Source organism: Rhodococcus sp. F64268 (assembly GCF_023015605.1).
Lineage (GTDB): Bacteria > Actinomycetota > Actinomycetes > Mycobacteriales > Mycobacteriaceae > Rhodococcus.
Window position 1 is genome coordinate 684791 of sequence record NZ_JALKAI010000001.1, and the last position, 114373, is coordinate 799163.

The 114373-nt window shown below is 66.4% G+C and carries 115 protein-coding genes (2 of these 115 cut by a window edge); 72 read left to right on the top strand and 43 right to left on the bottom strand.

Going from position 1 to position 114373, the window contains the following annotated elements:
- Positions 1-285: the final stretch of an alpha/beta hydrolase gene (locus MWU77_RS03280; protein ID WP_247272924.1), read on the top strand. The gene continues 741 nt to the left of window position 1, outside the view; only the last 285 of its 1026 coding nucleotides appear in the window; its start codon lies off the left edge, out of view; it ends in the stop codon at positions 283-285.
- Between the two features lie 3 nt (positions 286-288).
- On the opposite strand, the gene map is transcribed toward MWU77_RS03280, so the two are convergent.
- Positions 289-1059: a type I methionyl aminopeptidase gene (gene map, locus MWU77_RS03285; RefSeq protein ID WP_247272925.1), complete on the bottom strand. Its 771-nt coding sequence runs from the start codon at positions 1057-1059 to the stop codon at positions 289-291.
- Between the two features lie 71 nt (positions 1060-1130).
- Between map and MWU77_RS03290 the strand changes: the two genes are divergently transcribed.
- From MWU77_RS03290 to MWU77_RS03335, 10 genes are all read left to right on the top strand, one after another.
- Complete coding sequence (locus MWU77_RS03290; RefSeq protein ID WP_169687668.1) at positions 1131-1406, top strand: helix-turn-helix domain-containing protein; 276 nt, start codon at positions 1131-1133, stop codon at positions 1404-1406.
- Positions 1407-1496: 90 nt separating this feature from the next.
- A complete protein-coding gene (locus MWU77_RS03295; RefSeq protein ID WP_169687667.1) occupies positions 1497-1703 on the top strand; it encodes a hypothetical protein in 207 nt (68 codons plus the stop codon).
- Between the two features lie 97 nt (positions 1704-1800).
- On the top strand, positions 1801-2304 hold the full coding sequence (locus MWU77_RS03300) for a DUF2505 domain-containing protein (protein ID WP_169687666.1): 504 nt from the start codon (positions 1801-1803) through the stop codon (positions 2302-2304).
- Between the two features lie 140 nt (positions 2305-2444).
- A complete protein-coding gene (locus MWU77_RS03305) occupies positions 2445-2651 on the top strand; it encodes a hypothetical protein (protein ID WP_169687665.1) in 207 nt (68 codons plus the stop codon).
- 101 nt (positions 2652-2752) lie between these two features.
- Positions 2753-3262: an SgcJ/EcaC family oxidoreductase gene (locus tag MWU77_RS03310; RefSeq protein WP_169687664.1), complete on the top strand. Its 510-nt coding sequence runs from the start codon at positions 2753-2755 to the stop codon at positions 3260-3262.
- A 39-nt stretch (positions 3263-3301) separates the two neighbouring features.
- Positions 3302-3577: a S4 domain-containing protein gene (locus tag MWU77_RS03315; protein ID WP_247272926.1), complete on the top strand. Its 276-nt coding sequence runs from the start codon at positions 3302-3304 to the stop codon at positions 3575-3577.
- 126 nt (positions 3578-3703) lie between these two features.
- Positions 3704-6985 carry an exodeoxyribonuclease V subunit gamma gene (gene recC, locus MWU77_RS03320; protein ID WP_247272927.1) on the top strand — a complete coding sequence of 1094 codons (3282 nt, stop codon included), beginning with the start codon at positions 3704-3706 and terminating at the stop codon, positions 6983-6985.
- Positions 6985-10299: a UvrD-helicase domain-containing protein gene (locus tag MWU77_RS03325; RefSeq protein WP_374229799.1), complete on the top strand. Its 3315-nt coding sequence runs from the start codon at positions 6985-6987 to the stop codon at positions 10297-10299. Before recC ends, MWU77_RS03325 begins: the two co-directional genes overlap by 1 nt.
- Positions 10296-12176, top strand: coding sequence for an exodeoxyribonuclease V subunit alpha (gene recD / locus MWU77_RS03330; protein WP_247272929.1), 1881 nt, complete (start codon positions 10296-10298; stop codon positions 12174-12176). The genes MWU77_RS03325 and recD overlap by 4 nt, the downstream gene beginning before the upstream one ends.
- Positions 12177-12260: 84 nt before the next feature.
- Complete coding sequence (locus MWU77_RS03335; RefSeq protein ID WP_169687660.1) at positions 12261-13694, top strand: lipase maturation factor family protein; 1434 nt, start codon at positions 12261-12263, stop codon at positions 13692-13694.
- 25 nt (positions 13695-13719) lie between these two features.
- Here MWU77_RS03335 and MWU77_RS03340 read toward each other — a convergent pair whose 3' ends face one another.
- From MWU77_RS03340 to MWU77_RS03375, 8 genes are all read right to left on the bottom strand, one after another.
- Entirely contained in the window at positions 13720-14298 is a 579-nt protein-coding gene (locus tag MWU77_RS03340) for a hypothetical protein (RefSeq protein WP_169687659.1), read from the bottom strand.
- Positions 14295-15512, bottom strand: coding sequence for an NAD(P)/FAD-dependent oxidoreductase (locus MWU77_RS03345; RefSeq protein WP_169687658.1), 1218 nt, complete (start codon positions 15510-15512; stop codon positions 14295-14297). The genes MWU77_RS03340 and MWU77_RS03345 overlap by 4 nt, the downstream gene beginning before the upstream one ends.
- Before the next feature lie 95 nt (positions 15513-15607).
- The gene (locus tag MWU77_RS03350) at positions 15608-17245 is read right to left on the bottom strand and encodes a helix-turn-helix transcriptional regulator (protein ID WP_169687657.1); all 1638 of its coding nucleotides are present in this window, start codon (positions 17243-17245) and stop codon (positions 15608-15610) included.
- 55 nt (positions 17246-17300) lie between these two features.
- Positions 17301-18383: an ABC transporter ATP-binding protein gene (locus MWU77_RS03355; RefSeq protein WP_169687656.1), complete on the bottom strand. Its 1083-nt coding sequence runs from the start codon at positions 18381-18383 to the stop codon at positions 17301-17303.
- A 43-nt stretch (positions 18384-18426) separates the two neighbouring features.
- A complete protein-coding gene (locus tag MWU77_RS03360; RefSeq protein ID WP_169687655.1) occupies positions 18427-19317 on the bottom strand; it encodes a carbohydrate ABC transporter permease in 891 nt (296 codons plus the stop codon).
- Positions 19314-20279, bottom strand: a complete 966-nt coding sequence (locus tag MWU77_RS03365; protein WP_169687654.1) for a carbohydrate ABC transporter permease — start codon at positions 20277-20279, stop codon at positions 19314-19316. Before MWU77_RS03365 ends, MWU77_RS03360 begins: the two co-directional genes overlap by 4 nt.
- Positions 20276-21655: a sugar ABC transporter substrate-binding protein gene (locus tag MWU77_RS03370; protein ID WP_247272930.1), complete on the bottom strand. Its 1380-nt coding sequence runs from the start codon at positions 21653-21655 to the stop codon at positions 20276-20278. The genes MWU77_RS03365 and MWU77_RS03370 overlap by 4 nt, the downstream gene beginning before the upstream one ends.
- 5 nt (positions 21656-21660) lie before the next feature.
- Positions 21661-22716 (bottom strand): sugar-binding transcriptional regulator, encoded by a 1056-nt coding sequence (locus tag MWU77_RS03375; protein WP_247272931.1) that lies wholly within the window; start codon positions 22714-22716, stop codon positions 21661-21663.
- A gap of 127 nt (positions 22717-22843) precedes the next feature.
- Between MWU77_RS03375 and MWU77_RS03380 the strand changes: the two genes are divergently transcribed.
- The 8 genes from MWU77_RS03380 (at position 22844) to MWU77_RS03415 (ending at position 30753) form a co-directional block, all read left to right on the top strand.
- Positions 22844-23875: an NAD(P)-dependent alcohol dehydrogenase gene (locus MWU77_RS03380; protein WP_169687974.1), complete on the top strand. Its 1032-nt coding sequence runs from the start codon at positions 22844-22846 to the stop codon at positions 23873-23875.
- A complete protein-coding gene (locus tag MWU77_RS03385) occupies positions 23862-25334 on the top strand; it encodes a mannitol dehydrogenase family protein (RefSeq protein WP_374229800.1) in 1473 nt (490 codons plus the stop codon). The genes MWU77_RS03380 and MWU77_RS03385 overlap by 14 nt, the downstream gene beginning before the upstream one ends.
- Positions 25331-26257 (top strand): carbohydrate kinase, encoded by a 927-nt coding sequence (locus tag MWU77_RS03390; protein ID WP_247272932.1) that lies wholly within the window; start codon positions 25331-25333, stop codon positions 26255-26257. The genes MWU77_RS03385 and MWU77_RS03390 overlap by 4 nt, the downstream gene beginning before the upstream one ends.
- A complete protein-coding gene (locus MWU77_RS03395) occupies positions 26254-27657 on the top strand; it encodes an FGGY family carbohydrate kinase (RefSeq protein ID WP_169687650.1) in 1404 nt (467 codons plus the stop codon). The genes MWU77_RS03390 and MWU77_RS03395 overlap by 4 nt, the downstream gene beginning before the upstream one ends.
- 30 nt (positions 27658-27687) lie before the next feature.
- A complete protein-coding gene (locus tag MWU77_RS03400; RefSeq protein WP_169687649.1) occupies positions 27688-28290 on the top strand; it encodes a hypothetical protein in 603 nt (200 codons plus the stop codon).
- A gap of 69 nt (positions 28291-28359) precedes the next feature.
- Positions 28360-28833, top strand: coding sequence for a VOC family protein (locus tag MWU77_RS03405; RefSeq protein ID WP_169687648.1), 474 nt, complete (start codon positions 28360-28362; stop codon positions 28831-28833).
- Between the two features lie 36 nt (positions 28834-28869).
- Positions 28870-30186: an MFS transporter gene (locus MWU77_RS03410; protein ID WP_247272933.1), complete on the top strand. Its 1317-nt coding sequence runs from the start codon at positions 28870-28872 to the stop codon at positions 30184-30186.
- Positions 30187-30195: 9 nt separating this feature from the next.
- The gene (locus tag MWU77_RS03415; protein WP_169687646.1) at positions 30196-30753 is read left to right on the top strand and encodes a pyridoxamine 5'-phosphate oxidase family protein; all 558 of its coding nucleotides are present in this window, start codon (positions 30196-30198) and stop codon (positions 30751-30753) included.
- On the opposite strand, the gene MWU77_RS03420 is transcribed toward MWU77_RS03415, so the two are convergent.
- Positions 30735-31451: a type 1 glutamine amidotransferase domain-containing protein gene (locus MWU77_RS03420; protein WP_247272934.1), complete on the bottom strand. Its 717-nt coding sequence runs from the start codon at positions 31449-31451 to the stop codon at positions 30735-30737. The two genes, MWU77_RS03415 and MWU77_RS03420, sit on opposite strands and share 19 nt — an antisense overlap.
- Before the next feature lie 368 nt (positions 31452-31819).
- Here MWU77_RS03420 and MWU77_RS03425 point away from each other — a divergent pair, with 368 nt between their 5' ends.
- Both MWU77_RS03425 and MWU77_RS03430 read left to right on the top strand, forming a co-directional pair.
- On the top strand, positions 31820-32449 hold the full coding sequence (locus tag MWU77_RS03425; protein ID WP_169687644.1) for a ClpP family protease: 630 nt from the start codon (positions 31820-31822) through the stop codon (positions 32447-32449).
- Positions 32446-33042, top strand: coding sequence for an ATP-dependent Clp protease proteolytic subunit (locus tag MWU77_RS03430; RefSeq protein ID WP_169687643.1), 597 nt, complete (start codon positions 32446-32448; stop codon positions 33040-33042). The genes MWU77_RS03425 and MWU77_RS03430 overlap by 4 nt, the downstream gene beginning before the upstream one ends.
- An 18-nt stretch (positions 33043-33060) precedes the next feature.
- On the opposite strand, the gene MWU77_RS03435 is transcribed toward MWU77_RS03430, so the two are convergent.
- Both MWU77_RS03435 and MWU77_RS03440 read right to left on the bottom strand, forming a co-directional pair.
- Positions 33061-33555: a hypothetical protein gene (locus MWU77_RS03435; protein WP_169687642.1), complete on the bottom strand. Its 495-nt coding sequence runs from the start codon at positions 33553-33555 to the stop codon at positions 33061-33063.
- A gap of 131 nt (positions 33556-33686) precedes the next feature.
- On the bottom strand, positions 33687-34025 hold the full coding sequence (locus MWU77_RS03440; RefSeq protein ID WP_169687641.1) for a helix-turn-helix domain-containing protein: 339 nt from the start codon (positions 34023-34025) through the stop codon (positions 33687-33689).
- A 225-nt stretch (positions 34026-34250) separates the two neighbouring features.
- Between MWU77_RS03440 and MWU77_RS03445 the strand changes: the two genes are divergently transcribed.
- The gene (locus tag MWU77_RS03445) at positions 34251-34643 is read left to right on the top strand and encodes a hypothetical protein (protein ID WP_247272935.1); all 393 of its coding nucleotides are present in this window, start codon (positions 34251-34253) and stop codon (positions 34641-34643) included.
- Positions 34644-34758: 115 nt separating this feature from the next.
- Here the strand turns inward: MWU77_RS03445 and MWU77_RS03450 are convergent, their stop codons facing one another.
- Positions 34759-36456: a fumarate hydratase gene (locus tag MWU77_RS03450; protein ID WP_169687639.1), complete on the bottom strand. Its 1698-nt coding sequence runs from the start codon at positions 36454-36456 to the stop codon at positions 34759-34761.
- A gap of 219 nt (positions 36457-36675) precedes the next feature.
- Here MWU77_RS03450 and MWU77_RS03455 point away from each other — a divergent pair, with 219 nt between their 5' ends.
- Together MWU77_RS03455 and MWU77_RS03460 are read left to right on the top strand one after the other, a co-directional pair.
- Positions 36676-37425 (top strand): CPBP family intramembrane glutamic endopeptidase, encoded by a 750-nt coding sequence (locus MWU77_RS03455; protein ID WP_247272936.1) that lies wholly within the window; start codon positions 36676-36678, stop codon positions 37423-37425.
- A 33-nt stretch (positions 37426-37458) separates the two neighbouring features.
- Complete coding sequence (locus tag MWU77_RS03460) at positions 37459-37983, top strand: 2'-5' RNA ligase family protein (protein WP_169687638.1); 525 nt, start codon at positions 37459-37461, stop codon at positions 37981-37983.
- 7 nt (positions 37984-37990) lie between these two features.
- On the opposite strand, the gene MWU77_RS03465 is transcribed toward MWU77_RS03460, so the two are convergent.
- Positions 37991-38206 (bottom strand): maltose regulon activator MalT, encoded by a 216-nt coding sequence (locus MWU77_RS03465; RefSeq protein WP_169687637.1) that lies wholly within the window; start codon positions 38204-38206, stop codon positions 37991-37993.
- Between the two features lie 88 nt (positions 38207-38294).
- The gene (locus MWU77_RS03470; RefSeq protein ID WP_169687636.1) at positions 38295-39071 is read right to left on the bottom strand and encodes a helix-turn-helix domain-containing protein; all 777 of its coding nucleotides are present in this window, start codon (positions 39069-39071) and stop codon (positions 38295-38297) included.
- An 86-nt stretch (positions 39072-39157) separates the two neighbouring features.
- Here MWU77_RS03470 and MWU77_RS03475 point away from each other — a divergent pair, with 86 nt between their 5' ends.
- A complete protein-coding gene (locus MWU77_RS03475) occupies positions 39158-39496 on the top strand; it encodes a DUF1330 domain-containing protein (protein WP_169687635.1) in 339 nt (112 codons plus the stop codon).
- On the opposite strand, the gene MWU77_RS03480 is transcribed toward MWU77_RS03475, so the two are convergent.
- Together MWU77_RS03480 and MWU77_RS03485 are read right to left on the bottom strand one after the other, a co-directional pair.
- On the bottom strand, positions 39497-40066 hold the full coding sequence (locus MWU77_RS03480) for a mismatch-specific DNA-glycosylase (protein ID WP_169687634.1): 570 nt from the start codon (positions 40064-40066) through the stop codon (positions 39497-39499). It abuts the gene before it with no gap.
- 9 nt (positions 40067-40075) lie between these two features.
- Entirely contained in the window at positions 40076-41470 is a 1395-nt protein-coding gene (locus tag MWU77_RS03485; protein ID WP_247272937.1) for a carotenoid oxygenase family protein, read from the bottom strand.
- Between the two features lie 156 nt (positions 41471-41626).
- On the opposite strand from MWU77_RS03485, the gene MWU77_RS03490 reads away from it, so the two are divergent.
- Positions 41627-42571, top strand: a complete 945-nt coding sequence (locus tag MWU77_RS03490) for a winged helix-turn-helix domain-containing protein (RefSeq protein ID WP_247272938.1) — start codon at positions 41627-41629, stop codon at positions 42569-42571.
- Positions 42572-42684: 113 nt separating this feature from the next.
- Positions 42685-43407: a DUF1906 domain-containing protein gene (locus MWU77_RS03495; protein ID WP_169687631.1), complete on the top strand. Its 723-nt coding sequence runs from the start codon at positions 42685-42687 to the stop codon at positions 43405-43407.
- Positions 43408-43421: 14 nt separating this feature from the next.
- Here the strand turns inward: MWU77_RS03495 and MWU77_RS03500 are convergent, their stop codons facing one another.
- From MWU77_RS03500 to MWU77_RS03510, 3 genes are all read right to left on the bottom strand, one after another.
- Entirely contained in the window at positions 43422-44849 is a 1428-nt protein-coding gene (locus MWU77_RS03500; RefSeq protein WP_169687630.1) for an MFS transporter, read from the bottom strand.
- Between the two features lie 122 nt (positions 44850-44971).
- Positions 44972-45313, bottom strand: coding sequence for a hypothetical protein (locus tag MWU77_RS03505; RefSeq protein WP_374229801.1), 342 nt, complete (start codon positions 45311-45313; stop codon positions 44972-44974).
- 108 nt (positions 45314-45421) lie between these two features.
- Positions 45422-46258, bottom strand: coding sequence for a hypothetical protein (locus MWU77_RS03510; protein WP_169687971.1), 837 nt, complete (start codon positions 46256-46258; stop codon positions 45422-45424).
- A 352-nt stretch (positions 46259-46610) separates the two neighbouring features.
- Between MWU77_RS03510 and MWU77_RS03515 the strand changes: the two genes are divergently transcribed.
- Positions 46611-47855 carry a mannosyltransferase gene (locus tag MWU77_RS03515; protein WP_169687629.1) on the top strand — a complete coding sequence of 415 codons (1245 nt, stop codon included), beginning with the start codon at positions 46611-46613 and terminating at the stop codon, positions 47853-47855.
- On the opposite strand, the gene MWU77_RS03520 is transcribed toward MWU77_RS03515, so the two are convergent.
- Positions 47800-48087, bottom strand: coding sequence for a 4a-hydroxytetrahydrobiopterin dehydratase (locus tag MWU77_RS03520; protein WP_169687628.1), 288 nt, complete (start codon positions 48085-48087; stop codon positions 47800-47802). The two genes, MWU77_RS03515 and MWU77_RS03520, sit on opposite strands and share 56 nt — an antisense overlap.
- A 52-nt stretch (positions 48088-48139) precedes the next feature.
- Positions 48140-48322, bottom strand: coding sequence for a hypothetical protein (locus MWU77_RS03525; protein WP_169687627.1), 183 nt, complete (start codon positions 48320-48322; stop codon positions 48140-48142).
- A 356-nt stretch (positions 48323-48678) separates the two neighbouring features.
- On the opposite strand from MWU77_RS03525, the gene typA reads away from it, so the two are divergent.
- The 5 genes from typA to MWU77_RS03550 all read left to right on the top strand — a co-directional run bounded on the left by typA (position 48679) and on the right by MWU77_RS03550 (position 54223).
- Positions 48679-50565, top strand: a complete 1887-nt coding sequence (gene typA / locus MWU77_RS03530) for a translational GTPase TypA (protein ID WP_169687626.1) — start codon at positions 48679-48681, stop codon at positions 50563-50565.
- A gap of 84 nt (positions 50566-50649) precedes the next feature.
- The gene (locus MWU77_RS03535; RefSeq protein ID WP_247272939.1) at positions 50650-52659 is read left to right on the top strand and encodes an ABC transporter family substrate-binding protein; all 2010 of its coding nucleotides are present in this window, start codon (positions 50650-50652) and stop codon (positions 52657-52659) included.
- Positions 52638-53540 (top strand): N-acetyl-1-D-myo-inositol-2-amino-2-deoxy-alpha-D-glucopyranoside deacetylase, encoded by a 903-nt coding sequence (gene mshB, locus MWU77_RS03540; RefSeq protein ID WP_281499187.1) that lies wholly within the window; start codon positions 52638-52640, stop codon positions 53538-53540. Before MWU77_RS03535 ends, mshB begins: the two co-directional genes overlap by 22 nt.
- A 36-nt stretch (positions 53541-53576) precedes the next feature.
- Entirely contained in the window at positions 53577-53735 is a 159-nt protein-coding gene (locus tag MWU77_RS03545; protein ID WP_169687624.1) for a hypothetical protein, read from the top strand.
- A gap of 53 nt (positions 53736-53788) precedes the next feature.
- Positions 53789-54223 carry a hypothetical protein gene (locus tag MWU77_RS03550; RefSeq protein WP_247272941.1) on the top strand — a complete coding sequence of 145 codons (435 nt, stop codon included), beginning with the start codon at positions 53789-53791 and terminating at the stop codon, positions 54221-54223.
- Here MWU77_RS03550 and MWU77_RS03555 read toward each other — a convergent pair.
- The 3 genes from MWU77_RS03555 to MWU77_RS03565 form a co-directional block, all read right to left on the bottom strand.
- Positions 54189-54878, bottom strand: coding sequence for a uracil-DNA glycosylase (locus MWU77_RS03555; RefSeq protein ID WP_169687969.1), 690 nt, complete (start codon positions 54876-54878; stop codon positions 54189-54191). The two genes, MWU77_RS03550 and MWU77_RS03555, sit on opposite strands and share 35 nt — an antisense overlap.
- Positions 54879-54919: 41 nt before the next feature.
- On the bottom strand, positions 54920-56413 hold the full coding sequence (locus tag MWU77_RS03560; protein WP_169687968.1) for a PH domain-containing protein: 1494 nt from the start codon (positions 56411-56413) through the stop codon (positions 54920-54922).
- Positions 56414-56505: 92 nt separating this feature from the next.
- The gene (locus MWU77_RS03565; protein ID WP_169687967.1) at positions 56506-56982 is read right to left on the bottom strand and encodes a PH domain-containing protein; all 477 of its coding nucleotides are present in this window, start codon (positions 56980-56982) and stop codon (positions 56506-56508) included.
- Between the two features lie 138 nt (positions 56983-57120).
- On the opposite strand from MWU77_RS03565, the gene MWU77_RS03570 reads away from it, so the two are divergent.
- From MWU77_RS03570 to MWU77_RS03610, 9 genes are all read left to right on the top strand, one after another.
- Positions 57121-57336, top strand: a complete 216-nt coding sequence (locus MWU77_RS03570; protein ID WP_240959038.1) for a hypothetical protein — start codon at positions 57121-57123, stop codon at positions 57334-57336.
- 91 nt (positions 57337-57427) lie between these two features.
- Entirely contained in the window at positions 57428-59983 is a 2556-nt protein-coding gene (locus tag MWU77_RS03575; RefSeq protein WP_240959071.1) for a bifunctional FO biosynthesis protein CofGH, read from the top strand.
- Positions 59984-60136: 153 nt separating this feature from the next.
- The gene (fdxA, locus tag MWU77_RS03580; RefSeq protein WP_169687621.1) at positions 60137-60460 is read left to right on the top strand and encodes a ferredoxin; all 324 of its coding nucleotides are present in this window, start codon (positions 60137-60139) and stop codon (positions 60458-60460) included.
- Positions 60461-60466: 6 nt separating this feature from the next.
- Complete coding sequence (gene dapC, locus MWU77_RS03585) at positions 60467-61576, top strand: succinyldiaminopimelate transaminase (RefSeq protein ID WP_169687620.1); 1110 nt, start codon at positions 60467-60469, stop codon at positions 61574-61576.
- A gap of 59 nt (positions 61577-61635) precedes the next feature.
- Positions 61636-63291, top strand: coding sequence for an L-glutamate gamma-semialdehyde dehydrogenase (pruA, locus tag MWU77_RS03590; RefSeq protein WP_169687619.1), 1656 nt, complete (start codon positions 61636-61638; stop codon positions 63289-63291).
- Positions 63288-64271 (top strand): proline dehydrogenase family protein, encoded by a 984-nt coding sequence (locus MWU77_RS03595; RefSeq protein WP_247272943.1) that lies wholly within the window; start codon positions 63288-63290, stop codon positions 64269-64271. The genes pruA and MWU77_RS03595 overlap by 4 nt, the downstream gene beginning before the upstream one ends.
- Before the next feature lie 30 nt (positions 64272-64301).
- Positions 64302-64988 carry a rhomboid family intramembrane serine protease gene (locus MWU77_RS03600; RefSeq protein ID WP_247272944.1) on the top strand — a complete coding sequence of 229 codons (687 nt, stop codon included), beginning with the start codon at positions 64302-64304 and terminating at the stop codon, positions 64986-64988.
- A 52-nt stretch (positions 64989-65040) separates the two neighbouring features.
- Positions 65041-66483, top strand: coding sequence for an acyl-CoA synthetase (locus tag MWU77_RS03605; RefSeq protein ID WP_247272945.1), 1443 nt, complete (start codon positions 65041-65043; stop codon positions 66481-66483).
- Between the two features lie 226 nt (positions 66484-66709).
- The gene (locus tag MWU77_RS03610) at positions 66710-67930 is read left to right on the top strand and encodes a CdaR family transcriptional regulator (RefSeq protein WP_169687964.1); all 1221 of its coding nucleotides are present in this window, start codon (positions 66710-66712) and stop codon (positions 67928-67930) included.
- Between the two features lie 64 nt (positions 67931-67994).
- Here the strand turns inward: MWU77_RS03610 and MWU77_RS03615 are convergent, their stop codons facing one another.
- Entirely contained in the window at positions 67995-69320 is a 1326-nt protein-coding gene (locus tag MWU77_RS03615) for an amino acid permease (RefSeq protein ID WP_374229805.1), read from the bottom strand.
- 82 nt (positions 69321-69402) lie between these two features.
- Positions 69403-70356, bottom strand: coding sequence for a 2,3,4,5-tetrahydropyridine-2,6-dicarboxylate N-succinyltransferase (gene dapD / locus MWU77_RS03620; protein ID WP_247272946.1), 954 nt, complete (start codon positions 70354-70356; stop codon positions 69403-69405).
- A gap of 97 nt (positions 70357-70453) precedes the next feature.
- On the opposite strand from dapD, the gene dapE reads away from it, so the two are divergent.
- From dapE to MWU77_RS03670, 10 genes are all read left to right on the top strand, one after another.
- Positions 70454-71530, top strand: a complete 1077-nt coding sequence (gene dapE / locus MWU77_RS03625; protein WP_247272947.1) for a succinyl-diaminopimelate desuccinylase — start codon at positions 70454-70456, stop codon at positions 71528-71530.
- 10 nt (positions 71531-71540) lie between these two features.
- Positions 71541-72353 (top strand): TIGR00730 family Rossman fold protein, encoded by an 813-nt coding sequence (locus MWU77_RS03630; protein WP_247272948.1) that lies wholly within the window; start codon positions 71541-71543, stop codon positions 72351-72353.
- Complete coding sequence (locus MWU77_RS03635) at positions 72347-72907, top strand: TIGR00730 family Rossman fold protein (protein ID WP_169687612.1); 561 nt, start codon at positions 72347-72349, stop codon at positions 72905-72907. The genes MWU77_RS03630 and MWU77_RS03635 overlap by 7 nt, the downstream gene beginning before the upstream one ends.
- A 116-nt stretch (positions 72908-73023) precedes the next feature.
- Positions 73024-74799, top strand: a complete 1776-nt coding sequence (locus tag MWU77_RS03640; protein ID WP_308198760.1) for a long-chain-acyl-CoA synthetase — start codon at positions 73024-73026, stop codon at positions 74797-74799.
- A gap of 19 nt (positions 74800-74818) precedes the next feature.
- Positions 74819-75796, top strand: coding sequence for a dihydropteroate synthase (folP, locus tag MWU77_RS03645; protein WP_247272949.1), 978 nt, complete (start codon positions 74819-74821; stop codon positions 75794-75796).
- Positions 75793-76710 carry a glucosyl-3-phosphoglycerate synthase gene (locus MWU77_RS03650; protein ID WP_247272950.1) on the top strand — a complete coding sequence of 306 codons (918 nt, stop codon included), beginning with the start codon at positions 75793-75795 and terminating at the stop codon, positions 76708-76710. The genes folP and MWU77_RS03650 overlap by 4 nt, the downstream gene beginning before the upstream one ends.
- 34 nt (positions 76711-76744) lie before the next feature.
- Positions 76745-77188, top strand: coding sequence for a DivIVA domain-containing protein (locus MWU77_RS03655; protein ID WP_247272951.1), 444 nt, complete (start codon positions 76745-76747; stop codon positions 77186-77188).
- The gene (locus MWU77_RS03660; RefSeq protein WP_247272952.1) at positions 77185-77757 is read left to right on the top strand and encodes a DNA-3-methyladenine glycosylase I; all 573 of its coding nucleotides are present in this window, start codon (positions 77185-77187) and stop codon (positions 77755-77757) included. The genes MWU77_RS03655 and MWU77_RS03660 overlap by 4 nt, the downstream gene beginning before the upstream one ends.
- 151 nt (positions 77758-77908) lie before the next feature.
- On the top strand, positions 77909-78076 hold the full coding sequence (locus MWU77_RS03665; protein WP_011211259.1) for a DUF3117 domain-containing protein: 168 nt from the start codon (positions 77909-77911) through the stop codon (positions 78074-78076).
- 106 nt (positions 78077-78182) lie between these two features.
- On the top strand, positions 78183-79037 hold the full coding sequence (locus MWU77_RS03670; protein WP_169687609.1) for a putative RNA methyltransferase: 855 nt from the start codon (positions 78183-78185) through the stop codon (positions 79035-79037).
- Here the strand turns inward: MWU77_RS03670 and glgA are convergent.
- On the bottom strand, positions 79024-80196 hold the full coding sequence (gene glgA, locus MWU77_RS03675; RefSeq protein ID WP_169687608.1) for a glycogen synthase: 1173 nt from the start codon (positions 80194-80196) through the stop codon (positions 79024-79026). The two genes, MWU77_RS03670 and glgA, sit on opposite strands and share 14 nt — an antisense overlap.
- A 162-nt stretch (positions 80197-80358) precedes the next feature.
- Here glgA and glgC point away from each other — a divergent pair, with 162 nt between their 5' ends.
- The gene (gene glgC, locus MWU77_RS03680) at positions 80359-81573 is read left to right on the top strand and encodes a glucose-1-phosphate adenylyltransferase (protein ID WP_169687607.1); all 1215 of its coding nucleotides are present in this window, start codon (positions 80359-80361) and stop codon (positions 81571-81573) included.
- Positions 81574-81594: 21 nt separating this feature from the next.
- On the opposite strand, the gene MWU77_RS03685 is transcribed toward glgC, so the two are convergent.
- Positions 81595-82230, bottom strand: a complete 636-nt coding sequence (locus MWU77_RS03685; protein WP_169687606.1) for an O-methyltransferase — start codon at positions 82228-82230, stop codon at positions 81595-81597.
- A gap of 287 nt (positions 82231-82517) precedes the next feature.
- Here MWU77_RS03685 and sigE point away from each other — a divergent pair, with 287 nt between their 5' ends.
- From sigE to tatB, 4 genes are all read left to right on the top strand, one after another.
- Positions 82518-83144: an RNA polymerase sigma factor SigE gene (sigE, locus tag MWU77_RS03690; RefSeq protein ID WP_169687605.1), complete on the top strand. Its 627-nt coding sequence runs from the start codon at positions 82518-82520 to the stop codon at positions 83142-83144.
- A gap of 16 nt (positions 83145-83160) precedes the next feature.
- Positions 83161-83535: a zf-HC2 domain-containing protein gene (locus MWU77_RS03695; protein WP_169687604.1), complete on the top strand. Its 375-nt coding sequence runs from the start codon at positions 83161-83163 to the stop codon at positions 83533-83535.
- A 192-nt stretch (positions 83536-83727) separates the two neighbouring features.
- Positions 83728-85212, top strand: coding sequence for a S1C family serine protease (locus MWU77_RS03700; protein ID WP_169687960.1), 1485 nt, complete (start codon positions 83728-83730; stop codon positions 85210-85212).
- Positions 85213-85276: 64 nt separating this feature from the next.
- Positions 85277-85687 carry a Sec-independent protein translocase protein TatB gene (gene tatB, locus MWU77_RS03705; protein ID WP_169687603.1) on the top strand — a complete coding sequence of 137 codons (411 nt, stop codon included), beginning with the start codon at positions 85277-85279 and terminating at the stop codon, positions 85685-85687.
- A 57-nt stretch (positions 85688-85744) separates the two neighbouring features.
- Here tatB and MWU77_RS03710 read toward each other — a convergent pair whose 3' ends face one another.
- The 5 genes from MWU77_RS03710 to MWU77_RS03730 all read right to left on the bottom strand — a co-directional run bounded on the left by MWU77_RS03710 (position 85745) and on the right by MWU77_RS03730 (position 90890).
- Positions 85745-86878, bottom strand: coding sequence for an Mrp/NBP35 family ATP-binding protein (locus MWU77_RS03710; protein ID WP_169687602.1), 1134 nt, complete (start codon positions 86876-86878; stop codon positions 85745-85747).
- A gap of 25 nt (positions 86879-86903) precedes the next feature.
- A complete protein-coding gene (locus tag MWU77_RS03715; protein WP_247272953.1) occupies positions 86904-87785 on the bottom strand; it encodes a lytic murein transglycosylase in 882 nt (293 codons plus the stop codon).
- Positions 87786-88071: 286 nt separating this feature from the next.
- Positions 88072-89010: a hypothetical protein gene (locus MWU77_RS03720; RefSeq protein WP_247272954.1), complete on the bottom strand. Its 939-nt coding sequence runs from the start codon at positions 89008-89010 to the stop codon at positions 88072-88074.
- A 91-nt stretch (positions 89011-89101) separates the two neighbouring features.
- Entirely contained in the window at positions 89102-89623 is a 522-nt protein-coding gene (locus MWU77_RS03725; protein ID WP_169687600.1) for a DUF1003 domain-containing protein, read from the bottom strand.
- Positions 89616-90890 (bottom strand): magnesium transporter MgtE N-terminal domain-containing protein, encoded by a 1275-nt coding sequence (locus MWU77_RS03730; protein ID WP_169687599.1) that lies wholly within the window; start codon positions 90888-90890, stop codon positions 89616-89618. Before MWU77_RS03730 ends, MWU77_RS03725 begins: the two co-directional genes overlap by 8 nt.
- 58 nt (positions 90891-90948) lie before the next feature.
- On the opposite strand from MWU77_RS03730, the gene MWU77_RS03735 reads away from it, so the two are divergent.
- A complete protein-coding gene (locus tag MWU77_RS03735; protein WP_169687598.1) occupies positions 90949-91905 on the top strand; it encodes a CoA ester lyase in 957 nt (318 codons plus the stop codon).
- A gap of 47 nt (positions 91906-91952) precedes the next feature.
- A complete protein-coding gene (locus MWU77_RS03740) occupies positions 91953-92438 on the top strand; it encodes a general stress protein (RefSeq protein WP_169687597.1) in 486 nt (161 codons plus the stop codon).
- 9 nt (positions 92439-92447) lie between these two features.
- On the opposite strand, the gene MWU77_RS03745 is transcribed toward MWU77_RS03740, so the two are convergent.
- Positions 92448-93107 (bottom strand): response regulator transcription factor, encoded by a 660-nt coding sequence (locus MWU77_RS03745; RefSeq protein ID WP_247272955.1) that lies wholly within the window; start codon positions 93105-93107, stop codon positions 92448-92450.
- Entirely contained in the window at positions 93098-94387 is a 1290-nt protein-coding gene (locus MWU77_RS03750; protein ID WP_247272956.1) for a sensor histidine kinase, read from the bottom strand. The genes MWU77_RS03745 and MWU77_RS03750 overlap by 10 nt, the downstream gene beginning before the upstream one ends.
- 222 nt (positions 94388-94609) lie before the next feature.
- On the opposite strand from MWU77_RS03750, the gene MWU77_RS03755 reads away from it, so the two are divergent.
- From MWU77_RS03755 to MWU77_RS03770, 4 genes are read left to right on the top strand one after another with little or no spacing between them, the layout of a single operon-like run.
- Entirely contained in the window at positions 94610-94873 is a 264-nt protein-coding gene (locus MWU77_RS03755) for a hypothetical protein (RefSeq protein ID WP_169687594.1), read from the top strand.
- 8 nt (positions 94874-94881) lie between these two features.
- Positions 94882-95649 (top strand): ABC transporter ATP-binding protein, encoded by a 768-nt coding sequence (locus tag MWU77_RS03760; protein WP_169687958.1) that lies wholly within the window; start codon positions 94882-94884, stop codon positions 95647-95649.
- Entirely contained in the window at positions 95646-98135 is a 2490-nt protein-coding gene (locus MWU77_RS03765) for an FtsX-like permease family protein (RefSeq protein WP_169687593.1), read from the top strand. Before MWU77_RS03760 ends, MWU77_RS03765 begins: the two co-directional genes overlap by 4 nt.
- A gap of 20 nt (positions 98136-98155) precedes the next feature.
- On the top strand, positions 98156-98992 hold the full coding sequence (locus MWU77_RS03770; protein ID WP_169687592.1) for a hypothetical protein: 837 nt from the start codon (positions 98156-98158) through the stop codon (positions 98990-98992).
- On the opposite strand, the gene MWU77_RS03775 is transcribed toward MWU77_RS03770, so the two are convergent.
- Positions 98981-99418, bottom strand: coding sequence for a protein-tyrosine phosphatase family protein (locus MWU77_RS03775; RefSeq protein WP_247272958.1), 438 nt, complete (start codon positions 99416-99418; stop codon positions 98981-98983). The two genes, MWU77_RS03770 and MWU77_RS03775, sit on opposite strands and share 12 nt — an antisense overlap.
- Positions 99419-99498: 80 nt before the next feature.
- Here MWU77_RS03775 and MWU77_RS03780 point away from each other — a divergent pair, with 80 nt between their 5' ends.
- The 4 genes from MWU77_RS03780 (at position 99499) to MWU77_RS03795 (ending at position 102943) form a co-directional block, all read left to right on the top strand.
- A complete protein-coding gene (locus tag MWU77_RS03780) occupies positions 99499-100611 on the top strand; it encodes a winged helix DNA-binding domain-containing protein (protein ID WP_374229806.1) in 1113 nt (370 codons plus the stop codon).
- A 35-nt stretch (positions 100612-100646) separates the two neighbouring features.
- Positions 100647-101876: a GNAT family N-acetyltransferase gene (locus MWU77_RS03785; RefSeq protein WP_247272960.1), complete on the top strand. Its 1230-nt coding sequence runs from the start codon at positions 100647-100649 to the stop codon at positions 101874-101876.
- Between the two features lie 152 nt (positions 101877-102028).
- Complete coding sequence (locus MWU77_RS03790) at positions 102029-102325, top strand: hypothetical protein (RefSeq protein ID WP_247272961.1); 297 nt, start codon at positions 102029-102031, stop codon at positions 102323-102325.
- A 24-nt stretch (positions 102326-102349) separates the two neighbouring features.
- On the top strand, positions 102350-102943 hold the full coding sequence (locus tag MWU77_RS03795) for a suppressor of fused domain protein (RefSeq protein WP_247272962.1): 594 nt from the start codon (positions 102350-102352) through the stop codon (positions 102941-102943).
- A 4-nt stretch (positions 102944-102947) separates the two neighbouring features.
- Here MWU77_RS03795 and MWU77_RS03800 read toward each other — a convergent pair whose 3' ends face one another.
- Together MWU77_RS03800 and MWU77_RS03805 are read right to left on the bottom strand one after the other, a co-directional pair.
- On the bottom strand, positions 102948-104750 hold the full coding sequence (locus MWU77_RS03800) for a hypothetical protein (RefSeq protein ID WP_247272963.1): 1803 nt from the start codon (positions 104748-104750) through the stop codon (positions 102948-102950).
- A complete protein-coding gene (locus MWU77_RS03805; protein WP_169687586.1) occupies positions 104741-105775 on the bottom strand; it encodes a magnesium and cobalt transport protein CorA in 1035 nt (344 codons plus the stop codon). The genes MWU77_RS03800 and MWU77_RS03805 overlap by 10 nt, the downstream gene beginning before the upstream one ends.
- Positions 105776-105940: 165 nt before the next feature.
- On the opposite strand from MWU77_RS03805, the gene MWU77_RS03810 reads away from it, so the two are divergent.
- The 4 genes from MWU77_RS03810 (at position 105941) to MWU77_RS03825 (ending at position 109915) form a co-directional block, all read left to right on the top strand.
- Positions 105941-106795, top strand: a complete 855-nt coding sequence (locus tag MWU77_RS03810) for a PHP domain-containing protein (RefSeq protein WP_169687585.1) — start codon at positions 105941-105943, stop codon at positions 106793-106795.
- Positions 106792-107220 (top strand): hypothetical protein, encoded by a 429-nt coding sequence (locus MWU77_RS03815; RefSeq protein ID WP_247272964.1) that lies wholly within the window; start codon positions 106792-106794, stop codon positions 107218-107220. Before MWU77_RS03810 ends, MWU77_RS03815 begins: the two co-directional genes overlap by 4 nt.
- 474 nt (positions 107221-107694) lie before the next feature.
- The gene (locus MWU77_RS03820; RefSeq protein ID WP_169687584.1) at positions 107695-108888 is read left to right on the top strand and encodes an NADP-dependent malic enzyme; all 1194 of its coding nucleotides are present in this window, start codon (positions 107695-107697) and stop codon (positions 108886-108888) included.
- 82 nt (positions 108889-108970) lie between these two features.
- Positions 108971-109915, top strand: a complete 945-nt coding sequence (locus MWU77_RS03825; protein WP_247272965.1) for a glycine betaine ABC transporter substrate-binding protein — start codon at positions 108971-108973, stop codon at positions 109913-109915.
- A 21-nt stretch (positions 109916-109936) separates the two neighbouring features.
- On the opposite strand, the gene MWU77_RS03830 is transcribed toward MWU77_RS03825, so the two are convergent.
- From MWU77_RS03830 to MWU77_RS03840, 3 genes are read right to left on the bottom strand one after another with little or no spacing between them, the layout of a single operon-like run.
- Entirely contained in the window at positions 109937-110836 is a 900-nt protein-coding gene (locus tag MWU77_RS03830; RefSeq protein WP_169687583.1) for an alpha/beta hydrolase, read from the bottom strand.
- 8 nt (positions 110837-110844) lie between these two features.
- Positions 110845-111672 carry an SDR family oxidoreductase gene (locus MWU77_RS03835; RefSeq protein WP_169687582.1) on the bottom strand — a complete coding sequence of 276 codons (828 nt, stop codon included), beginning with the start codon at positions 111670-111672 and terminating at the stop codon, positions 110845-110847.
- A complete protein-coding gene (locus tag MWU77_RS03840; protein WP_247272966.1) occupies positions 111669-113237 on the bottom strand; it encodes an NAD(P)/FAD-dependent oxidoreductase in 1569 nt (522 codons plus the stop codon). The genes MWU77_RS03835 and MWU77_RS03840 overlap by 4 nt, the downstream gene beginning before the upstream one ends.
- Positions 113238-113308: 71 nt before the next feature.
- Here MWU77_RS03840 and MWU77_RS03845 point away from each other — a divergent pair, with 71 nt between their 5' ends.
- Complete coding sequence (locus MWU77_RS03845) at positions 113309-113974, top strand: TetR/AcrR family transcriptional regulator (RefSeq protein ID WP_169687580.1); 666 nt, start codon at positions 113309-113311, stop codon at positions 113972-113974.
- A 53-nt stretch (positions 113975-114027) separates the two neighbouring features.
- Here MWU77_RS03845 and MWU77_RS03850 read toward each other — a convergent pair whose 3' ends face one another.
- Positions 114028-114373, bottom strand: partial view of a multifunctional oxoglutarate decarboxylase/oxoglutarate dehydrogenase thiamine pyrophosphate-binding subunit/dihydrolipoyllysine-residue succinyltransferase subunit gene (locus MWU77_RS03850; RefSeq protein ID WP_169687579.1) — the final stretch only. Its footprint extends 3380 nt past the window's final position; only the last 346 of its 3726 coding nucleotides appear in the window; its start codon lies beyond the right edge, outside the window; the stop codon is at positions 114028-114030.

Consider the following 114373-nt stretch of genomic DNA (forward strand, 5'->3'; position numbering starts at 1 on the left):
TTCGCGGAGTCCGAAGCAGCGCGGCAGATGTCCAGTCTGTTCGTCGTCACGGAGGACTTCCCGCCGGCATTCATCAACGGCGGCAACGCCGATCCGCTCACCGACAGGCAGTCGAAACCCCTGGCCGCCAAGTTGTCCGACCTCGGCGTCACGGTCGACGAGTTGTTCTATCCCGACGACCACACCCCTGAACTGGGACACGAGTACCAATTCGACCTCTCGCTTCAGGACGCCCGCGACGCGCTCGACCGCACGATCACATTCGTCCGGAAGGTGACGGCATAACCGTCACGCGGCGGGGATCGTCAGGATCTGCGCGGCATCCTCGGTGATCGCGATGGTGTGCTCGCTGTGCGCGGTGCGTGATCCGTCCGCCGACCTGATGGTCCAGCCGTCCGCGTCGTACACGATCTTGTCGGTTCCCGCTGCGAACCACGGTTCGAGCGCGAGGGTCAGGCCCGGCCGGAGAATCAGGCCCCGTCCTGCTCTGCCCGTGTTGGATACGTGTGGATCCTCATGCATGGTGCGTCCGAGGCCGTGCCCACCGAACTCGGTGTTGACCGGATAGCCGTATTCGGCCGCGACCGCGCCGATGGCAGCGGAGATGTCGCCCAGTCTGTTGCCGGGCCGTGCGGCGGCAATGCCTGCGTCGAGCGCCTGCTGTGTTGCGTCGATCAACCGGAGGTCTTCGTCCCTCGGAGTTCCGACGACGATGCTGCGCGCCGAATCGGCGACCCAGCCGTCGATGGAGACCGCGATGTCCATGCTGAGGAGATCGCCGTCGCGCAACGTGTAGTCGTGGGGGAGTCCATGCAGCACGGCGTCGTTGACAGAGAGGCAGATGACGTTCCGGAACGGGCCTCGTCCGAACGAGGGAGAGTAGTCCCAGTAGCAGGACACCGCGCCACGCTTCGCGATGAGCTCGCGGGCTCGATCCTCGAGATCGAGGAGGTTCACACCGGGCTCGGCCCGGTTCGAGAGGTCGGTGAGCAGGTCGGCGATGAATGCGCCGGTAACGCGCATTGCGGCAACTTCTCCCGGGGTTTTGAGTTCGAGCATCCGTAGTCCTTCGTGTGGGTGACACCAAACTTTATCGGTATTTTAATACCAGGCGGTGTAGAGTCGTGCGTATGGTTCGTCTCCCGCTCACCCCGGAGCAGCTCGCCGCCGGACGACGCCTCGGTGGCCGTCTGCGCGCCGCGCGTGGCGCGCGCACCCTCGCCGAAGTCGCCGGTGAGGCGGGAATCTCGCCCGAAACTCTCCGCAAGATCGAAGCGGGCCGGATGGCGACCCCCGCTTTTGCGACCGTTGCCGCATTGGCGCAGGTCCTCGCGGTTTCCCTAGACGAACTCGCGGTACTCGCGCTCACTGTTCCGGGCGAGGAATCGGTCCGGCCGACCGGGTAGAACCCGGCCATTCGTGTTTGAACAGCGCTGCGCCGGGGTACACGTCTCCTCGAACCCTAGGTCGTATGAGTCGGAAATGGGGACGAAGCGATGGTCACGGCAACACCCGTACGGATCGATACCGCGAGTCGAGAGCAGGCTCTGACCGAGGGCAGGGCGGCGGGAGTGGTTCTCCTGGTGATCATGGTCGTGCTCGGTGGTCTTGCGGTGGCCTTCGCTGCAGATTCTCCGCTGCTCGGCGCTGCAGCGGCTGCTGCAATGGGTGTCGGTGCGCCTGTCCTCGCCGCGCTGTTGTGATCTCTTTCGAGTACGGTGAGCAGGCAGCGCGCGGGCCGGTGATCGAAGCGGTGATCCCGTAGCGGACCTGTGATGTCGGCGGGTTATTGTTCCCGCCATGTCGAAAGCATTCACCTTCACCACCGAATTCGAGCACGGCGTCGACGCGATGCACGCCGCGCTGACCAGCGAGGACTTTTGGAAGAGCCGCGGCGGAGCAGACGCCGAAGGTAGCTCGATCGCCGTGACCGCCCCGGCCGGACCCGGAACGATTCGTGTCGAGATCACCGGCCGGATGGATCCTGCAGGGCTGCCTGCAGTCGTTCGCGGGGTTCTTCGCGGCCCCCTGGAAATGACCCGGACGGACGAATGGGGTGCGCTGGACGGTGGTGGCGCGCAGGGTGCGATGGCCGGAGGGTCCTCCAGCCTTCCCGTCACCATCTCGGGGCGCTCCGAACTGCGCCCCTCGGCGTCGGGCGGATCGGTCGTCGTGGTCACCGGTGAAGTCGGAGTCAAGATTCCGGTCGTCGGCGGTCAGGTCGAAGGTCTCGTCGTCCAGATGGTCGAGAGCATCGTCAAGGGCGATGAGAAGGAGCTGAACGACTGGCTCGCCGCGCACTGACGCCGAGGGGGGTCGCTCGGGCGACCCCACCACGTCGGGTCTCGTCGCCTGCCCGGCTGCGAGACCATACGGCATTGTGATCTGCGACACGCCGTTACCGGTCGTTGCGGGTGTGGCGTAGTGCGAGCAGTATGCGGGCCATGTCGGCACCGTGGGATGACGATGGCGGCTTCGCTTGGGAGCAACGCGAAGCCGGGCACACCTGGGAGCAGATCGGCGCCGAGCTCGGATGCCCCGCTCATGTGGCGCGCGAACTCGGAGAGCGGTACCACGCGGAATTCACGGCGTCGGCACTGCGCGATCAGCTCCCGTTGTTCGACCTCTCCGGTGGAGGTGGTCCCGAATGACGTGATCCCAGGGGCGGAAATGGGTATTGTCCCGGATGTCTCCCGAGCTGTCGCCGCGCACAATCGACATCGAGAATCTCCGGCAGCCGAAGGAGCTCGCCATGTCGAAACTGCGAAATATGTTGTCTACGTGCCTTATCGGAACATCCGTGCTCCTCGTCGGTGTTGCGACCGCAGGCGCGGCGCCGCCGTCTGCGGCGCAGGAACTCGCCTCCGACCTCCAGGCGATCGAAGACCTGCGGGTGCGCCAGCACGACGCGTGGAAGAACGGTGACGGTGCCGCATACGCTGCGATCCACACACACGACGCCGACGTGGTGACCTTCAGCGGCGATCTGCTGCACGGGCACGACGAGATCGCGTCGGGTATGCAGTACTTCTTCGACACCTATGTCGGCGGCACCGAACTGAAGGAAGTCTCGGAGAACATTGCCTTCCCCCGACCGGACGTGGCGATCATCATCCGCACCGGGTGCGTTCTCTGGAACGGCGACACGGAGTGCACCGACGAGGCGTTGTCGCGTAATTCGAGCGTCGCGCTGAAGACGGATGGACAATGGCTGATCCGCTCGTTCCAGAACACCCGTCTCGATCCGCTCCTGCCCCGATGAGCCCAGTTCGTTGCGAGTTCACCTGATCATCACCGGGCGGTGACCGTGTTGATGCATTACCCGGCGACCATCGAATACATGCAGGCACTTGTGCCCGACTCGCTGTTCGGTTTCCTCCAGGAAAGTGGCTTGGCCACATCCGGAGGTGAGGCGGCGGCGCTTCTCATGGAAGGCGCCGTGTGCGTCAACCATCTTCCTGTGCGGAATCCACGGAAGCGGCTGCAGACCGGAGATGTCGTGGCGGTGTCGGGCAGCGGTGTCGTCGCGGTGTTCGGTGCGAAGCCCTTGGCCTCCAGGAATGCAAGGCAGTTCTGAAGACAACGCAGTTCTGAAGGCAACGCAGCTCTGAAGAACGTTCGGACATGCGCAGGTCGGCGATTGTCGGCTCGGTGTGGTAAGCCGTAGCCGACGGATCGAACGACCCACGAGGGGGACCCACGCGTGCTCAGACTGCATCGTGCCGAGCGCACCGACACCCTGGCCGATGCACTCGCCGAACTTCTGTCCGTCCCGCCTGCCGATCCGTTCGCCCGCGAGATCGTCGCCGTACCGGCTCGAGGTGTCGAGCGGTGGCTCACCCAGCGGTTGTCGACGGTGCTCGGGGCCGTCGCCGGCGATGGGGTCGCTGCGAACATCGACTTCCCATCTCCGTCCCGTCTCGTCGACGAGGTACTCTCCGCTGCCGCGGACACCACCGCAGACGACGACCCTTGGCATCCGTCCCGCGTGTTGTGGGCGTTGCTCGACGTCATCGACGAGAACCTCGGCCGACCGTGGTGCGCAGCGCTCACCCGACACCTCGGCCACCGCACCGACGATCACCGGGCCGGCCGTCGCTACGCCACCGCCGAACACTTCCGCGACCTGCTGCGCAGCTACGGGCAGCACCGGCCACGAATGCTCACCGATTGGGCTGCAGGACACGACACCGACGGCACCGGGGCCATGCTCGACGAACACCTGCGCTGGCAGGCCGAACTGTGGCGCCGCCTGCGCGACCGCATCGGTGTCGACAGTCCCGCGCAGCGGCTCGACGAGGTGTGCGAACGGCTGCGCGCCGAGCCCGGAATCGTCGACCTGCCGGATCGGGTGTCGCTGTTCGGGCCCACCCGTCTAGACCGGGTGCAACTCGAAGTACTGGCGGCCCTGGGTGCCCGGCGAGACGTGCACCTGTGGCTGCCGCACGCGAGTCCTCGGATGTGGGCGAACCTCTCCGGCCGCGAGCAGGTTTCGCGGCGCGCGGACGATGGCAGGGTAGACCTCGTCGGCCATCCCCTTCTGGCGGCGCTTGCCCGTGACGTCCGCGAACTTCAGTGCGGGTTGTCCGAGCTCGGTGCAGTCGAGCAACAACACGAGGTACCTGCGCCCCCCGCCACGCTGCTCGGCAGGATCCAGGCGGACATCCGGGCCGACCGCGCTCCGCAGGTGGCCTGCGCCGAGGCCGACGGCACTGTGCAGATACACGCGTGTCACGGCCCGACCCGCCAGGTCGAGGTGCTTCGCGAATGCCTCCTGCACCTGTTCGAGAACGATCCGACCCTCGAACCTCGCGAGGTCATCGTCATGTGCCCGGACGTCGAGACCTACGCTCCGCTCGTCGCTGCGTCGTTCGGTCAGGACATCGGCGGGCATCCCGGACACGATCTGAGAGTCCGGCTGGCCGACCGCGGGTTGCGTCGTACCAACCCCGTGCTGTCCGTCGTTTCGGCACTGCTCGATCTCGCAGATGCACGCGTCACCGCGGGCGATGCGCTCGACCTCGCTGCGTCGGCACCGGTGCGGCGCATGTTCTCGTTCGACGACGACGATCTGGAGCGGTTGCAGGAATGGACTGCCGAGTCGGGCGCCCGCTGGGGGCTGGGCAAGAGGCAACGCAGCGCGTTCGGACTCGCCGACTTCCCGCAGAACACCTTCGGCACGGCGCTGGACCGAGTACTTCTCGGAGTCGCCGCCGACGGATCCGACAGCGAATGGCTGGCGCTTGCAATGCCACTCGATGACGTCGAGAGCAACGACATCGATCTCGCGGGACGGTTCGCCGAATACATCGACCGGCTCGACAAAGCGTTGTGGGTTCTGCGCCGACCCCAGGACGCAGCGCGGTGGGCGGACGCGCTCACGCACGCACTCGACCTACTTGTCGATGTTCCGGTCGCCGACGCATGGCAACGCGCGCAAGCACATCGCGAAATCGGCGCCGCTGTCGAACACAGCGGGGCCGCCGAGCTGCGACTGGCCGATGTGCGCGCTATGCTCGCCGGTCGGTTGGCGGGCCGTCCCACTCGCGCGAACTTCCGCACCGGCGAGCTCACGGTGTGCACCATGGTGCCGATGCGTTCGGTGCCGCATCGGGTGGTGGTGTTGCTGGGCCTCGACGACGACGTCTTCCCCCGCACCGCCCACATCGACGGCGACAATGTGCTCACCCAGAATCCCCGCATCGGCGAACGTGATCCTCGAAGCGAGGACCGGCAGTTGTTGCTCGACGCGATCATGTCGGCGGAAGAGAAGGTGCTGCTGTTCTACACCGGCGCGGATCCGGTCACCGGTGCGGCACGGCCACCCGCGATTCCACTCACCGAGGTGCGCGATGTCGTTGCCACGATGATCGGCGACGCGACGCAGGTGGTCCGCCGTCACCCGCTGCAGCCGTTCGACGCCCGGAACTTCCTGCCCGATGCGCCGTTCAGTTTCGACGAGACGGCGCTCGCCGGTGCCCGGGCGGCACAGAGCCCGAGCACGGGGGATGCGGCCCCCGCGCTCGCGCAGGTCTTCCTCGCCCCGCCCGAACAGCGGGCCGATATCGACCTCGGCGACCTCGTCTCGTATCTCGCGCATCCTGCCCAGGGGTTCCTGCGGCAACGCCTCGGTATCCGGATCCCCGAACCGGACGAAGGCACGACCGACGCGCTCGACGTCGACCTCGATCCGCTGGCCCGCTGGAACCTCGGCGACCGGATGCTCGAATCCCGCCTCGGCGGTGTCTCTGCAGCCGACTTCCGGGCCGCGGAGTGGCGCCGAGGGACGCTCCCGCCGTACGCGCTGGGCGAGAGGGCGCTCGACGACGTCACCCATGCGGTGGAAAGCCTCGTCTCCGCGTGCGCACCGGTACACAGCGGAAGACCCACGACCATCGACGTGATGGTCGATCTCGGCAACGGCCGACGGCTCACCGGCACGATCGGCGGCGTCCATGGCAACGTGATCGGCCGCAGCATCTTCTCGAAGTTGTCTGCCAAACATCGGATCACGGCCTGGATCCAGCTCTTGGCTGTCGCTGCTTCCGGTCGTGACGAAGGGTGGCAGGCCGTGACCACCGGTCGCGGCCGCGGGCGCATGCCTGCATGGCGTTCGACGATGATCGCGCCCGGCAACGCCCACGACCTGCTCCTGCAACTCGTCGATCTCCGCGACCGCGGCCTGGGCGCGGTGCTGCCGCTGACAACGGGGGCAGCCGCCGCGTATGCGGAGCAACGCGCGCGCGGTGGCTCCATCGACATGGCACTCGAATCCGCCGGAAACGAATTCGGAGGAAAGTTCGGCGACGGGAAGGACCGGCACGTGCAGTACCTGTACGGCAGCGGTGTCGGGTTCGGTGAGCTCACCGCAGCAGAACCGCTCGCCGACGAACGCACCTGGTTCGACGACCCGACCCGGTTCGGGGTGCTGTCCCGCCGGTTGTGGGCACCGCTGCTGGCGGCGGAGAAGCAGGGACGTCCGTGATGGGAAGTGGCAGCGTGACCGAAGGCGTAGTACCCGGTACGGCAACAGGATTCGACCTTCTGGGCGAGCTCCCGACGGGGACGACGGTCCTCGAGGCGTCGGCAGGGACCGGGAAGACCTACGCGATCGTGGGTCTCGCGACCCGATACGTCGCGGAAGGCCTCGTCGACCTGTCCGAACTCCTGCTCGTCACGTTCAGCCGTGCAGCAACGCAAGAACTCCGGGAACGGACCCGCGCCCGGTTCGCCGAGGTCGTGGACGCTCTCGCCGATCCCGAGGCTGCCGCAACAGACAGCGACCAGCTCATCCGGTACCTGGCCGCTCACGACATCGCCGGTCGTCGTACCCGCCTCCGGCAGGCCCTGTCGGACTTCGACGCCGCGACCATCGCCACGACTCATGGGTTCTGTCAGCGGATGCTCGACGAACTCGGCATCGCCGGCGAGCGCGAACCCGATGTCACTGTGGTGGAGGATGTCGACGACCTCACGATCGAGGTCATCGCCGATCTCTACCTGCAACGATACGGCCGATGCGAGCCACCAGTCTCCCATGCAGAGGCCACGACCGCCGCCCGCGCGGCGATCTTCGACCAGCAGGCGACGCTCGCTCCCGGGAACGCCGAGGGAACACCGGCGGGGGAGCGCGTCGAATTCGCGCGGGAGGTGCGTGCCGAGGTCGAGCGGCGGAAGCGAATGACGGGTTTGCGTGATTTCGACGACCAGCTCGCATTGCTACACCGTGTGCTGAGCGATCCTGAGCACGGTCTTGCCGCATGCCTACGGGTCCGCGCGCGGTTCGGCGTCGTTCTCGTCGACGAATTCCAGGACACGGACCCCAAGCAGTGGGAGATCCTTCACCGGGCGTTCCACGGCCACACCACTCTGGTGCTGGTGGGCGACCCGAAACAGGCGATCTACGCCTTCCGAGGTGCCGAAGTGTTGAGCTACCTCGATGCGGTGAACACGTCCGATGCCCATCGTGAACTCACCACCAACTGGCGTAGCGACGCCGATCTGATCTCTGCGCTCGACCACGTGTACGGCGGTGCAGCACTGGGTGATCCGAGGATCACCGTGCACCGAGTCGACGCCGCACGCCCCGGGACACGCCTTGCCGGGGCGACCCCGCTGCGTCTGCGTTACCTGCCGCGCATCGGAGCCGGACCGCTGGGCAAATCGGGATACCCGACGGTCGGGCCGCTGCGGGCCAACGTCGCGCGCGACGTCGCCGCCGATGTGGTCGCGCTGCTCGACAGTGACGCCACCATCGAACGGGCCGGGCGCCCGGAGCCCGTGCAACCCGGCCACATCGCGATCCTCGTGCGGACACACGCACAGGTCTCCCTCGTATACGACGAACTGCAACGGACGGGTGTGCCGTGCGTCCTTGCCGGCGGAACGAGTGTGTTCACGACCCCCGCGGCCCAGCAGTGGCTGTGGACTCTGCAGGCGCTCGAACAGCCGCACCGCGCGGATCGGGTGCGCCTCGCAGCGTTGACACCGCTGCTCGGGTACTCCGCGGAGGACCTCGTGGCGCGTGGCGACGAACTGGTCGCACAGGTCGGGGGCGCGCTCCGCGATCTCGCGATGGTGTTCGCACGGTCCGGATTCGCGGCCCTGTTCGAACGCCTCGCCACGATCAGCGAACTCGAAGCGCGCCTGCTCCGAACGGCATCGGGCGAGCGTCACCTGACCGACCTCCGACACCTCGCGGAACTGCTCGACGATGCGGCCGCATCCGACTCGTTCGGTGTTGCGGCGCTTACGCGGTGGTTCGAAGACCGGATGAACGATCCGGGACGAGGCAGCGCCGATCGCAGTCGTCGCCTCGACAGCGACGCAGCAGCCGTGCAGATCCTCACGGTGCACGGCAGCAAAGGGCTCGAATTCCCGGTCGTATACGTGCCGTACGCATGGGATGCCGCCAAGAACCCGAATCCCGACACCCTGCTGCTGCACGAGAACGGCCGCCGCATCCTCGACGTCGGGGGTGAGGGCAGCCCGGGCTACGGCGAGCGCCGACGCACCCACGAGGCGGAGGAAGCGGGTGAGGAACTGCGACTGCTGTATGTGGCGTTGACCCGAGCCTGTTGTCAGCTCACGCTGTGGTGGGCGCCGTCCTACGGGACCGCCCGCTCACCGCTGCACCGCGTGTTGTTCGCCCGCACCCCGGGCAGCTCCGAGGTTGCGCCCGCAGCGGGCATTCCGGCCGATTCGGTGATGGCCGAACAGTTCGCGGCGTGGGCGAAGGCCTCCGGCGGTCTGATCTCCGTCGAGGCCACGGGCATCGTCGGAAAGAGGGAGATCACCTGGGCGAAGCCGCAGCAGGACGAAACGTCCCTGGTTGCTGCACGGTTCACCCGCGTGCTCGACGGCACGTGGCGGCGCACCTCGTATTCGGCGCTCACTGCCTCGGCACACGACGGTGCCGGCGTCGGCAGCGAGGTCGAAACGCCGGAGAAGGACGACGAGCCGGAAGAGCCCCCGCTGGCAACCCCCGTCTCCATGGTCGAGGGGATCCCCTCGACCATGAACGCCTTGCCCGGCGGCACGGTCTTCGGCACACTCGTGCACTCCGTGTTCGAAATCGTGGACACCTCCGCCGCCGACCTCGCCGCCGAACTGACCGCGTGTTGTCGCGACGTAGTGGCGCAGCGACTATCCGACGTCGACCCCGAAGAGCTTGCGCAGGCGCTGCTGCCCGTCTTGGACACCCGGCTCGGCCCGCTCGAACGCACGCTGGCCGACTTCTCGCCGAAGGACAGGCTCGCCGAGCTCGACTTCGAGTTGCCACTTGCGGGCGGTGACGATCCCGCTGCCGTGACCGTCACCCTGGCTCAGGTCGCCGATCTGCTGCGACGCCACCTCACACCGGATGATCCGTTGTTCGAGTACGCCGATCATGTGCGCGACCTCGAGCCGGTGCCGTTGCGCGGATACCTCACGGGCAGCATCGATGCTGTCCTACGCCTCGACGGGCCGCGGTTCGTCGTGGTCGACTACAAGACCAACCGGCTTGCGCCCGGTGAGCTGACAACGGCCCACTACACCCGCGACGCGATGGCAGCGGAGATGATCCGTGCCCACTACCCTATGCAAGCGCTGTTGTATTCGGTTGCGCTGCACCGGTACTTGCGGTGGCGCCTGCCCGGATACCATCCCGAGACACATCTCGGTGGTTCGCAATATCTGTTCGTTCGCGGCATGGCCGGACCGGACACTCCTCCCGGAAGCGGTGTGTTCGAGTGGGCACCGCCCGCATCGCTCGTCACCGACCTGTCGGATCTGCTCGCGGGAAAGGCCGTACCGTGATCGAAGCCAGAATTGCGCAGCGAGGCAAAGGCGCACTGCGCGAGTTCAACGAAGCCGGCGTGCTGGCCGCTGCCGACGTCCACGTCGCACTGAGACTCGCGAACCTCGGCGGCGAACCGAACACCGACGTGCATCTCGCCACCGCCCTCGCCGTGCGGGCCGTACGTTCCGGTTCGGTGTGCCTCGACCTGACGCGACTGCGGGACGTCACCGTCGAAGAAGACGAGGACGGCAACCCGGTGGTCGACCCGGAATCCTTGCCGTGGCCACACGACGGTGAGGTCCTCGGTGCGCTGCAGCGCAGTCCACTCGTGATCGGCGGCGGCCACGGGTCGCTGCGCCCACTGCGCCTGATCGACACCGACGAAGGGCCACTGCTCTACCTCGATCGGTACTTCCGTCAAGAACAGACGATCAGGGAGGTCCTCGCCGCCCGCAGCGACGGCTTCCCCGCGGCCGACGAAGACCGGCTTTCCGCAGCACTCGACGAACTGTTTCGCGACCAGGCCGACCGGACGAAGCCGTCTCCTGCGCCGGATCGTCAACGTGTCGCGGCTGCGCTTGCCGCCACGCACCGCACCACCGTGATCGCCGGCGGCCCGGGAACCGGAAAGACACACACCGTCGCGCGGATTCTCGCATTGCTCGAGACGATGGAAGGCCCCGGTCTACGCATCGGACTGGCGGCACCCACAGGTAAGGCCGCGGCACGTCTGCAGGAATCCGTGCGCGAGCAGGAGTCGGTGCTGCCGCTGCCTCCGGGGCTCAGCGCCATGACACTGCATCGCATGCTGGGCTGGCAACGCGGCCGCACCCGATTCCGCTACCACGCCGACAATCACCTGCCGTACGACGTCATCGTCGTCGACGAGACCTCGATGGTGTCACTGACGATGATGTGCCGGCTCCTCGAAGCGGTCCGGCCCGATACGCGCCTCGTCCTGGTCGGCGACCCCGACCAGCTCGCCTCCGTCGACGCGGGTGCCGTGCTCGCCGACCTGATCGCGCGGCCGGTTTCCGGCGACGTCAACCCGGTGTTCACCAGGGCCGCAGCCCGCGACCTCGAGGCGGCCGACGACCCGGACGAGGCTGCCTTCAGGCCTGTCGAACACGACCGGTTGCGGGGCGGGATCGTCCGGTTGAGCCGCGGTCGCCGATTCGGCGGCGAGATCGCGCGCCTGGCGGTTGCGGTGCGCGACGGCGACGGCGACAAAGCTCTGGAGATCCTGAACAGCGGAGCGCCAGAGATCGCGTTCCACCGGCCCGACGACATCGAGTTGCTGAGACGCGACGTGGTGAACTCGGCCCAGGAGGTCACCACAGCAGCGCTGACCGGCGACATCCATGCAGTTCTCGAACGATTCGAGACCCACCGGTTGCTGTGCGCGCACCGCGATGGACCGTACGGGGTGCAGCGGTGGGCGCGTCAGGCCATGGAATGGATCAGTGCGTCCACGGGCCGACGCCTCGACCCCGAGCGCTGGTATCCGGGGCAGCCGCTGCTGGTCACGGCCAACGACCACGAGGCCCGCGTGTACAACGGAGACACCGGTGTTGTCGTGCGCCGCGACGACGGCGATCTCGTTGCCGCCTTCGCGCGCGGCGAACAGCCGTTCGTGCTCCATCCGAGCCAGTTGTCGGCGGTGCAGACCGTGTACGCGATGACGATCCACCGCAGCCAGGGAAGCCAGTACGGCACCGTGTCGGTGATATTGCCCGACGAACGGTCGTCGTTGCTCACCCGCGAGCTGCTGTATACGGCGATCACGCGCGCGCGGTCCAAGGTGCGGATCGTGGGGACGGAAGCGGCGGTGCGTGCGGGAGTCGAGCGGCAGGTGCTGCGAGCCAGCGGGTTGCGGCGCGAGATTCGGATCTGACTCTCCGGTCGCCATCAGGCGTGCCATCCTGGAGGGACACTGCACTCGGTCGACGCAGCGGACCGTCGGCGGGGAGCGACGACTGTGCACTGGTTGGATGCGGACGGATACGTGATCGGGCGACTGTTGGTCACCCGAGGTCTCGCCGCGCTGTATCTGGTGGCGTTCCTGGCCGCTCTACTGCAGTTCCGGGCACTGATCGGCGAGCGAGGAATACTCCCCGTCCCGGACTTCGTGCGGGATCACCCGTTCCGTTCCGCACCGAGCCTGTTCCACGTGCGGTTCACCGACCGCACGTTCGCAACGGTGGCGACGATCGGTGCGGTCCTGGCGCTGCTGACCGTCGCGGGCGTCACCGAGCGCCTACCGTTGATCGCCTGCATGCTCGTGTGGTTCGCGCTGTGGGTGCTGTATCTGTCGATCGTCAACGTCGGTCAGGTCTGGTATTCGTTCGGTTGGGAATCGTTGCTGCTCGAAGCCGGAGTGCTCGCGGTCTTCCTGGGCAACGTGGATACTGCCCCGCAGTTCCTGGTGCTGCTCCTGATCCGCTGGCTGCTGTTCCGCGTCGAGTTCGGAGCGGGCATGATCAAATGGCGCGGCGACCGCTGTTGGCGGGACCTGACGTGCCTGTACTACCACCACGAGACGCAGCCGATGCCCGGCCCGCTCAGCCGATGGTTCCATCGCTTGCCGCGCCCGCTACATCGGCTGGAGGTGGCCGGGAACCATGTGACACAGCTCGTGGTGCCTTTCGCGTTGTTCACGCCGCAGCCCGTCGCGGGAATCGCCGCCGGGGTCATGATCGCGACGCAGCTGTGGCTGGTGGCCAGCGGCAACTTCGCATGGCTGAACTGGGTGACGATCGTGCTGGCGCTTTCGGTGTTGCCCGACCGATTCTATGCCGCCCTCGTCACTCCGAATTCCGATTTCGCGCCCACTCCCGCGCCGTTCACCGCGGCGGTGCTCGCTTTGACCGCCGTGGTGGCGGTGCTGAGCTATCGGCCGGCGCGGAACCTGATATCGAAGCGGCAGGCGATGAATGCGTCGTACAACCCGTGGCATTTCGTCAACACCTACGGTGCGTTCGGCAGCATCACCCGTAGCCGCAGGGAAGTGATCGTCGAAGGCACCACCGATGCGGTTGTCACCCCGGCTACAGAGTGGCTCGAGTACGAATTCAAAGGCAAGCCCGGCGATGTGTTTCGCCGGCCCCGCCAATGTGCGCCCTACCATCGCCGGCTCGATTGGCTGATGTGGTTCGCTGCTATCTCCCGTGACTATGCAGTCGGCTGGTTCCCTCGGTTCGTAGCGCGGCTTCTCGACAACGACCCCGCCACCCTGCGGTTACTGCGTCACAATCCGTTTCCCGATGCGCCGCCGGCTCTGGTTCGTGCGCGCGTGTTCCGCTATCGGTACACCACCTCTGACGAGCATCGCGCGACCGGAGCCTGGTGGGTGCGTTCACCGGCGGGCGATTTCATGCTGCCGGTCTCGCGAGTGGACCTCGCGGGCCTGTGAACGCAGCGTCTCACGACTCAGGGCGTCACCACAGCTCGTAGTCGTCGGCTGACACCGTGAAGCCGTGCGCGTCCGACTCGCAAGTGACACCCGTGCTTTCGTCGATCGTGCAGGTGAACACGCTGACCTTCAGCGCTTCCCCGTACGGGAGGACCTGTGCTGTCCGGTTGGGGTCCATGAAGGCGATGTCGCCGATGTTGCTGAACTGGCCCTCGCCGGACGATTCCACGATCACGACGTTCGCCGGCACCGTCACATCCGACGCTCCGCTCCCCGGCACGCGGGGCGCGCTCGACGGCATGGTGCCCTGGCAACCCGCAACAGGGTCGGTGTGAGTGAGGATCGCGCACTCGAACTTCCCGCTCTCGGAGAGGAAGTAGTATACGCCGGGCTGCGAGCCCGCGTAGTCCGCAGCGTCCGCCTGGACCGGCGCCTTCGTCGTGGTCGTCGTCGTGGTTGTCGGTGCAGACGATGTCGTCGGTGCTGCAGACGTGGTCGGGTCGGCGGCGGTGGCCTCGCCGGAAACAGTGCTGCTGCAGGCTGTGGCGGTGACGAGCGCTGCGGCGAGTGCGATGAACGATGCGGTTGTGCCCCGGCTGATCATGCCGGGAGCATAGCGACCTGTTCAGGCCGGTGTGTCACCAGATGCTGGACCACGAACTGCGCATCGGCGCCGGCCCCACCGATGAGCATGGACCGGAACGACGACTGGAATGCCAGGCCGACGAAGTACAGACCGGGTGCATCCGCGACCACCCCGCGCTGTTCGAGCGGCCAGCCGTCCTCACCGAGGACAGGGAGATCGATCCAGCTGTAGTCCTGATGGAACCCGGTGCACCAGACGATGTTCGTTGCATCGACAATCCGGTCGTCCCCGAGAAGCGCTCGGCCGCCGCGGACTCCGGTCATGCGGTCGGTGACGCGTTCGACCCCGGCGGCGGTGAGATCCGCTCGCTTGACGCGAAGCGCCGGTGCGCCATGAAGCCGTTCGTGACGCCGGAGCTTCCTCCCGATCGGTGTCCGCAGCGACATGACATGTCCCCACACGAACCAGAGGACGGGAAAGAGGGCATGCATCCGGCGGGATTCCAACGGAACCGGAATCTGCCCGGTGTCGCGCCCGCACAGGATGGTGCGGTGTGTGTCCGCGACCTCGAATGCGATGTCGCAACCCGAATGCGAGGCGCCCACCACGAGCACGGGTCCGTCCTGTAGTTGAGCAGGATTGTGGTACTCGCTCGAGTGCAGCTGGAGGATCGACGGGTCGAGTTCGTGTGCGAACTCGGGTACGGCAGGGGCCCGCCCGAAGGTGCCGGTCGCTACCACGACGTTGTGTGCGACGAACCGCACTGCCCCGCAGTCGACGAGATACTGATCGTCGGAGGGCACCGACGAGGTTGCTTTCGACAACAGCATCGACGAGGTTGCCTTCGACAACAGCATCGACGAGGTTGCCTTCGACAACAGTGTCACGCGGTGGACTCGGGTGGAGGTGTGTACCGGCAGATCGAACGTCTCCGCGTAGGTTTCCAGATAGTTCGCTACCTGATCCTTTCCGGGAAACGAATCGGGCTCTGCGGGGAACTTCATACCGGGCAGAGCGTCGCGACCGGCCGGGCTGTACAGTCGCAGCGAATCCCAATGGCAGCGCCAGTTGTCGCCGAGACTTGGGTTCGCGTCGAGGATCACGAAGCGTCGCCCCTTGCGGGCGAGGTGGTATCCGGTGGCCAGGCCGGCTTGTCCCGCTCCGATGACGACGGTGTCGAGGGAGGTGGTGGGCACGGCTGCACCGGTCGAGGGAAGCGGTGTAGTAGTCATGCTTCGACGGTATGAGTGGGGCAGGTACCCCGCATCGGGCGATATGTGCAGATACACAGGCCCTGCATCATGGGTAATTGTGTGTAGAGGACCATTCACATGAGGTTGTGTTCGTACGCATACGCGGTGGCGGCCGAACGCGACGAGACATCGAGTTTGGCGAAGATGTTGCTCAGGTGACGGGCGACCGTCTTCTCGCTGAGGACCAGGGTTTCGGCGATCTCGCGGTTGGTTTTACCGGCGGCAACCACGCGCAGCACCTCGACCTCGCGTGGCGTCAGACCCGCCGGAGTCGACGGGCGCGGAACGTAGCGACGGAGCTGCTCGAGATCGTTCGTCGCCCCGAGTTCTCGGAAGAGTGTCGCGGCCGACTCGAACTCCATCATTGCGGTGTCCTGGTCGCCGAGTGCGTCGCAGCAGCGTCCCTGCAGTACTCGGACCTGTGCGCAGGGATAGGGCGCGTCGAGGTCCTGCCACAATCGCCACGCGGTTCGGAGGCGGTCGAGGGCCTGACGGGAGTCGCCCTCGGCGAACAGCACGGCACCGAATGCCTGTGCGGCCATGGCGGTGAGCGCTGTGGACTCGGCTCGGGATGCCACGGCGTCCAGTTCCTCCGCGAAGCGACGTGCACCCACGACGTTGCCGTCGACGATCGCCACCTCGACGGCAGCTTCGAGCATTCGCGGACGGTAGAGCGACGTCGACTCGGACAGAGCGCGATCGATTCCCGCGCGAGCGCTGTCGAGGTTTCCCTGCGCAAGCCGCAGCCGGGCCAGGCCCGGATGAACCTCGTGGCCGGCGAGCGCCGCCCGACGATACGCGGCGTCGGCGGCGGAGAACTCACCGCGCACACGGTGCAGTTCGGCAAGTTCGTAGTGGGCCATACCGATCGCAGGGTTGGCGACAGGTTCGGACAACCGGCGGCACGCGAGCCTCGCCTGTTCCATCGCGTCTCGCCACGCACCGTGCAGGTGCAGCATCTCGGCTCGGTGGACAAGACATTGGCCTCGGAACGGCACGAGGTCGGGCTGTGCATCGCACCAGTCGCCCAGCGCGCGCGTCCACTCGGCGGCACGGCGGAGCTGATAGGTCTCATGGCAGGTGATGATTGCCGCGCAGTAGAGGATCCCGGTCGCGATGGGGGAGACCTCACCGGTCGTCACCGACACCATGGTCTCGTCGAGCACTGCAAGGCCGTCTCGCGTGTGACCGAGTAGGATCCGTGCCTGCCCGACGCCGATTCCACTGAGTGCCACGAGGTCGCGGTGGCCGCACTCCAGACCGATCTCGCGAGCAGCGGTGAGCGTCATCAGCGCGGCCTCGGGGTCACCGCCGAGCAGCGTCCCGATCGCGGGTGGCAGGGTGAGCAGCGCCCGGACCGCGCGCACCGCGTCGGTGGAACGTTGCGCAGAGAGGGCGCGTTCGGCACGGGCGAGCCACCCGGCGGTACGCGCGGCCTCGCCGAGGTCGGACAGGATGTACGCGAGCCAGAAAGTGCTCTGGCCTGCGCGGTCGGGCCGGCCATCGGCGAGGTGCGCGGTAATTGCGCGTTCGAGCAGCCGGATGCACTGGTCCTCACTGCCGATCAGATATGTACATTGCGCTGCGCGGTCGAGATCCGCGGCAGAGAGGGAGCGGAGCTCGTCCGCCACCCGGAACTGGTCGGCCGCGAGTATCCACGCTCGGTCGCGGAACGCGGTGTCCGCGAGAGCGAGCGCATCCGATGCGTCCATCGCGCTCCTCTCCGCCCGGAATCGAATTCTACGCGGCCGGGCGGGGCACGACGGGTCAGTCGCCCACCCGCTCCCCGGTCTCGGGATGGAACAGGTGCACGGCGCCCTCACGCTTACGCAGATGGATCGTGTCCGCGAGGCGGGCGGGGGTACGGGTCAGTGAGCGCGCGACGATCTGATCTCCGCTTCCGGGTACCCGTGTGTGGACGTACGATTCGCTGCCGAGCTCTTCCACGAGTTCGACGACTGCCTCCACACCCTCACCCTCGGTGATTTCGAACTGCTCAGGACGGATCCCCGCCGTGACGGATGTGATCCCGGCCGAGTGAAGGCTGGTGATCCGGTCACGTTCGACCGGGATCACCGTGTTGCCCAAGAGGACTCCGTCATCGGTGACGGTGGCGGGGAGCAGATTCATCGCCGGGGAACCGATGAACCCGGCGACGAAGGCGTTCGCCGGGCGGTCGTACAGTTCGGTCGGCGACGAGAACTGCTGCAGTTGCCCCCGCTTCAGCACGGCGACGCGATCGCCCATCGTCATTGCCTCGACCTGGTCATGGGTGACGTACACGGTGGTGGTGCCCAGGCGACGCTGGAGGGCAGCGATCTGTGTGCGGGTCTGCACACGCAGCTTCGCATCGAGGTTCGAGAGTGGTTCGTCCATGCAGAACACCTGCGGTTCGCGGACGATCGCACGTCCCATTGCGACACGCTGGCGCTGACCACCCGACAGCTTCGCGGGCTTGCGGTCGAGGTATTCGGTGAGGTCGAGGACCTTGGCTGCCTCCTCGACCTTCCGTCGACGTTCCTCGGCGCCGATCCCGCGCATCTTGAGGGCGAAGCCCATGTTCTCGGCGACGGTCTTGTTCGGGTACAGCGCGTAGTTCTGGAAGACCATGGCGATGTCGCGATCTTTGGACGGCACACCTGTCATGTCGACGCCGCCGATGGAAATCGAGCCCTCGTCGATGTCTTCGAGCCCTGCGAGCATGCGCAGGGCTGTACTCTTACCCGACCCTGACGGCCCGACGAGGACGACGAACTCACCGTCCTCGATATCGAGGTCGAGCGAGTCGACGGCGAGTGAATCGGAGTTCTCGTAGATGCAGGAGGCGTTCCGATAGGTGATCTCGGCCATGATGGAAACCCTTCGTTTCGGGAGGAAGTCGAGAATCGGTGGCTTACTTGATGGCGCCGAACGACAGGCCGCGTACGAGCTTGTTCTGGGCGATCCATCCGGCGAGCACGACGGGGAGGGCAGCCATCGTCGCGGCAGCGGACAGCTGCGCCCAGTACAGTCCCTCGCCGGTGATGAACCCGACCAGGAACACCGGGATCGTCTGGGCCTGAACGGCAGTGAGGTTGACGGCGAAGAAGAACTCGTTCCACGAGAAGATCACGCAGATGAGCGCGGTCGCGGCGATGCCGGGTGAGACGAGCGGGAGTATCACCTCGCGCACGGAAGTCCACAGACTCGCGCCATCCATGCTGGCGGCCTCGAGCAGTTCGCCCGGGACTTCGAGGAAGAACGACCGCATCATCCACACGGCGATGGGCAGGTTCATCGCGGTGTACAGGACGATCAGAGCCCAGATATTGTCGAGTAGACCGATATTCGCGACGATCACGTACAACGGGATGATCGCCGCGACGATCGGCAGCATCTTTGTACTGATGAAGAAGAACAGCGCGTCCTGGGTCTTGCGGACCGGCCGCAACGACAATGCGAATGCCGCGGGCACGCCGAGCAGGAGCACGAACACGGTCGAGACGATGGTCGCGAACGCCGAATTGAGCAGTGCTGTGCTCGCGCCGGTCTCGAAGACGGAACGGAACTGTTCCAAAGTGGGTGTGAAGATGAATTTCGGAGGGTCGGAGTAGGCGTCCGACTCCTGTTTGAATGCGGTGAGCACCATCCAGAACACTGGGAAGAAGAAACCGATGGCGGCGATCCAGGCGACGATGCCCCACGGGTTCATCTTGCGGTGCTTGCGTTTGCGGACCGTTCGTGTGGCCTTCCCGGTCGGCAGCGTGGTGTCCGATGTCTGCGGGCCCGCAGCTGTGGTGCTCATGCCGCTTCCTCCTTACCGGTGAACGACTTGAAGATCAGGCGCAGTGCGAAGGTCGCGATGACGATCGTGGCGATCACGACGACCACACCCATCGCCGCGGCCTGGCCGATGTCGAAGCCGAGGAACGCACGCTGGTAGATGTAGAACGGGAGATTCGCGCTCGCCGTCCCGGGCCCGCCCTGCGTCATCATGTAGATCGCGTCGAACGTGTTGATGAGATAGATGGCGCCGAGCACCGTGCCGAGTTCGATGAATCGACGCAGGTGCGGCAGTGTGAGTTCGCGGAACAGTGAGAAACCGCTCGCTCCGTCGACGCGACCTGCCTCGAGGATGTCGCGGGGCATCGACTGCAGCCCGGCGAGGATCAACAGCATCATGAACGGTGTCCACTGCCAGATCAGCGCGACCATCACCGTGGGCAGCGGGTATCGGCTGATCCAATCGACCTCGCCGACCCCGAACGGGGACAGGACCCAGTTCACGATCCCGAAGATGGGATCGAACATCGAGGTCTTCCACACCAGTGCCGCGGCGACAGGGGTGACCAGGAACGGTGTGATCAGCATGGTGCGGACGATGCCCCTGCCGAGGAACACGCGGTCGAGCAGTAGCGCGAGCAGTAGGCCGAGAACCACCGAGATCAGCACGGTACCGACGATGAGGATGACGGTGTTGAGTGCTACCTGCCAGAACTGACTGTCCTGGAACACATCGACGTAGTTCTGTAGCCCGACGAACCGTCGGGAACCGGGGCTGACGAGGTTCCAGGACTGCGTGGAGTAGAAGAGGGTGAACAGGAACGGTATCTGTGTCACCACGATCATGAAGATCAGTGCGGGCAGCAGGGGGCCACGCAGCCGCCAGCCCTCGGCACGGGAGACTTTCTCGTTCTTCGCTGCTTTGACACGGCGGATGCGTTCGGCTACATCCGGTGTCGGTTGAGGCACATCGAGGGCAGTCACTGCGATTCCTCCCGATACGTTGCGCCGACGGCTTCGGCGTACTTCTGGGCTTGATCGAGCGCTTCAGCGACAGTTTGACGGCCGGCGATGGCAGCGCTGATCTGTTGGCTCACCCGGGTGCCGAGGTCCTGGAATTCGGGTATCGCCAAGAATTGGATTCCGGTGTACGGAACTGGGTCTACTGTGGGGTTCGCTTGGTCGGCACCCTCGATGGATTCGAGAGTGATGGGCCCGTAAGCCTGCGACGCCTCCTTGTATTCGGGGATCTCGTACGTCGAGAGGCGGCTACCGGGGGGAACGCGCTCCCACCCGAGTTCTTCACCGACCAGGCGCATGTAATTCTGGTCGGTCATCCACGAGATGAACTTCCATGCGTCGTCGGCGTTCTCACTGCTCGCAGGGATTCCGAGCGACCACGTGTAGAGCCAGCCGGACGGGTCCTTCTCCATGACGGGTGCGGGGGCATAGCCGATCTTGCCGACAACATTGCTCGAGGACGGGTCTTCCAGCGTCGAGACCGCAGAGGTCGAGTCGTACCACATCGCGACACGGCCCTGCGCGAGTTGCGTGGCGCATTCGGTGAACCCGCTGGTAGCAGCGCCGGGCTGACCGTAGGTGCGGACGAGGTCGACATAGAACTCGACGGCGCGTTGCACCTCGGGAGAGTTGAGCTGGGCGTTCCAGTCCTCGTCGAACCAACGGCCGCCGAAGGTGTTGATCACGGTGTCGAGCGGTGCCAGCAGCTCACCCCAACCGGGCTTGCCTCGCAGGCAGATCCCGTTGACATCCGGTCCGTCGAGTTGTGCAGCGGCATCGGCGACCTCGTCCCAGGTCGGTGGATCGGACAGGGTGATGCCGGCTTCCTCGAACAGATCCTTCCGGTACATGAGGAACGAGGATTCGCCGTAGAACGGCACCGAATACATGTCGCCGTTGTACGAGAGCGCCTCACGCAGTGACGGAATGAAGTCGTCCTCGTCGTATCCTTCGGTGGCGTCGATGAACGGGCCCAGGTTGGTCAGCCACCCGTACTCCGCCCACTGCGGCGTCTCGTAGTTGCTGATCATCACCACGTCGAATTCGCCCCCGCCCATCGCGGTGGACGCGGTGATCTTCGCGCGCGCTTCGTTCTCCGACAGTGTGACGAAGCGGAGATCGATGTCCGGATTCTCCTCCTCGAATTGCGACGCGAGCGAGCGCGCGTCCGTCATCTGGGAGTTGGACACCATCGCGATGGTGACGGTCCGGTCGGATGCGCCGAGGGATCCGGCTCCGGCGCAGCCGGAAAGCGCCAGGCACAGCGCTCCGGCTCCGGCAATCAGCTTGCCGGTGAAACTGGGTGTGCGGGTACTGCTTCCGGGTGGTTGCAACGCCATCTACCTCATTTCGGTGGGAGCCTGCCCGAGTCGTGCGAGTGGGTGGAGGATCGATCGAGGAGCCATTCTGCGCAGGCGATGTCGCAGACGAGCATGGTCGCGTAGCCGCCGCAGAGGGCGCCGTGGGCCGCGCGGTGCTTCGATGCGCCGCCGGTGACCAGGATTGTCGACGGACATGAGGCGATGTCGGACAACGGTGTCGACATCGTGCGGGTTTCGAGTTCGACGTGGGCGGGTGTTCCGTCCTCTCGGAAGAACCGGCCACCGATTTCCCCGACCGCGCCCAGCTCGTCGAGCGTATCGAGCATCGCGGTGTCGAGGAAGCTGCCCTCGAACAGCGTTGTGGAGGAGGACACTGCACCGACGCCGAACATCATCACGTCGGCTCGGGAGCCCAATTCGAGCGTGCGGGAGATCACCGAGTCGGTGCGCATGGACGTGACGGTCGTGGCGTCGGCGTAGAGGGGAGTGGGGAGCCGAACCGGCTGCGCCTGAAGCTGTTCGGCGCATCGTCCGAGCACGTACTCGGTGCCGGTCTGGTAGGTGCTCGTGGTGACCGAGCCGTCCAGTTGCACGATTGTCTTGCATGTGGCCACGCCGGACGGAATCGCCTGGGCGACAGCGATGGTTTCGGGTCCCCAGGTGAATCCGAGGGTGTCGGCGGGTCGGAGGCGGCGGGTCAGGAGGGAGGCGGCCGCGCGGCCCAGCACGGCGAAGCTCGCCGAGTTGTCCACCGGCCCACGGTCGTCGACGCGAACGCCGACGACCACTGCTTCGGTGAGTCCGAATCGCTTCTCGAGCGCGTGCTCGATATCGGCGTGCAGGTCGTCGCGGAGGTGGGGAGGTGTGGCGACCTCGATGCGGACGAGGCCGTGAGTGCGGGCGCGCGCCACGAGGCGTCCGGCGGTCGCGCGGGAGACGCCGAGTCGGTCCGCCACCTGGGCCTGGGTGAGCCCGTCGAGGTAGTAGAGGGTTGCCGCGCGCAGGGCCAGGCGGAGGTCTTCGGGTGCGGCTGTGGTGTCGCCGTCCGGCGCCTTCGGTGCTGGACTGGGATTCGTCACGGAAGGGCTCTCCTCTGTGCCTGCAGCATTCGAATCTCATGAGCAAATGCGCAGGGGTGCGTTCATGTGCTCAGTAGGTTAGCATCGGAGTGTGATCTACACAACAGATTCGGCTCTTCCGGCGACGATGCGCGCGGCGGTCCTCGTCGAGCCGGGGCGGATCGAGATGGAGGAACGCCTCGTTCCCGAGCCCGCTCCCGGTGACGTGCTGATCCGGGTCGCGTCCGTGGGGGTCTGTGGATCCGATGCGCACTACTACCGTGAAGGCCGCATCGGCGAATTCGTGGTCGAGGCGCCGCTCATTCTCGGGCACGAGGCGTCCGGGACGATCGTCGCTGTCGGGGAGGGGGTGTCCGCCGAACGCATCGGGCAAAGGGTGTCGATCGAGCCGCAACGCCCCGACCCGGGCAGCGCCCCGACCCGGCGAGGCGACTACAACCTGTGTCCGCACATGCAGTTCTACGCGACGCCACCGGTCGACGGCGCGCTGTGCGAGTACGTGACCATCGGCGCACACTTCGCTCATCCAGTTCCGGACACGGTGTCCGACGATGCCGCGGCGCTGTGCGAACCGCTGTCGGTGGGGATCGCCGCGGTCCGGAAGGCGCAGGTGACGGCCGGGTCGAGCGTGCTGGTCAGCGGCGCGGGTCCGGTCGGCATCGTCACCGTCCAGGTCGCGCGTGCATTCGGGGCCGTCGACATCATCGTGACCGACCTGGACGAACACCGACGCGAGGTCGCGCGGAGATTCGGTGCCACCGTCACCCGCGATCCACGATCGGACGACATGTCGCATCTGCGGGTCGACGCCTACATCGATGCGTCCGGATCGCCCTCGGCGGTGAACTCGGGTATCCGCGCCGTCCGTCCCGCGGGCACCGTCGTACTCGTGGGGTCGGGTGCCGAGACGATGCCGATACCCGTGCAGGTGATCCAGAACCGGGAATTGGTGCTCACCGGCGTCTTCCGATACGCGAATACGTGGCCGACGGCGCTGCGTCTTCTCGAGTCCGGTCGGGTCGACCTCGATTCGATGGTCACCGCGCACTTCCCGCTCGAGAAATCTGTCGATGCCCTCGATTCCGATCGGGTCCCCGGCTCGATCAAGGCAGTTGTACACGTATCACCCACCGTGGAGGCGCAACGTGGAACCGAGTGAAGAGACCCTGCCGGAGCTGGGTATACCTACGCCGACCTATTCCCGGGACGACGTGACCGTCGGTATCGTGCATTTCGGTGTCGGGGGATTCCATCGTTCGCACCAGGCGATGTACGTCGACCGTCTCCTCGAGCAGGGCCTCGCGAAGGACTGGGGGATCTGCGGGGTCGGCGTCATGCCGGGCGATCGCCGGATGCAGGAGGCCCTCGCCGCCCAGGACAACCTCTACACGCTGGTGCTCACCCACCCCGATGGGACATGGGAACCCCGCGTGATCGGGTCGATCGTCGACTATCGGTATGCGCCCGACGAACCCGAGGCCGTCATCGAACTCCTCGCAGCGCCGAGCACGAAGATCGTCTCGTTCACCGTCACCGAGGGCGGATACAACATCCGCCACGACACCGGCGAATTCGACGTCGACAACCCGGCCATCAAGCAGGACCTGGCCTCCGAAGGACCACCTGTCACGGTGTTCGGCCTGGTCGTCGAAGCACTGGCGCGCAGACGGGCTCGGGGCATTCCGTCCCCGACGCTGATGTCCTGCGACAACATCGAGGGCAACGGCGTTGTCGCCCGCCTGGTGTTCACCTCCTATGCCCGCCTGGTGGACCCCGAACTCGCGGACTGGATCACCCAGAACACCCGTTTCCCGAACTCGATGGTCGATCGCATCACTCCCGTCACCACTGAGCGCGTGATCGACGAACTCTCGTCGCGTTTCGATGTTCAGGACCGCTGGCCCGTGGTGGCCGAGCCATTCACGACGTGGGTCCTCGAAGACGACTTCACCGACGGGCGGCCACCGCTCGAAAAGGCGGGTGTGCATCTCGTCGACGACGTCGCGCCGTACGAACTGATGAAGTTGCGACTGCTCAACGCGAGCCACCAGGGTCTCTGCTATTTCGGGTACCTGATGGGCTACCGCTATGTGCACGACGCAGCGCAGGATCCGTTGATCGCGCAGTTCCTTCTGAACTACATGGCCGATGATGCGATACCGACCCTGCGGCCGGTCCCGGGTATCGACCTCGACGAATACACCCGGACACTCATCGAGCGGTTCGCCAACCCCGAGATCAGAGACACGATCGCGCGCCTGTGCGCCGAATCGTCCGATCGCATCCCCAAGTGGCTACTGCCGGTCATCCGCGAGAATCTCGCGAGCGGCGGTCACATCGTCCGCTCCGCGGCGATCGTCGCATCCTGGGCTCGCTATGCCGAAGGCGTCGACGAACACGGCAATCCGATCGAGGTGGTGGACCGTCTCGCCGACGAACTGGTGCCACTCGCGCGCAAGCAGTACACCCACCCCGCGGTGTTCATCGAGAACACCTCGGTGTTCGGGGATCTCGCCCGGAGCGCGCGCTTCGTCGACGCGTACACCTGGGCCCTGAACTCCTTGCACAACGAGGGTGCGAAAGGCACCCTCGAAGCCCTACCTGTGGAGCCGGAATGAGTGGCCGGGCACTGATTGTCGGAGAAGCCCTCATAGACATCGTCCGTCGCGGCGACGAGAAGCCCGTCGAACACGTCGGTGGGAGCCCACTCAATGTCGCGGTCGGGTTGGGGCGGCTCGACCGGGAGGTCCGGCTCGCCACGAGTGTGGGGGCAGACGAGCGCGGCAGGCGTATCGTCGGATATCTCGACGCGTCCGGTGTCGCTCTGACCGACGGCAGCGTGTCGCCGACGAGCACCGCGACCGCGTCGGCGAGGATCGGCGACGACAACGCCGCCACATACGAATTCGATATCAGCTGGCAGCCCGAGCTACCCTCGCCGGACCCCGGTCCGGTGCTGGTCCACACGGGTTCGATCGCGACCGTGCTCGAGCCGGGATGCGACGCGGTCGCCGACCTCGTCGAGCAGCAGGCGCGCACATCGACGATCAGCTTCGACCCCAACATCCGGCCGGCACTGATCGGAGACGACCAGCGCGGACGGGAACGGATAGCGCGGCTGGTGGCACTGTCGGATGTCGTCAAGGTCAGTGACGAGGACCTGGCATGGGTCGCGCCGGGACACGACCTGCTCGACATCGCACGCGACTGGTTGTCGCGAGGACCGTCGATCGTCGCGGTCACGCGTGGAGCGTCCGGTGCCGTCGCGGTGTGTCGCGCCGGTGTCGTCGAGCTGCCTGCGAAGAAGGTCGACGTGGTCGACACCGTCGGTGCGGGCGACGCGTTCACAGTCGGCCTGCTCGACGCGCTGTGGGAACTCGGTCTCCTGGGAGCGAAGCAGCGCGAGACGCTGAGCGAGATCGGTGTCGCCGACCTCGAATCCGTATTACATGCGGCCTCTTCGATATCGGCGCTCACCGTCGCCCGTCCCGGCGCGGACCTTCCCACCCGTGCGCAACGCGACCGGGCGGTGACACCATGACGTTGGTAGCCGGCGTGGATTCGTCCACCCAATCCTGCAAGGTGATGGTGTGCGACGCGGACACCGGGGCCGTGGTCCGAGAAGGCCGAGCGACGCACCCGGACGGAACAGAAGTGGATCCTCAGGCATGGTCGGCGGCGCTCGACGAGGCGATCGCCGCGGCCGGGGGCCTCGAGGACGTCGCTGCGGTGTCGGTGGGTGCGCAACAGCATGGGATGGTGTGCCTCGACTCCTCCGGTCGGATCGTACGAGATGCTCTGCTGTGGAACGACAACAGATCCGCTGAGTCGGCAGCGGATCTGGTCCGCGATCTCGGTGGGGCCGAGGAATGGGCGGACGCAGTCGGAGTCGTGCCGGTCGCCGCGATCACCGTCGCCAAAGCCCGCTGGCTTGCCGACCACGAACCTGATAATGCTGCGCGCACAGCGGCTTTGTGCCTACCGCACGATTGGTTGACGTGGCGAATCGCAGGCAGCTCCGACCTCCGCGCGCTCGCCACCGATCGTAGCGATGCGAGCGGTACCGGCTACTTCGATGCCACTACCGGCGACTACCGTCGTGATCTGCTCGAACTTGCACTGCGCCGGTCGAGTCCGGCGTTGCCCTCCATTGCCGGGCCGGTCGATTCCGTCGGGGAAACACCTTGGGGTGCGTTGCTCGGCCCCGGAGCCGGCGACAATGCGGCTGCGGCATTGGCATTGGATGCGCGAGAAGGTGACGTCGTCGTATCGATCGGCACATCCGGCGTGGTGTGCGCGGTGTCGGCGACCGCCCCGCGCGACCCGGACGGATACGTCGCCGGGTTCGCCGACGCGACCGGGCGGCACCTACCGCTCGTGTGCACGCTCAACGGGGCCAGGGTGCTCGACGCGACCGCATCGATGCTCGGTGTCGAACGTGCAGAACTGACCCGGCTCGCGCTGTCTGCCCCCATGGGCAGCGACGGCCTCGTACTGGTGCCGTATCTCGAGGGCGAGCGGACTCCCAACCGCCCCGGCGCGACCGGCGCGATTCACGGTATGCGACTGACGAATTCGACACCCGCGCACCTGGCCCGCGCCGCCGTCGAGGGGTTGCTCTGTTCGCTGGCCGAGGGTATCGACCACATCATCGGTCAAGGCACACCGGTCCGGCGGGTGCTGATGGTCGGGGGAGGGGCGAGGTCCCAGGCCCTGTGTGAGCTCGCACCTGCGATCTTCGGTCTGCCGGTGGACGTGCCCGAACCGGGTGAGTACGTCGCCCGCGGTGCAGCACGGCAGGCCGCGTGGGTGCTGCGAGGTGGCCACGAACCCCCGAAGTGGGCGGAGGGCTCGATCAGACGTTACGAAGCCGACCCGGCCCCGCACGTCCGTCGGCGGTACGCCGAGGTACGGGATCTGACGGATGGTGTCGGCCCCTGAAACAGCGTGTCGGTGGCAGACTGGGCAGGCATGGGAGCACGAGGAAGACTTCGACAGGCGTGGGACGAGTTCGTGGGGCCCGAGGCGGGACCCGTGGAAAACACGGTCACCGCGGCGCTATCGGTACTCGGCGCTATCGGAGCACCGACACTCTCACGCCGATCGCGCGACCTGTCCGGCACCGAATCGTTGATTCTTCGCGCGTGTGCGGTCGATCTGTGGGGTGGGGCATGGGTGAACAACACTCGTGCGTGCGCCCGCTGGTACGAGCGTCCCGGCGCGTCCGGAACCGATCACCTGAAATTTGCTGCACTGCACGTACATCCGTTCGTCTTTGCTTGGTGGGATCGGGACGAGGCGAACCGCATATCGGTGTGGCTGTGGGCGGGCGCGCAGTACGGCTACATGATGGCCGCGACCGTCGCGATTCGTGCCACCCCACGATATCGGCGCCCGCTCGGTGTGGCGCTGACCGTGGGTGGCATCGCCTTGGACCGGGCACTCGGATCGTCTCGCACTGCGCCCTGGTTCGCGCCGGTGTACTACACCAAACTGCTGCTCGGTCATGCCGGAGCAAGCCTGTGGCCCGACCGGGTGCTCCGAGAACCACCTGTTCAGCTCGCCGTCGAGTGAACGATGAGGTTTCTCTTCGGTGGCGGTCAGTCCATATGACAGCCGCACGACCTATGAAGGAGCCTCGTGATGCCCGCCCTCACCCCGTGCCTGTGGTTCGACATGAACGCGCAGGAAGCCGCCGAGTTCTATACCTCCGTCTTCCCCAATTCGAAGATCCTGAGCACCTCCTACTACCCGGAGGACGGGCCGTTCCCGGCCGGTACCGTGTTGACCGTGGAATTCGAACTCGACGGTTCGCGCTTCACTGCGCTGAACGGTGGGCCGCAGTTCCAGTTCACCGAAGCGGTGTCGTTCCAGATCGACTGCGGCGACCAGGACGAAGTCGATCACTACTGGAATTCGCTCCTCGCCGACGGCGGCGAGGAATCGCAGTGCGGCTGGCTCAGAGATCGGTTCGGGCTGTCATGGCAGGTGGTGCCTCGACGAGTCGTGGAGTTGCTCGCCGACCCCGATAGGTCGGTCGCGCAGCGGGTCAGCGACGCGTTCATGAAGATGCAGAAAATCGACATAGCCATCCTGGAGGAAGCCGCACGCGGGTGAGCACCTTCCACGGAGGCACCGTGTAACTTCCGATCCATGACCACGCGTACCCAGCGGCTCGACGAACTGCCGTTCACCGCCAAGCACCGCCGCCTGCTGGCAGGGTCCGGTGTGGGCTGGGCACTCGACGCGATGGACGTCGGCCTGATCTCGTTCGTCATGGCGGCGCTGGCAGTGCAGTGGGATCTGTCGTCCACTCAACTGTCGTGGATCGGGTCCATCGGCTTCCTCGGCATGGCGATCGGTGCGTCGGTCGGTGGTCTGCTCGCCGACCGCATCGGCCGCAGGCAGGTATTCGCTGCGACGCTCCTGCTCTACGGACTGGCGACGGGCGCGGCCGCGTTGTCGACGTCGGTCGCGATGCTCATCGCGCTGCGTTTCGTGGTGGGACTCGGGCTCGGCGCCGAACTTCCGGTGGCGTCGACGCTGGTCAGCGAATTCGCGCCGCGCAAAATCCGTGGTCGCGTCGTGGTGGCGCTCGAAGCCTTCTGGGCTGCCGGGTGGCTTCTTGCAGCACTGATCGGGTACTTCGTCGTACCGCTGAACGACGACGGGTGGCGGTGGGCTCTCGCGATCGGTCTCGTTCCGGCCGCGTACGCACTTGTCGTGCGTCTGGGATTGCCGGAATCGGTGCGGTTTCTCGAGAGCAGAGGCCGCACCGATGAGGCCGAAGCGATCGTCCTCGACTACGAACGCTCCGCCGGTGTCGCGCCCCGGGCAGACGTGGCGGACGCGCCGTCCGAGACGGTGCAGGCCGAGGTTGCGCGGCGATCGATCTGGGACGCGGGGTTGCGCGCCCGCACGGCAGCGCTGTGGATCGTGTGGTTCGGCATCAACTTCTCGTACTACGGTGCCTTCATCTGGTTACCGAGCCTGCTCGTGGCGCAGGGCTTCGACCTGGTCACCTCATTCGGTTACACCCTGATCATCACCCTCGCGCAGCTTCCCGGTTACGCCGTCGCCGCGTGGCTGATCGAAGTGTGGGGCAGGCGCACCACACTTGCGCTGTTCCTGGCGGGGTCGGCGGTCTCGGCGGCGTTGTTCGGTCTCGCAGACACTCCCGGCACGATCATCGCCGCGGGAATGGCACTCTCCTTCTTCAACCTCGGCGCGTGGGGTGCGCTGTATGCAATCGGACCGGAGTTGTATCCGACGTCGGTGCGTGGATCGGGAACCGGTGCTGCCGCCGCGTTCGGGCGCCTCGCGTCCATCATCGCTCCGCTACTCGTCCCACTGCTTCTCGACGGTGGTGGAAACGGTCTGGTGTTCTCGATGTTCGCGGTGTCGTTCGTGATCGCTGCGGTTGCGGCGATCACCCTCCCGGAGCGGGCGCAGGTCGCCCTCGAGGACTAGGTGCCCGTCATGACAACGAGCGAAGAGGTCCTCGAGCTGATCGTCGGGTCGCTGCAGGACGCGACCGCGCGGCGCACGCCGTTCACCCTCGGGTATCTGGGAACGGTGGGCATCGATGGTGGACCGCGGGTTCGTGCGGTGATCCTTCGCCGCTTCGACCCGGTACGGAGCCGGGTCATGTTCGCGACCGACTCACGGTCGGAGAAAGTGCCCGAGATCCGGCGCAACCCACGTGTCGCGCTGACGATGGGCGACGATCAGCGCGCGGTGCAACTACGCGTCGAAGGCCACGCCGTCCTCGTCGACGACACCGACGAGCGGGAATCGGTGTGGGAGACGTTCGGGCCCCACAGTCGCGAGCTGTACAGTTCGCCGGCGGTCCCCGGCACGCCGATGCGAGAGCGACCGGAGGCGTTCGACGACGATGCGACCGCTTTCGAACGCTTTGCGTGGGTGGGTGTGGAACTCGAGCGGCTCGACTGGCTCGACCTGTCGGTACCCCGCCACGCGCGTTGGAAGTTCGTCCGCCGGGACAGTGGGTGGAGCGGTCAGCGTGTAGTTCCCTGACCGGCCACGTCGGCGACGACCCGCTCGGCCAGCGGCCGCGACGACGCGGGGTTCTGACCGGTGTACAGACCGCGATCGACCACGACGTGAGGTTGCCACGGATCTTCGGACGAGAAGACCGCGCCCGCTTCCTGGAGCCGATCCTGCAGCAACCAGGGGGCCTTGTCTGCGAGTCCTGCCTGCGCCTCCTCGAGGTTGGTGAAGGAGGTCAATCGGTAGCCCTCGAACAACCAACGCCCGCCCGACGCGAAAGCGGGAAGAAGTGCTGCGGGGGCGTGGCACACCATCGCGACGATCTTGTCCGAGTCGACGAAATGCCGCACGAGCTCACCGAACTTTTCGTCGACGGCAAGGTCTTCCATCGGCGCGTGGCCACCGGGCACGAACAGTAGATCGAAATCATCGGCGCGCTGGCGTTCGAGTGGTACAGCATGCTCGAGCACGGGATGCAAGTTGTGCAACGACGCTTCGAGAGCCGCGGCGCGGTCCTCTCCTCCGGCAGTGTCGGGTTCGAGGCTGGCAGGGTCAACGACCGGAGTGCGCCCGCCTGGAGTCGCGACGGTGATGGTGTAGCCGGCCTCGTCGAAGGCGGTGTAGGGCTCCACGAGTTCTTCCGCCCAGAAACCGGTGGGATGGTGGGTGCCGTCCTGAAGAGTCCAGTGATCGGCAGCGCTGACGACGAACAGGACTTCGGTCATGGCGTGGCTCCTTTCGAAGGTGTGCAGCTCGTATACCCGCTGGCCGCTCGGAGGACACGGAGAAGCGGCTCGGTCAGCTCCCTTGACCGCGTGCACCGCCTTGGGGACAGTGGAACTCTGCGGACTGCTGGCCCTCACCGACGAGCACTAGCGCTCCGGAAGTAAGCAGGGCAAATGTAAACCTCGCAGGGCTGGTGGTTGACCACTGGCCCTGCGAGGTTCCTGTTTCGTCTGCTTACTTCGGTGTGTGGTCAGGCCTAGGCGTTCCGATAGCATATGTTTCGGGGTTGGTTCCCGCCGCAAGGTGCACTGTCTGCCCTGGGCAGACAAACGGACCGATTCGGGCCGGAACCCGTAAAGGTGAGCGCATGGCAACGAACGGAAGCTCCACTTATCACGACACCCTTGTCGAAAGACTCTTTCGGCACCGCACCCTCCTCCTCACCGGCGAGGTGGACGACGAAATGGCCGAACGTGTCTGTTCGGAACTGGTGTTGCTCGCCAGCGAGGACGACCGACGCGACATCGTCCTCCACATCAACTCTCCGGGCGGATCGGTTCTCGCCGGGCTGGCTATCTACGACACGATGCGCCTCATCGCCAACGACGTGGTCACTGTCGCCGTCGGCTTCGCCGCGAGCATGGGGCAGGTGCTTCTCGCGTCGGGCACGAAAGGTAAACGGCTGAGCTTGCCGCACAGTCGCATCATGATGCACCAGCCGTCCGCAGGGTTCTCGGGTACTGCCGTCGACATCGCGATCGCGGCCGAGCACCTCGAGTACATGAAGCAGCAGTCGCAGCTGATTCTCGCCGAGGCCACCGGGCGTTCGGTGGAGGAGATCGCCCGCGACAGTGACCGCGACCGGTGGTTCACCGCCGACCAGGCTCGCGAGTACGGGATCGTCGACGCCGTCGTCGGGTCGCTGCAGGAGGTTGCTCCGTTTGCCGCAGCGCGTCGGCTCGGATTGTCCGCCGACCGGCAGGAGGACGTCCGATGAGCTCGTACACGATCCCCAACGTCATCGAACGAACACCGGGAGGGGAGCGGTCGTTCGATGTCTTCAGCCGGCTGCTCAACGAGCGGATCATCTTCTTGGGCACCGAGATCGACGACGGCGTCGCAAATGTCGTGATGGCCCAGATGCTGCACCTCGAAGCGGACTCGCCCGACCGGGAGATCGGGCTGTACATCAACTCGCCGGGCGGCTCGACCACGGCGATGCTCGCGATCTACGACACCATGCAATTCCTGCGTCCGGCCGTGGCCACCTACTGCATGGGTCAGGCCTCCTCCGCTGCCGCTGTTCTCCTGGCAGCCGGAGCACAGGGACGACGGCATGTGCTGGCACACTCGAAAGTTCTGCTGCACCAGCCGTCGGCGCAGGGGCAGGGCACCATCTCCGACCTCGCGTTGCAGGCGGCGGAGGTGATGCGGGTGCGGGCACAGACCGAGGAGATCCTCGCCGCGCACACCGGCCGTGACGTGGAGCAACTTCGTCGCGACACCGACCGGGACCGCATCTTCGTTCCGGAGGAGGCTGTCGCCTACGGACTCGCCGACCATATCGTCGTCGACCGCGGCGACGTCTAGGGGTGGGAACGCAGCGTGTCAGGGAACTGTGTACTCGGAGACACAATCGAGCGTCGTGACGTCCTGCCCGTTGTCTGCAGTGTTGGTGACTCGCGTTACTGCAGTGACGCGTCCGGTGCCTGTGTTCTGCACCGGCACGGTGAGGGTTGTTTCACCCGCTCCGATTCGTGCCGAGGTGTCGCCGACACCGCTGATTCCGCTGTCGAGGTTCGCCCACGTCACCGACGCGGCCTGTGTGTACGGTGCCGTGGTCTGTGACCGTGTGTGGAAGGTGAACGTTGCTTGCCCGTCCGCCGGAGAGGACACCGTCACGTCGCTGACGTCGATGCGGTCGAACTGGTTGGGGTCGGGGTATTCGATGCTGCAGAACGGTGTTTCGACGGGATCGGTAGGTGGAGTGAAGTCGATCGATCCCAGGGGGTTCGCGTGGGCCGCGCCTACGCTCAGTGACAGAGCAGCAGCGGTGGTGGCGACGAACGAGGTGACGACGAGACCGGGAACTTTCCGGTACATTCCTCTCCTTTGACGATTCGGCAGCGTGAGATACCACGTGTGGACGGTTGTTTCCCTGCCGATTGTGGCATTGTGCAACGAATCCGGAGACCGAAGATTCGAAATCTGTTGAATTGCTTTGTGGATCGGAGTCAGGCCGCACGCAGTTCCACTGTGGTCTGCTGTGTGGTTCCGATCGCGCGGTGTGCCGACATGCGGCGGATTCCCCGCTCGAGGAGTTGTTCCACCGGCATGCCCAGTGCCGTGCAGACCGACCCGAGTATCTCCGAGGACGGGTCTTTGCGTCCGCGCTCGATCTCGGACAGATATTGTTTCGACATCCCTACGGTGCGGGCGACTTCGTCGAGACTGCGGTCCTGGTCGAGCCGCTCGCTGCGGAGAACTTCGCCGTACACCTGACGAAGCAACCTCGGTTCGCGGGCGGCGCGGGCGGCTCCGAGATCGACGACGTTCCGTGGCTCCGTGTGCATGTCGTCCATTGTTCCGCCGGAATACGTGGAGCGGACTCGGTTCCGCTGTGGACGAACACGCGCGTATTCGGGCCCTCCGTCAAGACCGGCCGTCGACGTGACCCATACCTCGGGTGTGATGATTGCGAAGTGTGCCGTTTTCTGGAATAGTTCCAGTTATTGGACTGATTCCAGAAAATTCCCGGTCGGAGTACCATGGCCGGGGTAGCGCAAGGAGAGATTCGCATGTTCACCGCCGACCGTTTTCGCACTGTGACGCTTCCGCCGCTGGTGCTCGGCGGACTGCGTCCCCTTCATCGTCAAATGATCCGAAGCAACGTAGCGTCCGCGTCGTTCGAACACGACGCAGGTGGTGCTGTCTTCGGGATCTGTTTGACCGAGGGCCAACACGGCCCCGAGTTGCTGGTGCGCTCCCGCAGTCACGGAATCGCGTTCACGTTGGCGATGACCACGCACTTCCGCGTGGCACCTGTGCTGAGCGACGACACCTACCGTCGCCTGTGTGAGATCCTTGCTCCCGGTGAAGAACCCTCACCGGACGTCGTAGCGGGCTTCCTGCAGAGTGTGGTCGCGCAGTCGCCGGCGGTTCTGTCCCGTACGCATTCCTGCGCCGCCTGACCCTGGACTCAGGGAGATCCGCTCCCGCGACCGGCCCAGCTTCCCACATCGGTAATTGCCGTAGCGGGAAGCGAATTCGATCGCGGGAGCGGATTTTCCGTCGGTAGACCGAAGTCTAGAGGCCGGGTCGCTTACCGACGGTCAGCGTGACCTCGCCCGTGTGCGCGAAGAAGTCGTTGCCCTTGTCGTCGACGACGATGAAGGCGGGGAAGTCCTCGACGTCGATCTTCCAGACCGCTTCCATGCCGAGCTCTTCGTATTCGACGACCTCGACGTTCTTGATGCAGTCGAGTGCCAGTCGCGCGGCCGGGCCCCCGATCGAGCCGAGGTAGAAGCCGCCGTGGGTGTTGCACGCGTCGGTGACCTGCTTCGAACGGTTGCCCTTCGCGAGCATCACCATCGAACCACCCGCAGCCTGGAACTGCTCGACGTACGAGTCCATGCGACCGGCGGTGGTGGGGCCGAACGATCCGGATGCGAGCCCTTCCGGCGTCTTGGCCGGGCCGGCGTAGTACACCGGGTGATCCTTGAGGTATTGCGGCATCTCCTCGCCGGCGTCGAGCCGCTCCTTGATCTTGGCGTGCGCGATGTCGCGGGCCACGACGAGCGGGCCGGTCAGTGACAGGCGCGTCTTGACCGGGTGCTTGGACAGCTCGGCGAGGATCTCCGGCATCGGCTTGGTGAGATCGATCTTGACTGCCGCACCCTTGCCGGTGCCCGAGACACCGGAGGTCTCGGCGTCGAGCTGGCTGTCGGTGACCTCGGGCAGGAACTGGCCGGGGTTGAATTCGAGCTGCTCGAGGAACACGCCCTCGGGGGTGATCTTCGCCTTCGCCTGACGGTCGGCGGAGCAGGACACCGCAATGGCGACAGGCAGCGACGCACCGTGGCGGGGGAGACGGATGACGCGAACGTCGTGGCAGAAGTACTTGCCGCCGAACTGCGCGCCGATGCCGATCTTCTGGGTGAGCTCGAAGACCTTCTGTTCGAGGTCGTGGTCGCGGAAGCCGCGGCCGGTGATCGCGCCCTCGGTGGGGAGCTCGTCGAGGTAGTGCGCCGACGCGTACTTCGCCGTCTTGAGTGCGAACTCGGCAGACGTACCGCCGACGACGATCGCGAGGTGGTAGGGCGGGCACGCGGCGGTGCCGAGCGAACGAATCTTGGCCTCGAGGAACTGCATCATCGAGTCCGGATTCAGGATCGCCTTGGTCTCCTGGTACAGGTACGACTTGTTGGCCGATCCGCCACCCTTGGCCATGAACAGGAACTTGTACGAGTTCTCATGGCCCTTCGCGGTGTCGGCGTACAGCTCGATCTGCGCGGGAAGGTTGTTGCCCGTGTTCTTCTCCTCCCACATGGTGAGGGGAGCGTTCTGCGAGTAGCGCAGGTTCAGCCTGGTGTACGCGTCGTACACGCCGCGCGCGATCGACTCCTCGTCGTCGCCGGGTGTGAGTACCTGCTGACCCCGCTTGCCCATGACGATCGCGGTGCCGGTGTCCTGGCACATCGGCAGCACACCGGCCGCCGCGATGTTCGCGTTCTTCAGGAGGTCCAAGGCGACGAACTTGTCGTTGTTCGATGCCTCGGGATCGTCGAGGATGCTCGCGAGCTGCTTCAGGTGGTCGGTGCGCAGGTAATGCGAGATGTCGTGAAGCGCGGTCTCGGTGAGCAGCCGCATCGCCTCGGGTTCGACCTTCAGGAAAGTGCGTCCGTCAGGTCCTTCGACGGTGGACACCCCCTCGCTGGTCAGCAGCCGATATTCGGTGGGGTCTTCCCCGATCGGCAGCAGGTCCTCGTAGAGGAAGTCGGCCATTGTTTCTCCTGAAAAGAGGCTGAGGTTCGCCAATCAGATTAGTCGCGTCGACGCAAGGCCTTGACAACGGGGCGTGTGACGCATCCCTCGAGTGTGCGGATCGTGATGTGCGTCACGGGGATCGGTTGGTTCGGTCCGTATACTGGGGGAGATGTTCTCGAGCAACCCGCACGTAACCTCCCGTTTCCCTGTATCACACCTGGTGGAGAGGGTTCGCGCGTGACTGTCGAAGCAGAACGGATCGTCCCGATCGTCCGACGGGTTCCACAGTTCCACGCATGGGTCGACGTGTGCGTCGTCGTCGCAGTACTCGTCGCCACGAATCTTGTCGCGCACTTCACCACCGTCTGGGCATCGATTGCCACAGTCCCCATCGCTGCCGCAGTGCTCGTCGCGATCATGCGGCAGCGTGGCATGCACTGGAACGAACTCGGGCTGTCGCCGCGGCATTGGAAGCGCGGCACGCTCTACTCGGTGGGCGCGATCGGGCTGGTCCTCGCCGTGGTTGCCATCGGCATCGCGCTACCGTTCACCAGGCAGTTCTTCCTGTCCGAACGGTACGCGACCGTGTCCGGCGCACTGGTTGCGTCGATGATCATCATCCCGTTGCAGACCGTCATCCCCGAGGAACTCGCCTTCCGCGGTGTCCTGCACGGCACCCTCGAGCGTGTGTGGGGAGCCCGAGGTGTCTTCGCGGTCGGGTCATTGCTGTTCGGCCTGTGGCACATCGCATCGTCGTTCGGGCTGACCGCGGGCAACGCCGGACTGAGCGCTTTCCTCGGCGCCGGAATCTGGGCACAGCTCGCAGGGATCGCCGGCGCCGTGATCGCGACCGCAGCGGCAGGGTTCGTGTTCACCTGGCTCCGCCGGCGGAGCGGCAGCATCCTCGCGCCGATCGCGTTGCACTGGTCGCTCAACGGCGCCGGGGCGCTCGCGGCAGCGCTCGTGTGGCACGTCACCGTGGCCTGACGAAGCCATGCCGCCTCGCGAACGCTTCGGCTGATGGCACTCGCCGTCTGCTTGCTCTTCGACGCCGACACCGACCGTGCGGTACGGCGACTGTGGGAACGCCTCGAGGACGACGGCATCTCCACGCTCCTCACCCACACACATTGCAGGCACGTACCGCACCTGTCGTACGCGGTGCTGCGGACCTACGACACGGGTCGACTCCTCGCGGCGCTCGACGCGTTGCCCGCAGCCGACCCGATCCCACTGAGGTTCGATGCTGTCGGCCTGTTTCGCAGGGGCCGGGCATGCCTGATCCCGGCGCCCACCGCGGATCTTCTCGTACGGCAGGAACTCGTGGTGCGTGCGGTGGAGAGCACCGGCGCCGAACTGCACCGCCACTACAGGCCGCGGTCGTGGACACCCCACTGTTCGCTCAGTCCGAGGACCCGGCGCGACGAACTCCCACGGTTGACCGCGGTCGTCTACGACGTGCTACCCATCGAAGCCACGGTGACGCGGGCGGAGCTCATCGACACCGTGACCGGAGAGCGGTACCGGCTGCAGAATCTGCCTTGACGCGGGATCAGTCGTCGGGATTCTCGACCCAGTGCCCGTAGGGTGGCGGTCCCTCGCTCTGGATCTGGATGCCGAACACCGGCGAGTGCTTCCACACATACCCGTGAAGCACGTGTTCTTCGGACGAGGACTTGTTCGTGACCACGATGTCCCCGGTCGAACGTTCTTCGACGGCGAATCCGTCTTTCCGCCCGTCGATCACCCACCATTTCGCAGTGCTCATGATCGGTCGCCTCCGGATCAGTTCGAACAGCTTCCTCTCGAACCGTACGCCCATGACGCCCGGTGAGAACAGGGTTCGCGCTACGCCCTCAGCCGTGCAGCGCAGCGGCGGTCGCGTCGTCGGCCGGGTAGAACGCCTCGATCGCGAGTTCGGAGACGGTCACGTCGAGCGGTGTCCCGAACAAGGTGGTGGTGCTCAAGAACGACAGCTCGCCGTCGTCGGTGCGTACCCGCAGGGGCACCACGAGCGAATGCGGCTCCTCCGGCTCGTCCGGGTCGTCGCACGGATAGCGGGACAGTTCGTCGTACAAGCGCAGGAGAACGGGGTCGGCGGTCGCGCCGATCTGATAACGGAGCCGGACCAGCAGATGGGAACGCCACTGTCCCAGATTCGCGATCCGCGGGGCCAGCCCGTTCGGATGCAACGACAGGCGCAGCACATTGACCGGTGGTTCGAGCAATTCCGGTGAGCAGCCCGCAACGAGTGCTCCGATGGCTTCGTTGGCGTCGATCATCGTCCAGTGCCGATCCACGACCAGCGCGGGAAACGGCTGGTGTGATCGCAGAATTCGCGTGATGGCATCGGACACCGCGGACATCGGTACGTCGCCGAGCCGATGCTCGGGATAGGCCGGTGCCAGACCCGCGGCCATCAAGATCGAATTCTGCTCGCGCAGAGGTATTTCCAACTCCTCACAGATCTTCAACAGCATGTCGCGGGAGGCGCGCGACCGGCCGGTTTCGACGAAACTCACGTGTCGCGCAGAGACGCCCGCGCGGTTCGCGAGCGTGAGCTGGCTGAGTCCTCGACGTTCTCGCCAGTGTCGCAGCATCGCGCCCGCCGGTTCCGACTGCATCGTCGTCATGCGTCGACCCTACGGACGCGAGGGAAGTGTTGCCATTACCTGATGGGTAATCGATCTGTGGCGCCCGATATTGCAGAGTCGTCGGCATGACCGCATACGCAATCGCTCACCTCAGTTCCGTCGACTTCGGCGCGGACATCATCCGATACCTCGAGAAGATCGATGACACGTTCGCTCCGTACGGAGGACGTTTCCTTGTTCACGGGGTCGACCCGGAGGTGCTGGAAGGACCTTTCCCCGGGTTTGTGATCGTCATCGAATTCCCCGACATCGCGCGAGCCCGCGGATGGTACGACTCACCCGGGTATCAGGAGATCCTCCCGCTCCGCACGGAGAACTCCGACGGTGTCGCCGTCCTCGTCGAGGGGACGGCGGACGGCTACCGCGCGACCGACTACCTCGTGAAGGTGACCGGTCGCGCCTGATCACTGCGCGAGGATGCCTGCCGCCCGAGCGGGCGCTGCGTACGCCTCGGCCAGGGAGTCGACGGTGTCGTGGGCATTGAGACCGCTCGGATTGGGGACCACCCACAGCGGAACGCCGGCGATCGTCTCCTCCTGCACGCCGGAAACGGCTTTGCGGCGCCCGAAGGCTGCGCGGTACGCGGTGATTCCCGCAACCGCGACGACGCGAGGTTGCCATCGCGCGACCACCTCTGCCAATCGCTCAGGGCCGGCGCGTAATTCGTCGGTGGTGAGCTCATCCGCACGCGCCGTGGCGCGGGGTGCCAGATTGGTGATGCCGATGCCGCGCTCGAGAAGGTGCGCGGTATCGGCTTCGCTCAGGCCGGAGGTGGGGTCGACAGCGCGGGTGAGGATGCCGGCCCGCAGCAAGGCGGGGTAGAACCGGTTGCCCGGTCGCGCGAAATGGGCTCCGGTCGCGGCCGTCCACAATCCGGGATTGATGCCGACGAACAGCAGCCGGCAGCCGTCGCCGATCAGGTCGGGGACGACGGCATCGCGGAAGGACTCGAGCTCGGCGCGTGTGAAACCCACACGCTCACACTAGGAGATCTCGGGTAGCCATGCTCCGTGCAGCCCCGAGGGCACCCGGATCGGCAGCTGCACCTGCGCCACCGGACCGGTTGCGGGATCCTCGGCGGGGAAGATCAGGAAACTACTGGTCATGTCGGTGCGGTCGGTGGCGATCGTGCCCCAGTAACCCGGTCCTCCGGACGAACTCGACAGGTACGCGGGTTCGCCCACGGCGTAGTCGCCCGCGTCCCACGTCGTATCGGTGTTTGCGACCACGTCGAACCAGCACAGCGCGTCCGCGTCGCCCGGCGGAATCCGGCGCTCTCCGGTCTTGCCGACCGTCGCCACCGTCCGGTGCTCGCCGGTCAGGAGGCGGTCGTCGACGCGAGGGAACTCGATGGTGCGTTCGGCGAACGGTGTCCGGGTGACTCCGGATTCGGAGATCACCGCGCGTGTGAGTGAACCGGGGTTCGGCTCGTTCGACTCGATGATTCCGCCCGGATACCGCCATTCGACGTAGTCGAGTGCGACATCGCCGTTACGCATGTCGAAGGCGTTGGCCGTGTGCCAGACCCAGAACGTGTCGGTGGTGTGCCAGCGCACCACGCTGCCGTCGCGGGGGATCAGCGCGATCCGGGTGCCGAGGTCCGGCAGCCAGGTCAGGGGCGAAGCGCCGGAGAAGATCCGCTCCATCTGGAACACACATGGGGAGAGGATGAGCACGATGTAGCGCGACGTCAGTGCCATGTCGTGGATCATCAGCGGTCGGTCCGCCCCGGCAACGGGCGTCGGGGGGCGGATGACCGTGCCCGCGGCATCGATCACCGACCAGGTGAGATACGGGGCTTCGAGCATGTAGCAGAACGCCACCATCTCGCCGGTGTTCGGATCGACCTTCGGGTGGGCGGTGAGGCCGACGGGCAGGCCGCCGTCGAAGGTGTCGCGGGCGAGTGTCTCGAGCTCGGATCCGAGTGTGTACGGCGGCGCACCCTCTGCGAGAGCGAACAATTTGCCGCCGTGCCGGATCACGTTGATGTCGGGGAGTTCGCGCATGCTGTTCGCGAGATCCGGGCCCACCTCGTCTGCGGACGGGAAATACGGGTCGGTGATCCCGGCCCACAGCGCACGTCCGGCCTTCTCCTCCGCGACCACATTGGGAGTGCGGACGAACCTGTTGGTGTACCGCACTGTGCCATCGCCGATTTCGACGCGGTGCACCATCGCGTCGCCGTCCAGCGGATAGACGTAGGTGCCGATCGGATCGAACCTGGGGTTCGGCCCGTTCCGCAGATAACTACCCTGTAGATCCGGTGGCAGCTCACCGGATACCGGGAGATTCGCCACGTCCACTTCGTCGCGTTGCGGGGCGAACACCCCGCTCAGGTAGGGGTTGTGGGCCAGATCGACTGGTGCGGGGCGATTCACGGCCGGCCCGCAGATCTCGTGGGGAGCACGGACTCAATCGTAGGGCGCACGGCAGGTGACCACGCCGAAAACGGGCACCGCCGATCCGATAGGGTGTTTCCCGACCTGTAGGAGCGACGGGCGGCACTGGGCAGCGCCGCAACGATTGGGGAAGGTGTGCAGCGCCGAAACGTTGTCGGAAACCCCCTCGGGAACACCGCGAGTACTGCGAGTGCAACCGGCGACGAGTGCGCGCTCCCGCCCTATACGGAACTGTTGTGGCCGACCCTGCAGGCAGTGATCGGGCTGGGTGGATCCGGCGCGATAGACGAGATCGACGCTGCTGTCTCGGACCGCGTGGGGCTGTCCGAGGCGGCACGTGCGGTACTGCACGGCGACGGCCCTGGGACGGAGATCGAATACCGCGTGGCCTGGGCGCGCACCTACCTCAAGGGCATGGGGCTGCTCGCCAACGCACGTCGCGGCGTGTGGAGCGCCACCGATCAGGGGCGTGCGGTGCGGGAATCCGAGATCAGGCCCATGCAGATCGCCTACACCACCGAGAAGCGGCGCAAGCGGATCGGCCGGAACTCGTCGGGTGCGCAGGTCGTGCCGCTCGTCGCGGCTCCCGAAGATCCGGAATTGTGGCGTGAACCGCTGCTGGGTGCCGTCACAGACCTTTCCGATGCCGGTTTCGAACGGTTGGTCACCGCTGTGCTCCGCGCGGCCGGGTTCACGACGCTGACGACCCTCGACCCGGATGAGAGCACCGACACCGATGTCGTCGAGGGCACCGGCGTGCTGCGAGTGTCGCTGCTGAGCTTCTCGGTCTTCTTCCGCTTCGTCCGCGGCCGCGAGCGGGTGGGTGCAGATGTTGTACGAGAGTTCCGTGCGGCGATGGTCGGCCGAGGCGAGAAGGGTCTGCTGGTGTCGACCGGCGAGTTCACCGACGACGCCAGGGCGGAGGCCCATCGGCACGGAGCTCCGCCGATCGATCTGGTCGACGGCGAAGGCCTGTGCGATCTGCTCAAGGAGCACCGGCTTGGGGTACGCACCACGGTGCGGACCGTCGAGGATGTCGCACTGGTGCCTGCGTTCTTCGCAGATCTTGCCGGTTACTGATTTCCTTCGTAGCACCGGGCAAATCGGGCGCCTTCGTCGATGTGACAGGTGAGCCCGGTGGTGCTGTGGTGCAATACCGGGTGGTATCTACCCCACCAGTGAAGCGAGCGCGCATGACACTCACCCGTCGGGAACTGCTGCGGTATACGGCGATCGGATCAGGAGCCGTGGTTGCCTCCGCGCTCGCCGCGCCGGGGATCGCCCAGGGACGCGAGGTGCTCGGCACCATCGTCGACTACTCCGCCGGTGTACCGTCCCCGGCCTCGATCCGTTCCGCGGGGCATATCGGTGCGATCCGCTACGTTTCCGACCGCCGACCGGGTGCCGAATGGATGTTGGGCAAGCCGCTCACCGAAAGCGAGGCCGATGCGCTCATCGGCAGCGGCCTCGAAGTGGTGTCGAACTACCAGTTCGGAAAGGGCGAGACCTCCGACTGGCTCGGTGGCTACCAGGCCGGGTTGAAACACGCGCGACGCGGACTCGAACTGCATCGCGCGGCGGGGGGACCCGACGATCGGCCGATCTATGCCTCGATCGACGACAATCCGACCTTCGTGCAGTTCACCACTCAGATCGTCCCGTATCTGCTTGCATGGCAGGAAGTGGTCGGACCTTCGAACACCGGCGTGTATGCGAATTCGCCGACAATCGAGTGGGCGTCTGCCGTCGGACTCGGGGCCTTCTACTGGCAGCACAACTGGGGAACACCCAAGGGCTTCGTCCACGGGGCAGCGCACCTGCACCAGGTGTCCGGGGGTGAGATCGACGGTATCGGTATCGACGTGAACAACATCCTTGCCGCCGACTACGGACAGTGGTCACTGTCGAAACTCTGAGTTCGGTGACCGGCTCAGTTGTCGAAGCGCCGCGCCGTCGGAGCCGGTCTGGGGATCAGTGCAGTGATCGCCAACGAGACGATCGCTGCGACGACCGCGATCAGGAACGTGATCCGGAAACCATCGAGGGACGGGACCACGGCATCGCCGATCCGGGTGGTCATGGCGGCCAGCACGACTCCGATGACCGCTGCCGCCGTCGACGTACCGATCGATCTCATCAGAGTATTGAGACTGTTGGCTGCGGCGGATTCGGTCAAGGGCACCGCCGCCATGATCAGAGCGGGCATCGCCGCGTAGGCGAGGCCCACCCCGGCCCCGATGATCATCGCAGCGACAAGGATGTGCCATACCTCGGTGTACAGCAGGTACGCCACAAGATATCCGAGTCCGACGGTGGCCGCCCCGCACGCGAGTGTTGCACGCGCGCCGAATCGCCGCGTGATCCCGGCCGATACCGGGGACAGGGCCATCATCACAAGTCCGCTCGGTGCGAGTACGAGCCCCGCCATCACCATCGACTGCCCGAATCCGTAACCCGTTTCGGAGGGCGCCATGAGCAGCTGCGGGAACGCGAGAACGTTGGAATACATCGCGAACCCCAGCGCGATCGAGGCCAGGTTCGTCATGAGAACCGGGCGTCTCCCGGAGATCCGGAGATCGACGAGCGGACGTGGCAGCCGTAGTTCGTACATGCCCCACCCGACGAATACCGCAATCGCACCGGCGAACATCCCCAGCGTGATCGGGCTCGACCACCCCCACGTATTGCCCTTGCTGACGGGAAGCAGCAGCAGCACCAACGCGATCGAGAGCAGAACGGCGCCGAGGTAATCGAAGCGGCCCGGATTGCGCTGGGAGGACTCGGGGACGAAATACAGCACTGCAGCGATGCCGATGACCCCGATGATCCCGGAGACCACGAACAGCATGTGCCAGGTGGTCAGTTGCGCGACGAACGCCGCGAACGGCAGACCTATCGCGCCGCCGACACCGAGGGTGGCGCTGAGCGTCGCCATGGCGGCCGGGATCTTCCTGGGGGGAAGTTCGTCGCGCAGAATTGCGATACCGAGTGGAATCGCGCCGACCGCGGCGCCCTGGAGGGTACGGCCGACCACGAGGGGAATCAGGGTGGTCGACAGAGCACACACGCCGGAACCGAGGACCATCATGCCGAGGCTGACGATCAACATCCGGCGTTTACCGAACATGTCGCCGAGGCGGCCGGAGATCGGGGTGATGACGGCCCCGGCGAGAAGGGTCGCGGTGACGGCCCATGAGGTGTTCTCAGGTGTTGCGTCGACGAGTACCGGCAACTGCGGCAGGAGCGGAACGATGAGGGTCTGCATGAGCGCCACGCCGATGCCACACAGTGCCAGAACCGGAACGATTGCGCGCGGTACGGGCCGCTCCCGTGTCGGAATCGGGCTGTCGACGGCCATGGGGTCCTCGTCCGAGCCACGCTCGAACGCGGCCTCAACTGTGATGTGTGCGAAAACAACTATGTCGCAACTTGTCTAACATGCCGATAGTTCGGAAGCCCAGCGGACCCACCGCACGCGTGTCAGGACTGGCAGTGACCGGCGGGATCGGTTTCGTCGGCCGTGACCACGAGGCGTGGGTGCTCCTCCGGTGTCGAATGCACTCCGCGCCACGCCATCAGCGACCAGCGCGACAGCGCCGACATGCAGGAGCCCACGCTTCCGAACGACAAAGACGACAGCGCCGACGCTGCGGATCCGGCGGACCCGACCGACAGGATCGAACCGACGCTGCCGATCGACAGGATCGAATAGGCGGACCCGATGGAGAGGATCGACCCCTCCGAGGCAATCGACAGGATCGAGCGGCGCGAGCGCAACGACCGGTGCCGCTGTGGTGGTGGCTGGTAGGGCATGCGGGCCATGCCTCGGTCTACCACGTACAGCGGCCGGTGAAAAGCAAACGAGAAATTCGGCTGCATACGCGACGAGGCCACCGGAACGATTCCGGTGGCCTCGTGTGAATGTGCCTGTCAGGGAACTGCGACGAGCCCCAGGGTCGGCAGGAAGGTGCAGGAGCGCGCGTCCGCGCCTTCCTCCTGCGTGGTGACGCCCCCCGAGATCACGGCGACGACCTGGCCGGGCCCGGTGTCGGCGATCGCGGTCAGTGTGGTCGGGCCGTCAGGGTTGACATTGGCCTCGTTGGTCAACGGCTGCGTCCCGGTGCGACCGTTGGAGATGTTGATCCAGGTCAGGGTGAGCGGCTCGGCCTGCTCAGCGGCCGCCGGTGCGGTGCCGAGTGCAGTGAACACGAAACCGGCCTGACCGGCGCCCGGTCCCGGAGGCGGCAACAGTGCCGGGCCCGCGACTGCGAGTGCAGTGCCCACCGAGTCGGCGCCGTCGCCGATGCAGTCCTGGCCGAGTGTCGGATACAGGAACTGTGAGATCACGACTTCACCCGGAGCCGGGAGATCGGGCCCGCCGCCACCGCTGCCGTCGAGGAAGGTGATGACCCTTTCGAGGGTGCCCTTCACCGAATCGGGAAGCTCGGAGTTCGCGAGCAGTTCCTTGGCCTGGGCGAGGATGTCGTTCTTGCCGTCGTCCGCGATGTCGGAGGGACCGGCAGCAGCCCCCACGATCGCGGGAGCAAGAGACGCGAGCGCTTCCGTCTGCTCGGGGTCGACCTCGGCCCGGGGGAGGAACTGCGTCAGCGACTCGATGGACAGGTCGGCCGGCACAGCGAACTGGGGGAGCGTTACGAGCTCGGCCAGATCCGGTAGCGCGGGCGGTGCAGGTTGCGCGACTGCGTGCGTCGGCACGGCAAGTCCCGCGGTGGCGGCGAGTGCGCACACTGTGAGCGCCCTCCGCATTCCTCGAGTACGAAGCACTGTTCCCCATCCTTGTCGTTGAAGTATCCGGGTGTCCTGGACGGGCAACCAGATACTGACGGCTCGAGGAGACACTCTATGTAGCCCCCCCGGTCCGGTACAAGCGGCAGCGCCCGATTGCAGCGGGCGTGGCCGATACCTGCGGGGAGTGTAGCGACAGGGTGTTCCGTATGGCGGTTCGTGTTCGACGGTAACTCGATACAGATGCGGAAAGTGTGACGAGAGATAAAATTGTTACGTGAGAGGTTGGTGCTTTTCTCTCTGATGCGTCGCACCGGTAACCTCTGACGCCGGGTCGGAGCACCCGGATGACGACGACGGGAGGCGCACCGCAGTGCCACAACGTGCTCGGTCGTACCGTCTGTGGTGCGTGTTGCTTCTGCTGATCTCCGTGGTGGCCAGGCTTGCATGGGGTCTGCTGACTCCCAACGGCATGAACCTCGTCGACCTGCATGTCTACGTCGACGGTTCCGCCGCGCTCCTCAGCGGCGAGCTCTACGACTTCACCTATTCGCGGGACACCCCGGATTTCCCGCTGCCGTTCACCTATCCGCCGTTCGCGGCTCTCGTGTTCCTGCCGCTGCACTATCTGCCGTTCGGATTGCTCGGCATCATGTGGTTGCTGTTGACCATCGCGGCGCTGTTCTACGTCATCCGGATCGCACTCGAACTGCTCGTCGGTCCGGCGGCGCACGACGATCGCTGGACGTCGGTGGCGTTGGTCTGGACGGCGATCGCGGTGTGGACCGAACCGGTACGTACGACCCTCGACTACGGGCAGATCAACGTCTTCCTCGTGCTCGCCGTGATGGTGGCGGTCCGTAGCAGCCGGTGGTGGCTCTCCGGTGGGCTCGTCGGCGTAACGGCCGGGATCAAGCTCACCCCGGCGATCACAGGCGTTTACTTCTTGGCCAGGCGACGTTGGCGCGAGGCATTCTTCTCGGCGGTCGCGTTCGGTGCCACCGTCGTCGTCAGCGCCGTGCTGCTCGGTGAGCAGGCTCGCACCTACTTCACCTCCCTGTTCGGTGACGCCGATCGGATCGGGCCGGTGGGGTCGGTCTGGAATCAGTCCCTGCGGGGTGCGCTCAGCCGGCTTCTCGGCCGTGACGTCGACACCGGTGCGGTGTGGATCGTCGCCGTCGCTGTGTGCGCGCTCCTCGCGGTCGCGGCGTGGCGGTCCCTCGGCCCTGACGACAGACTCGGCACGCTCGTCATCGTTCAGCTGTTCGGGCTGCTGATCTCGCCGATCTCATGGGTGCACCACTGGGTGTGGGTCGTGCCGATGTTGCTGTGGCTCGTCTACGGACCCCTCGCAGGTCGTCTCGGCACGCGGGTGGTGGCGGTCTGCTGGGCGGCGGTGACGTTGGTCGGCGTGCCGTGGGTGCTGAGTACTTTCCAGGCTTCGATGTGGGACATCGACCGGCCCGCCCCGCTCGCCTGGCTCGGAGCCGTGAACGTCGTCGGTGTTCTCGTCGTCTACCTGTGGATGATCGTTGCTCCGCGGTGGGGCGAGCGTGATGCTGCTACGGCCCGGCCAGCGCATCGATCCTGTGAGCCAGAGCCGGATCGGCCTCGGTGATTCCGCCTGCGGAGTGCGTGCTGAGCGAGTAGGTCACCTTGCGCCATCGGATATCGATATCGGGATGGTGGTTTGCGTCCTCCGCGACTTCGGCGACCTTGCCGACCAGGGTGATCGCTTCGGGAAACGTCGGTGATTCGATCGTGCGCACCAAGGCGTCTTCTGCGCGGTGCCAATGCGGAAGGTCGGACAGTGCGGCGTCGATCTCGCCGTCGGTGAGCAGTTGGGCCATGACCCATTGTGTCGCCTCAGCGGTCGCACCCGCAATGACCCGTCGGTGCGAGTCAGGCGGCGCGGACCTTCTCCAGGTGTTTGCGTAGCTGCTTCTCGCTCATCCCCTCGTCCTGGACCTTCTTCATGCGCATGATCACGACGGGGCATTTGACGCAGCGAGTCTTCTTGCGGCAGCACTTCTTCTTCGGTTTCAGGCTCGCGACAGCGCTCGCCTTGAATTTCTTCTTGCCCATCGTCGTCCTGCTCCCGTCCATGCGCGTGGAAGTCAGGTTAGCGTTCCCTCAGTTGAACACCAAGGGTCACTTTGGAGGGGTCGAGCACCACGAAGCGCGTCTCTCCTACGTGTCGAACGTCACTTCGAGGTACTCTGAGCTGGGCCGATAGGTGCGCGATGCCGCGTGCACACCCGTGCGGGCTGTAGGGTATTCGTGGCCGCAGTGCCCGCATGGTCCTTCGGAGAGTTGATCTCGAAGACCACGCCGGGTGTTTCGCATTCGCGTCGCGGACCAGAACGAAATTGCGCCGTACGGGCGAGGTGCCAACCGGGTCCAGTGCCGTGTGGCCGGACTACAGCCAGGAGAGCCATCGCGTGAGCACCGCCGATTTTCGAAATGTCGCCATCGTGGCGCACGTCGACCATGGAAAGACCACCCTCGTCGACGCAATGCTGCGCCAGTCGGGTGCGTTCGCCGAACGCGCTGAACTCGTTGACCGCGTCATGGACTCCGGCGACCTCGAACGCGAGAAGGGCATCACCATTCTCGCCAAGAACACCGCGGTGCACCGCCACCACCCCGACGGCAGCGTGACGGTGATCAACGTCATCGACACCCCCGGCCACGCCGACTTCGGTGGCGAGGTCGAGCGGGGCCTGTCGATGGTCGACGGCGTCGTCCTGCTCATCGACTCCTCCGAGGGCCCGCTTCCGCAGACCCGCTTCGTGCTGCGCAAGGCGCTCGCCGCGTCGCTGCCGGTGATCCTGGTGGTGAACAAGACCGACCGCCCCGACGCCCGTATCGCAGAGGTCGTCGAGGAGAGCCAGACCCTGCTTCTCGATCTCGCGTCCGATCTCGACGACGAAGCAGCGGAAGCCGCCGAACTCGCCCTCGAGCTCCCCGTGCTCTATGCCTCGGGTCGCGAAGGCAAGGCCAGCCGCAAGCAGCCCGAGAACGGTCAGGTCCCCGACGCAGAGAACCTCGACGAACTCTTCGAGGTCCTGTTCGAGTGTATCCCCGCTCCGAAGGGCAACCCGGAGGCCCCGCTGCAGGCGCACGTCACCAACCTCGACGCGTCCGAGTTCCTCGGACGCCTTGCGCTGCTTCGCGTCCACAACGGCAAGCTCCGCAAGGGCGACACCGTTGCATGGATGCACTCGGACGGCGTGAAGAACGTCAAGATCACCGAGCTGCTCAAGACGGTCGGTGTCGAGCGTCAGCCCGGTGAAGAAGCCGTCGCGGGCGACATCGTCGCTGTCGCGGGCATTCCCGACATCATGATCGGCGACACGCTCGCCGACATCGAGAACCAGGTCGCGCTGCCCACCATCACCGTCGACGAGCCCGCGATCTCCATGGTGATCGGTACCAACACATCGCCGCTCGTCGGTCGGGTCCAGGGACACAAGCTCACCGCGCGCATGGTCAAGACCCGTCTCGATTCCGAGCTCATCGGCAACGTGTCGCTCAAGGTGCTCGACATCGGCCGCCCGGATGCGTGGGAGGTGCAGGGCCGTGGTGAACTCGCCCTCGCGATCCTGGTCGAGCAGATGCGCCGCGAAGGTTTCGAGCTCACGGTCGGCAAGCCGCAGGTGGTCACCAAGACTGTCGACGGCAAACTGCACGAGCCGTACGAAGAGCTGACGATCGACAGCCCGGAGGAGTACCTCGGCTCGATCACTCAGTTGCTCGCTGCCCGGAAGGGCAAGATGGTGCAGATGACCAACCACGGCACGGGTTGGGTCCGGATGGAGTTCATCATCCCGTCCCGAGGTCTCATCGGCTTCCGCACCGACTTCCTCACGGAGACACGCGGCACGGGTATCTCCAACGCGATCTTCCACGGCTACGCGCCGTGGGCCGGTGAGATCCGCGCGCGCCACACCGGCTCGCTCGTCTCCGACCGCGCAGGTTCGGTGACCCCGTTCGCGATGATCCAGCTGGCCGACCGCGGCACCTTCTTCGTCGAGCCCGGTGCCGACACCTACGAGGGCATGGTCGTGGGTATCAACCCCCGCGCCGAGGACCTCGATATCAACGTCACGCGCGAGAAGAAGCTCACCAACATGCGCTCGTCGACGGCCGACGTCATGGAGACGCTCTCGAAGCCGATCGAACTCACCCTCGAAGCTGCACTCGAATTCTGTGCGGTCGACGAATGCGTCGAGGTGACGCCCGAGGTGATCCGCGTACGCAAGGTGCACCTGTCGAGCACCGATCGTGCGCGCGCACGTTCGCGTGAGAAGGCCCGCAACAAGTAGGAATAGTGTGAAGCGGCCCCGGTAGCCCAGGCTCCCGGGGCCGCGACATACCCGGTGGACACAAGTCGACGAGAGGAAGCCCGAGTGTTGCGTTCGCGCACCTGGTATCGGCGATGGGTCGTTCCGGTGGCCGTCGCGACAGCCGTCCTGACGTCGGCGGCGTGTACCGCGGATCCACCCCCGCCGATCGAACAGACGGAGCCGACAGCAACGCCGGCACCTGCCCCGAAGCGCAACACCGTGGTCGTCGCGATCGACGGCGTGGAGACCGGCTTCAACCCTCATCTGCTGGCAGATCAGTCACCGGTCGGTGATGCGATCGCGCAGCTGGTGCTGCCCAGCGCCTTCCGTCCCGTGCCGAGCGTGGAGCACCCCGGAGTCACCGAATGGGTGCTGGACGACTCGGTGCTGGTGTCGGCGGAGGTGGTCTCGCAGGCACCGTTCACCATCGAGTACGAGGTTCGCACCGACGCCCAATGGTCCGACAGCGCACCCATCGCGGCGGAGGACTTCCATTACCTCTGGCAGCAGATGATCACGCAGCCGGGAGTCGTCGACGCCGCCGGTTACCGGTTGATCGAAGACGTCCAGTCCTCGGGCGCGGGTAAGACGGTCACTGTGACACTGCGTGAGCCGTACCCCGCCTGGCGAGAGTTGTTCGCCGACATGCTGCCCGCGCATCTCGTCAAGGACACCCCGGGTGGTTTCGACACCGGCCTGTCGGAAACGATCCCGGTGTCGGGTGGCCCGTTCAAGGTGGAATCCGTCGACCGTGGTCGCGGCGAGGTGCTGCTCGAGCGTAACGACCGGTTCTGGGGCGAGCCCGCGCTCCCGGACGAGATCCTCATGCGACGCGGTGGCAGCGACGCCCAGCTCACCGAATCCATGCGCACCGGCGATACTCAGATCGCGCAGGTCTCGGGCGGATCGGCGTTGCTCGCCCAGCTCGGTGCGGTATCCGGCCTGCGAACGCACGTGCAGCTCGAGTCCCGCACGCTCGAATTGACGCTCAACACCCGTACCGCCACTCTCGCCGACCCGCGGGTGCGCCGCGCTGTGCTCGGCCTTCTCGACCCGGAGATGCTTGCCCTCGTCGCAGCGGGTTCCGCTGCCGAGATCGTGCCCGACCGGGCCCAGGTCCTCGCTCCGTCCGATCCCGGCTACGCGCCGACGATGCCGCCGCGACCGAGTCGTGAGGACGCACTCGCCCTGTTCGCGGACGCCGGCTACCTGCCCAACCTCCTCGCTGTGCCTGCCTCCGAGCCGCCCGTGGATTCGTCGTCCTCGGCCGAAACGACGACACCGGAGACCACCGCGGCGGAAGGGACGTCCTCGGAAGCGGATTCGCCGGAGGAGGCGCCATCGGGACGTGCAGAGCCGATCGCGGACGGCACGCTCGTCCGGGACGGTGCGCCCCTCGTGCTCGTGATCGGTGTCGCCGAAGGGTCCGAAACAGCGCGTACTGTCGCGCGGACGGTAGCGGACGTGTTGTCCGGCGCAGGCATTGCGGCCTCGGTGAGTGAACTACCGCCGGACGAACTCTACGGCGACGCCCTCGTCACGGGGGAGGTACACGCGATCGTCGGCTGGATGGAGGCGGGGTCCGACCCGGCAACGGCGGCGATCTCCCGCTTCGGATGCCTCCCCGCGCTCCCGGCTCCTGCCGCCTCGGAGACCGCAGACATGTCGGAGACGGCGGAGGCGACGCCCACGTCGAGGAGTGGCCCTCCGGAAACCACGGCAGCAGGTGTCCCAGGCTCGGACGCCGGGAACGATGAGCCCGGCGACGCCGACTCGACGGATGACGCAGAGGATGCTGCCGCGGCCCAGCTCGAAGCGCCGAGCAACCTTTCCGGTGCTTGCGATCCCGCGGTGCAGGCCCAGCTCGTCGATGCCCTGCACGGGGTGGGCGACGTCCCTGCAACCCTGGCTGCAGTGGAGTCCAGATTGTGGGATCTCGCGGTGAACCTTCCGATCATCCAGGGCCGGTCCGTCGCTGCCGCCGGCCCCGGTGTGGACGGAGTGGCCTTGGCAGGCCCGGTGCAGGCAGGCATCGTCGGCGACGCTCGATTCTGGGAGAGGAACACACCGTGACCGCTGGCGAACCGCGCAGACTGCTGCTCGTCCACGCACACCCGGACGATGAAACCCTCACCACGGGCGGCACTATCGCCCGGTATGTCGACGAAGGAGTCGAGGTCACCGTGGTGACCTGCACCCTCGGCGAGGAAGGTGAAGTCATCGGCGACGAGTGGGTGCAGCTGACTGCGGACCGGGCAGACCAACTGGGTGGTTACCGCGTGCTGGAACTGACCAGGGCCCTGAATGCCCTCGGGGTCGCCGCGCCCTGGTTCCTGGGCGGGGCAGGCCATTGGCGGGACTCCGGGATGGCAGGCACTCCGGCAGCGTCGAATCCCCGAGCGTGGGTCAACGCCGATCCCGATGAAGCCGTGGGGGAGCTCGTTGCCGTCATCCGGCGCACTCGGCCTCACGTCGTGATCACCTACGACCCGGTCGGTGGGTACGGGCACCCGGACCACATCGCGGTGCACGAACGCGTCACCGCCGCCGTCGAGCTCGCCGGAACGGAGAACTACCCCGGTGCGGGTGCACCGTGGACACCGGCGAAGGTGTACTGGACGGTCACCGAGCGGACGGCACTCGAAGCGGGCGTCGCCGAGATCGGCGAGCTCCCCGAGGGGTGGCGCGTGCCCGAGACGGGCGAGCTCCCGAGCGTGCCCGACGATCAGGTCAGCGCCGTCGTCGACGTCCGCGACGTGCTCGACGCGAAACGTGCCGCGATGGCAGCCCACGCGACACAGGTCACCGTGGCACCGGGAGGAGCACAGTTCACACTGTCGAACTCGGTCGCCCAACCGATCTTCCGCGAGGAGCATTTCCGCTTGGTGCGCGGAGAACCGGGCGAACGGGACGATTCCGGGCGGGAGCGTGACCTCTTCTCCGGCATCAGCTAATGTGACCGCCGTCACCGATGGAGGGAGGGGGCGGCGATGTACAACTGGTCCGTTCAGAATCAGATCGTCGCGTTCGTCGACTCGTTGCGGCCGCACGCCGACGAGATTCGCGCCGGCTATTTCGATGCGCTCTACGGGTTCGTCGACATGCAATCGCACCTGCTGACCATGCTCGGTTACCCGCCCGTGCCCTGACCTGCCCCGACCCCGGGTAGCTCGGCAGAGGTGCCGTCACGCACTATGGAACGATGACCGTCGACCCTGCAACCGAACTGCCGGACGTACCCGCGCTGCCGCCGGAGCCGCGGCGAGGCATCGTTGCGTTGCTCGTCTTCGACGGTGCCCTCTGCGCGATCCTGTCGGTGCTGTTCCTCGGCCTCTACATCGGCCCGGTTCCGTTCCCGATCACGATTCTGCTTGCAGCGGTGATCAATCTGCTGCTGGTGATGGCCGTGTACAGCGAAACCGACTCGCTGCGAACCGCGATGCTGCCGCTCGCGGCCTGGTTGCTCGGATTCGCGGTGTGCCTGGCCGTCGGGCCGGGTGGCGATCAGCTGGCCATGGCGGACTGGCGGATCCTGATGCTTCCCGTCGCGGCGCTCTTGCCCGCAGGCGGTTATCTCTTCTCGGCGAGGATCAAAGCGATCATCAAGACAGCCCGGCCGCCTGCGCAGCAGATGTGAGAACCGCCGCGGTCATCTCCTGGGTGAGGCGGCCGGTGAAGGTGTTCTGCTGACTCACGTGATAGCACCCGAACAGGTGCAGCGGGGCCTTGCCCTCGGTCGCCGGGGCGAGGGTGACGCTTGCGCCGTGCCCGAACTTCGGACGCGGTGACGGCACGACCCATCCCGCGGCGGTAAGCACCGGGAGCAACGCTTGCCATCCGAAACCACCGAGCACCACGACGGCCCGCAGCGTCGGCGAGAGCAACGCGAGTTCCTGCTCGAGCCAGCCACGGCACGTGTCCCGCTCGGTCACGGTCGGCTTGTTTGCGGGGGGCGCGCAGTGCACCGGTGAGGTGATCCGGGTGCCGAACAATTCGAGTCCGTCACCGATGTGGGTCGCAGTCGGTTGCGACGCGAGTCCGGCTTCGTACATGGCGGCGTAGAGGAAGTCCCCGGAGCGATCGCCGGTGAACATCCGACCCGTCCGATTCGCGCCGTGCGCGGCAGGCGCCAATCCCACGATGAGCAGCGCCGCATCGGTGGGGCCGAAACCGGGGACCGGTCTTCCCCAGTACTCCTCGTCGCGGAAAGCGGCCCGCTTCTCCCGTGCGACGCGTTCACGCCACTCGACCAGCCTCGGGCACGCGCGGCAGTCCACGAGCAACTCGTCCATCACCGCGAGCGTGCTTGCTCCGGGTCTGCGCCAAGGATCGATCACGAGGCATGACCTCCGCGTGTCCAGATATCGCCCGCGCCGGGCGTCACGGATTCGATCAACGCCCAGGCGTCGCTTTCGGGGACGTCGACGACCTCGTAGTGGCCTGCGCCCGCGGGCGTCGCAGCGATCACCGTCGCCACTCCCGCGCGCCGCTGGAAGAACGTCTGGCGCACGGTCCATCCGATGATCCCGTCCGACTCGAGGCAGACCCGATGACGATCGACGGAACCCGCACGTGTGACGAGGTACCCCGGCGGCGACGCATGCCCGAGCCCCCGATAGCGATCCCACCCGAGCGCTGCCGCGGCAACGACGAGCACCACCGTTCCGGCTGTGGTCGCGGGCAACGGCAGCGGCCGGTCGAGGATCGTGGTGAGTGCAATGCCCGCCGCGATCAGGCACACCACCGGCGCGACCGCCCTGGTGAATCGGCGGCGGCGTGCCGCAGCGCCGTGGGGGACCAGCGGCACCGTCAACGGTGAATCGGTGGTGAGCACTTCGCCTGCGACCCGGCGGACCTCACCATCGGGCGCCGACGGCAGCACGAGCGACGACTCGCCGCGTTCGGCCGATACACCTGTCATGATCGCGTCGAGTCGTGCAGCTCCCACGAGTCTCAGTGCAACGGGCTCGTGGACGTCGACGCCGCGAAGGCGCGCGCGATCGAGCGTCGTGTGCCGCACCCGGAGCAGGCCTCGCCCGACCCGCAGCATCCGTCCGTCGTCGGTGACCAGTAGGTTCCCGTACAGCAGGAGGTACCGGATGCACGCGGCGATGCTCGCGACGACGAGGATCACGACCACTGCGACTCCGACGACGACCGCAATGCCGGCGGCCGCGAGCGCATCGACCCCGCGTGCGACGGTGTCCGATTCGGTGAGTTGTTCGCCGATCCCGTATTGGAACGCCAGCCCGACCACGGCGGCGATACCGATCAGGCCGGTGGCCGAGAACGGCGCGTACCGCACCCACCCGGATCGGAGGCGGGCCAGTTCGCGTTCGCTCGGTGCAGTGCCCATCGGGGCGCGCACGGAGTCCACCGGTGTGCGCGCGGCCGTGCTTTCGGGCGCTGCGGCAGCGAGGCCGTCCCCGAGGAGTCCGGCACGCAGAGCGGGAACGTCCTCGATGGCGATGCCGTTGAGTTCGAATCTGTTGTGATCGGTGGCGCTGCCGACCGATTGTCCGGTGCCGATCTTCACCACTGCGAGGCCGAGCAGTCGATGCAGTACCCGCCGATCGACGTCGACCGACCGGATGCGGCTGCGCGGGACCGAGAGCTCGCGGCGTCGGAGCAGACCGCGGCGCAACTCGACGTGCGCGGGCCCGATCCGATAGCTCGTGGTGAACCAGCGGGCCAGTCCGACAAGGACCAGCAGCCCCGCGACACCGAGCCCCCAGTACGGGTTGCCTCTGCTGCTGCCCAGCAACACCGACCCGATCAGGACGGGGAACAGCTTCGCGATCTCCTCGACCGGATGGATCAGCAGCATCCGGCGGTCGAGTCGCTGCCAGCCGACGATGTCGTCGTCGACGGTGCCTGCAGGATGCGTCGTGTCGGGTGGGGGTGTCTCGGATTCGAAAGTCACGTCGCATCGGCTCCGTCGCCACCTGCGATCGCGGTGAGTCGTGCGACCGTCTCGTCGGCCACTGCCGCATCGAGCGCGGTGATTTCCACGGCACCTGCGGACGACGCGGTGGTGACGGTCACGGTCGCGAGCCCGAGCCACCGGTCGATCGGTCCGCGTTCGGTGTCGACGGTCTGGATCCGGGAGATCGGTGCGATGCGGCGTTCCTGCGTGAACCAACCGGAGCGGGTGTGGACGGCGGTGTCGCTGATCTCCCATCGATGCACCCGATACCGCCACAGCGGCACCACCGTGATGTGCACGCCCGCGACGACGACGGTCGCGACGGCCGCGGCGATGTGCCACCCGGCCCGACCGGAGTCGAGCACACCCCACACGACCTGCGCAATGACGATCGGTACCCACATCAACGCAGCGTTGATCGCCCACAATGCCCGAGCCTTCGGACTCGGCCTCCATGCGGGTTCGGTCATCACCGTCCCGGTGCTGCTGTCCACATTCACACTCCCGACTCGGTTCAGGGTTCCACGTTAGGCTTGGTTGGACACCCGATCGGGGCAGCCCCGAGTATTCCCACACTGCCGGGCGTTTCAGTCACGAGGAGGATCGAGATGAGCGAAGCCGACATGACCGACACTGCCGATGTCCTCGGGTTCGGCAGCCTTTCGGCGGAGGATTCCGAAGGCGATCGGGCCGAACAGTCGACGCCGGCTTATGACGAGCCTCGCGATACATACCCGACAGACCTGCCGCTCGAGGTCGATCCTGCCGACGCGGTCGAGCAGAATCGCGAGGTAGCCGTGGACGACGACTATCCCCACGAGTGACAGCCGGGTGCACCCCGAAGTGGCATGCGACACGGCAGGGGCGCATGATCGGCCCATGACCGATTCCGCTGACGACACCCAGCACTCTGCGATGCTTCCGTCGCCGTCGCTGCGCCCCGGTGCCGCTCCCCGGCCGTCCCCGTCTGCGATGCGCCGGGTGCTGCGTCGCGCCCGCGACGGGGTGACTCTCAACATCGACGAAGCCGCTGTGCTGCTGCAGGCGCGCGGCGCCGACCTCGACGATTTGTGTGCGTCGGCGGCCCGGGTACGCGATGCGGGTCTGCTCGAGCAGGAGCGGCCGGGTACGGTCACCTACTCGCGGAAGGTGTTCGTCCCGATCACCCGGCTGTGCCGCGACCGTTGCCACTACTGCACGTTCGTCACGGTCCCGGGCAAGCTTCGGGCAGAAGGCCGGGGGATGTACCTCGAGCCCGACGAGATCCTCGAGATCGCACGGCAGGGCGCCGAGCTCGGCTGCAAGGAAGCGCTGTTCACTCTCGGTGACCGGCCCGAGGACCGGTGGCCAGAGGCGCGGCAGTGGCTTGACGAACGCGGGTACGACTCGACGCTCGACTATGTGCGCGCGATGTCGATCCGGGTGCTCGAGGAGACCGGATTGCTTCCGCACTTGAACCCGGGCGTGATGAGCTGGGCCGAGATCTCGCGGCTCAAGCCGGTAGCGCCGTCGATGGGCATGATGCTCGAGACGACCTCGGAGCGGTTGTTCACCGAGAAGGGCCAGTGCCATCACGGCAGCCCCGACAAGGAACCGTCCGTGCGGCTGCGGGTGCTCACCGATGCGGGCCGGTTGTCGGTGCCGTTCACTACGGGCATCCTCGTCGGAATCGGCGAGTCGTTCGTCGAGCGTGCCGAGTCGATCCTGGCGATCAGGAAGACGCACAAGGCGTTCGGGCACATCCAAGAAGTCATCGTGCAGAACTTCCGGGCCAAGGACGACACGGCGATGCGCGACGTCGACGACGCCGCGCTCGACGAATTCCTGGCCGCGATCGCGGTCACCCGTCTGATCCTCGGTCCGGGTATGCGTATCCAGGCGCCGCCCAACCTGGTGTCGCTCGACGAGTGCCGCGCGTTGCTCGGGGCGGGAGTCGACGACTGGGGCGGGGTGTCGCCGCTGACCCCGGATCACGTCAATCCGGAGCGGCCGTGGCCGAACCTCGACACGCTTGCCCGGCTGAGCGCCGAAGCGGGCTTCCGGCTCACCGAACGAATCGCAGCGCAGCCGCAGTACGTGCTGGCCGGTCAGCCGTGGATCGACCCGAGGATCACCGCGCACGTGCGTGCGCTGTCCGACCCGGAGACCGGTCTCGCCAGAGGGGTCATCCCGTCGGGTCTGCCGTGGCAGGAGCCCGATGTGGACTGGGAGTCGTCGGGGCGTATCGACCTCAACTCCGAGATCGACGTGACCGGGCGCAATACCGATCATCGCTCCGACCTGGGCAGTGCCTTCGGTGATTGGGACACTGTGCGCGAGCAGGTGCTGGCACTGGGTGAGTCCGCGCCGGTTCGCCTCGAGCGCGACGTGCTGTCGGCGTTGCGTTCCGCGGAGCGCAACCCGGGAGGGTGCTCGGATGCCGAGTACACAGCGCTCGCGAACGCCGACGGTGCGGGCCTGGAGGCAATGGTGGCGCTGGCAGATCAGCTGCGCCGCGACACGGTCGGCGACGACGTCACCTATGTCGTCAACAGGAACATCAACTTCACCAACATCTGTTACACGGGCTGCCGGTTCTGCGCGTTCGCGCAGCGCAAGGGTGACGCCGATGCCTTCACGCTCTCTGCCGACGAAGTCGCCGACCGGGCGTGGGAAGCGCACGTCGCAGGCGCCACCGAGGTGTGTATGCAGGGTGGCATCGATCCGGAGCTGCCCGTCACCGGCTACGCCGATCTGGTGCGGGCAGTGAAAGCGCGGGTGCCCTCCATGCACGTGCACGCGTTCTCCCCGATGGAGATCGTCAACGGTGTCGCGCGGAGCGGTACCTCCATCCGTGAGTGGTTGACCGAGCTGCGCGAGGCCGGCCTCGACACCATCCCCGGTACGGCCGCGGAGATCCTCGACGACGAGGTGCGGTGGGTCTTGACGAAGGGCAAGCTGCCGACCGCGGAGTGGATCGAGGTCGTCACGACGGCGCACGAGGTGGGACTGCGGTCGAGTTCGACCATGATGTACGGGCACGTCGACCAGCCGCACCATTGGGTGGGGCACCTGAACGTGCTGCGCGGAATCCAGGACCGGACGGGTGGGTTCACCGAGTTCGTGTTGCTGCCGTTCGTGCATCAGTCGTCGCCGCTCTATCTGGCGGGCGCCTCGCGTCCGGGGCCGACGATGCGAGACAACCGCGCGGCGCACGCGCTGGCCCGCATCATGCTGCACGGGCGGATCGCGAATATCCAGACCAGCTGGGTCAAGCTCGGCGTGGCGGGGACACAGGCGATGCTCGAGGGCGGCGCCAACGATCTCGGTGGCACGCTGATGGAGGAGACGATCTCGCGGATGGCGGGTTCGCAGCACGGGTCGGAGAAAACCGTCGCCGAACTGGTGGCGATCGCCGAGGGCATCGGTCGTCCCGCCCGGGAACGCACCACCGCGTATGCCCGTCGTGAGATCGGCGTCACTGTTCGATAGTCCCGGCTCGTGGCCCCCGGTCGGGTCAGGGCACCCTAAGAGGGAGGGGGCCACCGGCGACGGTGGATACTGTTCGGTTGTGGGCGCCAGTGCGCCGATGCGCTGGGACCGTACCGGGTCGGCGGGCATCGAAGAGAGGCAGGGAGAACAGCAGTGACGTACACGATTGCGGAGCCGTGCGTGGACGTGTTGGACAAGGCATGCATCGAAGAGTGCCCGGTCGACTGCATCTACGAGGGTGGTCGCATGCTGTACATCCACCCGGACGAGTGTGTGGACTGTGGTGCTTGTGAGCCCGTGTGCCCCGTCGAGGCGATCTTCTACGAGGACGACGTGCCGGACGAGTGGTCCGAGTACGTGCAGACCAATATCGACTTCTTCAAGGATCTCGGATCGCCGGGCGGCGCAGCGAAGCTCGGCAAGGTCGACTACGACACGCCGTTCGTCAAGAACCTGCCTCCCATGGGTGAGGACTAGGCACCTGTGGCGACACGCACACGCCGGTCGGTCGCGCAGAGCCTTCCGGACTTTCCTTGGGATTCACTGACCGACGCGAAGGCGAAGGCTGCCGCGCACCCCGACGGCATCGTCAACCTCTCGGTGGGTACGCCTGTCGATCCGGTCGCACCGGTGATCCGGGAAGCGCTCACCTCGGTTGCGGAAGAGCCGGGCTATCCCACGACCCACGGAACGCCCGAACTGCGTCGGGCTGCGGTGGGTGCGCTCGCGCGTCGTTACGGGATCACCGGCATCGACGAGGCGTCGATCCTGCCTGCCATCGGTACCAAGGAGATGATCGCGTGGCTGCCGACCCTGCTGGGTGTCGGCGCCACCGATCTCGTCGTCATCCCTGAGCTCGCGTATCCGACCTACGAGGTCGGAGGGTTGCTCGCGGGCGCTCGGTTGATCCGCGCCGACGGCCTCACCCGGCTCGGTCCGGAGGGTGCGTCGCTGGTGTTCGTCAACTCGCCGTCGAACCCGACCGGCAAAGTGCTCGGCCGCGACCACCTGCGCAAGGTGGTCGACTGGGCGCGCACCCGGAACGCGATCGTCGTGTCCGACGAGTGCTATCTCGGACTCACGTGGGAGGGCGAAGCGCTCTCGATCCTGCATCCGAGCGTGAGCGACGGTGACCACACCAATCTTCTTGCAGTGCATTCGCTGTCGAAGACCTCGAACCTTGCGAGTTACCGCGCGGGATTCGTCACCGGCGACCCCGGACTCGTGGCCGATCTGCTCGAGGTGCGCAAGCACTCCGGCATGATGGTGCCGCTGCCGATCCAGGCCGCGATGACTGCGGCACTCGACGACGACGAGCACGAGGCCATCCAACGTGAGCGGTACCGGGCGCGTCGCAAGACGCTGCTCGCGGCCGTGCGCGGCGCCGGTTTCACCGTCGACCACTCCGAGGCGGGTCTGTACCTGTGGGCCACCCGCGATGAAGCGTGTCGCACCACTGTCGACTGGTTCGCCGAGCGCGGCATTCTCGTTGCACCCGGCGAGTTCTACGGTCCCGGTGGTGTGCAGCACGTGCGGATCGCGTTGACGGCCACCGACGAGCGGATCGAGGCTGCCGCACAGCGACTGGCCTGATCGATCGGAACATCCCGCTCGATCGTTCACCCGGCGCTACCCTGGGCCCAGGAGGCACCATGGACGCCGTCACAGTTGTTCCTGAGCCGAGGAACGAGCCGGTTCACGGATATGCCCAGGGCAGTCCCGAGCGAACCCGCCTGCTCGGAAAGCTCGCGGAACTCACCGCAGAGCCGATCGATGTCAGCCATGTGATCGGGGGAATGCACCTCCACGGCGAGGGTGATCGCGTCGACATCGTGCAACCGCACAACCACGCGGCGGTGCTCGGAACCCTCCGCAACGCCACCGCAGCGGATGCGGCGGCAGCGGTCGACGCAGCTACCGCCGCTGCGCCCGCGTGGCGCGACATGCCGTTCGATGCGCGCGCCGCGATCCTGCTGCGGGCCGCCGACCTGATGTCGGGGCCGTGGCGCGAGACCATCGCGGCCGCCACGATGCTCGGCCAGTCGAAGTCGGTGCAGCAGGCCGAGATCGACGCGCCGTGTGAACTCGTGGACTTCTGGCGGTTCAACGTACATTTCGCACGCGGTCTCCTGGCCGAGCAACCGATGTCCTCGCCCGGTGTGTGGAACCGTATGGATCACCGTCCGCTCGAAGGGTTCGTCTACGCGGTGACGCCGTTCAACTTCACTGCGATCGCCGGGAACCTGCCGACCGCGCCCGCCCTCATGGGCAATACCGTCATCTGGAAGCCCTCGGAGACCCAGTCCCTCGCGGCCCACTGGACGATGCGCGTGCTCGAGGCGGCAGGTCTGCCGCCCGGCGTGATCAATCTGCTCACCGGAGACGGCAGAGCCGTGTCCGACGTGGTCCTGAGCGACCCCCGTTTCGCAGGTCTTCATTTCACCGGATCGGTTGCGACGTTCCGGCACCTGTGGAAGGAGATCGGCGGCAACCTCGACGTGTATCGGACCTATCCGCGGATCGTGGGGGAGACCGGCGGAAAGGACTTCGTCGTCGCGCATCCTTCTGCCGATCCTGCTGTGCTGGCCACTGCGCTGATCCGCGGCGCGTTCGAGTACCAGGGACAGAAGTGCTCCGCGGCGTCGCGCGCGTTCGTGCCGCGCTCGGTGTGGTCGCGGATGCGGGAGGGCTTCCTCGCGGAGGTCGATGCGCTCACCTACGGCGACGTGACCGATCTGTCCAATTTCGGTGGCGCGTTGATCGATCGTCGCGCATACGAGAAGGTCGTCGGTGCTCTCGATCGCGCTCGCGACCGCACCTCGGTGGAGTTCGCCGTCGGTGGCGGGTACGACCAGTGGGTCGGGTGGTTCGTACGGCCCACGGTGTTGCTCGTCGACGATCCCGGCGACGAAGCTCTCACCACCGAATACTTCGGTCCGATTCTCGCCGTGCACGTCTACGACGACAGCGTGGCCGGTGCGTGGGAGAACGTGCTCGCGATGATCGACACGGCAACCCCGTATGCCCTGACCGGTGCGGTGATAGCGGAGGATCGCGCCGCAATCGAGCATGCCGCCGCCGCGTTGAGGTTCACGGCGGGCAATTTCTACGTCAACGACAAGCCCACCGGTGCGGTCGTCGGACAGCAGCCGTTCGGAGGTGGTCGCCTCTCGGGTACCGATGACAAGGCAGGCTCAGCGCTGAACCTGCTGCGCTGGGTGTCGCCGCGTGCACTCAAGGAGACGTTCGTCCCGCCCACCGACCACCGCTACCCGCACATGGAACCCGGCCCCGGGACGGAACCGTGACCGGTCTCGGCGACGCGCTGTCGAACCCGCTGCGTCCGGTCATCCTCACGGCCGCGAAATCGGACGCGGTGCGCCGCGTGGTGACCGCCGCACCACCCACTCGACGCATCGTCGACCGGTTCGTTGCCGGGAACACCCGCGCGGACGCGGTGGCCGTTGCCACGCAGCTGTTGGGTTCGGGCAGGGGCGTGAGTGTCGACCATCTCGGTGAGAACACCCTCGACGTCGGGCAGGCCCGTGTGATCGTCGAAGAATACTGTGACCTGCTCACCGATCTCGGGAAGCTCGAAGAACTCACGCCCGAGACGTTCAGGGGTGCGCCCGCGGTGGAAGTGTCGGTCAAGCTCACGGCTCTCGGGCTGTCGCTCGGGTCGGACGGTAGCAAGATCGCGCTCGACCATGCTCGGGAGATCTGCGCCGCCGCACAGAATGTGGGCGCGTGGGTGAGTATCGACGCCGAACACCACACCGTCACCGACGACACGCTCGCGATCGTCCGCGAGCTGCGCATCGATTTCCCCGATGTGGGGGCGGTCGTACAGGCGTATCTGCGCCGCACCGAAGGCGATTGCCGAGAACTGTCGGGACCGCGGTCGCGGGTGCGGTTGTGCAAGGGCGCCTACGACGAGCCCGAGTCGGTGGCGTACCGGGATCGCGCCGAAGTCGATGCGTCGTATCTACGGTGCCTGCAGATACTCATGGACGGAGACGGGTACCCGATGGTCGCCTCGCACGATCCCGCCGTGGTGACGGCGGTCGATCCGCTTGCCGCAGTGGCCGGACGTGGCCGAAGCGACTTCGAGCACCAGATGTTGTTCGGAATTCGCGACGTCGAGCAAGTGCGTTTGGCCGGTGCAGGCCGGCGGGTGAGGGTGTACGTACCGTACGGGTCGCAGTGGTACGGCTATCTCATGCGACGCCTCGCCGAGCGCCCCTCCAACCTGCGATTCTTCCTGCAGTCACTCCTGAGCCGCGACTGAGCGGACCCCGTCGCCGGTAGATTGGCGCCCGTGAGTACCTCAGGCGACGACCCCCGTTCGTGGGTGCTGTACGTCGTCGTCGTGGCGCTGACCGCGCTTGTGGCAGCCCCGCGTCACGGCAGGCACGCCGCGAAGGGCTGGTGGTGGCAGCCGCCGGTCGCTGCGATCGCGTTGTGGCTACTGGTCGCCGTGCCGTCGGTGATCCGATTGATCGAACCCGCGATGGAAATGGTGTTCCGCCGGGACCCGATCCGCACCCGCGACGGTGAATGGTGGCGGGTCTTCACCTCGGCGCTGACTCAAGATGGTGTCGCCGGAACTGTCGGCAATCTGGTGATGTTCGCGATCGTCGCGATCGCGGTGGTGCGAGTCTGGGGGTGGCAGCGCGCGGTCGCGTTGTGTGTGGTCGGCCAGCTGTTGTGGGGGCTGTTCACCTCGTTCGTCTCACCATCGGTGGGGTCGGGAGTGTCGGGAGCGACGTTCGTGATGGCAGCCTCGCTCGCGGGTCTGTGGCCGGTGGTGGCGGCTCGGCACGCCCTGCTCCTGGCGTCGGCGGGCACGTTCGTCGCCGGGGTGCTGCTGGTTCTCTTGGACGATGCCCATGGTGTTGCGGTCCTGATCGGCATGCTGCTCGGGGCAGTACTCGGAGTCGTGCTACCGCCGCCGCGGCAGATAACCGCGTCCCACCTCGGCGCGCACGGGCATCTCCGTTCCTGAACGTGCGCAAGCGATATGTGCGATCGAAGATCGCCAAAGTATCGTGACAGGGGTGTCTGCACTACTGCGTTCGTTGAACCCGCTTGCCGTCGCCCGCGGTGACGATGTCCCCGATGCCGTCCGGATCGACGGCCACACCTTGTCGCGCAGCGACATTCTCGGTGCGGCGACCGCGGTGGCCGCCCGTGTGTCGCGGGCCGAGCGGGTCGCGGTGCTCGCGACCCCCACTGCGACGACGGTCGTGGCGGTCGTCGGCTGCCTGCTCGCGGGCGTCACCGTGGTGCCGGTGCCGCCGGACTCGGGGCCGGCGGAGCTCGCCCACATTCTGAAGGATTCGGGTGCGCAGGCGTGGCTCGGGTCCGCTCCCGAGACGGGCGGTGCCGGCGCGGGAGTGCAGGTGCCGGAACTTCCGGTGCTGCCGGTGCGACTGCACGCGCGCGACTGGCATCACGTTCCCGAACCGAGCCCGTCGAAGGTCGCGTTCGTGCTCTACACATCCGGCACCACGGGCTCGCCCAAGGGGGTGCTACTCAGTCGCCAGGCCATTGCGGCCGGGCTCGACGCGATCGTGCGGGCGTGGGACTGGACCGAGCGCGACACGCTCGTGCACGGACTGCCGCTGTTCCACGTGCACGGACTGATCTTCGGTGTCCTCGGCCCACTTCGGGTGGGTAGCAGGCTCATCCACACGGGTAAGCCGACCCCGCAGGCCTATGCGGAGGCTGCGGGCACCCTCTATTTCGGTGTGCCCACGGTGTGGTCGCGGGTGGCCGAGGACGAAGAGTCCGCGCGCGCACTCGGTAGCGCGCGCCTGCTCGTCTCGGGTAGCGCCCCGCTGCCTGTGCCGGTGTTCGAGAAGTTGCGCGAGCTCACCGGTCACGCCCCGATCGAGCGGTACGGAATGAGCGAAACGATGCTCACAGTGAGTACACGTGCCGACGGTGATCGTCGCCCCGGCTGGGTCGGGACACCGGTTGCAGGGGTGCAGACGCGGCTGCGCGACGAACACGGCGCCGACGTGCCCCACGACGGGGAGAGCATCGGTGTGCTTCAGGTGCGCGGGCCGATGTTGTTCGACGGCTATCTGGGCCGTCCCGAGGCGACAGCCGCTTCGTGGACCGACGACGGGTGGTTCGTCACGGGTGATGTCGCGGTAATCGACGCCGACGGTTTCCACCGGATCGTCGGCCGGGAATCGACGGATCTGATCAAGTCCGGAGGTTTTCGCATAGGCGCCGGAGAGATCGAGACCGTGCTCCTCGGACACCCAGCGGTAAGCGAGGTTGCGGTTGCGGGCTTGGAAGACGATGATCTCGGCCAACGTATCGTCGCGTTCGTGGTTCCTCGCGCTGATGGTCCGGAAGTGGTCGAGGAAGAGTTGATCACGCTTGTTGCTCAGCAGCTTTCGATCCACAAGCGCCCGCGGGAGGTGCGAGTGGTCGATTCCTTGCCACGAAACGCGATGGGAAAGGTGCAGAAGAAACTGTTGCAGTAGCGATGCTGACGGAACATTCTCCGGCGGAGTCCCGGTATCGGCGGAAACTCGACAGACAGTCGGCTCGAGGGTTGCGTGTGCCACACTCCAGGGCGGATTGTCTACTGCAGAGTAAGTAGGTCTACTCACTTCGATGGGGGTTCGAGGTATGTCTTTGACGGATCAGGTTCGCGACACCGAGCAAGCGCTTCGTTCGGATCGCTACAGCGGCGCGAGCCCGGCCTTCATGGTCGACGGCAAGCCGGCGTCGGTCCCGCTTCGCGACCTGCCTGCGGTGGCGCGCAAGCTGGTCGCACACTTCGCAGACAACGTCGCACCGTGCTCGCTGCGCCCGGGAGAGTCGTTGCGCGGCGACGTCACCGAGGTCACCGTGCGGTGCCTGCGCATCGCGATCCACCTGCTCGACTCCGGCGAGCTGCCGTCGGATGCCGATCTCGCAGACCTGCGCAGCAGCGCAGCGCAGTGGGCACGGGCAGGCTTCCGCCTCGAATACATGCTGCGCATCTACCACGAGGGCATTCGCCTCGGCTGGGAGCTCGTCAGCGACCGGGCCCGCGAAGGCGACGTCATGTCGGTCGCCGACGCCTCGCGGCTGTGGATGTCATTGCTCGAACGCGTCACCGTCACCGCCACGACCGGTTTCGTCTCGGAGCTCGAGGTGATTCGCCGCGAGCGCGACGTCGCCGCACAGGAACTCGTCGCTGCACTGCTCAGCGGACAGGACGCGGCGTCGGTCGCACGCCGTTCGGGGCTCGAACTCGCCGACGGGTACACGGTGCTCGCCGTGTCGCTGGCGCGGCACCCGGACGAGCGGAATCCGCACGTGCGCCCGGAAGTCGTCGCCCGACGAACATTGCGTCGCGTCGAGGTCGAACTGGAAGCCATCTGCGACGGCAAGCATCTGGCGCTGCTCGGGCCGGAAGGGGGGACGGTCCTGCTCGCGGGGGCGTCGACCTCTCCATCGGTCGACGATCTGCGGCACCGGATCGAGGCGGTGGCCGGTGTCTCGGTGACGGTGGCGCTGGTGCATGCGTCCGTGCCGGAAGTGCCTGCAGCGGCGAAGCAGGCCCACGAACTGCTGGACCTCGTCCGATTGCTGGGACGCCCGGTCGGCACGTACGGAATGCACGATCTGGCCCTCGAATACCAGCTGACCCGTCCTGGCCCGGCACGGCGGCATCTCGCGCGTGTCCTCGATCCACTCGACGATTCACCCGAACTCGTCGAGACTCTCGAGACCCATATCTCGCACGATCTGAGCAGGCAGCTGACCGCACGGTCACTGCACGTGCATGCCAACACCGTCGACTACCGGCTCAAGCGGGTTTCTCAGCTGACCGGTTTCGATCCCACACGCCCTTCGGGTCTGCGACAGTTGCAAGCTGCGCTGATCGCCCGGAGGCTCGAAGGCCTCGGGGCGGACAGGGAATTCCTCGCCGCCCAGTAGCACCTCGCCTCGCGCAGTCGGGAATCGGGCCCGGCGTTCGGCCGGGCCCGAGACCGACACTCTTTCAGGAAGCGGGAAGATTCTCGGAGTCTGCGGGATGGAACCTGCGCCAGACGATGCCGATCACACTGATGATCACGAACAGCACGGCGGTAGCGGTGAGCTGCGCGCGGGCGTCGGAGTCGGAGAGCATCAGGATGATGAACGCGACGAGCATGGCGAGCGTGAACCAGCTCAGGTAGGGGAACGCCCACATCTTCAGCTTCAGCGTGCCCTCCTGCTCGAACCGCCGCCGTAGCCGCAGGTGCGCAACCACGATGAAGAGCCAGATCGCGATCAGCGCCGAGCCGACGGCGTTGAGCAGGATTCCGAGGATCTGATCGGGAAGCAGCCAGTTCAGCAACACACTGACGAAGCCGAAGAAGACCGACACCAGCACCGCGTTGCGCGGCACCCCGTTGTGCGAGAGCTTGCCGAGCCACGCGGGTCCGTCTCCGCCGCGCGCCAGGGAGTAGGCCATCCGCGACGTTCCGTACACGTTCGCGTTGAACGCCGACAGCAGCGCGACCACCACGACCAGTTCCATGAAGCCGGAAACGTAGGGGATCCCGGCGATATCGAGGACGGACACGAACGGTGAGGTGTCGCCGCTCGCGGTGGTCCAGGGCAACACGAGCACCATGATCGCGATGGAACCCAGGTAGAAGAGGCTGATTCGCCACACTACCGAGCGCACGGCGGTGGCGATCGACCGTTCCGGGTCCTTCGATTCGGCAGCGGCGATCGTGACGATCTCGATCCCGCCGAACGCGAATGCGACCGCGAGCAGGCCCGCAGCGATACCGGCAAGGCCGTTCGGTGCGAATCCGTCGCCGTCGCCGAGCAGGTGCACGGTGCCGACCGGATCGGTATCGGGCAGCAATCCGAACACCAACAGCACACCCAGCACGAGGAAGCCGACGATGACAGTGACCTTCAAGGCGGCGAACCAGAACTCGAACTCACCGAAATTGGCGACACGCGCGAGGTTGATCACGGCGAAGAAGGTGACGAACACGAGTGCCACAACCCATTGGGGCACACCGGGAAGCCACGACTGCACGATGGCCGATGCGCCGGTGATCTCGACGCCGAGGACCATGATCAGCATGAACCAATACAGCCATCCCATCGTGAATCCGGCCCAACGGCCGATCCCGATGCGGGCGTAATGCGAGAACGAACCGGAGACCGGAAGTGCCGCGCCCATCTCGCCGAGCATGCGCATCACGAAGATGATCATGATGCCCGCGAGGACGTACGAGATGAGGACGGCGGGACCGGCCGCGGCGATACCGACGCCGGAGCCGAGGAAAAGGCCGGCGCCGATCGCGGAGCCGAGCCCCATCATGGTCAGATGTCGGACTTTCAGCCCGCTTCCGAGGTGCTGCGGATCGGAAGCGGGCGACTCGGCTGTGCTCACGAGACCCTACTCAGTCGTTGGCGTGGAGGGCTGCGTTCAATTCGACGCCGGTGCCCTTGTTGGGAACCACTTCGACAGCACCGCTGACCGAGTTGCGGCGCAGCATGAGATTGGACTTGCCGTTGAGTTCCTTGGCCTTGACGACGGTGCCGTCGGGGCCGGTGACCTTGGTTCCGGCGGTGACGTACAGGCCTGCCTCGACGACGCAGTCGTCACCGAGAGAGATGCCGACGCCGGCGTTCGCTCCGAGGAGGCAGCGCTTTCCGATGGAGATGACTTCCTTGCCGCCACCCGACAGGGTGCCCATGATCGATGCGCCGCCACCCACGTCGGAGCCGTCGTCGACGACGACGCCCGCGGAGATTCGGCCTTCGACCATCGAGTTCCCGAGGGTGCCCGCGTTGAAGTTCACGAAGCCCTCGTGCATCACGGTGGTACCGGAGGCAAGGTGCGCACCGAGACGGACGCGATCGGCATCGGCGATGCGGACACCGGACGGCACGACGTAGTCGACCATGCGCGGGAACTTGTCGACGCCGTAGACGGTGACGGGTCCGCGGATGCGAAGACGCGAACGGACGAGTTCGAACCCTTCGACAGCGCAGGGACCGTAGTTGGTCCACACCACATTGGCGAGCAGGCCGAACAGACCGTCGAGGTTGATGCCGTGCGGTTGGACGAGACGATGGGAAAGCAGGTGCAGACGCAGGTAGGCGTCGTGTGCGTCGGCGGGTGCCTGCGACAGGTCGGCGATGGTGGTGCGGACCGCGACCTGGTTGACGTCGCGCGCCTCGTCGGTCCCTGCGAGCAGCGCGAGGTCGGACGGGATGTCCTTGCCTTCGAGCTGCGTCGTCCCGGTTTCGGTATGTTCGCCCAGCGTGGGAGCCGGGAACCAGGTGTCGAGGACGGTGCCGTCCGACGCGATGTTCGCGATGCCTACTGCTGATGCTCCGTGTGCACTCACGGTCGAGAAGCGTACGCGAGGCGCGCGTGCTCCTGTGTAGGCCCTGTGAAAACCGATGCCGAACCTGTGAAAAAGCGTTATTCCGTATTGTGCGGCTATGACCGTTCCACACCTCGACCTGCATGCCGATCCGATCGACCTCACCGCTGCCCTGGTGGACATTCCCAGCGTGTCGCAGGACGAATCGGTCATTGCCGACGCCGTAGAGAAGGCGCTGCGCGAACAGACGTCGGGGTTCGAGGTGATTCGCAGTGGCAACGCTGTTCTGGCGCGCACGAACCGAGGTCTCGGAAGCCGGGTGATGCTGGCCGGTCACCTCGACACGGTGCCGATCGCCGACAACGTGCCGTCGCGGCGCGAGGGCAATCTGATGTACGGGTGCGGTACCTCCGATATGAAGTCGGGCGACGCGGTCTTCCTGCATCTCGCTGCGACGGTCGCCGAACCCGCGCACGACCTGACACTCGTGTTCTACGACTGTGAGGAGATCGCCGCCTCCTTCAACGGACTCGGCAGAATCGAGTCCGATCTACGTGAGTGGCTCGATGCCGACGTGGCGATCCTCGGCGAGCCCACCGGCGGGCTGATCGAAGCGGGCTGTCAGGGGACGCTGCGGGTGAGGATCACCACGGATGGTGTGCGAGCACATTCGGCCAGGTCGTGGCTCGGCGACAATGCGATCCACAAGCTCGCGCCCGTACTCGAACGGCTGTCGCGGTACGAAGCGCGATCGGTCGACATCGACGGCTGTGTGTACCGCGAGGGGCTGTCCGCCGTGCGCCTCGGCGGGGGAGTGGCAGGCAATGTCGTGCCCGACACTGCGGAGGTCGACGTCAACTTCCGGTTCGCACCGGACCGCAGCCCCGACGCAGCCCTCGCGCACGTGAAGGAGGTTTTCGCCGGCCTCGACATCGAGATGGAGCTGACCGACATGTCGCCCGGCGCCCTGCCCGGGCTGGCGAATCCTGCAGCGGCAGCACTGGTCGCGGCGGCCGACGGGCGCTTCCGCGCGAAGTACGGATGGACCGATGTCTCGAGATTCGCGGCCTTGGGGATCCCCGCCGTCAACTACGGCCCGGGCGACCCGAACCTTGCGCACAAGCGGGACGAGAATGTAGACGTGCGTCACATCACCGAGGTGACCACAGTGCTCCGCGGGTACCTCACCCGATAACGTGGCCGGCATGCCAGGCGACGAACCCCCCACGAACTCGGACAGTCGACGCGACCGCGACGAGGTCGTGCATCGCGGACCCGTGCAGTTGCGCGGCGAGCGTGCGTTCGAGTCCACCATGATGGATCAGCGTCTGCTCGACCGGCGAGGGCCTGCCGACTGGGTGCATACCGATCCGTGGCGGGTGCTGCGAATCCAGAGTGAGTTCGTCGAGGGGTTCGGTGCACTCGCCGAGGTGCCGCGCGCTGTCGCGGTGTTCGGGTCGGCGCGGACACCGACGGACCACGCGGACTACGAGATCGGTCGCCGTCTCGGCGCTGCACTCGTCGAAGCCGGATACGCCGTGATCACCGGTGGTGGCCCCGGTGCGATGGAAGCCGCGAACCGCGGCGCGAGCGAGTCGGGCGGATTCTCCATCGGGCTGGGTATCGAATTGCCATTCGAGCAGTCACTCAATGATTGGGTGGATCTGGGCCTGAACTTCCGGTACTTCTTCGCGCGCAAGACGATGTTCGTGAAGTACTCACAGGCGTTCGTCTGCCTGCCCGGCGGATTCGGAACGCTCGACGAACTGTTCGAAGCGGTCACGCTGGTTCAGACCCACAAGATCACCCAGTTCCCGATCGTGTTGTTCGGCACCGAGTACTGGTCGGGGCTGCTCGAGTGGATCCGCTCGACGATGCTGCGCGAGGGCAAGATCTCGGCCGAGGACCTCGACCTGATCTCGGTGACCGACAGCATCGAGGAGGCGGTGCAGATCATCGTCGCCGCGCACCGCGGTGAGGACGAGCACGAGCTCTACGGGGAGGAGGCCTCGTGGTGAGCGAGTCCGGTCTGGCGGTGTGCGTCTACTGCGCGTCCGGTCCGGTGCACGAGTCGTACCTCGGTTTCGCGACCGCGGTCGGCACGGCGCTGGGACGTCGCGGATGGAGGCTGGTTTCCGGCGGGGGCAACGTGTCGATGATGGGTGCGATCGCCGACGCCGTGCGCGCTGCGGGCGGGCACACGCTCGGAGTCATCCCGAAGGCGCTCGTGCACCGTGAGGTCGCCGACGTCGACGCGGACGAACTCGTAGTCACCGATACGATGCGCCAGCGCAAGGAGATCATGGAGAACCGCGCCGACGCGTTCATCACCCTGCCCGGTGGTATCGGCACCCTCGAGGAGCTCTTCGAAACCTGGACCGCGGGATACTTGGGGATGCACGACAAACCCATGGTGCTGCTCGATCCGGTCGGGCACTACACCGGATTGCTCACGTGGCTGGAGTCGATGGTCGACACCGGGTTCGTGGCTCGGCGGGCGCTCGATTCCCTGCAGGTCACCGACGATATCGAGGATGCGCTCGACCGGTGTGGCGCGGCCGCTCGGATGTAGAGGGGGTTTCGTTCGGCCGATCGATTATCTACTCTTCGGTAAGTTCGGGGGAGCTGCGACTTCTTCCGAGCCTGCTGCCCAGCCGACCGCCGTGAGGAACGAAGTTGACCAAGTCCGTGTCCACCGAGCGTGATTCGACCATCTCCCCGCTAGGCCTGCTTGCCCAACTGCCGACCATGCTGCCGGATGCACCGAGCCTGCTGCGCGGAGCGCTCGGAATGACCCGCACTCCGACAGCCCGCGAGACGATCGGTTCGGTCTTCCAGAAACTTGCCGAGCGTCGGCCCGACCGTCCGTTCCTGCGTTTCGACGGCGACACACTGAGCTACGGCGATGCGAACGCACAGGTCAACCGGTACGCGGCTGTGCTGACGGCGCGGGGCGTGCGGGTCGGCGACGTCGTCGGCATCCTCATGACGAACAGACCCGAAGCGCTTCTCATCACGCTCGCAGCGGTCAAACTCGGTGCCGCAGCAGGCATGCTCAACAATCACCAGCGTGGCGAGGTCCTCGCCCACAGCCTCGGCCTACTCGACAGCCGGGTCCTCGTGATCGGCGAAGAATGCGAGGACGCGATCGAGTCCCTCGACGGACCACCGCAGGCGGAGGCTGTGCTGCGCGTCGACGAGCTCGACTCACTCGCCGCCGAGGCCGACTCCGCGAACCCCGCCGTCACCGAACGTCTACAGGCCTCCGAGACCGCGTACTACATCTTCACCTCGGGGACGACAGGTCTCCCCAAAGCCAGCAAGATGTCGCACTTCCGCTGGCTCAAATCGATGTCGGGGCTCGGCGGACTGGGAGTCCGACTGCGCCGCGACGACACCCTGTACTGCTGCCTGCCGCTCTACCACAACAACGCACTGACAGTCGCGCTCTCGTCGGTGCTCGGTTCCGGAGCGACCCTCGCGCTGGGCCGCAAGTTCTCGGCGTCAGGATTCTGGGCGGATGCCCGACGCAACGGAGCCACCGCGTTCATCTACATCGGTGAGATCTGCCGCTACCTGCTCAACCAGCCGGCGCGTCCCGACGACCGCGACAACGGCATCCGGCTGATCGTGGGCAACGGCCTGCGACCCGAGATCTGGACCGAGTTCACCGACCGCTTCGGAATCGACCGTGTCGCAGAGTTCTACGGCGCAAGCGAATGCAACATCGCATTCATCAACGCGCTCAACCAGACCCGCACTGCGGGAATCTGCCCGCTCCCGCACGCGGTGGTGGAATACGACCCCGATACGGGCAAAGCGCGACGCGGTGCCGACGGGCGTCTGAAGAGCGTCCGGCAAGGTGAGGTCGGACTGCTCCTCGCGAAGGTCACGTCCCGCGCTCCCTTCGACGGCTACACCGATCCAAAGGCAACCGAAGCCAAACTCGTCCGCGACGGGTTCGACGACGGCGACGTCTGGTTCGACACCGGCGACCTCGTCCGCAAACAGGGTTTCATGCACGTCGCGTTCGTCGACCGACTCGGCGACACCTTCCGGTGGAAAGGCGAGAACGTCGCAACCACCCAGGTCGAGGGGGCGGTATCGTCGCACGAGTCGATCGCCGAAGCCGTCGCCTACGGGGTCGAGGTGCCCGGCGTAGAAGGCCGCGCGGGCATGGTCGCGGTGACGCTGAATCCGGACTCGGAATTCGACGGCGCGGCGCTCTCCGCGGCCCTGCACCACGCGCTCCCGGACTACGCGGTACCGCTGTTCGTGCGGATCGTCGACGAGCTCGAACACACGACGACCTTCAAGAGTCGCAAGGTGGATCTGCGCAAGCAGGGCTACACCGACACCGGGTCCGACGCGGTGTTCGTACTTGCAGACCGCTCCGACGGATATCGCCCCCACTACGACGGATACGTCGAGGCAGTCACTCGGGGTGAAATCCCCCGACGCTGATCATGTCAGGATGGGAGCCATGACCGGTTCCGCCGCAGAGGTTCCCGAGCTGCCCGCACATCGAGACGTGCGCCCACCCGGGCATGCATCCCCGACGGTGGACGAACGACCGTCTCCGACGCTGGACAGACGACCGTCTCCGACGCTGTGCGGCAGGCCGGTCGCGACCGACCGGGCCCTCGTCATGGCGATCGTCAACCGCACTCCGGACTCCTTCTACGACCGGGGCGCGACGTTCACGGACGACGCAGCCCTCGCCGCAGTCGACCGCGCCGTCGCCGAGGGAGCCGATCTCGTGGACATCGGCGGTGTCAAGGCGGGACCGGGCGACCTCGTCGACACCGCTGAGGAGATCAGGCGGGTCGTACCCTTCGTGGCAGCGATCCGTGAGCGCTACCCCGACGTGCTCATCAGCGTCGATACGTGGCGCAGCGAGGTCGCGCGGCGCGCGGTCGCCGAAGGCGCCGATCTGATCAACGACACGTGGGCGGGTGCCGACCCCGAACTCGTCGACGTCGCGGCAGAGCTCGGCGTGGGCATCGTGTGCTCCCACACCGGTGGCGCGATCCCTCGGACCCGTCCGCACCGGGTGCGGTACGCCGACATCGTTGCCGAGGTCGCGGCCGAGGTCGTCGGCGCTGCCGAGGACGCTGCGCGGCGAGGCGTCGCGCACGACTCGATCCTCATCGATCCCACCCACGATTTCGGGAAGAACACCTATCACGGGCTCGAATTGTTGCGGCACGTGGACGTTCTCGTAAATAGCGGGTGGCCTGTGCTCATGGCGCTCAGCAACAAGGACTTCGTAGGCGAGACTCTGGGAGTCGAACTCGCCGAGCGGTTGGAGGGCACATTGGCAGCGACAGCATTGTCCGCGGCAGCGGGAGCGAGAGTGTTCCGGGTGCACGAGGTCGCAGCGACCCGCCGCGTGGTCGACATGACGGCCGCGATCGTCGGCACCCGCCTGCCCGCCCGCACGGTCAGGGGCTTGGCATGAGCGCTCCCACCCGCACCTGGAGCGAAGCGAACAGTTGGGACAATCCCACGTGGACGGTCGCCGAACTCGAACGCGCGAAGGCAGGGCGCACAGTGACCGTGGTGCTGCCCGCTCTCGACGAGGAGGACACCGTCGGGAGGGTCGTCGACTCGATCCACCCCCTCCTGGGTGGTCTCGTCGACGAACTGGTGGTGCTCGACTCGGGTTCCACGGACGACACCGTGGCCCGCGCGCGTGCCGCCGGTGCACGCACGATCTCCCGCGAGGAAGCGGTGCCCGGTGTGCCGCCGGTCCCCGGCAAGGGCGAGGTCCTGTGGCGGTCGATCGCGGCGACGTCCGGCGACCTGATCGCGTTCGTCGATTCCGATCTCATCAACCCGGATCCGGCGTTCGTGCCGAAGCTCCTCGGCCCGCTACTGCTCGGAGACGGAATCCACCTCGTCAAGGGCTTCTACCGGAGGCCCCTTCGGGTCAGTGGTGCCGAGGACGCCACAGGAGGTGGCCGAGTCACCGAATTGGTCGCCCGACCGCTGCTCGCCGCTCTGCGGCCGGAACTGACGTGTGTCCTCCAACCTCTCGGAGGCGAATACGCGGGTACCCGCGAGCTGTTGCAGTCGGTGCCGTTCGCACCGGGTTACGGCGTCGAGATCGGACTGCTGCTCGATACGTACGACCAGCGCGGTCTCGATGCGATCGCCCAGGTCAACCTCGGCGTGCGCAAGCATCGGAACCGGCCCCTGTCCGAGCTCGGCGCGATGAGCAGGCAGATCGTCGGGACGATGCTGGGTCGCTGCGGAATCGCGGATTCGGGTGCGCCCCTGACCCAGTTCCTCGTCGACGGCGACTCGTTCAGCCCGGTCGAGACGCGCGTGAGCCTCGAGGACCGTCCACCGATGCTCACCATCACCGGCTGATCCGGATGTCGGTGCGGCGTGTCAAGATCGAGGGATGCTGACGGTTCTGCTGTACGTGCTCGTCATCGTCGTCGTCGGCGCCGCGCTGTTCTTCGTCGCGAGTGTGGTGTTCGGGCGTGGTGAAGCGCTCGCGCCCATCCCACCCGGCACCACAGCCACTGTTCTGCCCGCATCCGACGTGACAGGCACCGACGTGCGAGATCTGCGCTTCCAGCAGACTTTGCGCGGATACAAGATGGGCGAGGTCGATTGGGCACTCGATCGGCTCGCTCGCGAGATCGACGAACTCAAGGCGCGGATCGAGGAGTACGAGGTGTCCGCCGAGACGTTGGGCGACGACGTACCGCTGCCCGGCGATCGCGTCGTCGAGAAACCGGACGACGAGCACGACGATCCCGGCCCTCGCGGATCCACGCGACCGGCAGAGTCGGTGGCCGAGATGGAGCAGCAGGACGCCGACGAAGGGGCCACGTCATGACCGAGGACGGACGGGCACGGTGTCCCTGGGCGGTCGATCGCACCGGCGAGACGCTCTACCGCGACTACCACGACACCGAATGGGGACGAGAACTGCACGGCCGCGACGAACTGTTCGAGCGGCTCGCCCTCGAGGCGTTCCAGTCGGGGCTTTCGTGGTTGACGATCCTGCGTAAACGCGAGGGTTTCCGCGCGGCGTTCGACGGTTTCGATGTCGACATCGTGGCTCGCTACGACGAGGAGAAGATCGCGGCGCTGATGGCCGACGCCGGCATCGTCCGCAATCGGCTCAAGATCGAGGCAGTCGTGTCGAACGCGCGAGCGGTACTCGATCTCGCCGATTCGGACCTCGACACGTTGCTGTGGTCGTTCGCGCCACCGCGGCGCGCCGAACGGTTCGACTCCGCGGAGCGGATTCCCGCGGTGACCGAGGAATCGACGGCGATGGCGCGCGAACTCAAACGCCGGGGATTCCGTTTTGTGGGCCCCACCACTGCGTATGCCCTCATGCAGGCCACCGGCATGGTCGACGACCACATTGCGGAGTGCTGGGTTCGAACGGACGCTTGACCTACTGCGCGCGGGCACCTGCGGGAGTCCGCTGTCCAGCGAGGACCGCGATAGGGAACAATGGTGGAGCGCGCATCGTCGACCGCGACGAGGCAACCACACGGTAACCCACGCGCCCGGAGGTCGGGTGCAGATTTGGAGGGAGCAGAGGATGGCGGCCATGAAGCCCCGGACCGGGGACGGTCCCCTCGAAGCAACCAAAGAGGGACGAGGAATCGTCATGAGGGTTCCACTCGAGGGCGGCGGACGTTTGGTCGTCGAGCTCACGCCGGACGAGGCTGCGGCCCTCGGCGACGAACTCAAGAGTGTCACCAGCTGATCAGCGCCTCTTTCGAACGTTTCCGGGTCTCGCGCTGGTGTCTGTGCGCGGGGCCCGGATTCGTATCGGCGAGACCTGCGGTGCGCGTCGTGGATGAAGGGAAACCATGCTCGACTCGGTGATCGACCTCCTCGCGTGCCCGCATTGTGAATCCGCGATGGATCTCGATGCCACGGCGGTGTTCTGCGAACGCGGCCACAGCTTCGACATCGCACGGCAGGGCTACGTTTCTCTCTCGAGCGGTGCGGCGACCCGATTCACCGGCGACACAGCAGAGATGATCGCCGACCGCGCCGCGTTCCTCGACGGCGGCCATTACGACCCGATCCGCGAGGCGGTGAGGGCTGCGTGCGCGTCCGTCCCGTCCGATTCGGGTGTGCTCGAGGTGGGCGCGGGCACCGGGAGCTACCTTGCCTCCGTCCTCGACGGGATGCCGGGTTCCCGAGGTATCGGTCTCGATGTGTCGAAACCGGCGGCTCGCCGAATCGCCCGTAGCCATCCCCGCACCGGCGCTGTCCTGGCGGACGTGTGGGCGCAGATCCCGGTGCGATCCGGGACGCTCGGGCACGTCCTGTCGGTGTTCGCCCCGCGCAACGCGTCCGAGGCGCACCGGGTCCTGGAGCCCGGCGGTGTGCTCGTGGTGGCCACTCCGACACCGGAGCACCTGCGTGAACTCGTGTCGCTGCCCGGGATGGTCAGCGTCGACGAACACAAGACCGAACGTCTGTCGTCGGCGCTGTCCGGGCGATTCGAGCGACACGATCGCACCGAGGTTCGTTTCGCCATGGAGCTGACCCGCACGGCGCTCGTCGCTCTCGTGGGAATGGGCCCCTCCGCCTTCCATCTCACCGCGGCGCAGCGCACTGAAATGGTGGAGGCGCTGCCCGACGATTTCGAGGTGACCGCATCGGTGGTGGTGTCGACGTGGATCCGGCGGCCCGGTGAGGTCAGCGGCGACTGATCGCGTCCTGATAGACCGCGAGGGTGGCCCGCGCGATCTGCGCCCAGGAGAACTCGCTGATCGCCCGCGCTCGCCCGGCCCGACCGAATTCGGCGGCGCGCACGGAGTCGGAGGCGAGATCGTTGACGGCGTCCGCGAGAGCGCGTTCGTAGACTGCGGGTTCGTACGAGTTGTAGTGCACAAGCGTGCCGGTGACGCCGTCCTGCACGACCTCGGGGATCCCGCCCACATCCGACGCCACTACGGCGGTCTCGCACGCCATCGCTTCGAGGTTGACGATACCGAGTGGCTCGTACACCGAAGGGCACACGAAAACCTGAGCGGCAGCGAGCAGCTCGCGAACCGATTCTCGCGGAAGCATCTCCTGAACCCAGATGACGTTGCCCCGCGAGCTCTGCAATTCGGCGACGGCCCGTTCGGTGTCCGCTGCGAGCTCCGGGGTGTCGGGAGCGCCTGCACACAACACGAGTTGGATCTCGGGCGCGATGCGGTGCGCCGCGGCGATCAGATGACCGAGGCCCTTCTGCCGGGTGATGCGGCCGACGAACACGGCAATCGGTGCGGTCGGATCGACACCGATCGTCGGCAGCACCGATTCGGAATCGGGCGCGAGGGGGCCCGGATGCCACACCGAGGTGTCGATCCCGTTTCGCACCACGTGGACGCGTGCGGGGTCGACGAACGGATATGCGTCGAGAACGTCGAGGCGCATACCGTCGCTGACGGCGATGACCGCGTCCGCGTACTGCACGGCGTTGCGCTCGGACCACGACGAAATCCGGTAACCGCCACCGAGCTGTTCGGCCTTCCACGGGCGTCGGGGCTCGAGCGAGTGAGCGGTGAGGACGTGGGGGACGTCGTACAGGTCTGCGGCGAGATGACCGGCGAGACCCGAGTACCACGTGTGTGAGTGGACGATGTCCGCTCCGGCCGCCCCGTGCGCCATGCGCAATTCCGCTGACAGGGTGGTCAATGCAGCGTTGGCGCCGGAGAGCGCCGGATCGGGGGAGTACACGATCGCGGTCTCGCGGGGCGCCCCCATGCAATGCACGTCGACCTCGCACAGGTGCCGTAATTGCGACACCAGCTCGGTCACGTGAACGCCTGCACCGCCGTACACCTCGGGCGGATACTCCCGTGTCATCATTGCCACCCGCACCGCATCAAACTATCCGGCCGCAGAAATTCCGGCCACTCGATCTCCGGACGCCGGGACGCGAGGCATCGGAGGCCGCGGTACCCCGACAGGGTTGCCGACTCCTCGGTGTCCGAGTTCTCACTTGGCTGGCGGCATCGTGCGCAGTGCGGATAGGTTGAGCGTGTGAGGAGCCAGCCACATGTGCTTGGAATCGTGCTCGCCGGCGGCGAGGGTAAGCGGCTGTATCCGTTGACCGCTGACCGCGCGAAGCCCGCGGTGCCGTTCGGAGGTGCCTACCGTCTGATCGATTTCGTGCTGAGCAACCTCGTCAACGCCGGCTATCTGCGTATCTGTGTGCTGACGCAGTACAAGTCGCACTCGCTCGATCGGCACATCTCCCAGACCTGGCGGCTTTCCGGTTTCACGGGGGAATACATCACCCCGGTGCCCGCGCAGCAGCGTCTGGGGCCGCGCTGGTACACCGGGAGTGCCGATGCGATCCTGCAGTCGCTGAACCTCGTGTACGACGAGGATCCCGAGTACATCGTGGTGTTCGGTGCCGACCACGTCTACCGTATGGACCCCGAGCAGATGGTGCGTCAGCACATCGAATCCGGAGCCGGCGTGACCGTCGCGGGCATCCGGGTTCCGCGCAGTGAAGCGTTCGCCTTCGGATGCATCGACAGTGACGAGTCCGGCCGCATCACCCAGTTCCTCGAAAAGCCCGCACACCCGCCCGGCACTCCCGACGACCCCAACGTGACATTTGCCTCCATGGGCAACTACGTCTTCACCACGAAGGTGCTTGTCGAGGCGTTGCGTGCCGATTCCGAGAATTCCGATTCGGACCACGACATGGGCGGCGACATCATCCCCGCTCTCGTCGCGCAGGGTGCGGCGCACGTCTACGACTTCAACGACAACGTGGTGCCGGGCGCCACCGAACGCGATCGCGCCTATTGGCGCGACGTCGGCACGCTCGACGCGTTCTACGACGCACACATGGATCTGGTGTCCGTCCACCCCATCTTCAATCTGTACAACAAGCGTTGGCCGATCCGCGGTGCGGCGGAGAACCTCCCGCCCGCGAAGTTCGTACAGGGCGGTCTCGCGCAGGAGTCGATCGTGGGGGCAGGGAGCATCCTGTCGGCCGCGACCGTCCGTAACTCGGTACTCAGCTCCAATGTCATGGTCGAGGACGGCGCCACCGTCGAGGGCAGTGTGCTGATGCCCGGGGTGCGTATCGGCAAGGGCGCCGTCGTGCGTCACGCAATTCTCGACAAGAATGTCGTCGTCGGAGACGGCGAGATCATCGGAGTCGATCTCGAACGCGACCGTCAGCGCTTCGCGGTGAGTAACGGAGGGGTCGTCGCCATCGGCAAGGGCGTGTGGATCTAGCTCACCCGGTAGGCACGGCGCTCAGCTCATACGCACAGCGCACAGAAGTCCGTCGCCGAGAGGCAGGACGACGGGAGCAAGCCGGTCGTCCTGTGAGATGGCACGGGCGGCCTCACGAACGGCGAGCACCGTCGAGTCTCGCGCTGCCGGGTCCGCGACACGCCCGTCGAGCAGTGCGTTGTGCAGCACGATGACACCGCCGGGCCTGAGCAACCGTACGCCTTCCTGGACGAAGTGCGGATGGTCGGCGGGCGTGGCGTCGACGAAGACGAGGTCGTACCCGGAATCCGCGAGGCGAGGCAGCACGTCGAGTGCCCGGCCGTTGATCAGCCGGGTTCGGGAGGCGACCATCCCGCCGTCCCGGAACGCGATCTTGGCGGCCCGCTGGTGCTCGGGTTCGCTGTCGATGGTGGTGAGGACGCCGTCCTCGCGGAGTCCGTGGAGCAACCACAAGCCGCTGACACCGGCGCCGGTGCCGATCTCGACGATGGTGCGCGCATCGAGCATGCGCGCGAACAGCGACAACGTTGCGCCCACGGACGGAGAAACGGGTTCGGCGCCGAGATCGAGGGCGCGTTCGCGCGCGTTGACGAGGGCATCGTCCTCGACGACGACATTCTCCGCGTGGGCCAGGATCCGGTCGGCATTGGTCTGCACCCTGATGAGGCTATCGTCGCGACCGCATCAGTGCAGGCAGGCGCGCCCCAGAATCCCACGTTCGTGGTTTCTCAGCTGACTTTCAGGGTACTCATACGGCGTCCACATCGCTGTGGTGAAAAGTGATGGTCGGATACGCAACAGACCGCCGGTTCGACGAAGGCGAAAGATTCATCGGAAAGGTCGACGAAGGACACCAGCGGAAATAGAATCCCGCGTCCGAGCGTTGACCACCGAAGATATCGTTTTCGATCAGCGGTCCCGAAGAGGAGGATCCACCGATCCACATGCAAAGATCCGATACCGTCCCCACCCCCGACGTGTGCACATCTGCCGACACCGATATGAGCGGAACAGCAGTGTTCGATGCCACCGGTGATCGTGCTTCCATGCCGTCATGGGACGAGCTGGTCCGTCAGCACGGCGACCGCGTGTACCGGCTCGCCTACCGACTTTCCGGCAACGCACAGGACGCCGAAGATATCACCCAGGACACATTCATCCGAGTGTTCCGTTCGCTTCAGGACTACCAGCCGGGCACTTTCGAGGGCTGGCTGCATCGAATCACCACCAACCTCTTCCTGGACATGGTGCGCCGCCGGAATCGGATCCGGATGGAAGCGCTGCCGGAGGACTACGATCGGGTACCGGCCCACGGGCCGAACCCCGAGGAGATCTACCACGACGCTCGCCTCGGTGCCGATCTGCAGTCCGCACTGGACTCGCTGGCACCGGAGTACCGTGCCGCGGTGGTGCTCTGTGACATCGAAGGACTCTCCTACGAGGAGATCGGTGCCACACTGGGGGTGAAGCTCGGTACGGTGCGTAGTCGTATCCACCGGGGTCGCCAGGCGCTGCGCGAGCACCTGCGCGAGCATGGGAAGGTCGAAGTCGGTCGCGTCGATGCGGGGTAGCCGCCAGGAGGATTTGATGACGATGGTGCAACCACCTCGCAGGTTCGGCTCTACGGAGCACCTGGCCAGCGAAGCCGTTGCCGCATTCGTCGACGGAGAGCTCCGGATGTCGGCGTACCTCCGAGCCGCCCAGCATCTGTCCATCTGCGGCGAATGCGCGACCGAGGTCGAAGCGCAGGAACAGGCCCGTCGCGCATTGCGGTCGGCAGCCCGTCAGGCCCCGGCGATGCCGTCCTCGTTGCTCGGGGCGCTGAGCAACATCCCCAGCCATCTCTGCGACCAGCCGAGCACCGACCCCACCCGCCTGTCGGGGCCGGGAGGTCTGTTCGACGCCGCCGCCCAGGATCCGTGGAGCACCACACGCCGGTGGTCGATCCGCCGTCGTCGGTGACAGCGAGCAGGCGGTAGCAGCAGAGACAGTGCCATCGGTGATACTGGGCTGCGTGACGGACCTACACGGGGGAGACGGACACGCGTGAGCGGCGATTCTGTGCAACGGACGGGTGTGCAACGTAACGGGCGAGGCGACGCCGGTGCCGCCGACAATGGGGTCGGCGACAACGACACTGTGCCCGCCGACGATATGCCCGATGCCACTTCGGGTCGGTCCGGGGAGATTGCAAGACCCGCCGACGCGCCGCGTCTCGAACCCAGGCCCGTGTATCGGCCTACCGTCGACCCGTCCGCTGCGCAGGTCTTCGGTCGGCCTGCCGGTGCCGTCGGTTCCTTCGGCGGGAACTCCCGAGACCGGGCACCGGACCCGCGGATCCAGCATGCACCTCCGGCCGACCCGATCTTCGCCGAGGCGTACGGACGCCCTCACGAGGCCGTGGATACTCTTCAGCGGCCGCCCGGGGACTCCGACGAGGACCCTGTCGAGGCGACGCCGCCCGACCCGTGGCGCAACCCGGACTCGGCCGTGCGACTCGGTCCTCCCATTGCGGACACCGCGCCGACCGAACTGCCGCCTGCCCGCAAATTGGCCCTCCGGGAAGTGCTCTTCGACCGTCGCGTCGAGCCACGTGCCCTCGCCACCCTCGCCGCCGTAGCCGTCGTCATCGGAATGGTCGGCGGGCTCGTCGTTGCTCTGATGCTGTCCGAGAACGGATCGCTGACGAGTCGTGGTGTGTCGCTGACGCAGGTTGCGGCAGGTGAGGACGTCCCGACCGGCACTGTTGCCCAGGTTGCCGACGCCGTACTGCCCGCGGTCGTGTCGATCCAGGTCACGCTCGGCCAGGACGCCGGAACCGGATCAGGTGTCGTGATCGACGGGGAAGGCTATATCGCTACCAACAACCACGTGGTGTCGATGGCCGCGAACAATCCCGAAGCCAACGTGCAGGTGTCGTTCAACGACGGTACGAAGGTGCCTGCGTCGATCGTCGGGCGCGATATCAAGACCGATCTGGCGATCCTGAAAGTCGATGACGTCGACAATCTCGTCGTCGCAGAACTCGGCCGTTCCGAGGACGTCCAGGTAGGCGAGGACGTCGTCGCGGTCGGTTCTCCCCTCGGCCTGAACAAGACCGTCACGCGCGGCATCGTCAGTGCGCTGCATCGGCCCATGCGGTTGAACGGACAGGGCACCGACACCGACGCGGTCATCGATGCCGTGCAGACCGACGCGGCCATCAACCCGGGTAATTCGGGCGGACCGCTCATCGACTCGGAAGGCCGGGTCATCGGCATCAACTCGGCTATCAAGTCGGAGACCGGCGGATCGGTCGGTCTGGGCTTCGCGATCCCGATCGATACCGTCACCGAGGTTTCGCAGGCGCTCATCACCGAGGGTGTGATGCATCATCCCGAGATCGGTGTGAATGCCCGGACCGTCGTCAACGATGTTGCCAGCGGCGCCGAGGTGGCCAATGTGCAGCAGGGCAGTCCGGCTCAGCAGGCAGGCATCGTCGAAGGCGACGTGATCGTCAAGGTCGGCGACCGAGAGGTCACGAGCGCGGACGAACTCGTCGTCGCCGTTCACCTGCAGGCGATGGACCAGCCGGTCACCGTGCAGTTGGTGCGTGAGGGGCGCCTGGTCGACATCGAGGTCACACCGGTATCGGATTGATCATGAGGGATGTGACATCTGCCGTCGGTGCTGCAATCCTGCGTGGACCACGTACTCTGGTGCCGTGTTCGGCAACATCGGTTGGGGCGAGTTCATGGTCCTCCTCATCGCGGCCCTCGTGGTCCTCGGTCCGGAGCGACTTCCGGGTGCGGTGTCGTGGGTGACCAAGTCGCTCCGGCAGGTGCGTGAGTATGCATCGGGTGCCCGGCAGCAGCTCAAGGACGAACTCGGACCCGAATTCGACGATCTCCAGAAGCCGCTGTCCGACCTCAACCAGCTGCGGGGCATGACGCCGAAGGCCGTCATCACCAAGCATCTTCTCGACGGCGACGACTCGATCCTCACGGGTAAGTTCGATTCCCCGGCGACCAATGGGTCCGGTGGAGGCGCCCACAGTTCGACGCCTTCGCGGCCGGACATGGCGAAGCCCCTCGCTCCGGGCGAGATTCCGCCGATCGATCCCGACGCGACGTAATGTCCGCCCCGAGGAGGGGCTCTGCGCCCCGAGGGGCGGTGCTGCTTGCCTGCCGGCTCAGAGATGCCGGGTGGTGTCGATCCCCAGTGACATTCCTGCCAGACCACGACGACGGACTGCGAGCTTCTCGGCGATCTCCCGCATCGCGATGCCCGGTGCGGAATCCGGGGCGCTGAGGACGATCGGGGTGCCCGCGTCGCCCGCCTCACGGATCGCAGGGTCGAGGGGGATCTGGCCCAGCAGCGGCACCTCGGCTCCGACTGCGCGTGAGAGCCGCTCTGCGACTGCCTGGCCGCCACCGGTACCGAAGACATCCATCTTGGTGCCGTCGGGCAGCTCGAGCCACGACATGTTCTCGACAACGCCCGCGATGCGCTGACGGGTCTGCAGGGCAATCGAGCCGGCGCGCTCGGCAACCTCCGCCGCTGCCTGCTGCGGGGTTGTCACCACGAGGATCTCCGCGTTGGGGATCAGTTGCGCAACCGAGATCGCGACGTCGCCCGTGCCGGGCGGGAGATCAAGCAGCAGCACGTCGAGATCGCCCCAGAAGACATCGGCGAGGAACTGCTGCAATGCCCGGTGGAGCATGGGGCCGCGCCACACCACCGGGGTGTTCCCCTCCGTGAACTGGGCGATGGAAATCATCTTCACTTCGTGCGCGATAGGCGGCACGATCATCCGCTCCACCTGGGTGGGCTTCGCGGACGTGCCGAGCATGCGGGGGATCGAGTGGCCGTAGATGTCGGCATCGAGCACACCTACGGACAGTCCGCGATCGGCCATCGCAGCTGCGAGGTTGACGGTGACCGACGATTTGCCGACGCCGCCCTTGCCGGAGGCCACCGCGTAGACGCGCGTGAGCGAACCGGGCTGCGCGAACGGGATGACCGGTTCGGTGGAGTCACCGCGAAGGGACTTGCGAAGGGCCGTGCGCTGCTCGTCGTTCATCACGTCGAGGGTCACTCGGATCTCGCCCACGCCCGCGACGTCGGCTACGGCCTTGGTGACCCGATCGGTGATCTCGGTACGCATCGGGCACGCGGCCGTCGTGAGATACACCTCGATGTCGACACTGCTGTCGTCGCGGATATCGACGCTCTTGACCATGCCGAGGTCCGTGATGGGCTTGCGGATCTCCGGATCCTGGACCCGTGCGAGCGCGCTTCGGATGTCGGACTCAAGGACTGCCATGGTGACCATGGTAGGTGGCGGTGGTTCAGTGGATCCGCGGCAGGTCGGCAGCGCTGGGTGTGATGCCGGTGGAGTAGGCGGCAGACCAGGCGAGGACGTTCGCGACGTACGCCATCGAGTTGTTGTAGCGGTGGATGGCTTTCGTCGAGTGCGCGAGGTTGCGCATGTCGAGGCCACCGTCGCACAGGTAGCGCGCGGTGGTCAGGGTGGAGTCGTAGAGGTTCTGGGGATCGGACTTGCCGTCACCGTTGCCGTCGCCCGCGTACTGGGTCCACGTGGTGGGGATGAACTGCATCGGTCCCACGGCCCGGTCGTATACGGAATCGCCGTCGAGGGCGCCGCCGTCCGTGTCGTGGATGACGGCCTGGCCCGGGAGGCTGCCGTTGAGCGGAAGACCGATCACGGGCTCGTTGAGGTTTCCGAGATCGTCGGCCTGGCCTCCGTTGGCATGCCCGGATTCGACGCGGCCGATTCCGGCGAGCAATGTCCAGTACATGCCACAGCCGGGATTCTCCTCGTTGAGGATCCGTTCGGCATTGAGGTAGGCGTCGAAGTTGATGCCGGGAATTCCGAGGGGGCCTTCGTGCAGAACCTTGGGCTCGGGTTCCGGCGCGGGGGCGGCCTTCGGTGCGGGCGCGGCAGCGGGCTCCGGAGCGAGCATGACGTTCTGGGCGACCGCGGTGACCTGCGGGATATCGATCGAGTTCACGGCTGCGGCGATGTCGTCGATCGGTGTTGCGGCAGCTGCAGGCTCGGTTTCGTGCTGGTGAATCCCGAGCAGAGTGCGGGGCGATGCGCCCGCGGTGGTGGCGGCTGCGGCAACCAAGCCCACCGGCACCAACCCCGTCATGGCAATGACTGAATTGCGACGGAGTTTCGAATCCAATGGCTTAGCGTGCCGGCCCACTACTACCTCCCTCGGGCATCTCGTCGAGACGCCTCCGTTATATGGCCGGGCCGACACTACAGGATTCGATGCGCTTCCGTTACTCAACCGTGATGTAACGCAGGTTTACGGGTACTCGGGGCCGACATCGTCGCCGGTGGTGACAGAGATCGAAAGCCGCGGTCGAGGCGCCCGTGGGGAGATCGAGCGGCCGTGGTGAAGGGATGCGTCCGTTACTTGTATGTGATTTAAGTAACAGGTCGACGGGTGGGTATGTCCGACTTCGGGTGTGGGCGTCCGGCGACTGTCACTGCTCGCAGAGGGTGGGGACGAGGCAGGGCATTTCCGGCAGTTCCGGAATCGTCATCATGGGCAGGCCCGGCGCGGCAGGAGTGGTCTCCTCGGTGGCCTGCTCAGCGTCCGTGTCCGGTGCGGCAGGAGCGGCAGCGTCGGTGGTGGGAATCTGCACGACGGGAGGGGTGGGGACAGCTGTCGGCGGTACCGCAGGGGCTGCCGGGGCCACCTCTGCGCCCTTCTTGTAGGCGGCAGACCATTTCTGCACATTCGCCAGGTACTCGGGGGATGGGTCGAACATCGCCGCGACCCGGGCTTCGCCTGCCTCGTCTCGCGCGGAGGCGCCGTCCGCGCAGGCCCACGCCCCCGCTGCGAGGGTCGCATCGAACACGTTCTGCGGGTCTGTCACTCCGTCGACGTTGCCGTCCGAGGGGAAGCGCTCCCACACGTCGGCCGGAAGCTGCATCGGGCCGACGCGACCGTCCGGTGTCGTCCGTGATGCGGCGAGGGTGCCGAGGACATCCGTTCGCCCGTTGTCGGCATGATTCGATTCGAGGCGCCCGATCGCTGCCAGCAGATGCCACGACAGTCCGCATTCCGGCGAATTGATCGCGAGCTGCATCTCGGCGGCGCGGTACGCGTAGAACACGAGTTCGGGGATTGCGAGGGGGCCGTCGCCGAGGATGGCGAACCCGTCACCGGGCATCGCAGGGGGCGTCTGTGACAGCGGGTCCGTCGGGTCGCCGGCGGTTCCGGACGGGTTACGCATCGCTTGCGGGGTCGCGGGCTCGGCGGGCAAGACGCCCACATTCCGCACGGCGGCGGTGTGCGCGGGTTCGAGATCGGCGGCGGCGCCGCTCGGTGCGGGCGCCGAAGCCGTCGCGGCGAAGCCTGCTGCGGCGAGCAACGGAACAACAATCAGAGTCGTGTGCCAGCGCACCTGGATACCCACCTTCGACCGAACCTACGTCACCACTGTTGTGACGCACATTACAGAACGGGTTCGGGTTATGTGCAACCGGACGTTGCGGTATCGGTAGTTCTCAGCGTCGCGGTGGCCTCATCGGGCCGGGACCGACCTCGTCGTCCTTGTCGGCATCGATGATCAGAGCCTTCAGATCTTCCAGTTCTCGTCGCAGATAGTCGCGTGTCGCGACTTCGCCGACGGCAAGTCGCAACGCCGCAAGCTCACGTGCGAGGAACTCGGTGTCGGCCTTCGTTTGCTCGGCCCGTGTGCGGTCTTCCTCCAGCGACACCCGGTCGCGGTTCTCCTGCCTGTTCTGGGCGAGCAGGATCAGCGGCGCCGCATACGCGGCCTGCGTCGAGAACGCGAGATTGAGCAGGATGAACGGATACGGATCCCACTGCAGGCTCACCGCGAAGACGTTGAGCACGATCCAGACGATCACCACGATCGTCTGGATCGCCAGGTAGCGGCCGGTGCCGAGGAAACGCGCGATCGACTCGCTGACCCGGCCGACGGCCTCCACATCGAAGTTCACCCGGAACCGGGAGGTACGGGGAGTCTCGAGTCGCTGTGTGCCCAACGGGCTGCGGTCACTCATCCTCTTCCTCCTCTTCACGCCAGTCCTCGGGCAACAGGTGGTCGAGCACGTCGTCGACACTCACCGCACCGAGCAGGTGCTGCTCGTCGTCCACGACCGGAGCGCACACCAGGTTGTACGTCGCGAAGTAACGCGTGACCGAAGCCAGGGAATCCTCGGGATCGAGTCGCGGGAGATCGTTGTCGATGACACCACCGACGAGGCTCGCCGGCGGTTCGCGAAGCAATCGTTGCAGATGAACGCAACCCAGATAGCGGCCGGTCGGTGTCGCGGTCGGGGGACGGACCACGAACACCATCGACGCCAGTGCCGGGGTCAGATCCGGATTGCGTGCCCGAGCGAGTGCCTCGGCGACCGTGGTCGCCGGAGTCAGAACAACCGGCTCCGGGGTCATCAGGCCACCCGCGGTGTCGGGAGAGTGTTCGAGCAGGCGGCGCACCGGCTCGGAATCTTCCGGGTTCATGCGCTGGAGGAACCACTCGGCGTCGGTCTCCGGCAACTCGCCCATCAGGTCGGCGACGTCGTCCGGGTCCATGGCCTCGAGAACGTCGACGGCGCGGTCGACCTCGAGATGTTTGAGGAGATCCGTCTGGTCGTCCGCCGGCAGCTCCTGGACGATGTCGGCGAGTCGTTCGTCGTCGAGTGCGGCGGCCACTTCGTTGCGGCGCTTGATCGGCAGATCGCGCAACACGTTGGCGACGTCGGCGGGACGCATGTCCTCGAACTGGAGCAGTAACTGTGAGACACCCTGCCCGGGTAGAGCGAGGGCCTGCTGAGTCAGGCCGTGCACGTGCTGCCACTCCACGACGTGCACCGGCGCGCGACGCGCCAGCCGTCCCCGATGCCGTCGCACCGCGACACGCGAGACCAGCCAATCGCGGCTGCGGGTGAGATCGATCCCGAGATCGACGACGGTGACGTCCGCCCCCTGGAGGTCGGCGAGTTCCGGGTCGTCGACGCGCACGCGGGAGTCGAGTACCTGCGCGAGCGCGAGCACCTCGGATGGGCGCTGCGTGAACCTGCGAAGGCTCACGCTGCCGGTGACGAGCGTGACCGAACCCGGCGCGATCGCCGTCACCCGCAGCATCGGAACGAAGATCCGCTTCCTGGTGGGAAGCTCGACGACCAGGCCGAGCACGCGCGGAGGCTGACGGCCTATTCGTATGGTGAGCACGACGTCGCGGACCCGACCGATCGATTCGCCGTCGGGGCCGAGCACGACCAGGCCCGCCAGCCTCGCTGCGAATACCTTGCTCACTGCTGCCATGATTGCCAGGCTAGAGGCTAGGTATGTCGATCACGGAACACGGAGGTTCGGTCCCCCCATGTCGTTCTCATTCAGGCCCCGACGGTCAGTACTTGCGGTTCCAGGCAGCAGCCGGAAGATGATCGACAAGGCCAAGGGGTTACCTGCCGACGCGCTCTTCCTCGATCTCGAGGACGCCGTATCGCCTCTCGCCAAAGAACAGGCGCGCACCACCATCGTCGAAGCGCTGAACGAAGACGGTTGGGGCGACCAGCTCAAAGTCGTACGCGTCAACGACTGGACGACCGACGCCACCTACCTCGATGTGTCCACCGTCGTCGGTGGAGCGGGCGCACATCTCGACGCGATCCTGCTGCCCAAGGTGCCGGACGCGAGCCACGTGAAAGCGCTCGATCTGCTGCTCACCCAGGTGGAGAAGGCACACGGACTCGAGGTCGGGAAGATCGGGATCGAACCGCAGATCGAGGATGCGCTGGGGCTGACGAACATCAACGAGATCGCGACGGCCAGTCCACGCGTGCAGACCCTCGTGTTCGGCCCCGCCGATTTCATGGCCAGCATCAACATGCGCACTCTCGTCGTGGGCGAACAGCCCGAGGGCTACGACCGCGGCGACGCCTACCACCACATCCTCATGACGATCCTGATGGCCGCGCGGGCACACGGACTTCAGGCCATCGACGGACCGTACCTGCAGATTCGCGATGTCGAGGCGTTCCGTCGGTCGGCGCAGCGCTCGGCAGCGCTCGGATTCGACGGCAAGTGGGTGCTGCACCCCAGTCAGATCGATGCCGCCAACGAGGTATTCAGCCCAAGGCAGGAGGACTACGACAAGGCCGAGATGATTCTCGACGCCTACGAATGGCACACCTCCGCAGCGGGTGGAGCGCGCGGTGCCGCGATGCTCGGCGACGAGATGATCGACGAAGCGAGTCGGAAGATGGCTCTCGTGATCTCGGCGAAAGGCCGTGCCGCGGGGATGACCCGAACCACGTCGTTCGAGCCGCCGAAGTAGGCAGATCCCGGCAGAATGGACACGGACTGCAACGAGAAGGAGCCAGAATGACGAATCCCATGGGGCCCGGGCGCCAGGCGCCGGGACTGCCGGAACCGCCGAGTGGATGGCCTGTCGGTTCGTACTCGACATACGCAGAAGCGCAGCGCGCCGTCGACCACCTGTCCGATCAGAACTTCTCGGTCGAGGACGTCACGATTGTCGGCGTCGACCTGATGCAGGTCGAGCGGGTCACAGGCCGGCTGACGTGGGCCAAGGTGATCGGCGGCGGCATCGTCTCCGGTGCGTGGCTGGGTCTGTTCTTCGGTCTGCTTCTCGGGATCTTCTCCACCGACTTCCTGGGGCCGCTGCTCGTGGGTCTCGTCGGCGGCATCATCTTCGGGCTGATTTCAGCGACGATCCCGTACGCGGCCACCCGCGGACAACGCGACTTCTCGTCCACGATGCAGCTGGTCGCGGGCCGCTACGACGTGCTGTGCGAGCCGCGTAGCGCCGAGAAGGCGCGCGACCTGCTCGCGAAGCTGGCTCTGTAGGCGCCCGATTCAACCGGTTCGTTGCGTGGCTTCGAGGTGCCGGAGCACCGCGACGACCCGCCGGTCGGAGTCGTCGCCGGCCTGCAGGCCGAGCTTGGCGAAAATGCTCCGTATGTGTTTGTGGACTGCGTTCTCGGTGATGAACAAGCGAGTCGCGATCGCGCCGTTGCCCAGCCCTTCGGCCATTACGGCGAGAACCTGGCGTTCTCGTACGGTCAGGTCGGCGAGCCGGTCGGCGGCGCGTTGCCGTGCGAAGAGCTGGGCAACGACCTCGGGGTCGATCGCGGTGCCACCGCCGGCGACACGGTGCAGGGCCTCGAGGAAGGTTCCGACCCGCCCGACGCGTTCCTTGAGTAGATAACCCGTGCGATGCGCACCGCCTGCGAGCAGCTCGGTGGCGAAGCTCTGCTCCACGTATGCGGACAGCACAAGGACGGCAAGCTCGGGATGAGCAGCGCGTGCCGCGACCGCGGCCCGGATGCCTTCGTCGGTGTGGGTCGGCGGCATCCGGACGTCGACGATCGCGACGTCGGGTCGATACTCCGCCACAGCGTCGAGCAGCGCGTCCGGATCGCCGACCCCGGCGACCACGTCGAGTCCCTCGCCGCGTAGCAACAGCACGAGCCCTTCCCGGAGCAGCGCATCGTCCTCGGCCACCACTATCCGCACGGGATCACCGCCATCACTGTCGTCGGCCCTCCGGCCGGGCTGTCCACCTGCAACGTCCCATCATGTGCCTCGACGCGCCCGCGGATCCCGGCGAGCCCCGACCCGAGTTCGACGACCGCACCCCCGGCACCGTCGTCCCGTACCTCGACCACGAGTGTGTTGCCCTGCCGCAGTACTTGCACATCGGCACGCTGCGCACCGCTGTGACGGGTGACGTTGGTGAGTGCCTCGGCCACGGTGTAGTAAGCGATCGCTTCGACGGCCACGGGGCATCGTGGTGAAACATGTGTGTCCACCCGGGTTTCGACGGGACACTGCGCGGCCAACGCCGACAACGCACCGGGTAATCCCTCGGACTCCAGCACCGGCGGCAGAATGCTCCGCACCACCGAGCGAAGTTCGGCGAGAGCGACTTCGGCGCTCTGCTGTGCTTTCTCGAGGAAGGGGTCGGCGGTGGCAGGGTCCCGGGCCAAGGCCTGGCGGGCCGCTCCGGTGAGCACGGCGACGGTCACGAGCCGATTCTGCGCGCCGTCGTGCAGCGCCCGCTCGATCCGGCGCAGTTCCACGGCGTGGGCATCCAGCGCTGCCGCTCGCGTCGTGGTCAGTTCGACGACACGAGCGGACAGATCGACATCCGGGTGCGGGGGCAACCACCGGCTACCGGAAGCGACCTGCGCCCGGAGTAGCAACGGAGGCAACACGAACCACAGGATCGCCCAGCAGAGGCCGGTGACGGTCGCCCAGCGCGCCTCGGCCCCTGAGTCGATGGGTATCAGGCCGCCGAGCATGGTCGCTCCACCGGGCGGAGACAGATGCCACCACAGCGGAGCGGTGAGTTCCTCCACCGCATTCGAGAGCAACTCCAGCGGCAGTAGACCGACGGCGAGGCCGAACGTCGCATGGATGCACAGCCATACGATGTCCCGCCGAGGCGCAGGATCGGAGCGCAGAAACTGCCACGCCTCTCGCCACTCGGTGGGGTCGCTGCTGTAGGGCGACGGGACAGGAATGCCCATCGCGGCGAGTCGTCGTCGTTCCAGATCTGCGATCCACCGGACGACCGACAGCGTCGGCGCGAGCAGAAACACTCCGACACCCACCAGGCAGAGCGCAGCGACCAGGATCGAGGCAATCACGCCGAAAAGCGCCAGGATGGCGGTTCCGGCTCCGAGTACCAGCCATTTCGTCGCGATGGCTGCCTTCTTCACAACTGCAACTGCATTTTCTCGCAGCGCGGTTCGTCGAGGGTCGCTGCCGGCAGCCGAGGGTTCACTTGTCATGGGTCCCCCTCGAATCCTCGCGTGGTGGATGTGCGTGTCGGTGTGCCGACGGTATGCCCTGTGCACCTTCGCCGTCCATGCGGGTGCATGAAGGTACAGCCTGCTGTACCGGAAGCCGGTAGCCGTCGGGATGTCGGGACGCCGTGGCAGCTCATAGCGTCGAGACCAGGGAACGAATGAGGGCGCCGCGCAATTGTCGCGGCCTCGATTGTTGGAGGCATCATGGACGACCCGTACGGCATCCGCCCGCACCATGGATCCGGAACACGTGAGCTACTCTCGACGGCAGGCACACGACCGCGCGGAGATCCCCCCGACCGGGCGACCGGGGCACTGTGGGTCGCGTTCGCGGTGTTCGTCGGTCTGAACGCGGTGTCGTCGATCGCAAGGCCCGACAACGTCCTGTTCTCACTGGTTTTCGGGATTCCCACCATCCTCTGCCTCGCGGCACTCGTGGCGCGCTACCTGCGGCGGCGACGCCCGTGAACACCGCGATGGAGAGCGTCCGCACCACTGCCGAGCGTGAGTCCGTGCCGGCCGCTATCCGGCTGGAGGCGGTGACCAAGGTCTATCGGTCCAAGGACAATCGAAGCGGTACACCAGCGCTCGACGACGTGAACCTGACTGTCCCGCGCGGCGCGTTCCTTGCCGTCATGGGTCGATCCGGTTCCGGGAAGAGCACGCTCCTGCACTGCGCGGCCGGACTCGATGCCCCGACGCGGGGCAAGGTGTGGATCGGCGACACGGAGATCGGTCGGCTGCGGGAGACCGCCCGCACACGGCTTCGACGTGAACGGGTGGGGTTTGTCTTCCAGGCCTACAACCTGATCCCGTCGCTCACTGTCGAGGAGAACATCACCTTGCCGCTGCGCCTGGCCGAGACACCCGGCGACGGAAGCTGGCTGGCCACAGTTGTCGACCGGGTCGGTCTGGGCGACTTCCTGTCTCGCACACCGGGTGAACTCTCGGGTGGACAGCAACAGCGGGTCGCAGTGGCCCGCGCACTGGCGACCCGCCCGGATGTCGTGTTCGCCGACGAACCGACGGGCGCACTGGACCCGGCCACCGGCGACCAGATCCTTTCCCTCCTCGATGATCTCGTGCGCGACCTCGGACAGACCGTTGTGATGGTCACCCATGATCCTGCAGCTGCAGTCCGGGCACACGACGTCGTGGTGATGGCAACCGGACGCATCGATCGGGTCCTACGCCGCCCCGACGCACGTACCTTGACTGCCCTGCTCGGAGGGCGAGTCCGATGACAGTGCGTTTGCCGGCCCGGGTCGGTGAAACACTTGCGGTGATCTGCGCGGTGGCGGTGGGTGCCGCACTGGTCACGTTCTGCCTCGTCATGGCCGAGTCCGGGCTGCGCTCGCAGGTGCCCACGCAGCGATTCACCGGCATCGACATGGTCATCGGCGGCGACCAGAGCGTCCCGCAGGACGAAGACTTCGATCCGGTGCTGCCCGAACACGTCGGGGTTCCGACCGACCTCGCCGTGGACCTGTCGCAGATACCGGGGGTGCGTGCGGTCGCCGCGGACCTGAGTTTCCCGGCGGTGGCAACCGACGGGCGTGGCCGGGTGCTGCCCGCGGAATCGGTCCGAGACAACGGTCACGGGTGGAACTCCCTTCTCGGAACGGTCGGTCTGACCGGTCGTGCACCGAGCGGTCCCACCGACGTCGTACTCGCCGCAGATACAGCCGTCACGGCGGGTGTCTCGGTCGGTGACCCGGTGGAGGTAATGCTGCGCGGACAACTACAGAACATGAGTGTGACTGGCATTGCAGATCTTTCGGGTAATGGCGTCTTCGTCAGTGACACCACCGCGCGGGAACTCTCCCGGAGGTCGGCAGACTCCGCGGACCTACTCATCGTCGCTTTCGACGACGACGCGGATTCCGTCGCGATCACCGGCCGTGTGGAAGAACTCGTGGCGGGACGAGGTCTCGTGGTCGCGACGGGCGACGACATCGGCCGCGCCGAACGACCCGCGGCGGCGTCGGGGACCGGAATGCTGACGGCTGCGGCGTTCTCCGTCGGGGGAGTGCTGGTGGTCCTCGTCGGATTCATCACCGCGGGAGCGGTTTCTGTCGGTGTGGCGAATCGGTCGCGGGAAATCGCATTGCTTCGCGCGGTGGGGGCGACACCGCGACAGATCCGGTCGATGATCGCGCGTCGGACGACCCGTGTGGCGTTCGGAGCTGTGGCGGTGGGCGTGATCGGCGGCTACCTGCTGTCTGCGGCGGCCACGCGGCCGTTGACCACCGTCGGCCTGCTCGCACCCGGGCAGTTACCGAGCTGGAGTCCCGGTCCGGCGCTGGGTGCCTGCCTGCTGATGCTGGGCATGGTTCAGGTGGCGGCGCGCGCGGGGTCGCTGCGAATCTCCCGGATTCCGGCCACCGAAGCGATCCTCGAGACCGAGGCCGAACCGCGCGGCGGAGGTCGGCTCCGAACCAGAGCGGGATTCGTGGTGCTCGCGTTGTCGGCCGGATCCGCAGTCGTCCCCCTCGTGATTCGCAGCGAGGAAGCTCTGATCGGCACGGCGTCGGGAACGCTGCTCGCGATCATCGGTATCAGTCTGATCGCCCCGGCGATGGTCGGTCGGGTCTGCGGGTGGATCGCGCCCAGAACCGGTTCTGCGAGCAGGTGGCTGGCCGTGCGGAACTCGCACAGCTACGCCCTGCGGACCGGTGGTGCGATCAGTGTCCTCGCACTCGCGGTAGGACTGTTGACCACGCAGATCTTCGCGGTGACCACGGCGAGCGCCACGGTGGACCACGATGTGGGCGAAGGCACCGTCGCGGATGTGGTCGTGTCCGCTCCCGACGCGGGCGGCGTGTCGTCGTCGGCGCTCGAGTCGATCCAGCGCGCATCCTCGTCGACCACGGCTGTCGCTGTGATCCGGTCCACCGCGATACGTCCGTTCGAGCAGGACGGCGGGCCACGCGCCGAGGAATATCCGATGCTCGCTGTCGGGCCCGACGTCGGAGAGGTACTCGATCTCGGTGTCACCGATGGCGACGTGTCGCGCCTGACCGGTGCTTCTGTCGCAATGGATTCCGTTGCAGCCCGGCTCGCCGGGGTCGACGTCGGCGACACCCTGCCGCTGATCCTGTCGGACGGGACCGAGGTGGAGCCGACAGTGGTGGCGACCTACGCGCGTGGCTTCGGATTCGGCAAGATCGCCGCGTCGCTGGATCTACTCCCGCAGGGGCAGGACGGGCCCTACGACCAGGTGCTGGTCGCCGGTGACCACGCGAGGATCACCACCGAACTCCCACCGCTGCTCGCGGATACTCCCGGGCTGCGGATCGACGATGCCTCCACGACCTCGGTGGGGCCGGCAGCTCCGGATCCCTCGCGCGTGCTCAACATCGCTATCGCCCTGGTCCTGATGGGATACATACTGCTCGGCGCTGCCAATCGGCTCGTGGCGAGCACACTCCGGCGTCGGCGGGAGTGGCAGTTGCTGCGGGCTGTCGGGGCCACCCCGCGCCAACTCCACACCATGGTGTGGTCGGAAACCGCGCTGGTCTGCGTCGTAGCAACCGTCATCGGTGTCGCGATCTCCCTCGGTTCGATGACCATGCTGGCCATCGGGTTCGTCGGAAAACCCTGGCCCCAGGGTCCGCTGTGGTTCGTGGTGGGGACCGTGTTCGTCACCTGCGCTGTCGCGCACCTGGCGACGACAATGCCCGCGCGTCATCTGCTGCGGGGATCGCGTGTCCCTGTGCCGGCAGGGTGATCGCCACTACGCTTGACCCCATGCCCACTCTGGACTCGGTGGCGGACTCCCTGTACGGCCTCGACCCCGGGGAGTTCATCGCCGCGCGCACCGAGTACGTGGCGCAGGCCCGCGAGTCGGGCGACAGGGAACTCACTGCCGCGATCGGCCGGCTCCGCAAACCGACAGTCGCAGCGTGGCTGGTGAACCTGCTGGCACGTGAGCGACCCGACGAACTCGGTGTCCTCCTCGACCTGGGCGACGCCCTGCGCACCGCCCAGCGAACACTGTCCGGACAGGATCTGCGCACACTGTCCACGCAGCGACGGCAGGTGATCTCCGCGCTGGAGCGGGACGCGGCCGAACTGGCTTCCGAGCGGGGGCGAACGGCCAGCGACAGCGCCCTGCGGGAGGTTGCACAGACCCTCAATGCCGCGCTTGCGGACCCGGCGGTCGCCGAACGTGTGCGTGCGGGACGCCTCGACGCCATCGTCGAGCCGTCCGGCATCGGCGCGCTCGGGGATCTCGGAGGTTCGTCGTCGACGCCGACGCTGAGCGTCGTTCCCGACCGTTCTGCAGCCCGAACCGATGGCGCGGAGGGGCGGGCCGAGCTGGCCGAGGCAACCACCGCGGCGCACGAGGCTCGACGCGCTGTCACGCGTGCGCGGGCTGCCGCCCAGGAAGCGGACCGCGAACTCGCCCGCCATGAAGCGGAGGTTGCGGCACTGCAGGAAAAGCTGGTCCACGCCGAACAACAGCGCAAGTTTGCGCGTCGCGCGGTCGCGGCAGCGAAGAAGGACGTCACCGCTGCTGAACGCGAGGCCTCCGCGGCCGAAGCCGATGTGGTCCGCATCGAGCGGCGCTACTCACCCGGGTGACGCGAATCGTGTGACGAAGCGACGCTGCCACGGGGTTTCCACCGCGCGCGGATCGTAGTGCTTGCGGACGAAGGCGACTGCGTCCCTCGCTCGGATGCCGTCGAGTATCGCGAGGCACGCGAGCGCGGTGCCGGTGCGTCCGCGCCCACCGGTGCAAGCCACCTCCACCCGCTGCCGTCCCGCGCGAACCCACGTCTCGTACAAAGCGTCGTACGCGTCCTGCGCGTCGGACGGCACCCGGAAGTCGGGCCAGCGGATCCATCGCGAATCCCAGTCGAGGGCGACCAGCGGACGCCCCTGCAGGTACACACCGAACTCCGGTAGCGGGCCGTCGGGCAGCGGACCGCGCAGAGCGCGCCCGCGTACGCGCCTCCCTGACGGTAGCTGCAGTACGCCGGGAGCTTCGATGTCCCATTCCGCTTGCACGAAGGAAACCTACCTGTGTCGATGCTGTCCACCCGCGACACACCGGCTCGTGTCGGTCGGGTGTGTCAAGGTGCACTGTGATCACCGGCATCCTGACCGATCGCGCGCTCGGTCGCGCGACGCTCGCCCGTCAGCATCTGTTGCGCCGCAGCGACATGGAGCCGCTGGCAATGATCGAGCACCTGATGGGCTTGCAGGGACAGGCGCCGACGCCGCCCTATTACGCGTTGTGGACCCGGTTACGCGGTTTCCGCCCCGAATCGCTGTCGGTTCTCCTCGAGTCGCGGAAAGTGGTGCGGATCGTGCTGATGCGAGGAACGGTGTTCGCGGTCTCTGCGGCCGACGCCCATGCGCTGCGCGCTTGGGTGCAACCGCTGCTCGACAAGGACCTCGACACCAACACGCTCCATCGCGCAGGCCTGCGTGGTGTGGATCGGACGGCACTCGCGTCTGTCGGCCGAGAACTCCTGTCCGACACTCCGCGGACTCAGGCCGAGCTGCGGCCCCTGCTCGCCGAGTATTTCCCCGATCAGGACCCTGCGGCGCTCGCACACGGCGTGCGGGGCCTGCTTCCGCTGGTGCAGGTCACGCCTCGCGGGGTGTGGGGGCGCTCGGGCCCGCCTCGACTCGCACCCCTCGACGTGTGGGCAGGCCCGCCGGAAGCGGACCTTCCGAGCCCCGATCGGCTCATCCTGCGCTACCTCGCGGCGTTCGGTCCCGCAAGCATCCGCGATGTGCAGGCATGGTGTGGCCTGACCCGGCTGTCGGAGATCGTCGAGCGGCTGCGCCCACAACTCGCGACCTTCCGCGATGAGCGTGGCATAGAACTGTTCGATCTGCCCGACGCCCCCCGCCCTGCCCCGTCGACTCCCGCGCCGGTGCGGATCCTCGCTCCTTTCGACAACGCGCTGCTCTCGCACGCCGATCGCCGGCGGTTCATTTCGGACGACGATCGTAGGCGCACGATGACGAAGAACGGGATGATCGCGCCGCTGGTACTCGTCGGCGGCCGGGTCGCCGGAATTGCGAGCCTGACCACGGGCAGCGGGTCCTCGGTAGTGGAAGTGACGCCCTGGCGTTCGCTGACGGCATCGAACCGGTCGGCAATCGAGACCGAAGGAATGAAGCTGGCGAAGTTCGCTGCCCCGGACGCAGACCGTTACGACGTGCGGTTCACTGCAGAGTCCGCGTAGCGACAAGTGTGGAAGCTCTCTCTAGTCTCGGGCGTATGAGCGAACACCGTGACGCCGAGATCCGAGCCCTCGAATCCGAGGAGGAGCTGCGGCAGGCGATGGCACTGTTCCGGACGGCCATGGTCGGGCTTCCTTCCGGGCCGGACTATCCCGAGGGACGCATGGGCGATTACCTCGAGAAGGGCCGCACGTTCGGGGCATTCATCGATGGAGCGCTCGTCGGTACCGTCGATGCGACGTCCGGGTCTCTGGTGCTGCCGGGCGGCGAGCGCGTGTCTCACGCGGGGGTCACCCACATCGGGGTGCTCCCCACCCACACTCGCCGCGGCGTCGTCACCTCCCTGGTGCACAGGCAGCTGCGCGACGCTCACGAACGCGGCGACGTCGTTGCGAGCTTGCGAGCCTCCGAGGCCACGATCTACGGGAGATTCGGCTACGGCATCGCGTCGATGTCGACGACCCTCGAGGTGGAGAGGCGCCGTGCGGTGCTGCACCAGGGCGTGCCCGGCGGCGGCCCGGTCAGGTTCGCTGAGCTTCCCGATTCATGGGACCTGTTGGAGCACATCTATTCCGAGCACGCGACAGATCGCCCCGGGCGTATCGAACGCACCTCGTTCTGGTGGGCTTCCCAGCGTTTCCGCTCTTCGTCGGGGAACGGACCTGCCTATGTCGCGGTGCACGGCAGCCCGGGTGCCGAGGACGGTTTCGTCCGGTACCGCCCTGAGAACACCGGGGCGTGGTTCGGCGGACGCGACCGCACCATCGTCGTGAGCGACTTCTTCGCCCCCACCGCCGAATCCCACGCGGGACTCGTCCGTTTCCTGCTGAATCTGGACCTCGTCGACCGGATCGTGTTCGACGGGGTACCGGCAGACGATCCACTGCCGTGGATGCTGACGGATCATCGCGGGGCACAGGTTCGTTCGGTGTCGGACGAAACCTGGCTTCGCATTCTCGACGTGCGGCGGGCACTCGAAGCCCGATCGTTCGTGGGTGTCGGGACAGTCCGGATTGCGGTGACCGACCCCGTCTTCGCGGAGAACACCGCGGTCTTCGAGATCTCCGCCGACGGCGTGTCGACAGCGAACGAACCGGCTCACCTCGAGCTCGGCATCGCCGAACTCGGATCGCTGTTGCTCGGTGGGGTGAGTTGCCACGCACTGGCGGGAGCCGGGCGGATCACCGTGCACGACCCTGTGGCACTCCCGGTCGCCGAGGCACTGTTCACGTGGCCTGTGGTCCCCTTCGCGGGGACCATGTTCTGATGCCGTTGGCAGCCCACGCGAGTGTCCTCGATTCCGTCGGGTTCCGAGACGGTTACGGTTCTCTGTGTTCCCGGTGGGGGTGCGTCGGAAGGGACCGCGGGAACTGTTCGCGAATCAACTGGGCACGTCCGTGACTTCGAAGGGGATGTTCGATGGAAGTTCTTCTGATCGGTGTGATTGCGATCGTGGTGCTCGTCGGAGTCGATCAAGCAGCACTGTGGGCGGAGAGAAGGGGATGGGTGTACTGGCGCAGGAGCAATCCGCGCACCGCCGACGCGGGGAGCGGCATGTTGGGGGCGATGGACGAACTCTTCTCGCCCGCGAAACGGCATGTCACTGAAGAAATTGTCGGCAAGAGGAACGGCCGAATCGACATCGCCGTGGGAGACGACGGATGGATCGATCTCGATAGTGGTCGGGTGCGGCTGTCGAGGATCGACCACCCGTAGCCACCGGCGCGTTAGATTGCAGAGGTGACCGAAGCCGTTCTCACCGCAGTCCGTGCCCACCTCGCCGCGAACCTGTCCGACGCGACCGGGCCGGCGCCCGAATCGGCGTCGGTGACGTTTCTCGGCCTCGAACCGATCGAAATTCTGCGGTTCCACGCACACGACGACCTCACCCGATTTGCGACATTGGGTTGTTCGCGTCACCCGATGGGCGATCCCACCGCAACCATCGCCGACCCGAACCGCGGTCCGCGCGCCGAGCTCGTTTTGAGTCTGCGTAGAGCGGACGGGCTCACGGCCGGTGTGCACCGCAGCCTGGCGGTGCTGGCGGCGCTTCCGGCCGTGGAGGGGGTGGTACTCACCGCCGACGCGCTCCTCGATCTCGGTGAGCCACTCTGGGAGGGTGCGCCGTTCACGGCGGTGCTCCTCGAATCGAGTGATGTGCCCGATCTGGAGTTGCCCGAGCCTGCCGATCCGGTGCGGTTCTTCGATGCGGTTCCGATCACTGCGAACGAAGCTGCGTGGAAGCGACTGCGCGGTGCCGATGCTCTGCGAGAGGCTTGGACGGAGGCAGGCATCGACATCCGTGATCCCGAACGTGGCGCCGCGCGCATGTGAGGGGTCAGCTCGGGATCACCACACCCATCGATCCGCCGCCGATGCACACGTTCAGTCCCGGTGTCGCCGACTCGACCTGCAGTGCAGCGCCGCCACCCGACAGCCGCACGTACACCGAGCCCAGCCCTTCGGTGACGGGCACCGTGACGCGGGGGCGACCGGGGAAACCGAGTTCGATCGCGCCGTCGTCGGCGGCCATGTAGTTGATCTCGACGGTCCACTCCCAGTCGCCGGCCGGCTCGTTCAAGCGGAGCGTCGTCACGACGTCGTCGGCCACCCGGTGTCCGCACTCGGGCACGTTCCCGGGGAGGACGCCTCGCAGCGGCATGAGTTCGGCGGGTACCAGCGCGCCACGATCGTCGAGGACGCTGAGTGAGGTGGTGTGGTCGCTGATGGGGGAACGTCCGGGCAACGACGAGAACACCGATCCGACGAGATTGTGCGGGTACGTGACGGGCAACAGGACCCACACCGACACCGGGTGGTCGAGCACCGGATCGTGCGGGTGTTCGGTAAGTGCGGCCTTCGCGGTCGCGAGGTATTCGCCGGTGGGGTTGTCGGTCCAGCTGCGGGCGAATGTCACGGTCGACCCCATCGAGCTCACGACGAACGCGACCGCGCAGACCAGGGCGACCGCACGCGACCACGCCGCCGTCGGTCTGCGCTGCGGGGCACGCAGGATGAGCGCCGCCGCTACCGCGACGATCACGGACGAATCGGCGAAGTAACGCAGGGTCTGCGCCAGCTCGTATGTCGTCTCGGGACCGAACCGCGTACTGATCATGGCCACGAGAGAAGCGCACACGTATGTGGTCGCCGCGATCCACACCCAACCGGTCCGGGTGCGGCAGCGCAGACTCCACACCAGCGCACCCGCGACAGCGAGCCACGCGGCGACCACGAGAACCGGCGGTGGGTCGGCCCACGGCGGACTCGGATTCCAGCGGTCCCATTGCCACGGGCCGCCGAGCAGCGACGGCGCCAGACCGTACGACAGGCCGTGGTGGGTCAGCCCTGCCACCATCGACCAGGGTGGCACACCGAACCGCGATACGACGACGGTGGTGTACCACGCGGCCCAGATCACCAGTACCGCGCCGGATCCGAGCCAGAGGGGGCGTGCTCGCTGCCACGCGACACGGACTGGCTGCCGAACACCGTCCACGCGATACAGCAGCGCGACCGTCGCGAACGCGACGAAGGATACGAGGACCGACTTTTCGAAGAACACCAAGGCGCAGACGGTGACGACGACGCCGGACACGGCATGACGTCGTCTGCCTGTCCGCGCGAGTTGCAGGGCGTCGCCTGCCACCCAGGCGAGAGCGGCTTGCATGGGGAGCGAGTTGAGCCCGGCAGCCCACCAGGCGAATGCGGGCAGCGTCAGCGGCGAGAACAGATAGAACAGCAGGGGGCCCCACAACACCCGACGCGGTCCGAGAATCAGCCACAGCAGACGTAACACCGCGAGTGATGCCGACAGCTGGGCCACGACGAGAGTCACTGCGGCAGGCCACCATTGCATGGGAGCGAGCCAGGTGATCAGCGACGCGACAGCGAACGCTCCGGGCATCAGGTGCCCGTCGTGGTCGTAGTTCAGCATTTCCGTCGACAGCGGCGGGTAGGTGCCTGCACGGCCGATCAGAATCAGGTCGTCCCAATAGAATTCGCCCCGGAAGGCGAGGACGCCGCGGATCGTGACCTGTATTGCGATGAGCGCGAGCGCGACGACCAGGACCGAACGCCTGCCGGGGCGCGAACCGGCCGAAGCGGATTCGCGCTCGAGAAGTGTGGTGCTCACAGCCACTTGTTGCGGCGGAACAGGACGAACAACGCCGTCACGATCAGGGCGATGGCACCGACTACCACGTAATAGGAGTACTCCCAGTGCAACTCCGGCATGTGATCGAAGTTCATGCCGTAGATGCCCGCGATCATCGTGGGTACCGCAGCGATCGCAACCCACGCCGAGATGCGGCGCATATCGGTGTTCTGCTGGACCGTGACCTTGGCGATTGCCGCGTCGAGGAGGGTACTCAGCGTTTCGTCGAAAGTCGCAATGCGATCGGACACCGTGGTGTGATGATCGGCGACGTCGCGGAAGTAGCGGCGAATGTCCTTGGGGATGGGGTTGCCGGGTGAGCGGATGAGTTGCTGCAAGGGCTCCGCGAGAGGCACCACGGCGCGACGCAATTGAAGGATCTCGCGCTTGAGGAGATAGATCTGCTCGACCGCGATCCTGGTGTCGGGGGTGAAGACGAATTCCTCGAGATCGTCGACGTCCGGTTGCACCGCGGTGGTGACCGCGAGGTAGGTGTCGACGACGTGATCTGCGATCGCGTGCAGTACCACGGCCGGTCCGAGGCCGAGGTGCTCTGGGTCGGCTTCGAGGCGGGCACGCACTGCGGACAGCTCCGAGTGATCGCCATGACGCACGCTGACGATGAAGTCGGGACCGGTGAACAGCATGATCTCACCGGTCTCGACGATGTCGTTGGTGGTGGTCACCGATTCGTGCTCGACGTAGGTCACGGTGCGGAGCACCAGGAACAGCAGATCGTCGTAGCGCTCGAGTTTCGGACGCTGATGTGCGTGCACTGCGTCCTCGACCATCAGTTCGTGCAGGTCGAACGTCCGGGCCACGCTCGTCATCTGATGTTCGTCCGGATGGTGGAGGCCGAGCCAGACGAACCCCTCGCCGCGTCGGCGGACTTCCGCGAGGGCTGCGGCGTGCGTGTACCGGCCGGGGAGGCGCCGGCCGTCGATGTAGATCGCGCAGTCGACCACCGCACGTTCGGCGGGGACGCGGATTGCCGGGACGTCTTTTGTCATGTGGCGTCCTGGACACGTGAGTTCGCGCGAGCGTTCCCGCTCACTTGGTAGGAACGGTTCGGCAAAGGGGTTCCTTTCCGTCCGCGGCGAGCTGCCTTCGGCACGTGTCCAGGTGCTGTCCGGTCGCTCGATGATGATAGTCGCTGCACCTGACACACTTATGTGGTGCGCATCGATCTTCACTCCCATTCGGCCGCCTCCGACGGTACGGACACTCCTACCGGTCTCGTCCGGAAAGCGGCGGCAGCGGGCCTGGACGTGGTGGCCCTGACAGACCACGACACGACAGCGGGATGGGACGAGGCCGTCGGTGCTCTGCCCTCCGGCCTGCGGTTGGTCCGCGGCATGGAGATGTCGTGCACCGGTCGCGGCGAGGACGGCTTTCCTGTCGCGGTGCACCTGTTGGCGTATCTGTTCGATCCCACTGATCGGGTGTTCGGCGACGAACTCGAACGATTGCGCGGCGAGCGCGTGTCACGGTTGCGTGTGATGGCGGAGCGCATGGTGGAAGACGGACTGCCCATCGACGCGGACCGTGTCCTGGAACAGGCCGGACCGGCGGCCGGTCGCCCGCATCTGGCGCGAGCGCTCGTCGAAGCGGGGGTCGTGCCGACGATCGGAGACGCATTCACCGAATTGCTGGCGCCGAGGGGTCGCTACTACATCGACAAGAACGACACGCCGCTGGCCGAAGCGGTGAAGATGGTGGCGGCGGCCGGTGGCGTCTCGGTTGTCGCTCATGCCCGGGCTCGATCTCGCGGACGGTTGCTCGCGCTGGACCAGATCGAGGAGCTCGCCGAGGTCGGTCTCGGTGGGGTCGAGGCCGATCATCCTGACCACAGCGACGCCGATGCTCGATTGATGAGGGGCATGGCCTCGAGTCTCGGGTTGTTCGTCACCGGTTCGTCCGACTATCACGGCGACAACAAATCGGTCGGACTCGGCCGGTTCACGACGGATGGCGACGCGTTCGAGGACATGCTCGATCGTGCGCACGGCGTCGAGGTGGTCGAGGGATGAGGTCGCGGGGGCCGCGTCGCCACGACGCAGATCAGAATGAAATCTACCGTGACGGCAACTATTACGAAGACGAGTATTACGTGGAGGAGTACTACTCCGGTGAGTACTACGACGACCGTGCCGATTGCGGAGCCGTTCCCGCGCGTGCGGGTTTCGTGGTGAGGGCGGCACGCGTCGTCTCGGGAATCGTGACGGGTGCCGTCCTGGTCCTCATGGCTGTGGTGTGCGGTGCCCATTATCTCGGAGGGGATCGCGATTTCCCCGGACCGGGGACCGAATCCGTGGTGGCGCACGTGGTGGCCGCCGTCGTCGCGGTGGTGGCGCAGGTGGTCGCGGATCGTCGGCGGGGGCCGATTTCGGTGTGTGCCGCAATTGTGGTGGTTTTCACTGCATCGATTCTGTTGGTCACCCAGTGGTGGGGTTGAACGCGGAAAAGCTGCGCGTTACTCGTCGGTAGCTCGGACGTAACCCCAGGAACCGCTGAGGAATCACTGAAAAATCGACCGCCGGGGTTGCAAACTCACAGGTAGGGCACGCAAATCGGTGAGAACCTTCGCAACCAACACCGATTTGATGTTTGGTCTGTGAAGGTGGCAAACTTCTGGGTGGTTCGAGGTGGTGCTACCGCCCCGCTTCGGGCAGAAGATGGCAGGTCCTGTTCGAGCTCGATGGAATACTCAGGGCCGCCGCCAGGGCCACCCTCCTAGGCGCCATCACGCTCCGGAAGTCGTACAGCGTTGTACAGCGGCAATCGTGATCGCGCCCGGAAGCTTCACCGAACCCGTCCTTGGCGAAGCTGCTGCAACTACACACGGTCGATGCATACCAATGATGTTCTGTTGCAGTTACTTCGCAGTAACCGGGACCCGACTGGTCTCGGAACATGCAGGAGTGTCATCGTGTCAATTGTGTCCGACGCAAAAACCCCTCAGAAGCTCGCGTTGACGGACGACGAGATCTTCGGAAGCCACGTCGACGGCAAGCTCTCTGTCGAGCTCACCTCGCCGCTGGACACCCAGCGCGACCTGTCCATTGCGTACACCCCGGGCGTTGCCCAGGTCAGCCGTGCGATTGCGGCCGACGCGACGCTGGCCGAGCGGTACACCTGGACCAACCGTCTCGTGGTTGTCGTTTCCGACGGCACCGCCGTTCTCGGACTCGGCGACATCGGCCCGCGCGCCTCCCTTCCGGTGATGGAGGGCAAGGCTGCGCTGTTCAAGAAGTTCGCCGGGCTCAATTCGATCCCGCTGGTCCTCGATACCAAGGATTCCGACGAAATCGTCGAAACCATCGTCCGGTTGCGCCCGAGCTTCGGTGCCGTCAACCTCGAGGACGTCTCGGCCCCGCGTTGCTTCGAGATCGAGAAGCGCCTGATCGAGGCACTCGACTGCCCGGTCATGCACGACGACCAGCACGGCACGGCCATCGTCCTCCTCGCCGCCCTCAAGGGCGCGGTGAAGGTGCAGGACCGCGACATCACCAAGCTCAGGGTCGTCATCTCCGGCGCCGGTGCAGCCGGTGTCGCGTGCGCCAACATCCTGCTCGCCGCAGGAATCGACGATGTCACGGTCCTCGATTCGAAGGGCATCATCTCGAGCGAGCGCACCGATCTGTCGGGTGTGAAGACAGATCTGGCCGAACGCACCAACCCGGCAGGCCGGCACGGCGGAATCGTCGAAGCACTCGACGGCGCCGATGTGTTCGTCGGCGTCTCCGCGGGCACCGTCCCGGAAGAGATCGTGGCGACCATGGCCGACGACGCGATCGTCTTCGCGCTGTCGAACCCCGACCCGGAGATCCACCCCGACGTCGCTTCCAAGCACGTGGCGATCGTCGCGACCGGGCGTAGCGACTTCCCGAACCAGATCAACAACGTGCTCGCCTTCCCCGGTGTGTTCAAGGGGGCGCTCGACGCGGGCGCCCGCCGTATCACCGAGGGCATGAAGCTCGCCGCCGCCGAGGCCATCCTCTCGGTCGTCGGTGATGAATTGGCTGTGGACAAGATCGTTCCGAGCCCGCTCGATCCGCGCGTCGCGCCCGCCGTCGCAGAGGCCGTTGCGGCCGCTGCGAGGGCAGAGGGTGTCGCCGACTGACGTGATCGCACCGTGCGCCCCGGCTCGAACCCGCACCAAGGTTCGGACCGGGGCGTTCGGCGTCTGCCGGGGATGCGCGACAATGGCCGCCGTGAAGATCAAGTGGATGCGGCACCGCTCACTGATCGCGGCTGTCGTGGCGGCGATGTCACTCTCGGCCGGGTGCGCATCGCCGGTCCTCGACTCTGCGGAGGTGTCCGGCCCGGTCGTGGTCGCGGCACGGGACGGTGCGGACGCCGTATTGCTTGCGCATCTCTACGCCGGGGTGCTGCGCACGACCGGTATCGAGGTGCAGGTCCGCGACGGTTTCGTCGACCGGAACGCAGCGCTCGCCGCACTCGACACCGATGACGCGACGGTGGTCCCCGACTACACGGGGCTGCTACTCCGGCACTACGACCCCGGTGTCGCTGCCACGGACGCGGAGGACGTGTTCGAGGCGCTGGCGCGTGCGCTCCCGGATGAGCTGACGATCGCCGACTACGCGTCGGCTCAGAACCGTGCGGTGCTTGCCGCCGGCGCAGACCTCATCGCGACACGGAACATCTCGAGGATCTCCGACCTCGCCGGTCACTGCACCGACCTCAACTTCGTTCTCACCCCGGAGTTCGAAGCCGCCGGCGGACTCGGGGCGCTCAGCGAACTCGGGTGCGAACCACGATCTGTCGAGCGAGCGTCCGCGGCTGCTGCGTTCGGCGCGACGTCGGACGTCGACACCGTCGCGGGACTGACCACCCTTGCGCCCGTGCTCGCAGAGAGCAGTGGAAGCGGTGTGGTTACGGTGCCCGACGCCCCGGACCGCGCGCCGATGGAGGAAGCGTCCTCCGACATGGAGAGTCCGGTGTTCGTCGCACAGAATGTGGTCCCCGTGTTCCGAAAGGCGGTCTTCGGCGAGCTTCAGCTCGACGCCCTCCGCGTCATCGCAGGTGAGCTCACCACCTCGGATCTGACCGACATGATCACCCGCGTCGCTACCGGCGAGGACGCGGCTGCGGTGGCCGACGACTGGCTGGCGGAGCACACCTGATCGCTGCGCCCGGTCGCAGGTTCACCCGGCCTGCTTCATGTGGGAGCGCAGGAACTTGCCGAAATCTGCCACGGCATCCGCGGCCTCCTTGACGAGCGAGGCCTGCAGTCCCGCAACGTGCCACAGTTCGGGCTGCTCGACCAGCGTCAGGTCCACGCCCGCGGAGCGCAGTCTGCCGGCGAACTCGACGATCTGCGGGTAGAGCACTTCTGTGGTGCCGACCTGGATCAGCGTCGGCGGCAGGCCCGTCGGATCCGCGTGCATCGGTGCGTAGCCCGGGTCGGTGGGGTCGCCGTCGCCGAGGTAGGCCTCCGCCGAGGAGTACGCCCATCGAGTGTTGACGACGACGTCGCGATCGAACGGTGCCGAGCGAGACCCCGGATCCACCCACGGCGAGAACAGGCCGATGGCGGCGGGGGTGACGCCGTGGTCGGTGCGGAGCCTGTTCGTGGTGGCGACGGTGAGACCGCCTCCGGCCGAATCCCCGGCAATGGACACGGTTTCCGGGGTCATCCCCGGCTCGGTGAGAAGCTGGAGGTAGGCCTGGACGGCGTCGTCCAGTGCGGCCGGGTACGGATGCTCCGGTGCGAGACGATAGTCCAGCGCATAGACCACCGCACCGCTGGCCGCTGCCAGATGTGCGACCAGGGATCGGTGTGTGGCCGGCGACGCGCAGGTGTATGCGCCGCCGTGGAGGTACAGCACCGCGGTGGATCGTTCGGTGGCGCCGACCGTGACCCGTTCGGCGGGGCGCCCCGCCAGCGTCGTCGTCCGGACCACTGTGCCCGACGGCAGTGTCTGGATCGGTGCGGCGGCCTCGAGCAGGCGTCGTTGCACGGGATAGGGGAGACGCGCGTTGAGTGTGAGCGCGTACAGGGGCCGGAGTGCGGCGCGGACGAGCGGCAGCGGCAGGTGAGGCATGGCGAACGCTAACCCTTCGGCAGAACGCGCGCTGTCACGAACGCGACGACACGCTGGTACGTCGGGCCGACGAGACGCACCCATCCGTCGAGCAGTTTCGCGTCGGCACCGATCAGGATCCGCGCCTTGTTCTTTCGGACGCCGTTGACAATGGTGGTGGCCGCATCCTCGGGGGTGGTGCGGGCAAGTTTACTGTCGAAGAACTGAGCGAAACTCACCTGATCGTCGCCGTCGGGTACGGCCGCGTTTCGCGCGATCGCCGTCTTGATTCCGCCTGGGTGCACGCACGTGACCTGGACGGGATGCTTCGCGACGAGCATCTCCTGCCGCAGCGACTCGGTGAACCCGCGCACCGCGAATTTTGCTGCGTTGTACGCGCTCTGGCCGGGAATGGACAGCAGCCCGAACAAGGACGACACATTGACCAGGTGCCCGTCGCCCGATGCGATCAGGTGCGGAAGAAATGCCTTGGTCCCGTTGACGACACCCCAGAAGTCGACGTCCACGACGCGCTCGAAGTCCTTGAACTCCGTCCGCTCGAACTCGCCATGGTATGCGACACCGGCGTTGTTGTAGACCTGATTGACGACACCGAAGCGCTCGACGACCTTGTCCGCGTAGTCCATCACCTTTTCGCGCTGCGTGACATCCAGGTGATCCGCAAGGACCTCGGCCCCGAGATCGCGTGCGCGACGCGCAGTTTCCTCGAGCCCGACGGTATCGACATCGGACACGGCCAGCCGGGCGCCCTTCGCCGCGAGATTCAGTGCGAGGGCACGTCCGATTCCGGAGCCGGCGCCGGTGATGACGACGACCCTGCCGGTGAATTCACTCATTTTGCTGCGACCTCTCGGGTGGTGTCGGCTTCTGCGGTCTGCGTGGGGGTGGGTGCCGGGAGATCGACGGCGGCGACGCTACGGTACGCCTCGAGATCGAATTTCTTCGTCATGCTGCGGAATTCGAAGGTGAATCCCGGCCATACCGTGGTGTTGTTGCCGTGCTTGTCGAGATACCAACTCGCGCAGCCGCCGGTGTTCCACACGCTCGATGCGAGAGCGTGCTGGAGGGTGCGGTTGTAATCGGCCTGCGCGTCTTCGCGCACCTCGACGGTGCCGATACGGTGCTGGTCGAGGGTGCGGATCGCGTCGACGAGGTAGTTGAGCTGCGATTCGATCATGTACACCATCGAAGTGTGACCGAGTCCGGTATTGGGGCCGACGAGGAAGAACATATTGGGGAATCCGGCGACGGCCGTGCCCTTGTATCCCTGCATGCCGCTCTCGTCGAACACCTCGGCGAGCGAGCGGCCGTCCTTGCCGTAGATACCGGCGAACGTGGGGGAATCGGTGACGTGGAAACCCGTCGCGACGACGATGGCATCCACTTTGCGGGTGGTGCCGTCGTCGGTGACGATGCCGTCTGCGGTCACCTCGCGGATTCCAGCGGTGACCAGGTCGACGTTCGGCCGGGCGAGCGCCGGGTAGTAGGCGTTGGAGATGAGCATGCGCTTGCAGCCGATCTTGAAGGTCGGGGTGACCTTGCGGCGCAGCACCGGGTCGGAGATCTGCCGACGGATCTGGGCGCGGGCCGCGACTTCGAGGGGCTTCATGAAAATCGGCGCCTTGGCGAGGCCGACGACCTGTGTCTCGCGGGTCAGGTATTGGACGGCGCGGGAGAGGCGCTGGAAGCCGGGCACGTAGCGGAACGCGAATCGCTCGGCCGTGGTGTACTCGCGATCGGCGCGGGGGAGGATCCACGGTGCGGTGCGCTGGTAGACATCGAGATGCGAGACCTTCCCGGCGATAGCGGGAACGATCTGGATGGCGGATGCTCCGGTCCCGATCACGGCCACTCGCTTGCCCGCGAGGTCGGCGTCGTGGTTCCAGCGCGCCGAGTGGAAGATCTCTCCCTCGAAGCTGTGGATGCCTTTTATGTCGGGCAGCGACGGCTCGCACAGCGCGCCGACCGCAGAAACGAGGATCTTCGCGCTGAATGCGCCCTTGGTGGTCTGGACATCCCACCGAAAGGTCGTGGTGTTCCACGTTGCGGACTGCACGTCGCACCCGAAGACCGTGCGGCGGCGTACGTCGTATTTGTCGGCGACGGAGGCGATGTATGCCTGGATCTCGGGCTGGGGGGAGAACGAGCGGGTCCAGCCGGGGTTGAGGGCGAAGGAGTACGAGTACAGGTTCGACGGCACGTCGCATGCGGCGCCGGGGTAGGTGTTGTCGCGCCAGGTGCCGCCCACCTCGTTGCCGCGTTCGAGTACGAGGAAGTCCTTACCCGCACGGGTGAGTTCGATAGCGGCGCCGAGTCCGGCGAATCCGCTGCCGATGATCAGCGTGTCGACCCGGCGGGGGCTCGTGTCGGCCGCGACATTGTCTGTAACCGTGAGACTCATGTAACTCAGCGTAGGCACTTGTTGAGCGCGGGTCAATAGTCTTGTTGACTCTAATTCAGTAAGACGGTTGCATGGAAGGCGTGAAAGGCACCGACACCAAACGAAGAAGGCTCGGACCGGCAGAACGCCGCGCCCAGTTGATCGACCTCGGAATGCGGATGCTCGCCGAACGCCCCCTGGACCAGATCTCCGTCGAAGACATCGCCGACGAAGCGGGAGTGTCGCGCGGACTCCTCTTCCACTACTTCTCGTCCAAGCACGAGTTCCACGTCGAACTCGTCCGTCACATCAGTCGCGACATGCTCGAATGCACCGCGCCCGACGACACCCTCGAACCCTTCGACATGCTGCGCGGCACCATCGTTTCCTATGCCGACTACGTGACCGAGCGCCGCGACACCTACGTGTCGATGCTGCGCGGAACCGCGAGCGGCGACCCGGACATGCGCGAGGTCTTCGAGCAGACCCGCACCGCCATGGTCGAGCGAACCCTTCGATACCTACCGGACATCGGGATCGAGGCCGGCCCCGCGGTCCGCCTCGCCGTACGCGGCTGGGTGGCCTTCGTCGAAGACATCACCATCGCGTGGCTCCGCGAGCCGACCATCGACCGCGACCAGTTCATCGAACTGGCGGTCGGCGCACTTCCCGCCGTCACCTACGCGGCGGTCTCGCTCGGTGAAACGGCGCGAGCCGGGTCGCTCGTCCCGAAGGACGAACCGACCCGGCTCGCATGAGAACCGTCATGCCCTGATCGAGCACGAACGGGGCTTGCTTGCCGTCCGAGTGATCAGCGCTCGAACGCCTTGTCGAGGATCTCCTGCTGTTCGACCGCGTGCACCTTGCTCGAACCCGACGACGGAGCCGACATCGCGCGACGCGACACCCGCTTCACGCCGGAGAGGTGATCGGGAAGGAGCTCGGGGAGAGCCAGGCCCAGGAACGGCCATGCACCCTGGTTGGCCGGCTCCTCCTGCACCCAGAAGAACTCGGCGGCGTTCGGGTACTTGTCGAGCGTCTCCGCGAGCCGGCGACGCGGCACCGGGTAGAGCTGCTCGACTCGGACGATCGCGATGTCGTCGCGGCCTTCCTTCTGCTTCTTCGCGAGCAGCTCCCAGTAGATCTTGCCCGAGGTC

Bases quoted from the DNA above. Each gene is read 5' to 3' on its own strand.
- MWU77_RS03825 (WP_247272965.1), top strand. From the start codon at position 108,971: ATGGCCGCCGTGAAGATCAAGTGGATGCGGCACCGCTCACTGATCGCG.
- map (WP_247272925.1), bottom strand. From the start codon at position 1,059: ATGCTCGAACTCAAAACCCCGGGAGAAGTTGCCGCAATGCGCGTTACC.
- MWU77_RS03380 (WP_169687974.1), top strand. From the start codon at position 22,844: ATGCGCGCGGCGGTCCTCGTCGAGCCGGGGCGGATCGAGATGGAGGAA.
- MWU77_RS03450 (WP_169687639.1), bottom strand. From the start codon at position 36,456: ATGGCCGACTTCCTCTACGAGGACCTGCTGCCGATCGGGGAAGACCCC.
- MWU77_RS03390 (WP_247272932.1), top strand. From the start codon at position 25,331: ATGAGTGGCCGGGCACTGATTGTCGGAGAAGCCCTCATAGACATCGTC.
- MWU77_RS03340 (WP_169687659.1), bottom strand. From the start codon at position 14,298: ATGATCAGCCGGGGCACAACCGCATCGTTCATCGCACTCGCCGCAGCG.
- MWU77_RS03405 (WP_169687648.1), top strand. From the start codon at position 28,360: ATGCCCGCCCTCACCCCGTGCCTGTGGTTCGACATGAACGCGCAGGAA.
- MWU77_RS03370 (WP_247272930.1), bottom strand. From the start codon at position 21,655: ATGGCGTTGCAACCACCCGGAAGCAGTACCCGCACACCCAGTTTCACC.
- MWU77_RS03830 (WP_169687583.1), bottom strand. From the start codon at position 110,836: ATGCCTCACCTGCCGCTGCCGCTCGTCCGCGCCGCACTCCGGCCCCTG.
- MWU77_RS03695 (WP_169687604.1), top strand. From the start codon at position 83,161: ATGACGATGGTGCAACCACCTCGCAGGTTCGGCTCTACGGAGCACCTG.
- MWU77_RS03300 (WP_169687666.1), top strand. From the start codon at position 1,801: ATGTCGAAAGCATTCACCTTCACCACCGAATTCGAGCACGGCGTCGAC.
- MWU77_RS03740 (WP_169687597.1), top strand. From the start codon at position 91,953: ATGACGAATCCCATGGGGCCCGGGCGCCAGGCGCCGGGACTGCCGGAA.
- MWU77_RS03395 (WP_169687650.1), top strand. From the start codon at position 26,254: ATGACGTTGGTAGCCGGCGTGGATTCGTCCACCCAATCCTGCAAGGTG.
- MWU77_RS03815 (WP_247272964.1), top strand. From the start codon at position 106,792: ATGAGGTCGCGGGGGCCGCGTCGCCACGACGCAGATCAGAATGAAATC.
- MWU77_RS03500 (WP_169687630.1), bottom strand. From the start codon at position 44,849: ATGGCCGTCGACAGCCCGATTCCGACACGGGAGCGGCCCGTACCGCGC.
- MWU77_RS03565 (WP_169687967.1), bottom strand. From the start codon at position 56,982: ATGACCGAACCCGCATGGAGGCCGAGTCCGAAGGCTCGGGCATTGTGG.
- MWU77_RS03700 (WP_169687960.1), top strand. From the start codon at position 83,728: ATGCCCGATGCCACTTCGGGTCGGTCCGGGGAGATTGCAAGACCCGCC.
- MWU77_RS03295 (WP_169687667.1), top strand. From the start codon at position 1,497: ATGGTCACGGCAACACCCGTACGGATCGATACCGCGAGTCGAGAGCAG.
- MWU77_RS03725 (WP_169687600.1), bottom strand. From the start codon at position 89,623: ATGAGTGACCGCAGCCCGTTGGGCACACAGCGACTCGAGACTCCCCGT.
- MWU77_RS03520 (WP_169687628.1), bottom strand. From the start codon at position 48,087: ATGGCCCAACTGCTCACCGACGGCGAGATCGACGCCGCACTGTCCGAC.
- sigE (WP_169687605.1), top strand. From the start codon at position 82,518: ATGCAAAGATCCGATACCGTCCCCACCCCCGACGTGTGCACATCTGCC.
- MWU77_RS03570 (WP_240959038.1), top strand. From the start codon at position 57,121: ATGAGCGAAGCCGACATGACCGACACTGCCGATGTCCTCGGGTTCGGC.
- MWU77_RS03650 (WP_247272950.1), top strand. From the start codon at position 75,793: ATGAGCGCTCCCACCCGCACCTGGAGCGAAGCGAACAGTTGGGACAAT.
- MWU77_RS03525 (WP_169687627.1), bottom strand. From the start codon at position 48,322: ATGGGCAAGAAGAAATTCAAGGCGAGCGCTGTCGCGAGCCTGAAACCG.
- MWU77_RS03435 (WP_169687642.1), bottom strand. From the start codon at position 33,555: ATGTACCGGAAAGTTCCCGGTCTCGTCGTCACCTCGTTCGTCGCCACC.
- dapE (WP_247272947.1), top strand. From the start codon at position 70,454: ATGACCGTTCCACACCTCGACCTGCATGCCGATCCGATCGACCTCACC.
- MWU77_RS03475 (WP_169687635.1), top strand. From the start codon at position 39,158: ATGACCGCATACGCAATCGCTCACCTCAGTTCCGTCGACTTCGGCGCG.
- MWU77_RS03290 (WP_169687668.1), top strand. From the start codon at position 1,131: ATGGTTCGTCTCCCGCTCACCCCGGAGCAGCTCGCCGCCGGACGACGC.
- MWU77_RS03495 (WP_169687631.1), top strand. From the start codon at position 42,685: ATGACACTCACCCGTCGGGAACTGCTGCGGTATACGGCGATCGGATCA.
- MWU77_RS03760 (WP_169687958.1), top strand. From the start codon at position 94,882: ATGGAGAGCGTCCGCACCACTGCCGAGCGTGAGTCCGTGCCGGCCGCT.
- MWU77_RS03840 (WP_247272966.1), bottom strand. From the start codon at position 113,237: ATGAGTCTCACGGTTACAGACAATGTCGCGGCCGACACGAGCCCCCGC.
- MWU77_RS03805 (WP_169687586.1), bottom strand. From the start codon at position 105,775: ATGACAAAAGACGTCCCGGCAATCCGCGTCCCCGCCGAACGTGCGGTG.
- MWU77_RS03430 (WP_169687643.1), top strand. From the start codon at position 32,446: ATGAGCTCGTACACGATCCCCAACGTCATCGAACGAACACCGGGAGGG.
- MWU77_RS03345 (WP_169687658.1), bottom strand. From the start codon at position 15,512: ATGACTACTACACCGCTTCCCTCGACCGGTGCAGCCGTGCCCACCACC.
- MWU77_RS03610 (WP_169687964.1), top strand. From the start codon at position 66,710: ATGGTCGACGGCAAGCCGGCGTCGGTCCCGCTTCGCGACCTGCCTGCG.
- MWU77_RS03765 (WP_169687593.1), top strand. From the start codon at position 95,646: ATGACAGTGCGTTTGCCGGCCCGGGTCGGTGAAACACTTGCGGTGATC.
- MWU77_RS03835 (WP_169687582.1), bottom strand. From the start codon at position 111,672: ATGAGTGAATTCACCGGCAGGGTCGTCGTCATCACCGGCGCCGGCTCC.
- MWU77_RS03400 (WP_169687649.1), top strand. From the start codon at position 27,688: ATGGGAGCACGAGGAAGACTTCGACAGGCGTGGGACGAGTTCGTGGGG.
- MWU77_RS03755 (WP_169687594.1), top strand. From the start codon at position 94,610: ATGGACGACCCGTACGGCATCCGCCCGCACCATGGATCCGGAACACGT.
- MWU77_RS03350 (WP_169687657.1), bottom strand. From the start codon at position 17,245: ATGGACGCATCGGATGCGCTCGCTCTCGCGGACACCGCGTTCCGCGAC.
- MWU77_RS03770 (WP_169687592.1), top strand. From the start codon at position 98,156: ATGCCCACTCTGGACTCGGTGGCGGACTCCCTGTACGGCCTCGACCCC.
- MWU77_RS03845 (WP_169687580.1), top strand. From the start codon at position 113,309: ATGGAAGGCGTGAAAGGCACCGACACCAAACGAAGAAGGCTCGGACCG.
- MWU77_RS03420 (WP_247272934.1), bottom strand. From the start codon at position 31,451: ATGACCGAAGTCCTGTTCGTCGTCAGCGCTGCCGATCACTGGACTCTT.
- MWU77_RS03460 (WP_169687638.1), top strand. From the start codon at position 37,459: ATGGCACTCGCCGTCTGCTTGCTCTTCGACGCCGACACCGACCGTGCG.
- MWU77_RS03785 (WP_247272960.1), top strand. From the start codon at position 100,647: ATGAGCGAACACCGTGACGCCGAGATCCGAGCCCTCGAATCCGAGGAG.
- MWU77_RS03630 (WP_247272948.1), top strand. From the start codon at position 71,541: ATGCCAGGCGACGAACCCCCCACGAACTCGGACAGTCGACGCGACCGC.
- MWU77_RS03790 (WP_247272961.1), top strand. From the start codon at position 102,029: ATGGAAGTTCTTCTGATCGGTGTGATTGCGATCGTGGTGCTCGTCGGA.
- MWU77_RS03575 (WP_240959071.1), top strand. From the start codon at position 57,428: ATGCTTCCGTCGCCGTCGCTGCGCCCCGGTGCCGCTCCCCGGCCGTCC.
- MWU77_RS03360 (WP_169687655.1), bottom strand. From the start codon at position 19,317: ATGAGCACCACAGCTGCGGGCCCGCAGACATCGGACACCACGCTGCCG.
- MWU77_RS03750 (WP_247272956.1), bottom strand. From the start codon at position 94,387: ATGACAAGTGAACCCTCGGCTGCCGGCAGCGACCCTCGACGAACCGCG.
- MWU77_RS03555 (WP_169687969.1), bottom strand. From the start codon at position 54,878: ATGGACGAGTTGCTCGTGGACTGCCGCGCGTGCCCGAGGCTGGTCGAG.
- MWU77_RS03670 (WP_169687609.1), top strand. From the start codon at position 78,183: ATGCTCGACTCGGTGATCGACCTCCTCGCGTGCCCGCATTGTGAATCC.
- MWU77_RS03470 (WP_169687636.1), bottom strand. From the start codon at position 39,071: ATGACGACGATGCAGTCGGAACCGGCGGGCGCGATGCTGCGACACTGG.
- MWU77_RS03465 (WP_169687637.1), bottom strand. From the start codon at position 38,206: ATGAGCACTGCGAAATGGTGGGTGATCGACGGGCGGAAAGACGGATTC.
- MWU77_RS03735 (WP_169687598.1), top strand. From the start codon at position 90,949: ATGTCGTTCTCATTCAGGCCCCGACGGTCAGTACTTGCGGTTCCAGGC.
- MWU77_RS03560 (WP_169687968.1), bottom strand. From the start codon at position 56,413: ATGCTGCTGATCCATCCGGTCGAGGAGATCGCGAAGCTGTTCCCCGTC.
- MWU77_RS03545 (WP_169687624.1), top strand. From the start codon at position 53,577: ATGTACAACTGGTCCGTTCAGAATCAGATCGTCGCGTTCGTCGACTCG.
- MWU77_RS03505 (WP_374229801.1), bottom strand. From the start codon at position 45,313: ATGGCCCGCATGCCCTACCAGCCACCACCACAGCGGCACCGGTCGTTG.
- MWU77_RS03305 (WP_169687665.1), top strand. From the start codon at position 2,445: ATGTCGGCACCGTGGGATGACGATGGCGGCTTCGCTTGGGAGCAACGC.
- MWU77_RS03510 (WP_169687971.1), bottom strand. From the start codon at position 46,258: ATGCGGAGGGCGCTCACAGTGTGCGCACTCGCCGCCACCGCGGGACTT.
- MWU77_RS03550 (WP_247272941.1), top strand. From the start codon at position 53,789: ATGACCGTCGACCCTGCAACCGAACTGCCGGACGTACCCGCGCTGCCG.
- MWU77_RS03445 (WP_247272935.1), top strand. From the start codon at position 34,251: ATGTTCACCGCCGACCGTTTTCGCACTGTGACGCTTCCGCCGCTGGTG.
- MWU77_RS03325 (WP_374229799.1), top strand. From the start codon at position 6,985: ATGGGAAGTGGCAGCGTGACCGAAGGCGTAGTACCCGGTACGGCAACA.
- MWU77_RS03410 (WP_247272933.1), top strand. From the start codon at position 28,870: ATGACCACGCGTACCCAGCGGCTCGACGAACTGCCGTTCACCGCCAAG.
- MWU77_RS03615 (WP_374229805.1), bottom strand. From the start codon at position 69,320: ATGATGGGGCTCGGCTCCGCGATCGGCGCCGGCCTTTTCCTCGGCTCC.
- pruA (WP_169687619.1), top strand. From the start codon at position 61,636: ATGGACGCCGTCACAGTTGTTCCTGAGCCGAGGAACGAGCCGGTTCAC.
- MWU77_RS03730 (WP_169687599.1), bottom strand. From the start codon at position 90,890: ATGGCAGCAGTGAGCAAGGTATTCGCAGCGAGGCTGGCGGGCCTGGTC.
- MWU77_RS03665 (WP_011211259.1), top strand. From the start codon at position 77,909: ATGGCGGCCATGAAGCCCCGGACCGGGGACGGTCCCCTCGAAGCAACC.
- MWU77_RS03425 (WP_169687644.1), top strand. From the start codon at position 31,820: ATGGCAACGAACGGAAGCTCCACTTATCACGACACCCTTGTCGAAAGA.
- MWU77_RS03415 (WP_169687646.1), top strand. From the start codon at position 30,196: ATGACAACGAGCGAAGAGGTCCTCGAGCTGATCGTCGGGTCGCTGCAG.
- MWU77_RS03655 (WP_247272951.1), top strand. From the start codon at position 76,745: ATGCTGACGGTTCTGCTGTACGTGCTCGTCATCGTCGTCGTCGGCGCC.
- MWU77_RS03710 (WP_169687602.1), bottom strand. From the start codon at position 86,878: ATGGCAGTCCTTGAGTCCGACATCCGAAGCGCGCTCGCACGGGTCCAG.
- folP (WP_247272949.1), top strand. From the start codon at position 74,819: ATGACCGGTTCCGCCGCAGAGGTTCCCGAGCTGCCCGCACATCGAGAC.
- MWU77_RS03440 (WP_169687641.1), bottom strand. From the start codon at position 34,025: ATGCACACGGAGCCACGGAACGTCGTCGATCTCGGAGCCGCCCGCGCC.
- MWU77_RS03310 (WP_169687664.1), top strand. From the start codon at position 2,753: ATGTCGAAACTGCGAAATATGTTGTCTACGTGCCTTATCGGAACATCC.
- MWU77_RS03355 (WP_169687656.1), bottom strand. From the start codon at position 18,383: ATGGCCGAGATCACCTATCGGAACGCCTCCTGCATCTACGAGAACTCC.
- MWU77_RS03660 (WP_247272952.1), top strand. From the start codon at position 77,185: ATGACCGAGGACGGACGGGCACGGTGTCCCTGGGCGGTCGATCGCACC.